A 113,082-nucleotide genomic window follows, 5' to 3' on the forward strand; every position below is an offset into this window, starting at 1 on the left:
TCAGGGTGAAGCTGTCGGGACCTTGCAGTTGCAGCCGGTAGATGCCGACGTTCTGCTTGCCGAAATTGTCCGGGTCTTCCGGATCGCGCGACGCCACCGACGCCTTGCCGAGGTAGAAGCCGCCATCGTATTCGTTGATGCGGAAGACCGGCAGCACGTCGTAGAGGTTGATCCCGCTTTCGATCCGGCATTCGTGAACCGGCGCTTGGCCTTCGGGAACGATGCTGATCTGCGCCGCCGCATCGCCCCAGCGGCCGGCGATCTCGAAGAACAATTCGCGGATTGTCGTGCCTTTGGGGCGGCCGAGCAACAGCGCAATATTATCCCACGAACCGTGCACGCCGACCGCGGTGCGCTTTCCGGGGTATCCGGCAATATTGTCGAACACGATCGCTGGCGCACCGTTGGCGTCGCGCGATGCGGCGACCGCGATGTTGCGCACGTCGGGCTCGGGCATCACCCGCTCGCTCCAGGTGATCGCCTGGCCCGCATCGCCTAGCAGTTCGAGGAAGTCCCGCAGCGAGGTGATTGACCGCGATCGCTTGGCCAGATCCTGCATCATCAGTTCCCTTCAGTCAGACCAGCTCAATGGCCGCCGTGGCCGGCGGTGGCCGTCTGGACGGTCACCCATTTCCACTCGGTCATGATTTCCAGATCGGCCTCGGTGCCTTCGCGCCCGAACCCCGAAGCCTTGGTGCCGCCAAACGGGACGTGCGGTTCGTCGTGCAGGGTCGGAGCGTTGATATGGACCATTCCCGCTTCGGCCTGCTGGGCAAAGCGCAGGGCCTTGTCGATATCGCGGGTGAAGATCGACGCGCTCAGGCCGTATTCGGTGTCGTTCGCCAGGTCGATCGCTTCGTCGAGCGAGTCGAATGGATAGAGCGAAGTGACCGGGCCGAAGGTTTCTTCGGCAAAGACCGTCATCTCTGGCGTCACGCCGCTCAGCACCGTGGCGGAGCAACTGTTGCCATTCCATTCCGCACCTGCGAGAACTGCAGCGCCCTTGGTGCGGGCGTCGTCGATATGCCGGCGGACGCGATCGCGTTGGCGTTCGGAAATGATCGGTCCGAGCATGGTGGTGGGCTCGCGCAGGTCGCCGCCCTTGGCCTTGGCCGTCGCGGCGGCGAAGGCCTTGGCAAAGGCGTCGAAGATCGGTCGTTCGACGTAGATCCGCGATGCCCCCATGCAGACCTGGCCCTGATACATGAAGATGCTAAACAGCGCGGCACCGACGGCCTTTTCGAGATCGGCATCGGCGCACACGATCAACGGGCTCTTGCCGCCAAGTTCGAGTGTGTACTTCTTGAGGTTCCGGGCGGCGATCCCGGCGATGTGTTTGCCGACTCGCGACGACCCGGTGAAGGTTATCGAGGCAACCTTGGGATGGCCGGTCAGGGCATCTCCGATTTCCGCGCCATTGCCGTAGACGATGTTGAACAGCCCATCGGGCACGCCGGCCTCGCGCCACAAGGCGGCGAGCAGATCGGCGACCTTGGGTGCGGCTTCGGACGGCAGCAGAACGAAGGCGTTGCCGGTCGCCAGTGCCATCGCAGATTGCTTGATGCCCTTGATCAGCGGCACGTTGAACGGGGTAATCCCGGCGACTACCCCCACCGGCTGACGGAGGCTCATGCTGAAGCGTCCCGGCGTGTCGGAGGGAATTGTCTCGCCGCGGACCCGCCGCGGCACCCCGGCGGCGGCGCGCAGGAAGCTCAACGCGAACCGCGTCTCGAACCCGGCCTTGGCAGCGGGCGAACCGATTTCGTCGATCAATACCTCGCTGAACAGCGCGGCGTCGCGCTCCATGATTTCAGCGGCCTTGACCATCCAGCCTTCGCGCACCGCAGCGGGCAGATCGCGGTGCTGGCGAAACGCCTTGTCGGCGGTCTCGACAGCATGATCGACGTCGGCGGCGGTGCCCGCCGCAACCCTGGCGTAGACGCTGTCGTCGACCGGATTAAGGTCGTCGAAATAGGTGCCACTTCCAGGCGCTACCGCCAAGCCGCCAATCCAGTGATCGAGGTTCTTCATCTTGCTGCTTTCCTTGGGTCTGAATCCGGCGCCGTTACGCGCTTGTGCGCATCGCCTTCGGCCAGATGCCCTGCTTGCCCGGAGAGAGAATGCCGTTGGGATCGAGAACATCCTTGAGGCGGTGGTGGAGATCCCAGAGTGCGCCGTCGTTGTGTTTGTAGGTCCTGGCGATCTGATCCATGAAGGCGAGGTGCGTGCGGTATTCGCCGAACCCCGCCTCCGCAGCCTCGTCAACCAGCAGGCCGAACAGGTCGTAGGCGCTCTTGCGCATCGTCTCGTCGGCGCGGTCGTACATGATCATCAGGATGTGATGCATGTCGCGCCAGCCGACCAGGAATTCGCCGATGTAGTCGAAGCCGTGATCGTTGCAGCGCTGCTTGATCAGCTTGTATTGGGCAAGTGCTTCGGAACCACTGGGCGCCGAGATCGGCGAAAAGTTGATGTGCCCGCCGCCGCCGATCCAGTTCATGATGCTGAATTCGGTCATGTTCGGCTCGCCGCGCATCAGCCGTACGCGATAGTCCCAGGCCGGATCGTTCTTGCGATCGAAATGGACCTTGGCGCCGGGAATGCTCATCAAGGCATCCTCCACCACCTTCCAGTTGTTCTCGATCACCGGCGGCGGGCCGTACAGCGCACCGTAATAGTTCCACATTCCCAGATCGTGGTCCGCGGCGATCTTGGCACGGATCGACGGCGGCAGCGGGCCCTTGCCATCGTAATAGTGGCGCCGCGTGGTCTTGGCCGAGGCCTCCCACAGCAGATCAACCGCAACCGCCGCATTCGGGATGATCTGGTTGACCTTGAGCGCCCGGGTGACCTCGAAGATCGCCTCAAGATCCTCCTCCTTCTGGTAGGTGATCATGAAGGGCTTGTAGCTCGGCGGTTCCGGCATCAGCCAGATGCCCATCTTGGTCACCACGCCGAAATTGGATTGGGTGAACATGCCGTCGAAATGCGGGCCGGCCACGTGCTTGGTGACCTGCCAATGCTTCGATCCGGCAAGCGCGCCCTGGCCGGTGCGGACGATTTCACCATCGGCCAGCACCACTTCCATGCCGCACTGCATGACAAAATGGTCGCCATAGGGGGTATAGCCGGCGCCATGCTCCAGCGCATTGCCGATCACGCCGCCCCAGGCTGGTGCGGCAGGATCGATCCACAGCTTGCTGCCGATCTGGCGCAGATGGCGGTACAGCTGCATGTAGGATACGCCCGGCTCGACCAGCGCGTAGCCATATTTCTCGTTGACCTCGATCACGCGGTTCATCCGCCGCAAGTCGAGCATGACATAACCGGATTTGCGCGGAGCCGGGCCACCATAGGCAAAATTGCGGCCGGTCCCGATGGTCCAGACAGGGATCTTGTAGGCGTTGACGACTGCCAGGATCTTCTGGATTTGCTCGACACCGTCGGGCGCAACAGCGGCGGACGGCAGCATTTCGCCATCGGCCAGCGGAGAATAGGCGTCCCGGTAAGCCGAAAGCGGAAGCTCGTCGAGGAATACCCATTGCTTGCCGACAACCGCGGCAAGCTCGTCGAGCGCCTTGTTGAAGGTGGATGCGTCGACACCCTGGGGAACAATGCGGCTCAAGACAGGTCTCCCCCGATTTCATAAACCCAGGAGGCCAGCAGTCCGGGGCTGCTGGCCGCGATATCGCACGAACCCGACTGACAGGTGTTCAAGCGAGCTTCGGTTGGGGCGCCGAGCGCGTCGCGAACCAGGTGCGCGACGGCCACCGGCCATGCCGCCGCGGCGCCTTGGAGCAGTTGCGCCGCGCCCTCGGTCCGATGCTGCCAGCGTCCGCCCGTGTAATGGTGCCGCCACAGCAACGCCGGGCGGGCGCCGCGCTCAACCAGGACCTGTCCGGCGATCATGGCTGCGGGATCCGAAGTCAGGCCAACGATCAGGCCATCGGCATCGTCCAGTTCGTGCAGAAGGACATTGAGCGACCGGTCAAGCCGGATGGTCCGGCCAACCACGCCGCTTTCGGCAAGCGTCGCCGCGAACATCCGGCTTTCCGGCGACGCGCTTTCCTCGATCACCGTCACCCTGCGTGCGCGGGCCGCCGCCGCTCCGGGCAATACGCCAAGCCCGGCCACGGCTGCGCCCAGCGCTCCGGCTCCCAGGAGCTCGCGTCGCTTGATATCCCAAGCCATCATGCTTGCCTTTCGATCTTCAGCGGCGCCGGTTCGGCGACCGCACTCTCGGTGGAAAGTCCCTGCCAGCGGCCCGCTGCGTTGCGATGTATGTCGAAGTGATCCAGCACCCGTGTGCAGCTGTGATCGACGATGTCCTGAAGGCCTGCAGGACGGGCGTAGAATGCCGGGACCGGTGGAAAAATGACCGCGCCCATTTCGGTGCAGGCGACCATGTTGCGCAGGTGAGCCAGGTTGAGCGGCGTCTCGCGGGTCATCAGCACCAGCTTGCGCCGCTCCTTCAGCATCACATCGGCGGCGCGCGTGATCAGATTGTCGGACAGACCGTGGGCCACCGCTGCCAGAGTGCGCATCGAGCAGGGCGCTATCACCATGCCGTCGCACAGGAACGAACCGCTGGCGATGCTGGCGCCGACATTGCGGACGCTGTGCACCACATCGGCCGCACCTTCGATCAGGCGACGGCCGTCCGGAATTTCTTCGCGGATGTTGAGCAAGGCGGCTTGCGACATGACGAGGTGAGTTTCCCAGCCACCTTGTTCGCGGAGCATTTCGAGCAGGCGCTGCCCGTAAACCGAGCCCGTCGCTCCGGTTATGGCAACGACCACGCGCTTCATGGGCGGACTGCGCCGCCCGCGCGTTCCCTGCGTACTCCCGTCGCAACGTTCATGGCCGAATCCTTCTCCCTCAACCATTATGCAACAAATTGTACTATAAGCAACATGTAAGAGCACCTTGAAGCTATGTCCTTCGGGGCTTCTCCGCTTCAATCGCAGGCTGCGGCGGCAAGCCGAGACTTATGGCCTTGAGTTCCAGGAATTCGTCGATCCCGTGACGCGATCCCTCGCGCCCCAGTCCCGATTCCTTGACCCCGCCGAAAGGCATGGTTTCCGAAGAAATGATGCCGTTGTTGACGCCGACCATGCCGACCTCGAGACCTTCGGCAAGGCGCCAGAACCGGTCCATGTCGCGGGTGAATGCGTAGGCGGCCAGGCCCGAGCGGGTGCTGTTGGCCAGGGTCAGGGCTTCGGCCTCGGTTTCGAAACGGAAGAGGGGAGCGACCGGTCCGAAGGTCTCTTCCAGCGCCAGCCGCATGTCCGGGTTGGCGCCGGTCAGGACCGTGGGCTGGTGGAACAGCTCGCCGGCTTCATGGCCTTCGCCTCCCGTGACGATCCGGGCACCGCGCCCGACGGCATCGCCGACATGTTCGCGCACCTTCTGCAATGCCGCGGCGGTGATCAGCGGGCCCTGATCGGTCTCGCCTTCCAGGCCGTTGCCGACGCGGAAAGCCGCGACTCTGGCGGCCAGCGCTTCGGCGAACCGGTCATGGATGCCGTTCTGCACCAGGATGCGGTTGGCGCAGACGCAGGTCTGGCCGGTGTTTCGGAACTTTGAAGCGATCGTGCCCGCCACGGCGACGTCGATATCGGCATCGTCGAACACGATCAGCGGAGCGTTGCCGCCCAGCTCCATCGACACCCGCTTGAGCGTCGTCGCGCACTGCGCGGTCAGCAGCTTGCCAACCGTGGTGGAGCCGGTGAAGGTGAATTTGGCAACGCCGGGATGGCTGGTCAGGACCGATCCGATCGCCGGCGCATCGCCTGCGATGACGTTGAAAGTGCCCGCCGGAACACCGGCCTCGAGTGCCAGCCGGGCCAGCGCGAAGGCCGTGAGCGGGGTCAGTTCGGCGGGTTTGAGTGTAACGGTGCATCCTGCGGCCAGGGCGGGCGCGACCTTGCGCGTGATCATCGCTGCGGGAAAATTCCATGGCGTAATCGCGCCGACCAGGCCCACCGGCTGCTTGAGAACCAGGACCCGGCGATCGCGTTGGGCGGGGATGATCTCGCCATTGATGCGCCGGGCTTCTTCCGCGAACCATTGGATGAAACTGGCCGCATAGTCGATCTCGCCCAGCGCTTCGGCGAGCGGCTTGCCCTGTTCGGCCGTGAGCAGTATTGCCAGATCGTTGCGGTTTTCGCGAACAAGCGCGAACCAAGCGTGCAGAATGGCGGCGCGTTCGGCGGCCGAATGGGCCCGCCATTCCCCGAAGGCTCTGGCGTTGCTTTCGACGGCGCGGTTCGCCTCGACCGCACCTAGGAGGGGGATTTCCGTCAGCGCCATCCCCGTCGCAGGATTGATCACGGCAATCGCCCGCTCGGTAGTGGCTATGGCCTCGCCATCGACGATCGGCAGGCCTGCAGCGAATTCGGGCCGGGACAAGGATGGCTGGGAAACAGGCATGGAGCGAAACCTTGGCAGTCGGTTGGGAAGTTCAAGGGATGCAAACGAAACGGGGCGGAACCGCCGGAGCGGATCCCCCCCAATCGATGGGGTGACCTTTCGGTCACCCCAGGCAGAGCCGTCAGTACTTGTAGGCGACCTTGAGGAACCATTCGCGCGGCCGCGAATAGGTTGCCTCGGCGACGCCGCCAACGTCCAAATCCACATAGCCGCCCTGGATGTAGCGCTTGTCGGTTAGGTTCGTGACACCTGCCGTTACCGTGAAGTGGTCGCTGGCGTCGGTGAACGAAGCGCTGGCGCCGAACACGCTATAGGCGGGTTGATACAGCTGCGGGCTGTTGATGGCATCCTTGAAGGTGCCGCTCTGATGGTACCAGTCGCCGCGAAGAACGAACTTGCCCTTGTCGCTCTCGTAAACGGTCGCATTCGCGGCGATCGTCGCTGTCCATTCGGGCACGAACGCAAACTTGGAGTTCACGGTTACCGGGAAAGCACTTGGATCCACCGAACGATAATAGGCATCGAGGTAACCGACACCATAGTCGATCCTTAGCCAGTCGGTCGGGGCGGCCTGGCCTTCGATCTCGAAGCCCTTGATCCGGCCCTCACCCCCGTTGCGAACCTTGGGCGCGATACCCTCGTTCACGACGATTTGGATGTCGCTGTAGTCGGATTGGAACAGCGCGATGTTCATGCGCAGGCGCCGGTCGAACAATTCGGTCTTGAGGCCGACTTCGTAGGATTCGACGAATTCCGGGGTGAAAGCAGGGGTGACGAGTTCGCCCGGGAATATACGCTGGCTGAAGCCGCCATTCTTGAAGCCCTTGGAATAGGACGCATAGCCCATGATGTCGTCGGTGAACTGATAGTTCACCGAGACCGCCGGGGTCCATTCCTTGGCCTTGGCGGACACCTCGACCGCGGGCAGATTGTGGTTGCCGCCAGGATTGGTCGCCGACGGAACACATGCCGGGTCAGGGAACCCGTTCGGCAGCAGCTGCGGCGCTGGCTGGCCGACCAGACAGCGGCTGTACTGAATGAACACGCCATCAGGATAGGGTGGGAGAAGACCCGCGGTGAAATCGCGATAGATTACCTGGGCCGAAGGGTCGAAACGCTTGGTTTCGTCGGTGTAGCGGATACCTGGAGTGATCGAAAACTTGTCGGTGACCTTGTAGGTGAACTGCATGTAAGCTGCGTAGCTGTCGTTGTTGATTTTGCCACCGCTAAAAAAGTTCGCGAAACCGAACCGCAGCGGTTCGATGTCCTGGCCCTTTTCCTTCAAGTAATAGGCGCCCAGAGCGAACTTGAGCCTGTCGTCGAACAGGTTACCGTTGAGCTGCAATTCCTGCGAAGCTTGCCAAAGGTCGATGTTGTTGGTCAGCTGCAGCACTTCGTGCGGAGTCACGTCGAAGTCGTATTCGATGACCGACTTCTGGTCGCGGTACGCACTGATCGACTTGAGTGTCACGCCGCCGAAATCATACTCGAGCGTCAGATTAGTACCCCAAAGGTCGAAGTCGGAACGGTTCGGACCTCCGGCCCAAGTCGTATCGATATCGCCTGTAACCCATCGGGAAGAAACGCAGTTCGGATTGCTGACCGGTGCCAGTTCACCCGGGGCGCCACATTGTCCAGCGCCACCGCCCAGCTTGTTGTAACCGAAGTTTGAGCTAGGGAAGGCAACTTGACGGCCGTCAGGCAGATTCACGATTTGCAGAAGATCGGGTGAGTCCCGGTTTTCGATGAGATAGATAGCTGCCTGTTCTTCGCGACGAATGTTGACGTCGGCGGCGAGAATTGCCTTGAAGTTGTCGGTCGGTTCCCACTTGAAGGCCACGCGGCCAGAGAAGCTGTCCTTGTTGCCCTGCCGTCCGCCGTCGAACAGGCGGCGCTGGTAGCCGTCGCGGGTTTCGTAGGACGCTACGGCGCGCATCGCCAGCGTATCGCTGATCGGGATATTGACGATGCCCTTGATATCGGCGCGGTTGAAGCGACCGGTCGCGGCTTCAAGTTTCAAATCAAATTCGTTCCCGGGTTCGTTGGTATTGACGATGATCGCGCCGCCAATCGTGTTCTTGCCGAACAGGGTGCCCTGCGGACCGCGCAGGATCTGGACGTTCGAAATGTCCGCCATGTCGAGCAGGCCCCCGACCGAACGGGCAACATAGACGCCATCAACATAGATGCCGACACCGGGATCGACGGTGATGTTGAAGTCAGTCTGGCCGACGCCGCGGATGAAAGCGGTGAGCGATGCGCTGGAGCCAGAGATGTTGCCGACGGGTTGAATGTTGACGTTGGGCGCGAAGGACGCCACCTGCGCGACGTTGGCAATCTGGCGGTCTTCGATCATGGCACCGCTCATCGCGGTAACCGCGATCGGCGTTTCCTGCGCGTTCTCTTCCCGCTTGCGGGCCGTGACCACAATGTCGTCGAGACCGCCTCTCGAGGCTTCTTGCTGTGCGCCCGGATCGACATCTTGCGCATGAGCAGAATTCGGAGCAAGTGCGAAACTGGCCATAGTCAGGCCGGTCGTAGTTATCAGCATGCGTTTGGCGTTGTAGAAAGATGTAATTCCAGGCATAGTTTCTCTCCCTCATCGATCACAGGCTTTTCGCCTTAGTGCTAGAATTTTACCTCAAAGGTCGCTCCGATTTTCCGTGGCTGTTCGTAAAATCCATCGTTCGACAGCGGGCCCGGCCGCATCGTCTGGAAAACCTTTTCGTTTGTAAGATTGGTGGCCCACACTGCTACTTTCCAATTCTCGTTTTCGGGTGTCCAGGACAACGATGCGTTAGAAAGAGTGTATGGTTTCTGCGAGAAGTTGTTCGCAAAGTCGTAATAGAGACGCGAACTGAACGAGACATTTCCGTTTAGTGCCATGCGTCCGGCCCCAAGGTCGTGTTCCCATTCGAACCCGACATTTCCCGACCATTTCGGCGCCCGGGTCATGACGAACCCGGAGGCATCCAGGGTCACGACGGTATTGCCCCCGTCCGGCTGAGGGAAGAAACCCTGAGCCAGCGGGAAATCCTTGTACTGTGCGTGAGTATAGGCGAGCGCCGCCCGCAATTTCAGGCCAGCGGTTGGGACGATCGTTGTCTCGAGTTCGCCGCCATAGATTTCGGCATTTGCTGCATTCTGGAGAATATAGCCAGCCCCGGCCGAATCCTTAGACTGCAGTTGCAGGTTGGTGTAGTCATAATAATATATCGCGAGATTAGCTCGGAACCAGTCGAAAGGATCTGATTTTAACCCAAATTCAGCAGCCTTGATTTCTTCGGGTTCGACAGGGATGTTACGTGTGCTAGCCATATTGAAGACGCCGCTTTTGAAAGCGGTGCTCCAGCTAGCGTAGACATTCGTTTTGTCGTCGATTTCGTAACGTACGCCGATCTTGTAGTTGAACTTATTGAAGGACCTGTGAACGTTGTTAACCACCAGACTGCCGTTTAGTGTCTGTGAAAATTCCCGTTTTTCGGTCGTGTAACGCCCGCCGAGGTTGACGAACAGGCCCGGTACCGCCTCGTACGTGATATCCGCGAAGCCGGCAAAGGACCGGCCGCCCAGATCAGGTTCGAGCGTCGGTCCGGACAAACCTGCCGTGGGACTAGGGGCTGTCCAGGGCTGAAGAAAAGCACTTCCACCAAATTGGTAGAAATATCCACCCACCAGCCACTGGAGCGGGCCGGGGTTGGCGGAACTGAGCTTGATTTCCTGACTGCCCGACTCGGAACGGAAGATCGCCGGAAAATTCCCTAGCCGCAGGTTAGAAGCGTCTGAATCGGTGATCTGATTCCAGCGGAGGTTCATGAAGCCGCTGGTGGTCTCGATGTTGAAATCATCGAGTTCGAGCTTGGTGTGCAAGGCGAAAGTCCAGCGCCGCAAGTCGAGGCGAGGAACATCGGTGAGCGACGCTTGCCAGGCTCCGGTAGGCAAGATGGCTCCGGGGAAGCGCCGCGCGACAGTGTTGCCATCGACCGGTTGCGGCGAATTGCTAGTGCTTTTTTGGTCGAAGAATTCGCCGGTCAGGACAACCTTGAAATTGTCCGCCGGCTTGAACAGAAACTTGCTGCGCAAATCGATGACCCGCTGGTCGCCCAGCGTTCCACCACGCACCAGATCATCGATATAGCCATCGTTCTTGCGGAAAAGGCCGGAAAGATCGATCGCGGCCTTTTCGCTGATAGGGCCGGTCACATAGAGCCGCGCGTCATAGTCGCCCGCTTCGCGCCGCATCCGGCCGACCCGTAAGGAAGCCTTGCCCCGGAAATCGAAGCTGGGGTCCGGCGTGATCACATTGATCAGCCCGCCCGTCGCATTGCGACCAAAAGTGGTGCCTTGCGGACCGCGCAGCACCTCAACCCGCTCGACCTCGACGAGATCGATCCAGTTTGCGGCAGATTCGGGCTGATAGACACCGTCGATGTAGGTGGCGATATTGGGTTCGTCGCCAATCGAGATGCCGGTTGAGCCGACACCGCGAACCACGGGCTGGAAGACACCCATGTTGCGGCTGCCTACAAAGCCAGGCACCAGCTGGGTCAGCGTCCTTACTGTTGAGACGTCGGCCGATTGCAGGGCATCTGCGCCCAGCGCTGTGACGGCCACGGGCACCTGCTGCAATCTTGCTTCGCGGCGGGTCGCAGTGACAACGATATCTTCGATACCGGTCGACGCCTGCTCATCTTTGGGCTGCTCGGCTGTTGTATCCTGAGCGAGCGCGACACTAGGAACAAGCGATTGCGCAAGGACGGCAGCCGCAGTTACAAACAAGTTAATCTGAAGTTCTTTCATTTCCTCTCCCCCCGCCGCATATTTTTAATTCTAAGAATTACTTCTGTTGAGATAGATACTCCTGCAGAAAGTCGAGACGATCATTGCCCCAGAATATTTGATCGTCGACAAACATTAACGGCGCGCCGAAGACTCCCCGCTGATAGGCTAGGCTGCGAGCCTTGCGATATTCATTCTGGCCAAGTGAAGAGTCCACGAAGGCTGTCAACGCCTCTGGATCGAGTCCAGCTTCTGTTGCACAGGCGCGCAGTTCTCCGCGGTCGCTTGGGTCGATTCCCTGTCCCCAGATCAGATTGTAAGCGGCAGCGACGTATGCTTCCGCTTTGCCCTGCTCGCGCGCGTAGAGCGTGGCGCAGTTCCAGTCCTTGCAGGCAAAGCTGGCCGGAAAACGCAAGGGAGCGTCATATTTGTGGGCCCACCGGTTGAGGTCCGCCATCATCACCTTGATTTTCGGAACCACCTCGCGATTGGACGGGCCGTAGTTCCCCGCCGCGATCTTCGCCTCGGGGATATCGATCGGCCAATATTCGAGTTCGCAACCGGCCTTGCGGGCTATTTCCGGGAGCTTCAGCTGCGCGAGGTAACTGAAGGGACTGATGAAGTCGAAATAGAAGTCGATCTTGCGGCTCATCGTGCGGTCCCGAAGCCGACGAGCTTCTCGTAACTGTCCCAGAAGCCGACAATGGCGCCTTCGGTGACAAGGTGGTCGGCATCCTCGGCGCGGCCACCGCCCATCGCGATGAACGAGGTTGCCTGCTGTTCGCCGACAATGGCGTTCTGGACGATTTCCACCGCTTCGCCGTCTTCCATCGAGATCAGGCCGGCCGGACCGATCAGGTTGGTCTGCTTGCGCCGGATTGCCTGCATTTCTGCATCGTCGTCGGCGTAACCGAAGTGGGTCCAGACCAGCTCGAACGCTTCCTGTCCCTTTGGCACGATTTGCCGCACGGCGAGCGTGTTCTGAATCTGCTGGAGGACCAGGTTCGGGAAAACCGCGAGGATAACCAGGGTGATGCCGTCATCGAATTCCTGGCGGCCCTTGAGCAGCGACATGTCCTGAAGCTTGAACTCGGTATCGAACGTCCTGGAATCGCCATAGGCCTGTTTGTCGGCGGCATCGTCGTTGCTGGCGGCGATGGAATAAAGCAGCGAATGCCGCTTCTCGCTGTCCATCAGTGCCTTGCCGGTCTGGGTCGACCGGTAGAGCCCGAATGTGTTGTGGAACAGGTGCAGAAGGCTGGCGTGATAGGGATCGCGGGTATTCTCCGCATAAAGCTTCCAGTTGCCGTGAACATATTGCCGCTGATCGCCCAGCACCTTGATCGGTTTGTGCATGATCCGTTCGATATGCTCGACAACCAACGGGCCGAGGAAATCGTTCAGTGGCACCACGCTTTGAGAAAAGCTGGCGAAGACAAGCCCGCCGACGATCCCGACGCGCAACTGCTTGAGGCCATGCTGTTTCATGTCGAAATCGCCGGGCATTCCGCCCTGGCCCTTGAGACCGCGGCGGAACGGCACCCCGATCAGATTGCCGGCGAGGTCATAGGCCCATTGGTGGTAAACACATTCGAGATTGGGGCGATTGCCGCGCAGTTCGCGGCATACCAGTGCCCCGCGATGAGCGCAGCGATTGACCACGACATGAACGGCGCCATCAGCGGCCCTGGTGACGATGACCGGGGTTTCTCCGATGAAGGTTGATTTGAAATCGCCAGCCTCGGGCACTTCTGCCTCGAGCGCGACGAAGGACCAGGCCTCGCCCTGGAAGATCTTTTCCTGCTCGCGCGCGTGATACTCCGGATCGGTGAAAACCCGGTAGGGAATCCGGCGACCAGTTCCGTTTGCGGTTCTCGAGGTATTTTCGTCTGGCAGAGCTGTGTCGGTCATGATCAAAATCCTGGTCGCGAACTAAATCGGGCGAACCATCATCGTGTCGATGAGGTTGGTATCGAAAACGGCGATCTTCGAACGAAACAAGGGGCGCTCGCCCGACAAGTCGATCTCGTCTATATACTTGCCCGAATTGTAGATTGTTGTGTGTCCGTCGGTACGGGTCATAAGGACCGCATAATTGGTTTGCGTCTTTGCAAGTGCTCCCGTTGTGGAAACCATCCGGGTCGGACCGAGAATATGACGGTAGGCATGCACCGGGAAGATATTGGCTTTGCGCAGTGAAACAATGCGATCCACAAGCATTCCGCGGCTGTCGCAATAGATCGCCGCTGAATCCATGTTTCGCTCGAAGTTCTCGCGCGAGATCACGGTATAAACGCAGTCCGAAACAAAGAGTTCGGGCCACTCTTCCAAGCGATCATCGTCAATGAGTTCGGCGTAGAGCGCGTTGAGCTCGGAAGTGAGCTGCTGCAGCTCATAGCGGGAAGGGGTGTCGAGGAGCATTCAGGCGCTCTCTTTCGGTTGATCGATGCACACCCAGCCGTCTTCGATCGTGACGGGGTATGTCTTGATGGGGATCTGGCAGGGAAAGGCCTTGGCAGCTCCGGTGGCGATGTCGAACGAACCACCGTGAAACGGGCACTCGATAATTGTGCCGTCCTGGTAGCCATCGGTCAGCATGGCATTGCCATGGGTGCAAAGATTGTCGGTGACGAACACTTCGCCATCGACGTTGTAGACTGCAAGCGCAGGCATTTTTTCCTGGTAGACCGCGACCGGTTCACCGTCCTTGACGGACGCTACTTGGCAAAGGCGCAATTTGTTCGACATGGCGTCTGGCAATTCCAATCTAGGTTATGGACCGGCGATCAAATGGATGATCAGCCGAGGGGAATATCCATTCCGTAGCCCGCGGCTTCGTTGCCGTGACCGAATATATCGCGGGTGTAGTATTCCTGCTGGCTTGGGGCCTTGCGGGCACCCCAGCCGAACTCCCACAGCCAGCCCGACGGGTTGGCGCAGTAGAAGGTCAGCGCCTGGTCGTTTGCATGCTTGCCGAGCTGGAGCGCGACGTCGATCTTGCGCGCCCGCACAATGTCGTGCGCGAGGCCGAGATCGTCGAGGTCGGTATATTCGAACATCAGGTGGTTGATGCGCTTTTCCATCGGGCCAAGCCCGAAAGCGACCGAATGCTGCCGCTCGTTGCAGTGCATGAAGTACGGCTGCGCCACCATCCCGTTGGGCAGCTGCAGGTGATACTCGACCGACCCGCGCAGCCCCAGCAGTCCGTAGAACGCCGCCGCCGCGGGAACATCGTCCTGACGCAGGATGCAATGCCCGATTCCTTCCGATCCGGTCACGAATTTTCCGTACATGGGGCGCCCAGGATGGAAAGGCTTGTGGGTGTCGACTTGCGGCCCGTAAAAAATTTCGGTGGGGTTCCCACCCGGATCAGCCAGCTTGGCAAGACCGAGCACGCGCCGCTCCCGAGCTTCGGCCTCGCTTGCCACCGTCAAGGAGATTCCGGCGGCGGTCAGCTTTGCCACCATGGCGTCGAATTCCACCGGATCGGCAACGCGCCAGCCCAGATAGGCAAGATCGTCGGAGTCGGAGGCATGCAACACGATGCGATGATGCCACTGGTCCATGCGCAGGTAGAGGCGGTCGCCTTCGCCCTCGTCGACAATCTCCATGCCGGCCACTTCGGCAGCATAACTGCGCCATGCATCGAGATTTGTTACGGTCAACCCGAGGTAACCGAGTTCCGTGACTGCTACCATTTGCCTTCTCTCCCAAGACGCGGCTCGCATCGCGCGGGACCGTCATCACCGAATTGTGTTGTAGTCGGGTTTACCCGACCGACTCGACCTAGTTAGTGGATAATTCTCCATGGTGCAATACGTTGCACCGGGAAATTTGTTGGTGTAGGAAATGCGCAGCAGAACGTCAAACCAGCGATTCGCCCGTGATGGGCGGCGGCGCGGGGCAGCGTTTGGGAGCACCGCCAAGGTGCCCGGTCATCCAGCGACAGCCGACCGATCCGGCTTTCGCATATTGGGAGTGGAGCGTTATGGAAGCCGCAGAAAAGCGCGTCGGTCGGATTGCCGATTTGCAAGCGATCAAACGGCGACTGAAGTCGTGGCTCGTGAAAGACCAGGCTAGGGGAATCTTCCAGATCGACCGCGCCGCCTTCACCGATGCCGAGCTGTTCGATATCGAGATGAAGTATATTTTCGAGCGCAACTGGATTTTTCTCGCGCATGAAAGCCAGGTCGCCAAGCCCCACGATTTCCTGACGACCAAGATCGGACGGACGCCCGTCATCATTACTCGGGACAGGACGGGCACTGTCTGCGGATTGGTCAACGCCTGCGCCCACCGCGGCGCCAAGGTCTGCCGCGAAAAGGCCGGCAACAAGAAGAATTTCATGTGCCCCTTCCACGGCTGGACCTACTCGTCTGCAGGCGACCTTCTTGACGTCACGGAAGAAGGTGCAGGGGGTTATGCGCCTGGTTTCAACCGCGCCGATTTCGGACTTCCCCGGATCGCCCGTCTCGAAATTTACCGCGGCTTTATCTTCGGCAGCCTGTCTCCCGATGTCTTGCCGCTCGAGGAATATCTGGCCGGTTCGAAGGCGTTCATCGACCTGTTGGTCGACCAGTCTCAGCAAGGCGAAATGGAGGTGCTGCCGGGCGCTACCCGGTACCGCTATCGCGGCAACTGGAAGATGCAAGTGGAAAACGGTCTGGACGGGTATCACGTCGGAACGGTCCATGCCAATTACTTCATGACGGTGATGCGTCGGGTCGAGGGGGCCTCCAAGAACGACACCAAGGCGATCGACTTTTCAAATTTCAACCGGCAGGACGGCGGCTCGTTTTCCTTCCATAACGGGCATTCAGTGCTCTGGGCCGACTACGCCAATTTCCGGGATCGGCCGAACTTCGAGGCCCTCGACTGGATCGAGGAAACCCATGGCGAGGAAAAGGCGCTGTGGATGAACAAACGCATCCGGAATCTTCAGCTGTTCCCCAACGTCTTCCTGATGGATCAGACCAGCACCCAGATCAGGATCATCCAGCCGATCTCCGTCGACGAGACCGAAGTCACGACCTATTGCATCGCTCCGGTGGGTGAAAGCGCCTCGGCACGGGCCCTGAGGATCCGGCAATACGAGGACTTCTTCAATGCCAGCGGCATGGCGACGCCGGACGATCTGACCGAATTCAACAACTGTCAGGCCGGGTTTGGTGCCGGCGAAGGCCGGATGAACGACATGTCGCGCGGTGCGACCCGGTGGGAGAAAGACGCCGGTCAATTCGGCGCGGGTCTCGCCGTGGATGCGGTGATGAGCAGCCCGGCGGTGGCCGACGAGGGACTTTATGTCGCAATCCACGACGAATGGATCAGCCGGATGAACACCGCAATCGACCAGGAGACCGCAGAATTACTTGCCAAGGGCGACCTGGAGTTGGCGCGATGACGGCTGCCGATACGCAATGGCTTGCCGTTCACCGTTTTCTTGGCCGCGAGGCAGTTGCGCTCGACGACAAGGACTGGGACACCTGGCTGTCGCTCTATGCCGAAGACGCGGAATACTGGGCGCCGGCGTGGGATGACCGCGAGCGCCTGACCGCCGATCCGCAGCGCGAAATCTCGCTGATCTATTATCACAATCGCGGCGGCCTAGAGGATCGGGTTTTCCGCATTCGCACCGGGCGGTCCTCGGCAAGCACGCCCGGGCCGCGCACTTCGCACGTGTTCACGCTGCTATCGACGGAAGAAGGCGATGGCCTGGTGCGGGCGCGCACATCGTGGACGGTGACATCCGTGCTCGATGGGGCGGTAACTGTCTACAGCGGATCGGCCTTCTATGATCTCGAGCCTGCCGGCAGGAGTTATGTGATCAAGCGCAAGAAGACCGTGATCATCAACGACCTCGCGCAGACCATGCTCGATGTCTACAGCATCTGACCCACCCATGGCAGCAACAGCAGGGCGTCCCGTTGTCGGGACCATGATCGGCGATCCTGCGGGAATCGGACCCGAAGTGACGGTCAAGGCCCTCGCGGACGGTTCGGTACACGAGGTGTCGATTCCGGTGCTGCTTGGCTCGGCAGCGGCGGTGGAGCGTGCGCTCGACATGACCGGGGTCAAGGCCCGGGTGCGCCGGATGCGTTCGTTCGAACGGCCGAGCGACGATGTCCGGGTGATCGACGTGATCGACACCGGCGCCTTGCCGGAGGGCGTTTTGCCGCTGGGCGAGGATACCGAAGTGGCCGGTCATGCCTCGGCGCAATGGCTGGACGAACTCGACGCGCTGGCCCGGGACGGGTCCTTTGCCGCGACGATCATGGGACCGATCAGCACCGGTTCGCTCAAGATGGCCGGAAAACTTGACAAGGTCATCAGTCCGACCCCTGGCGAAAGCTACCTGGTCTTGCTGACCGGACCCTTGCGGGTCGCGCATCTCACCGATCACATGTCGCTGCGCCAGGTGATCGACGTGATAACCGCCGATCTCGTGGCCAAGGCGATCGGGCAGGTCAACGATGCCATGCGGTCGTGGGGTATCGCCCGTCCGCGGATCGCCGTGGCCGGGCTGAACCCGCACGCCATGGGCGACGAGGACCGGCTTGCGATTGCTCCCGGGGTCGAGCGGGCGCGGGCAGCGGGCATTGCCGTGGAAGGCCCGATTGCGCCCGATTCGGTGTTCCGGCAGTGCATCGAGGGGCGTTACGACATGGTCCTCGCGATGTTCCACGATCAGGGGCACATTGCGGTCAAGACCTGGGGCTTTTCGGGCAACTGTGTGATCATGATGGGGCCGCCCTATCTGCACATGTCGGTTGCGCACGGCACCGCCTATGACATCGTCGGCACCGGACAGGCGGACGCGGCGATGATGCTCAGCGCGATGCGCACCTGCGGCCAGCTTGCATCGGGCCAGGGTTTTTCGGGAGACGCACAATGAATGCCATGGCACCAGTGGGGGCGCCCTCGCTCCCAACGGCGGTGGACTACAAGGTTTACCACGATACGCAGATTTTCGCCTCCGAGCAGCGCAGTGTCTTCAAGGGTCGCACCTGGTGCTACCTTGGGCTTGAGGCCGAGATTCCCAACGCCGGAGATTTTCGCGCGACCCATGTCGGTGAAACGCCGGTGGTCCTCGTGCGCGGGCAGGAAGGCAAGATCCATGCCTGGGTCAACCGGTGCGCGCACAAGGGCGCAACGGTGTGTCGCTCGCTGCGCGGCAACCAGGCCGACGGCGCGTTTGTCTGCGTCTACCATCAATGGGCCTACGATTCGGAAGGCACACTGGTTGGCGTGCCGTTCCGGCGCGGCCTCAAGGGAGTAGGGGGGTACGACAAAGACTTCGACCCCGCAAATCACTCGCTCGAAAAGCTCCGGGTGGAGAGTTACAAAGGCATGGTGTTCGGCACCTTTTCAGCCGAGATCGAGCCGCTCGAAGATTTTCTCGGCCCGGTGATGCGCAAGTATATCAACCGCGTTTTCCACCGCCCGATCAGGGTGCTCGGTTACTCCCGGCAATATATGGCGGGCAACTGGAAGCTCTACTCCGAAAACAGCCGTGACAGCTACCACGGCGCCTTGCTCCACCTGTTCTATCCGACCTTCGGCATTTACCGGCAAAGCCAGGACAGCGCCGGAGAATTGGCCGAGCAGGGTTTTCACAACGTCTTTACCGTCTCCAAGCCCAAGGGCGACATCGATTACGGCTCGTTCGGCGATGAAGCCAACCGCGAAATGCAAGGCGCTGCCAAATTGCAGGACGAAAGCCTGTTGCAGTTCCGGCCCGAGATCGAGGACGATGTCGGCTTGCACATCCAGTCGCTGTTTCCCTCGGTCGTGCTGCAGCAGATCCAGAACACCCTGGCTACACGCCAGATCGTGACTCACGGCGTCGACAAGACCGAATTGGTCTGGACCTATTTCGGCTATGCCGACGACGATGAGGAAACCACGCGTCACCGCCTGCGCAACCTGAACCTTGTCGGCCCCTCCGGCCTGATCTCGATGGAAGACGGCGAAGCTGTTGAGCTTTGCCAGCAAGGGACTATTGGGGCCGAAGGCAAGCACAGTTTCATCGAAATGGGCGGCGACGACGTGCGCGGCTATTACGCGCCGATGGGCATGGACGAGAACGCGGTGCGCGGCTTTTGGAAAGGCTATCTGAGCCTGATGGGCGATGCTCTTGCCATTAGCGCCGAGGCATCGGCATGAGCGTGGTCGATCCTCTATTGCAAGGCCTCGTGGATTCCCTGAACGCCGCTTACGGACTGTGTCTGGATGACGGCCGGCTTGAGGAGTGGCCCGAGTTCTTCGTGGACGATTGTCTCTATCAGGTGATCGCCCGCGAAAATGTCGATAACGGGCTGCCGGCCGCGGTGATGTATTGCGACAGCAAGGGCATGCTGGTCGATCGGGTGGTAGCGCTGCGCCGAGCCAACGTCTTTCCGGAGCATTTCAGCCGTCACCTGATTTCGCGAGCGGTCTTGACCGGGATCGACGGGGATACCGTGTCGGCCGAAGCAAGTTATGCCTTGCTGCAGACGCGCAACGACGGTGAGACTCGCATCTACAACGCCGGGAAATATGCCGACCGCCTGCTAATCAATGACGGCGTAGCCAAGCTGGTGAGCCGAATGTGCGTCTATGACACACACAGGATCGCGACGCTGCTGGCGACCCCAATCTGACGGCCGACCATCGTCTGGCGTCGAAAAGAAATCTAGAGGAGAAATACCATGAAACTGTTCATCAGCCCCGGCGCATGTTCCCTCGCCCCGCACATTGCCCTGCGCGAAACCGGAGCCGATTTCGAAGCCGTCAAGGTCGATCTGGCCGTGCGCAAGACCGAGGCGGGCGAGGATTTCCTCACCGTCAATCCGTCCGGCAAGGTCCCGGCCCTCACCCTGGACAGCGGCGAGACCCTGACCGAGAACCCCGCCATCCTGCTGTACATTGCCGACCAGAACCCCGCGTCTGGCCTGGCGCCGGCCGAAGGCAGCCTCGATCGTTACCGACTGCTGAGCCGTCTCAGCTTCCTCGGTTCCGAATTCCACAAGGCATTCGTTCCGCTGTTCGCCCCCGGCACTTCCGACGAAGCGAAGGCGGCGGCCGCGGAATCGGTCAAGAACCACCTCGCCGCGCTCGACAAGGAATTGGCCGGGCGGGACCACTATGCCGGCAATGCTTTCAGTGTTGCCGACATCTATCTGTTCGTGATGCTGGGTTGGCCAGCCTACGTCGGTATCGACATGGCCGCCTACCCCGTGCTCGGCGCCTATGCCGGCAAGATCGCGCAGCGTGCCGCCGTGGGTGCCGCGCTCAAGGCCGAAGGCTTGGCGTGAGCCGGACAGTCCGACTTCCGGCATTATGCGATGGAGCTGAATCATTCTCCATTTGCAAATGCGTTCTGTTTGGTGCAATAGTAACGAGAAATTGGATGGACGCGAAAGCTGTGTGCATGACCTGGCGCGAACACAGGCAATGCTAGCGTCAAAAAACAGTTGAAAATCGATTGGGAGAGCCATGACTGCCGTAGCCAACGACATCGCACGCCCGGAGATTGGCAAGTCCATCACGGTTGATGGCAGCGTCACGAACTACCACGATGTGGGCGATGGCGCACCGGTCCTGCTGATTCACGGATCGGGACCCGGGGTGACTGCATGGGCCAATTGGCGGCTCAACATGCCCGAGCTAGCGAAGCGCTTCCGCGTCATCGCGCCCGACATGTTCGGGTTTGGCTATTCGGATTCGAAGGGGCGGATCGAAGATAAGCGGGTGTGGGTCGATCAGGTCGCATCCCTGCTGGATGGCCTCGGGATCGACAAGGTCTCGATGGTCGGCAATTCCTTCGGCGGCGGCATAACCCTGGCGTTCATGATCGCGCATCCCGATCGAGTCGAAAGGGCGGTGCTGATGGGTCCGGCCGGGCTCGATTTCCCGATCACGCCTGCGCTCGACCTGGTCTGGGGCTATCAGCCTTCGCTAGAGGAAATGCGCACCTCGCTCAAGTACCTCGCCTGGGATCACAGCCGGCTGACCGAAGACCTGGTCCAGTCGCGCTATGAAGCGAGTGCGCGTCCCGAAGCGCATGAGCCGTATCACGCGACGTTCGGCGGGGCTGACCGGCAGCGCAACATCGCGATGCTGGCAAGCCGCGAGGAAGACGTGGCGGCGCTAAAGCACGAAACGCTCATCCTGCATGGCCTGTTCGACCAGGTGATTCCGCTGGAATCGACCGTTCGCCTGGCCAGCCTGTTGCCGCGCGCCGACCTGCACGTGTTCGCGGAATGCGGCCACTGGGTTCAGATCGAACGGATGACGAGCTTCAACCGCATGGTGGCCGAATTTTTCGAGAACGGCCTCAAGGCCTGAAGGGACAAGGAGAACTGAAATGGCGCTGACCGGTGTACTTCGCCCTGGCTATGTCCAGTTGCGCGTCCTCGATCTGGATGAGGCAATCCAGCACTATCGTGACCGTATCGGCCTCAACCTGGTGAGCGTCGAGGGAGGCAGGGCTTTCTTCCAGGCCTTCGACGAGTTCGATCGCCACAGCATCATTCTGCGCGAAGCCGATTCTGCCGGGCTCGACCGGATGGCCTTCAAGGTCGCCAGGGATGCCGATCTCGACCACTTTGCCGAACGCCTGCTTGACATCGGGGTTCATGTCGACGTGATTGCGGCCGGAGAGGATCCTGGTGTTGGCCGCAAGATCCGCTTCAATACGCCAACCTCCCACGTGTTCGATCTCTATGCCGAGATGGAGCTGTCCGAGACCGGTCCGGCCGTGCGCAATCCGGACGTCTGGATCGCCGAACCGCGCGGTATGCGCGCGACCAGGTTCGATCACTGCGCCCTCAATGGTGTCGATATTTCGGCGAGCGCGAAGATTTTTGTCGAGGCTCTCGATTTTTCGGTGGCCGAGGAATTGGTGGACGAAGGGTCCGGCACTCGGCTGGGCATCTTCCTGTCATGCAGCAACAAGGCGCATGACGTGGCGTTTCTGGGCTATCCCGAGGACGGACGGATCCATCACACATCGTTCAACCTCGAATCCTGGCACGATGTCGGTCATGCGGCGGACATCATCAGCCGCTACGACATTTCGCTCGATATCGGCCCGACCCGCCATGGGATCACACGCGGGCAGACGATCTACTTCTTCGACCCCTCGGGCAACCGCAACGAGACGTTCAGCGGCGGCTACACCTATTATCCCGATAATCCGCGCCGGATGTGGCAGGCCGAGAATGCCGGCAAGGCGATCTTCTATTACGAGAAGGCGCTCAACGACCGCTTCATGACGGTGAACACCTGAGCATGAATGGAGTGGCGACAATCCGGTCGGTGGGACACGATCTTGCCGCCAAGGCGGTGCAGGTCGCGGTGGCGAAAGGCGGCGAGGCGGGCTGTCCCCTCGTCGCCGCAGTGGTTGGCGCCACCGGGGAACTGGTCGCCCTGTTGCGCGCCACCGGGGCCCCGTTTCCCTCCTCTCAGATCGCGCAGGACAAGGCCTATACCGCTGCCAGCTTCAAGGTTCCGTCGCCGGACGTCTACAAGATGGTCGCAGGCAATCCCGCGCTAAGCGGAGGTATCGCCGCGAAGCCCGGAATCGCCATGTTCGGCGGCGGGCTGCCGATCGCGATCGCCGGCGAAATCGTCGGCGCGATCGGAGTGTCGGGCGGAACCGAAGAACTGGATACGCAGTGCGCAAACGCAGCCCTCATCTCGATCGGGGCGACGGAATATTGAGCGTCCGGCCATCGCCGCACTGAAACAAGACGCTACGGAGAATTGAAGAGCCCATGGCAAATGAGATTACCCCGGCCGTTACCGACACCATCCTGAATTTCATCGGGGGCGCATATCGCCGTGGAAGCACCGGCAAGACCTTCGACAATTTCGCTCCTGCGACCGGCCTTCGGATCGGTACTGTCCACGAGGCGAGCGAGGCCGATGTGGCCGATGCGGTTGCCGCGGCCAAGGCGGCGCTCAACGGCCCCTGGGGCAAGATGACCACGGCGGAACGGGTCAAGCTCATCTCCGCGGTCGCCACCGAGATCGAGCGCCGCGCGGACGATTTCCTCGCAGCCGAAGTGGCGGATACCGGCAAGCCGCGCCATGTCGCCTCGCATATCGACATTCCGCGCGGTGCTGCGAACTTCCGGATGTTTGCCGACGTCATTTCGACGACCCCGACCGAATCCTTTGCAACGGCAACGCCCGATGGCGGGCAGGCGCTCAACTACGCGGTGCGCAAGCCCAAGGGTGTGATCGCGGTGATCTGCCCGTGGAACTTTCCCCTGCTGCTGATGACCTGGAAGGTTGGACCTGCCCTGGCTTGCGGCAACACGGTTGTGGTCAAGCCATCCGAAGAGACGCCGCGGACCGCGGCGCTGCTCGGTGAGGTCATGAACGCGGTCGGGATGCCCGAAGGGGTCTACAACGTGGTGCACGGTTTCGGGGCGGGTTCGGCCGGTGAATTCCTGACCTCGAACCCCGACATCGATGCAATCACATTCACCGGCGAAACCGGCACCGGCCAGGCGATCATGCAGAAGGCCGCGGTCGGGGTGCGCGACATTTCGTTCGAGCTGGGCGGTAAGAATCCGGCCGTCGTGTTTGCCGACGCCGATCTCGACAAGGTGGTCGAAGGATTGTCGCGTTCGGTATTTCTGAACACCGGGCAGGTCTGCCTCGGGACCGAGCGGGTCTATGTCGAACGGCCGGTTTTCGACGAATTCGTGAAGCGGATGACGGTGGCGGCCAAGGCGTTCAAACCAGGAGCGACCGGCGATCCAGCCTATCTTGGTCCGCTGATCAGTGCCGAGCATCAGGAAAAGGTGCTGGGATACTATGCGCGCGCGGTGGCCGAAGGCGCCACTGTCGTCACCGGGGGCGGGGTTCCCGCGATTTCTGGGGATGAAGCGGGCGGCTTTTATGTCGAGCCAACGTTGTGGACAGGCCTGGCGCACGACAGTTCGGTGATGCGCGAAGAAATCTTCGGCCCGTGCTGCGGGGTCATTCCCTTCGATGCCGAAGACGAGGTGATCGGCCTGGCCAACGACACCGACTACGGATTGTGCGCGACGATCTGGACCGAAAACCTCTCGCGGGCGCACCGGGTCGCCGCCTCGATGCAGGTTGGCGTCTGCTGGGTCAATTGCTGGTTCCTGCGGGATCTGCGCACCGCATTCGGCGGTTCGGGACATTCCGGGATCGGCCGCGAAGGCGGCGTGCACAGCCTCGAATTCTACACGGAAACCGAAAACATCTGCGTGAAGCTTTGAGACCATGACGACTGAAACCACTATCGATCCCACTGCCATCCAACAGGCGGCCGAGCAATTGCGGGGCGCGGCTGCCAGCGGCAAGCCGGTGGCGCCGATTCGCGATCTCATTTCGGCCGGCGGCGTGGATGCCGCCTACGCCGTGCAGGAAATCAACACTCGGCACGCCCTTGACAGCGGACGGCGCCTGGTCGGCCGCAAGATCGGCCTGACCTCGCTGGCGGTCCAGCGCCAGCTTGGCGTCGACCAGCCCGATTACGGCATGCTGTTTTCGGACATGGACGTGCCCGAGGGGATTCCGATCTCGCTCGATCAGGTCATCCAGCCCAAGGTCGAGGCCGAAATCGCGATCGTGGTCGGCCGGGATCTGCCCTATCCCGATCTCACCACCGCCGAGATGATCCGCGCGGTCGAATATGTCGTACCCGCGATCGAGATCGTCGATAGCCGCGTTGCCAACTGGGACATCCGCATCTGGGACACCGTCGCCGACAACGCCTCGAGCGGGCTGTTCGTGCTGGGTGCGGTGCCGCGCAAGCTCGAAGCGCTCGACCTGCGCGAATGCGGCATGGTGATGGAGGTAAAGGGCGAGCCGATCTCGGTGGGGGCGGGGATTGCCTGCCTCGGCAGCCCGATCACCGCATCGCTGTGGCTGGCGCGGGTGATGGCCCGGGTCGGACGCCCGCTGCTTGAAGGCGACGTGATCCTGTCCGGCGCGCTCGGGCCCATGGCCGGGATCGCGCGCGGCGATGTCGTGGAAGCGAGAATCAATGGCGTCGGAACGGTGCGGGCGGCTTTCGCTGCCGAGGCCGGCTGACGCAGATGAACGGAGAGATCGAAGAATGACCAAGATGAAATGCGCCATCATCGGCTCCGGAAATATTGGTACCGATTTGATGATCAAGCTGCTCAAGGGGTCCGATACCCTTGAACTGGCGGCGGTGGTCGGGATCGACCCGGCCTCGGAAGGCCTCGCCATGGCCCGCGAACGCGGCGTGGCGACAACCCATGAGGGTATTGAAGGGCTGCGTAAGCTGCCGGCCTATCCCGAGATTGGCATCGCATTCGATGCGACTTCGGCCTACGCCCACAAGGAACACGATGCGGCCCTGCAAGCCGACGGCAAGCTGGTTGTCGATCTGACCCCTGCCGCGATCGGGCCGTTTTTTGTCCCGCCGGTCGGCGGAGTGCTCGACAGCGAAATCCGCAATGTCAACATGGTCACCTGCGGCGGTCAGGCGACCATTCCCATTGTCGCCGCGGTTTCTCGGGTGACCCCGGTTCATTACGCTGAAATCGTCGCGTCGGTGTCCTCGCGTTCTGCCGGGCCCGGCACCCGCGCGAACATCGACGAATTCACCCGGACCACCGCGAAGGCGATCGAGATAGTGGGCGGTGCCGGCCGCGGCCGGGCGATCATCATCCTCAATCCCGCCGAACCGCCGATGATCATGCGTGACACGATCTTCACGCTGACCGATCAGGTGGACGAGGACGCCATCCGCGCCTCGGTCAAGGAAATGGTCGAAACCGTGCAAGCCTATGTGCCCGGCTATCGCCTCAAGCAGGAAGTGCAGTTCGAACGGTTCGGCTCGAACCGGCCGCTGAAGATCCCCGGATACGGCGAATTCGTCGGCCTGAAGACCAGCGTGTTCCTCGAGGTCGAGGGCGCTGGCGACTATCTTCCGAAGTATTCCGGCAACCTCGACATCATGACCGCCGCCGCCAAGGCAGCGGGTGAGCGTCTGGCCCAACAACGCCTTGAAAAGGTGGCAGCATGACCTTCAATCCCGAAACCGGAAAGCTCTACATCCAGGACGTCACCCTGCGTGACGGCATGCATGCCATTCTTCACATGTACGGCACCGAAAGTGTCCGCACCATTGCCAAGGCGCTGGACGATGCCGGCGTCGATGCGATCGAGGTGTCGCACGGCGATGGCCTCAACGGCACGTCGTTCAACTACGGGTTCGGTGCGCATACCGACTGGGAGTGGATCGAGGCCGCCGCCGACGTGATCAAGAACGCCGTGCTGACCACATTGCTGGTGCCGGGTATCGGCACGGTCGAGGAACTCCGCCGCGCCTATGCGCTCGGCGTGCGCTCGGTGCGGGTGGCGACCCATTGCACCGAGGCCGACGTCGCCAAGCAGCACATCGGCATTGCCCGCGACCTCGGCATGGATGTCTCGGGCTTCCTGATGATGAGCCACATGATCGATGCCGAGGCGCTGGCGCAGCAGGCCCTGCTGATGGAAAGCTATGGGGCGCATTGCGTCTATGTGACCGACAGCGGCGGCGCGCTCGACATGGACGGGGTGCGCGATCGCCTGCGGGCCTATGACCGCGTCCTCAAGCCGGAAACCCAGCGCGGCATCCACGCCCACCATAACCTTTCGCTCGGTGTGGCCAATTCTATCGTCGCGGCTCAGGAAGGCGCGGTGCGGATCGATGCGAGCCTTGCCGGAATGGGGGCAGGGGCCGGCAATGCGCCGCTCGAGGTGTTCGTCGCCGCCGCTGATCGCAAGGGCTGGAACCATGGCTGCGATGTCATGTCGCTGATGGACGCGGCGGAGGACATCATCCGTCCGTTGCAGGATCGCCCGGTGCGGGTGGATCGCGAAACGCTGAGCCTGGGCTATGCCGGGGTCTATTCGAGCTTCCTGCGTCACGCGGAAAAGGCCGCCGAACAGTATGGGCTGGATACGCGCGAAATCCTGATCGAACTGGGCAAGCGCCGGATGGTCGGGGGGCAGGAAGACATGATCGTCGATGTCGCGCTCGATCTTGTTTCCGCACGTGCAGCATAGGCCAAGGCAATGGACAAACTTGAGCGATACGCCGAAATCCTCGACAGCGCCGCTTTGCACGCGCGTGCCACACCGCAGCTCACCCATACCGATCCCGACCTGAGCGTCGCGGATGCCTACCGGGTCCAGCAGCTGTCGGTCGATCGGCGGCTGGCGCGGGGCGAACGCCGCATCGGCGTCAAGATGGGGCTGACGAGCCGCGCCAAGATGCTGCAGGTCGGGGTCGACGAGGTCGCCTGGGGGCGATTGACCGATGCCATGCTGATCGAGGAGGGCACGGCCATGTCGCGGGCGCGTTTTGTCCATCCGCGGGTCGAGCCTGAAGTCGCCTTCCTGATGAAGGCGACGCTGGCCGGCAAAGTGACGGCGGCGGCCGCGCTGGCGGCGGTCGAGGCGATTGCCCCAGCCATGGAAATCATCGACAGCCGCTATGAGAACTTCAAGTTCGCGTTGTCCGATGTCATCGCCGACAATACCTCGTCGTCCGGGCTGGTGATCGGTTCCTGGAACGATCCCGCGATGGATTTCTCGAACCTCGGCGTTTACCTCGAAATCGACGGGGAAGTGAAGCAAATCGGCTCGACCGCCGCGATTCTCGGCCACCCCCTGCGCTCGCTGGTCGCGGCAGCCAGGCTTGTTTCCGAAGCTGGTGAGGAGATTTCGGCCGGAGACATCGTGATGGCGGGCGGGATTACCGCCGCGCCCAATCTGGCACCTGGTCAAACGGTGCGCACGACCGTCCAGGGGCTGGGTTCGGTCATGTTCCAGGTGGAGGCCTGAATGCCGATCATCGAGGTCAACTTGCTCGAAGGGAGGACTTCCGACGACAAGGAGCGGTTGATCCAGGCTTTGACCGCTGCCGCCATCGAAGCGATCGGTGCGCCGCGCGAATCGGTTCGCATCATCCTGCGCGAGATGCCGCCGGGCCATTTCGCGGTGGGTGGAGAGACCTTCGCTGCCAAAGCGGCCGCGAAGGCGGCTCGACAAGGCTAGGACCGTGACCGGCCTCTATCAAATCCGCGTGGTCGGCGGCGGCGAGTTCACCTGCGGCGGGGACGAGCGGGTCCTCCTCGCAATGGAACGTTGTGGTGCCGGCGATATCGGGGTTGGTTGCCGGGGCGGCGGATGCGGAATTTGCCGGGTGAGGGTAGTCGAAGGCGATTACCGGACCGGCAAGATGAGTGCGGCGAAGGTGTCGGATAGCGATCGCCAGGCAGGTTATGCCTTGGCTTGCCGTCTGTTCCCGGCCGAAGATCTGGTCATTGCAGTGGAATAAGATTGGAAGGAGTTTTAAGATGGCTACTCAACTGAAAAGCGCGGAAAACGAATACGGCATCAAGCCGGAATACGGCCACTTCATTGGCGGTGAATGGGTTTCGGGTGACAGCGGCAAGACGATCGACCTGATCAATCCGGCGACCGGGGCGGTGCTCACCAAGATCCAGGCGGGCAACGCCAAGGACATTCAGCGCGCGGTCGCGGCGGCCAAGGCCGCCTTCCCGAAGTGGTCGGAAAGCTCGCCCGCCGAGCGCCAGGAAATCCTGATCGAGGTCGCCCGTCGGCTCAAGGCGCGCCACCAACATTACGCAACGCTCGAAACTCTGAACAACGGCAAGCCGATCCGCGAATCGATGTACTTTGACATGCCGCAGGCTATAAGCCAATTCGAAGTGTTCGCCGGCGCAGCCTATGGCCTACACGGCCAGACGCTGGACTATCCCGATGCGATCGGCATCGTCCACCGCGAGCCGCTGGGCGTTTGCGCGCAGATCATTCCATGGAACGTCCCGATCCTGATGATGGCCTGCAAGATCGCGCCAGCCCTGGCTTCAGGCAACACGGTGGTGCTCAAGCCCGCGGAAACCGTCTGCCTTTCGGTTATCGAATTCTTCGTCGAAATGGCCGACCTTCTGCCCCCGGGCGTAATCAACGTCGTGACCGGTTACGGCGCCGACGTCGGTGAAGCGCTGGTGACCCACGAGGATGTCCGCAAGGTCGCGTTCACCGGTTCGGTGGCGACGGCTCGCCGGATCATCCAGTATGCTTCCTCGAACATCATTCCCCAGACTCTGGAATTGGGCGGCAAGTCGGCGCACATCGTTTGCGCGGATGCCGATATCGATGCGGCAGTGGAGAGCGCCACGATGTCGACGGTGCTGAACAAGGGTGAGGTCTGCCTGGCCGGTTCGCGGCTGTTCCTGCACCAATCGATCCAGGACGAGTTCCTCGCCAAGTTCAAGGTGGCCCTCGAAGGCATCCGCCAGGGCGATCCTCTGGACTTTGCCACCCAGCTTGGTGCGCAGGCTTCGCAGATGCAGATGGACAAGGTCCAGAGCTATCTTCAGCTGGCTACCGAGGAAGGTGCCACGGTCCTCACCGGAGGCAGTCGCAACGAAAGCCTCGCCGACGGGCATTTCATCAAGCCAACGGTCTTCACCAACGTCAGCAACTCGATGCGTATCGCCCGCGAGGAAATCTTCGGCCCGGTCACCAGCGTGCTGACCTGGAACGACGAAGACGATATGATGGCGCTGGCGAATGATACGACCTATGGCCTGGCCGGTGGCGTCTGGACCAGGGACATCTCCCGCGCGCACCGGATTGCCCGCAAGCTCGAAACCGGAACCGTGTGGGTCAACCGTTACTACAACCTCAAGCCCAACATGCCGCTGGGCGGATACAAGCAGAGCGGTTTCGGCCGTGAATTCAGCCATGAGGTGCTGCACCACTATACGCAGACGAAGTCGGTGGTCATCAATCTGCAGGAAGGTCGCGTGGGGATGTTCGACCAGTAAGGCCGAGCAACCCCGCACAACCGGCTTGAAGAGGAGAGTGGCATTGTCTGCAAGGCTTGAAGGACAGGTTGCGCTGCTGACTGGCGGCGCAACCGGAATTGGTGCGGCGGTGGTCGCCCGCTATATTGAAGAAGGGGCCAGGGTTGGTGTGCTCGTCCGAGACGACGAGCAGGCCCAGCTGGTGCGTTCGCGCCACGGTGACAAGGTCGCCGTGGTCGCGGGCGACGTCCGTTCCTTTGCAGACAATGCCCGGGCCGTCGCCGAGACAGTCGGGGCATTCGGCAAGCTGGATGTCTTTGTCGGCAATGTCGGGATCTGGGATTTCATGGTGCCCCTTGAGCAGCAGGATCCCGAGCTTCTGGAAAAGACATTCGACGAAATCTTTGACGTCAACCTGAAGGGGTATTTCTTCGGTGCGCGCGCCGCGATTCCCGAACTGAGGAAAACCAAAGGCAGCATCGTCTTTACCGCCTCGACGTCGAGCTACTACACTGGCGGCGGCGGGACACTGTATGTCGCATCGAAGCACGCGGTGCTTGGCCTGATCCGGCAGCTGGCCTGGGAACTGACACCCGATATCAGGGTCAATGGCGTCGCGCCGGGCGGCACCCGAACTCCGCTCAGCGGCACCAAGACTGGCGGGTTTTCCGAAACCAAGATGGAGGAGATGCCTGGCCTGGACGGAATGATCGCGGGCATGACGCCACTGGCGCGGATCGCCGAGCCGGACGATCATGCAGGTCTCTACGCGCTTTTGGCTTCGCGTCGCGATTCCGCATACATGACCGGAACGGTTCTGCTCAGCGACGGCGGCGTCGGCATCGGCAAGCGTCCCGACGCCTGATCCGCTGGTTCGGCCAGACGGCAAACACCGCAGGAACGACACCCTGTATCCGAATGTGGAGGATCGAGAACCATGGCCGAAAAATTCGAGTTCAAGGAACTGCTGAACGTGGCGGGTGTGATCGGCGCCGCGCGGTGGAAGCCAACCCATGTGGGACCAACGATTGCTCCGCCGGAACTGGTCGAATTCGGCGGCGATATCACTCGGGATCGGGCCGAACGCATGATGGGGCATGCCGAAGCAGGCGGGCTTGCGATCTATGGCATCGGCCAGCTCAGCTACCAGCGGGCGCCGGTCGACAAGACAGTCGTCTACCCGATCGATGCCTATTACGCGCATGGCCAGTACACCTCGGTGATCGCGACCCTCAACCGGGTTGCTGTGCTGCTGGACAACAAGGCAAAAGTGGATGTTCAGGACATGGTGCGAAAGATGGTTCTGGTCGACAACTGAGCACTGCGCGCCCGGGCCGGCCTCGGTCCGGTTCCGGCGTATCGGACCGAGGCCAGGAACGGATCCGTTCAATCTTCGAACCGCATCCGAAGTCCGGGGTTCAGCGCATCGTGCTCTTGTCGAGAAAGCGATCCGCGGCGATCATTTCCGGCAACACGCCGTGTTGTATAAGCTGGGCTTCGGCGGCGTCGATCATGGCTGGAGGTCCGCACAAATAAGCCTCGGTGCGGGTCAGGCCGGGAAGCCGTGCGATCGGCTCGGTGACCAACCCTCGGCCCCCGGTCCAGTCGCTGCCCGCATCCTCTTCCGAAAGTACCGGAACAAATTCGAAGGGCGCATCCCAGGCCGCGCTAAGCGCTTCGATCTCGTCCAGACAATAGAGGTGTTGGCGGGTCCGGGCCCCGTAGAGCAGGGTTACCGGACGGTTCGCACCCATGGACTGGGCTTGCTGCAAGATCGCCATGATGGGGGCAAGGCCGCTGCCGCCTGCCAGGCACAGCATCGGCGCTGAGCTGTCATTGAGGCGAAATTGACCAAAGGGACCTGAGAGATCAAGCGTCTGGCCAATGCGATCTTCACCGAACAGCCAATCGGTGAAGAGGCCGCCGGGGACGTGCCGGACATGGAATTCGAGCCGCTGTGCCTCTCCTCGTTCGGGGGCGAATGCGAAGGAATAGCTGCGCGGTTCGGCCATGCCCGGTCCCGTGAGGTCGGCATATTGGCCCGGCGAGAACTGCATCGGGCGATCGATTTCGACGACAAGATTGATGATGTCCGGGCAAAGCCGGGACGTGGCAACGATGGTTGCAGTGAAACTTTCCACAGCCTGCTGGCGGGATAAAGGGGCATCAAGTGCGATGACCAGGTCCGAGCGCGGCATCGCCTGGCATGCCAGGCGGTACCCTTGTGAAAGCGCATCGCGTTCGAGAACCAGGGCCGAAGGACTCAGTTCCCCGATCTTGCCGTCCATCAGTTTGAACCGGCAAGTGCCGCATGAACCGACCTTGCAGTCGTGCGGCATGGCCAGCCCCTCTGCCAGCATCGCTTCAAGCAGCGTTTTGCCTCGTGGGATCTCCAGGATTGCCGGTTCTCCGGCAATACTGACCTTGCTTGATCGCTGCTTCTTGAGAATTGAGAACATTGCATGGGTCGCCTTGCATGGACATGAAGAAATTGTGAAAAAGAAGCGGGATCCCCGTTAAAGGGATCCCGCCAAAGGTTACATGGGGGCAATCGGAGAGGAAAACCCCTATGCGGGTGGAACCGTCAGTCGGTGGTGGCCCAGGCGGGCCAACCAGCCTGGGCGTTGGCCGCCATCGCTAGTTTGCGCTCGCTTGGCGAAGCGAAATGCAGATCCCAGTCTTTCAACCGCGGCTGTGCGATGAACCGGTGCCAGACGGGCGGGACAAGGCCGCACAGGAAGCAAAGGAACAGCGAAGGCATCTGCGGCGCCTTCGGCTCGGGCTGAAGTTCGTAGAAGGGAATGTGGCCGTCGAGATGGTGGTTGATGTGGTTGGTAATTTCCACGCCGATCGGACGCACGATCATGCCAAGATGGTTCCAGGCGTGGTGTTTCGCGATGGGAACGCCTTCCACGCGCAGCAGGCCATAGTGCTGGAAATAATTGAAGCCTTCGACGAACATCTTGGCAAAGAACATTGCGCAAACCGTGGCGAATCCGGCGATCGGCCCTGCCGCCGCCGCAACTCCCAGGATGATCGCGCCGACTAGCACCAGCTGGAGCCACATGGCATTGCGCCAGCTCCACGGCGAATGTCCGAGACGCGACAGGATTTCGCCCTGCTTTTCCCAGGTGTCCTTGTAAGAACCCCAGGTCGCCTGGAACACGAAGCTGTAGATCGTCTGGCCGCGTCGCGGGGTGTCGCTGTCCTTTCCGGTGTCGAGATGGACATGGTGGGTGACAATATGAGCAACATCGCGGTTGGGATCGCCGTAAAAGGCGCTCAGGCCCTTGGCCACGGCCCGCGGAAACCAGTGGCGGCGGTGCATCAGCTCATGCGCCACCGGCAGGGTCGGGACAGCCGAAAGCCAGGCCAGGCTGGCGATCGAACCGATCAGTTGCCATGCCGAACCATCGGTTCCCCAGATCGGGTTGGTTCCGCTCGTCACCGAATTGGCGAAAGCTAGATAAAGCGCCACGATCAACGGCAACTGCAGGAAGATCGCGATATCCGCAACCGGCGCAATCCCGCGCGAGCGCGCCTTGTGATCGCTCGGCAGGACGATATCCAGCAGCATCAGCACCACGAAGGTGGCGATGCCAAGCCAGACGAACGGGCCGCCGAGGATGAAACCCGCAACGCCGGTGAGGGTCATGGCGGGGACCAGAAAATAGCGCAGAGCATCCATGGCTTCTCTCCGATTTTAGGCACCTGCCCGCGAATGCGGGAAGCGTCCGATTGTCTTTTGATTGAACGGCGCGACAGATGGGTTCACCCGATGTCGCGCCGGGAATTACTAGAGGTAAATGTTCAGGTTCTTGCTGAGCATCACGTTGTGCTTGAGGATGATCCGGCGCCTGACCAGCTGATAGGCACCGCCAGTCTCGCGCCAGATGTCGATCCGGCTGCCGATCAGCGAATCCTCGTCGCGCTCGTTGCGGTTGCGATAGGCGTAGAAGTTTGAGAACACCCGGAATTCATCCGCCTTGTCGGTGTGTTCCACTTCGACATTGGTGATGATGTGGGTGTAGCGCGTGGCCGGATCTTCCGACCAGGCCGTGCCCGTTTCCAGGCGCAGGAGGCGCTTTTTGATCTCGTCGAGACTGTCGTTGTAATAAGCCATCCGCGTCAGGTCGGTGACTTGATCTGTCTTGTCGCGGCGATAGCGGGTTTCGATTCCCGGCATGTGATAATGCAGGTCGTCGGCCAGCATCGCCACCCAGCCAGCATAGTCCTCATCGTCCAGGCAGCGCGCTTCGCGATAGAGGGTCTGGGTCAAGGCATGGGTCACTTCCAGCGAAGCGGTTGCGCCAGTGCGGGGGCGCTCGAGAGTGGTGGTCTGGTTCATGGTCTAATATCCTCTCAAAGCGCGAACAGGCCGGGAAGGTCGCGCGTTTCGGCCACCCCGGTCAGGCGGGGTTCGGGCCGCGGCGGCATCGCGCCGAGATCGGTGGCCTCCATCATGTCCAGCCACCGCTGGTAAAAGCCGCGCTGGTTCGCGTCGTTGTACTGGCCGCGATAGACGATCCCCGGCAGGGTATCGTGATCGATCTGGCGTCCGATTCCGCAGCGGTAGTGCAACCTTTCGTGGCGGGTGACGACGCCGCGGTTGACCGTGGTGCAGTTTTCCCAGTTTTCGCCATCGTCCATCTCGAATGTACCGCCGGGGCCGAAGGTCTGCATCACGCCCTTGGTCACTTCGTCCTTGATGTCGTCGGGCATCGCCTTGTTGACGATCACCCAGGTTTTGAGCTCGAACTGCATCGGACCCTTGGGCTGCCACTGCCGGAAGGTTGAAATGCCCGGCAGGAACGAGACGTTCGGGAAGATCGAGGCGGAGGCCACCGAGCCGAAGATCTGCGAGCGCATGGTGCCCAGCCGATCGGCCATCTTCGGGCGGATCTTCTCGTAATATTCCATCACCTTGGGGCGGCCGAGCAGGAACAGGTCGCCCACGCCCTCGGTGCCGAATTCCCAGCCGTGCCCATTGACGCTGGCATGGTAGGAATTTTCCATGTCGATCGGCGGGAAGGGCTGGCCGTCGTTCATCGACCGGCAGCCCGAATCGTGGGTCCAGCCCGCGTGGTAGGCATCGCCGATGAAGTTCTCGACCCCGAACTTCCAGTTTGCGCTGATCACCGACTTGATGCAGCCGCCGACCAGTTCGGTTCCGCCTTCCTCGTTGTCGAGCAGCATGTCGAGATACCAGCGGAAATCGCCGAGCCAGGCGTCGAGGCTGGGTCCGTCCTGGGCAAAGGTGGCGAACACCAGCCCCTTGTAGCTGCCGACACGGGCGACCTGCCGCAGTCCGTTCTTCTTGCGGTCGATGTCGCCTTCGTCGTAGCAGTATTCCTCGTGCATGCCCTGCAGTTCTCCGGCGGTGTTGAAGGCCCAGCCGTGATAATTGCAGACGAACCGGCGGGTGTTGCCGGCATCCGCGAAGCAGACCTTGTTGCCGCGATGCGGGCAGGAATTGAGGTAGACTTTGATCGAGCCGTCAGGCTGGCGGGTGACGATCACCGCGTCCTCGCCCATATGTGTGGTCAGGAAATCGCCGGCCTTGGGCAGCTGGCTTTCATGGGCGACGAACAGCCAGGATCGCGCAAAGATGCGGTACAGCTCTTCCTCGTAGATTTCCGCGTCGCTGAAGATGCGGCGGTCGAGCCAGCCTTCTTTGAGGTCCATGTAACGCGAAAATTCCGGCTCGCGGCCGATCCGTTCCAAACGCATGGTCATCGTCTCCCGTTGTGTTGATTTAGAAAAATACGTTGACGTTGCTGTCTGGCAGCACCGAATGGTCGAGCGCGATTTCGCGCGCAGCGAGAAGCCAGCTTTCGCCCCCCTTGCGCCAGCGATCCGTGCGTCCGGCGGTGAGCAACCGGGTCTGCCCGTCGATCCGGTTCCGGTGGATCACCACCACCGAATGAACCACCGCTTCGTTCGGCTCGTCCGCGTCCAAAACCTCGACGTTCGAGACCACCCGGCGCACGAAGTTCGGCGGATCCTCAGCCCAGACAAAGCCGGAGCGCAGGCGATCGATCCGCAACTTCAGCCGGGCGAGATTGTCGTTGAAGACATTCCCCGCGCCGACCGCGATCGGGGCGGAACGATCGGCCCGGAAGCGACGGCTCTTGAGCGCCATATGGTAGGACACGTCCTCGCACAGCAACTCCAGCCACTCCTCGAAGCGCTCGTCGTCGAGCAGCCGCGCCTCATGGAAGAGGCGCTGGGTAAGGGCGGTTACCGTGTCATGCAGGGCGGGTTGGGGGCGTACGTCAAGCATCGACAGCCTCCCGCGATGCCAGCGAATTGAGATTGTAGGCGGGAACGTCGCTCCAGCTCGAGGCCTGCATGTGTTCTTGCCAGCGGCGGTAGAAGTAGCGCTGGTTGTGTTCGCTGACCAGGCCGGCGGCAATGTCGCCCGGAAAGCCTTCGCGCGCGCCGGAGCGGCCCAGCGCCATGTTGGTGTAGACATCCATCTGCGAAGTGCGCCAGCCGCGCGACTGTTCGGTGCAGGCGGCCAGATTGTCGCCATCGTCGTTGTCGAACAGCCCAGCCAGCCCGAAGGTCAGGCACTGGTTGTCGAGGATGGTGGTCTTGATTTCCTCGGGCATGTCGTTTTCGACCATGGCCCAGGTCCATTGCTCTATCTGTCCCGGCCCCTTGGGGTGATAGACCCGGAACCAGTTGAGACCGGGCAGGAACTGGAGGTTGGGAAAGATCGTGATGTTGATCTGCGAACCCCACAGTTGCTCGCCTCGCAGCTTGCCGAGGCGTTCGATCGCGGTTGGCCGGTTGGCCTCCAGATAGTCGAGCATAGGTTTGGGCTCGGGATAGAAGGCATAGCCCGAGACCCCGTCGAGCGAGGTCAGCGCCATGTGGCCGTTGAGCCCCGCCACCGACAGGCCGCCTTCAAGATTGGCGCTGGCATTGCCGACGCTGAGGCCGGACAGGTCCATCGATTGAACCGCCATCATTGCCCCGGCATGGGCCCAGCCCAGATGATAGCCATCCCCGCAGACATTCTCGACCGGCAGCTTCCAGTTGGTGTTCAATACCATCTTCTGGGTTTCGCCGACCAGCGAGGTGCCGCCGGGCAGAGCATCGAGCCAGACGTCGAGATAGAATTTGGCATCTCCGAGATAGTCTTCGAGCGACGGCGCGGCGGGATCGAAATTGCCGAAGATCAGCCCTTTGTATTCGGCGACCTGCGCCACCGGCACTAGCCCGAACTTGCTGCGGTCGAGTTCGCCGAAATAGGCTTCGTTTTCGAGCGGGACGCCTGCCAGCGCGCCATCGGGAGCAAATGACCAGCCGTGGTAGTTGCAGGTGAAGGACCGGGCATTGCCGCGATCGGCGCGGCAGATGCGGTTGCCGCGGTGAGTGCAGGTGTTGAGGAAGGCCTTTACCGAGCCGTCCTTCTGCCGGATGACGATGACGTCGTCTTCGCCCATGTAGGTGCGGAAGAAGTCATTGGGTTGCGGAATCTGGCTGATGTGGGCAAGGAACAGCCAGCATCGGCCAAAGACGCGCTCAAGCTCCTGGCGGTAGACGGGCTCGCTGGAATAGATCGAGCGTGATTGGCGGCCTGTGCTCGTATCGACCAGATCTGCAACATCCATATTGCCCTTCTCCTCTCCTCCGTTGGACCTCCCGGCTTGGAGCGGGCGGTTCCACGTAGTCATGAATAAAGCAAAGATCATGCCAAGATGAAAAATGGCGCAAACATGCTCGAAAAGGGGGATCGGCTCACGCTCGATTGCTTGCAGGGATTGTCATTTTCGTCAATTGTTCAGAAAATCGTGGTGCAGGATTGACATATTGGTAAAAGGGATGGCGATGAAACAGCTTCCCGGCTACGCCGACCTTACCAAACGCTTGCGCTTTTCGCCCGAGCAGGGCCGCATCTGGCGCGACAGCGAACGATGCGTGCTTTTGAGCCAATCGGCGCTGACCACGCTGCGCAGCCAGCTGGTGGCGCAACTCGGACTGGCGCGGGCGCGACGCCTGTTCTGGGACATGGGCTTTGCGGAAGGCGCGAGGTGCGCGGTCGAGGCGAAGGAACTGCGCCCCGATCGCGGGTTTCTCGAAGCCTTTGCGGTTGGGCCCCAAGCCCATGCGCTGACCGGGTTTGGCTGGACCGAGATCGAGACCTTGGACAGCGATTCGGCGAGCGGCCATTTCCACGGCAGCTTTGTCGTCCACGATTCGATCGAGGCCGCGGTCCATCTGGCAACGGATGGCGTCAGCGCCGATCCGGTCTGCTGGTTGCAAACCGGCTTTGCGAGCGGCTTTGCCAGTTCCTTCGCGGGCCAGCCGATCGTCATGCGGGAGATCGAATGCCAGGGGATGGGAGACGGTGCCTGTCTGCTGCACGCCAGACCAGAAGCGGAATGGCCCGAACTCGACGACGTCGAGAAATCGGTGCCGCCGCTGATGTTGGCGAACTCGCAGGCCGATCGGCACGAATTCGTCCCCGGCGTTTCAGCCGGGTATCACGCCGTCCGGAACATGATTGAACGCGCCGCCGGGACCGATGCCAGCCTACTGTTCCTGGGCGAGACCGGCGTCGGCAAGGAAGTGTTCGCCAAGATGGCGCATCGCGCCAGTCTCCGGAAGGGTGCGCCGTTCGTGGCGCTCAATTGTGCCGCCATACCCGAAGGACTGATCGAGGCGGAACTGTTTGGCGTGGCGAAGGGTGCCTACACGGGCGCGGTGGCAAGCCGACCGGGACGGTTCGAGCTGGCGCATGGCGGCACACTGTTCCTTGACGAAATCTCGATGCTGTCCCCGCTGGCCCAGAGCAAGGTTCTGCGGGTCATTCAGGAGGGCGAATTCGAGAGAGTCGGCGATACCAGGACCACGAGGGTCGATGTGAGGTTGCTCGCGGCGTCCAACATCGACCTGGAAACGGCAATGGAAGCAGGCCATTTCCGCGCCGATCTGTTCTTCCGGCTCGCAACCTTGCCGATCCAGGTTCCTCCCTTGCGCCAGCGCCGCGAGGACATTCCCGGCTTGATGGAACACTTCCGCGCGAAGTACGCACAGCGTCATCGGCGCAAGGTCGCCGGATTCACGACGAGATCGATCAATGCCCTGCTGATGCATGAATACCCCGGCAATGTCAGGGAACTCGAACGAATGGTGGAACGCGCGGTGTTGCTGGTGAACGATGGCGAGGCGATCGACCTTCGGCACCTGTTCCTCGGCTCGGATCGCGCGTGTATCAGGGTCGGTCTGGCCTTGACCAACGATGGACGGGTGTCTGGTGCCGAGGTTGGTGGAGAAAAGGCTCAGTCGATAGGTCACTTGCTCGGACTGCTGCGACAGAACGGGGAAGGGCTGAAAGCCGTTGAGAGCATGATCATAAAAGCCGCGCTGGAAGCTGCGCGGGGTAATGTCGCTCAGGCAGCTCGAGACCTGGGCCTGACCCGGCGGCAGCTTGCATCGCGCCTGGAAAAGATTGGACGGTAGCGAGAGCCTTGGTATCCATCACTTGAAACGAATTGTATAATGTGCAACAGAAACCAGTGAATTGGGGCTGCCGTGAGCAGCCCGGCAAACAGAAGGTGGGGAGAGAACCAAGTGCGCTCGATTGCGATTGTTGGTGCGAATCTGGCGGGGGGGCGCGCAGTCGAAGCCCTGCGGCAGGCAGGGTTCGACGGGCGGATCACCTTGATCGGCGAAGAACCCTGGCGTCCCTATGAACGTCCGCCGCTGTCCAAGGAAGTGCTGTGGGACCCGGCCAACGTCCCGGACAATTTCTTCCTCCAGGACGATGCCTGGTACGATGACAACCGTATCGACATGCGGCTGGGCACCCGCGCCGAAGCGATCGACCTTGCGGGCGGCGGGGTGCGTCTGTCGGGCGGCGAATTGGTTCAGGCGGACCGGATCCTGCTCGCCACGGGCGGCCACGCCCGCAAGCTCAACCTTGCCGGGGCCGATTGCGCCAACGTCCACTATCTGCGCACCCGCGACGATGCGACCCGCATGGCCCTCGACCTGCGCGAAGGGGCCGGCATCGTGATCGTCGGGATGGGCGTGATCGGCGCCGAAGTCGCCGCCAGTGCGGTAAAACTCGGCTGCAAGGTCACCGTCGTCGAGCCGATGCCAGTGCCGATGGAAAGAGCGCTCGGCCGGCGCTTTGGGCAATGGCTGGGCGAGGAGCATCGCAGGCGGGGAGTAGCGACCCATTTCAACTGCGGCGTGACCGGCTTCAGGTTTGCCGGCAACCGTGTCAGCGCGGTCGAGGCAGACGATGGCACCGTGATTCCGTGCGATGCCGTGATCGTGGGGGTGGGGATCGTGCCGGCCACCTCGCTGGCCCGCGATGCCGGGATCGAGGTCAACAACGGGATCATCGTCGACCGGCGCTGCCAGACCAGCAACCCGGCGGTATTCGCGGCGGGCGACGTGGCCGAGCAGGACGGGTTTTTCGGCGGACGGTTCAGGCAGGAAACCTACCAGAATGCGGCGGACCAGGCGCAGGCGGCTGCTCTGGCGATGCTGGGGCAGGAGGTCTCCTACTGCAAGCCGATGTGGTACTGGAGCGACCAGTTCGATCTCAACATCCAGTTCTGCGGGCAGATTCCGCTGGAAGCCGAGGTGGCGATCCGCGGCGAGATGGACAGCAACGCCTTCGTCGCCTTCTTCCTGGCCGGCGAGGCGATCGAAGGTGTGCTGACAGTCAACCGCGCGCCCGACATGGGGGTGGGAAAACGGCTCGTTGAACGCCGGGCCCGCGCCAGCGCTGCGAGCCTGGCCGACGCCGGTGTGTCCTTGCGGGATCTGCTCAAGCAGGCGGGCTGATTAGCCCGCGGTGCGGTCAGCCGATGCCGCCCCCGGCGACGAAAAGTGTCTGGCCTGTGACGTAGGACGCATCGTCGGAGGCGAAAAAGCAGATCGCCGCGGCCAGTTCCTCGGGCTCGCCAAAGCGGGCCATCGGCGTATCGCGCAGCGTCTGTTCGATCACCTGGCTGAAGCCGAGGCGATCCGCTTCGGTGGGCGCAGCCGGATTGCGGGGGGTGACCCTGGTCACGTTTACTCCGCCTGGCGCGACACAGTTGACCCGGATGCCACTAGCTTCGAGTTCAAGCGAAAGGGCAGTAGTCAACGCGGCGACCCCGCCCTTTGCGGCGGCATAGGGGACGCGGTTGACGCCGCGTGTCGCAACCGAGCCGATGTTGACGATCGCCCCGCGCCCTGCCGCCAGCATGTGGGGCAGAACCGCGTGGCAGCACCACAGTGTCGGCCACAGCGACCGGTTGATTTCCGCGGTGATTTCCTGCGGGGTGTAGTCCCAGTAGGGCTTGGCCCAGATTGTGCCGCCGACGTTGTGAACGGCGACGTCGATTCGCCCGAATCGGTCAATGACCGTCTGATACAGTTCAACAGCGCCTTCGCAGTGTTCCAGGTCCACCGCGACTGCCAGGGCATTGCTGCCTTCCGCCTGGAGCTGTGCGGCCGAAGCCTCGGCCGCCTCCGCTGCGCGGTCGGCGATGACCACGCTGGCGCCTTCCTCGGCCAGGCGCCTTGCGGTCGCCAAGCCAATACCTTGCGCTCCACCCGTGACCACGGCCACCTTGTCATGGAATCGATTCAGCAAAGTCACGTCCACATTCTCCCCGTCGTCCGCCCCAGCGAACGAGACCTATTCGATCTTCGGCAAATCTTGCCATTAGCGGCAAGAGCCCGATATTAGGACTTGAAGTGACATAAGGAAAAGCATTACACAATAGCGAACGTCCCGCTCGAGGCGGGCAATTTCCATTGGGAGAGTATGAGTCATGGCCAAGCCGTTGTTGAGCGCCGCCGATGTCAAGGGCGCTTGGGCAATCATTCCGACCCCGTCCAAGGATAACGCGTCGGACTGGCGTGCGACCAAGACCGTCGATCTCGATGAAACTGCTCGCGTGGTCAACGGGCTGATCGATGCCGGGATCGACGGCATCTTGAGCATGGGAACGCTGGGCGAAGCCGCGACCATGACCCATGACGAAAAGCTGGATTTCATGCGTGCGCTGATCGACGCGGCGGCCGGCCGAGTCCCGGTTTTCGTCGGCACGACCTGCATCAACACCCGCGATACGGTGGCGCTGACGCGGGAAGCGCTCGCGCTCGGTGCCGACGGCACGATGCTTGGCGTGCCGATGTGGTGCGCGCCTAGCCTCGACGTCGCTGTCCAGTTTTACAAGGACGTTGCCGAAGCCGTGCCGGAAATGAACATCGCGATCTACGCGAACCCGGAAGCCTTCAAATTCGATTTCCCGCGTCCGTTCTGGGCTCAAGTGGCTGAAATTCCGCAGGTCGTGACCGCCAAATATATCGGCGTCGCCAACCTCTTGCCCGATCTGGCCGCGATCCGGGGCCGGATCAAGCTGCTGCCGATCGACTTCGACTATTATGGCGCGGCGCGGATGGATGATTCGGTCGACGCTTTCTGGTCGAGCGGAGCGGTCTGCCACCCGCTGGTGACGACCACCCTGCGCGACCTGGTCGCCCAGGCGCGCGCAAGCGGCGACTGGAGCGCGGCCAAGGCGTTCATGGGCCGCCTCGGCCCGACCGCGGCACCCTTGTTCCCGAACGGCAGCTTCAAGGAATTCTCGACCTACAATATTGCGCTTGAAAAGGCGCGGATGGACGCCGGTGGCTGGATGAAGGCCGGGCCTGTGCGTCCGCCCTACCATCTCTGTCCGGAGCCCTATCTGGCGGGCGCGCGCAAGTCCGGTCAGATGTGGGCCGAACTGGGCAAGGCGCTCGAAGCCGAAGCATTGGGGGCTGCTGCCTAGGAGGATTGCGATGACCGAAATTGGCTTGACCTGGCCCAAGAATTTCAACGAGGTTCCAAAGGCGGCGTTCACCCGCAAGGATATTTACGCCGAAGAGATGAAGCGCATCTTTTTCGGGCAGGAATGGCACCCGGTCGCGCATGAAAGCGAGTTGCCCAATCCAGGCGATTTCAAGACCTTCCGCTTGGCCGGCGTTCCGCTGCTCATCGCCCGCGACAGGGAAGGCGTGGTGCGGGTGTTTTACAACGCCTGTTCGCATCGCGGCAACCAGCTCGAAACCGCGGTGATGGGGAACAAGACCGAATTCGAATGCCCCTATCACCGCTGGCTGTTCGATGCGAAGGGCGATCTGGTCGGTTGCCCCAACCATCGCGATTTCCTGCCCGGCTTCGACAAGTCCGACTATCCCTTGGCGCAGCCCCGGTTCGACAGTTTCTACGGCCTGATTTTCGTGACCCTTTCGGCTGAAACCGAAACGTTGACGGAATTCCTCGGCGATTCGCAGAACACCTTGCGCGAACTGCTGGGAGGGGACGGCAGGCTCAAGCTGCTGGGCTATCAGAAGGTGCGCTACGACAGCAACTGGAAGTCCTATACCGACAATGATGGCTACCATGCGCCATTGCTCCACCAGGCATTCAAGCTGCTCAATTGGCAAGGCGGTAAGGGACGCCAGTTCGCCGCGACGAAACATGGCCACATCTGTTTCGAATCGGCGCTGTCGGTGGTCAGTGGCCCCACAGTGCTCAAGGACGCTTCGCTGATCGCATTCAAGGGGCAGGACCCCTCGGTCGGGTCGCGCATCGTTTCGCTCTTCCCGACCTTCGTTTCGACCAAGCATCTCGATGTCATCAATTTGCGCTTCGCAACCCCGGTCGATGAAGAGACGGTTGAGGTCCACTACGCCTATTTCGCGCACCAGGACGACGATGAGGACATGGTCCTCCATCGTCTGCGGCAAAGCTCCAACCTCCTGGGACCCTGCGGCCTGATCAGCATGGAGGACGCATCGATCTTCCATCGCATCCATATTGGCAACCACACGCCCGGCAATGCGATTTTCCAGAAGGGCGTGCACGACCAGTCGAAGCTGGAGTCGGAGTTCCTCCAGAACGACGAGAGCGGCAATCTTCCCCGCTGGGAGTATTACCGGTCGGTGATGGGTTTCGAGAGGGCCGAGGCATGACGCAGACCGACACTGCGCTTGAGGCCGCGCTCGACGCCCTTCTGCTGGCTGACTCCAGCGCGCTTGATGGCAAGGACATGGAGGGCTGGCTCGCCAACTATGCCGAGGAAGACGAGGCTTCCTACATCTGCCGTTCCGCCGAAAATTCGGAAAATGGTCTCGCCCTGGGGTTCATGTACGACGATTGCCGATCCAGGCTTGAGGATCGCGTCACTTTCGTGAACGATATCTGGGTCGGTACGTTCCAGGACTATCGCACCCGTCACTTCGTCCAGCGCGTCGCGTATCAACGCGTCGATGCATCTACTATCTCGATGCGATCGAATTTCTCGGTCTTCATGACGCCCACCGATAGCGGCATCACCCAGGTTCTGGCTGCGGGTCAATATCTTGATACCATCCGTTTGGAAAAAGCCGGTGCGTTGAAGCTGCTGTCCAGACGGGCCGAGCTCGATACGTCCGTTCTGCCCCGGTATCTGGTATATCCGATTTGATATCCGCTGCTGAACATTGCTGAAATTTCCAGCCGGGGCAGGACCTCTCTGAAAGATCGCAAAGCGATGATAATCGACGCCCATGCTCACCTTGTCGCGCCTGCAGCGCTGTACGCGCACAGGAGCAATCTTGTGGTTTCAGGGGGGCAATATGGCAGCAGCTATCGTGCGCAGGTGTCCGATCGTCTGCTGGAAGAAAGCGCGGACCAGAACGTCAGGATCATGGATGCGGTGGGGACTGACCTGCAGTTGCTTTCCCCTCGACCTTTCCTGACCTTGAATGGAACTGCCCGGTGGAATGACATCGTCGACTGGACAAGTGACACAAACGACATGATTGCCCGGACAGTTCGGATGCATCCGAATCGCTTCCGGGGAGTGGGAGCCTTGCCGCAGCAAGTCGATCGGCCGATCACCTCGTTGTTCGATGAAATCGAGCGAGTGGTGGATGAGCTCGGTTTCGTGGGAGTCTTGCTGAACCCTGACCCCAGTGAGGGGATGAACGGATTGCCTCCGCTCGGCGATCCCTATTGGTACCCGCTGTACGAGAAATTGTGTGAGTTGGATCTTCCTGCCCATATCCATTCGGGACAATGCTGCAATGGGCGCGAGACCTATGATGAGCATTTCATCGCTGAAGAGGGACTGGCGATTACCTCGATCCGATCTACCGGGCCGACGTGTTCGACCGGTTCCCCGACCTCAAGTTGATGATTAGCCATGGCGGCGGTCCCATCCCCTACCAGATCGGACGGTGGCGCTCGCATCGGGAAATGGCCCGGGCCCAGGGGCGTATCGCTGCCGATGCACCCCAATTCGATGAAATTCTACGAAAATTCTGGTTTGATACGGTAGTTCATAACCCAGATTCGCTCGCGCTTCTGTTCAAGACCGTGGGACATGACCGATGCTGTTTCGGAACGGAAAGGCCCGGATCGGGAGACGGCATCGATCCTGTTTCAGGCCGCCACTACGACGATCTCAAGCCCGTGATCGAGGCGCTTCCTTCACTTGACCAGGCTGCGCTAAACTGTGTTTTCGAAGGCAATGCCCGTCGATTGTTTTCGCGTCTCGACGTTTGATTACGTGCCTGGCGACGATGCAGAGTTTCCGCGACTTCGGGTAATTCGACAGGTCGCGCTCAAGGATTGGGATCGTGACACGACGCAGCATCGAAGTTGAAGGCCTTCACCATTCCGGCAATCCGATCCCTGCCGCGAGCCGGGTGGACCGTCTTGTCGTGACAGGTGGGGTCTACGGTTTGGATCCGGCAACTGGTGAAGTGGCGGCAGACGCTGGCGATCAAGTCCGCCTGACCTTCTGGCAGCTGGGCCGGATCTTGGAAGCAGCCGGCGCGCGTTTCGACGACGTTGCCAAACTGACCTTCTACGTGAAGACGAAAGAGCTTAGGCCGGCAATCAATGAATTGTGGCTTACGCACTTTCCCGATCCCTCGTCGCGGCCAGCCCGGCATATGCTGGTTTACGGTGACCTCCCGGGCAACATCCTGGTGCAGTGCGAAGCGATAGCGATGGTGCCGGACAATGCCTGAAGACATCTCACCAACGTCTTATTTGGCAGCTACTCAGCGTGTCGCCGCCTTTGACACTTGCACCATTTCAGACGCACTCGACAAACTTGGTCTCCGCGGAGCCGTCCCAGGTCTCGTCCGGTTGACCGCAAACAGGCAGCGCATTTCCGGCAGGGTTGTGACCGTGAAACTCGGACCGGCTATCGAAGGACTACCCAAACGGCACCTGGGTGCCTCTGCCATCATGGCGGCACAACCGGGTGAGATCGTGGTCGTCGAGCATCGCGGAAGGACCGATGCCTCTGGCTGGGGTGGCCTGCTGAGCCGGGGAGCGGCTCGGAAAGGCATTGCCGGCGTGATCGTCGACGGCGCTTGTCGCGATCTGGATGAAAGCAGCGAGCTTGGTTTCCCAGTCTTCGGCCGCGCAGTTGTTCCGCTTACAGCGCGCGGTCGGGTCGCCGAGCATGACTGGAACTGCCCCGTTACAATCGGCAGCATTGTGGTCAACCCCGGGGACTGGGTTGTGGCGGATGGAAGCGGCGTCGTGTTCTTCGAACAGCAACACCTGGACGATGTGCTGGCGGAGGCGGAGCGCATCCTTTGCCGTGAAACAGCCATGATCGCTGCCCTTGAGCAAGGCGCTCCAATTGATCAGGTGATGGGCGCGAACTACGAAGACATGTTGAAATAGGCAGGGAAAGCGATGAGCAAGGAAACACTCGTTAGGCGGTTGAATGCAGTGGGTGTAACCGCCTTGTCCGATGCACTGGATCGCCTGGCGATCAGCGGCCAGGCGATTGGAATCCTGCCGGTAGCACGGGGGATGAAGTTTGCGGGACCAGCCTTCACGGTTCAGATGCTTCCGGTCGGACTGACTCAGGGAATAGTCGGAGACTATATCGACGACGTGCCTGAAGGGGCAGTGGTCGCAATCGACAACGGCGGTAAATTGGATCAGACCGTCTGGGGCGATATCTTGACCCGAGTGGCGCACAAGAAGGGCGTCGCAGGCACGGTGATCGATGGTGTCTGCCGAGACAGCGATTGCTGTGTTTCGCTGAAATACCCTGTATTCTCCCACAGCGTCACAATGCGGACTGCCAAAGACAGATCCACCGCGCATGCTTATGATGTGCCGATTCAACTTGTAGAGGTGCGGATCGATCCCGGCGATTGGCTGGTGGGGGATTCCGATGGGGTCGTCGCGATTCCGGCGGGTCGGGTTGAGGAAGTCGTCGCGATCGCCGAAGAAGTGGAAGCCGCCGAAAGGGCAATTCTCGCTGCCGTTGATGCGGGAATGCGCCTGGACGAAGCCCGGCGCGCCGGTGGATATCACGCGCTTCAGTCGCGTGCGGTTTGATGCCTCCGAACAGGCCTCTTTCCAGACCGAGTGGCGACCGCCGTTCCGGTCGCGGCAAACGGCCTAACGGGATAATATTTGCACATTATGCAATGATGGGATATGAGTCGACGAGTTACAAACCGGCCTGATTCGTCAAGGCCGTGTGCGGGGAGCCAGAGGTCGGCTGATAAGGCGGCAACCTTGGCGTGGAGAGGGATTGCCAGTGGCTACGAGCGTTTTTCCGTCGAGCAAAGACGAATATTTCGAGCTATTGCGGCAGCCGCCGTTGCTCGCATGGCCAACGGCGATCCTGTTTGTCGTGTCGATGCTGGGGATCGGCACCGTCTGGTACCTGGCGCTGACAGAGCAAATTGCGCTTTGGCAAGGCGCAATCGCCAACGGACTGCTCACTTACCTGCTGTTCAGCGTCATTCACGATGCGTCGCATTGTTCGCTGTCGCGCGTCGGCTGGCTGAACGAATCGATTGGGGCGATCGGCCTGTTCTTTCTCTTTCCCTATGCGCCGATGGTGCTTTTGCGGTGGGTTCACAACAAGCATCACAGTTTTGCCAATGGCCCGATGGACCCGGATTTGTTCGAACACGAATCGCCGTGGTGGCAGGTGCCATTCCGCTGGACGTTCTTCGATGGCGCCTACATCTATTACTTCATCAAATACGGCCAGTCTGTGCGCAAGCGGCACGGAATGCAGCTTGTCGTCTTTTACTCCTTCCTGGTGGCGCTGTTCGCGGGAGCGCTCTATTTCGGCTACGGGCTGGAGCTGTTCATGCTGTGGTTTGTCCCATCGCGAATCTCCTTGTTCATGATCGCGATCGTGTTCGTCATTCTGCCGCATTATCCCGCCGTGGTAGCCCAGGATGAAGATCCTTACATGGCGACGACGATGCGATTCGGGTTCGAATGGCTGCTGACCCCCCTGCTGGTCTATCAGAACTATCACCTGATCCATCACCTCTATCCGGAGATACCCTTCTACCGGATGCACAAGGCCTATTACCTGCGCTACGATGAGATCAACGCGCAGGACATTCCGCGGCAGACTGCTTTTGGGCTGGCACCGGAAAATATCGAATCGCACCGGGCTTTCCGGCGGATGAAGGATGCGATAGCGGTTCCTGCCGAGTAGGAACGATTCTAGACAGCGTAGTTTTAAGGCGGCGCTATATCAACTTTGCCGGCCGCATGGTGTTCATAGTCAACAGGCTTCCGATCATGCTGGTAAATCTCGGTGGCGCACCCAGCTCGTCACCGTGGCAATTGTGGCCCGCTCGAGTTTGGCTTGTCCGTAAGCGGAGCCCTGACCCCACCTTGCGGTCGTAGGAAGCAGCGCCGAGTCTCCGCGCCCTGACGGACTGGGGTGCGCTGCTACTATGATGATCACGAGTGATGATCCTGTGAGCAAGGGCGCGCAGCGGTTTGAGGTATTCACGGGCGCGGGCAAGCGACGGGACTGGCCGCCTGAGGTAAAGGCCTCGATTGTCGCCGAGTGTTACGTAGGTGAAGGTGTCAGCGCCGTCGCGCGCCGTCACGGGTTGGATCCGTCGCAAGTCTATGCCTGGCGACGGGATTTGCGGAAGCAGTTCGAGGCTGACGGTCGTCTTCCGGCAACACCTCGTTCGGAAGCGCCGGTCTTCGTGCCCTGTAGCCGTTCCAGCGCGTCCGACAGGCGCGTATAGGAGCGGGCCGAGCCGTTGACGCCGGTGACGCGGAATAGGTCGTGAGCGGTAAAATAGAAGTCCTGGGAGACGTCCACGCCGGCCTCCAGCTTCGCCACCATGAGGCTCGCGATGTAAAGCAACACCTCTTTGTCGTAGATCGTCGCAACGCCCTTCGCGGTGGCGACGATCTCGATCGAAACCGCGTCGGTCTTGTAGGCGAGCGGCTTGGTCCACTTACCCTTGCTCAACGCAAAGAACGGGAACGCCATCAGCGACCGTTCGCCGCGAACCTCCTTCAACAGCGGGCTATCGAGCGAAAACAGGTCGCCCTGTTGGATAGGCAAGCTCATGTGGTCCGCAGCCCCATCGGGTTCCGGCCGGTTGTCGAAAGCACGAAGATTAGGGCTGCTGCCCGGTGGCGCTCCCCTGTGATGGCCGATTTTACGGTCAAAGTTCGTGCTTTCGATAACCGGACGACGGCGTTGGCATCGCCATTCGTGCTTTCGGAAACCGACGGACGGGACAGCCCCCGCGGCCTTCTCACAAACGATCGATTATGAAGCGGGACCATGTGAGAACGTGTAGCAGGCAGGCAGCGCGTATCAAAACACTTTCTCGATTGGGGTGCCTCGTGATAGGCGCGGAAGGTGAGTTTTGAGAACGGTTCATGCTGATCGGTTATGCGCGGGTGTCGACGCCCGAACAGGATTTGACGCCCCAGCTCGACGCGCTCCGCGAGGCGGGGTGCGAGCGGTCCTTCACCGATAAGGCGAGCGGCGCCAAGGCCAACCGCGCCGGCCTGGCTGAAGCTCTGTCGCATGCGCGCGCAGGCGACGTGCTGGTGATCTGGAAGCTGGATCGGCTCGGCCGAACCTCCAAGGGCTTGATCGATCTCGGGGCGGAGCTGGAAGCCCGCAATATCGGCCTCCGCTCGATAACCGATGGGATCGACACATCGGGGACCGCGGGCAAGTTCGTCTTCCGCATCCTCGCCGCGCTGGCGGAAATGGAACGCGATCTCATCCGCGAGCGCACGACCGCCGCCTTGATGGTGGCGAAGCGCGATGGCAGGGTAGGCGGCCGAAAGACGGTGATGACGCCCAAGCGGATCGAGGCGGCCCGCAAGCTGCTCGCGGGGGGAATGACGGTCCGCGAAGTGGCGCCAGCGATCGGCGTCTCGGTGCCCACGCTCTACCGACATTTTCCGGCGTCTGTGCAGGACGCAATGGGAGCAGAGAGGGAAGGCGACCAACCCTAGAAAATGAAATATTTGCCGAGGTTCCGGGTCTTTTCGATCTGGCGCCAGGTACACTCGGAATGATCAGGCCTCATGCGAACCCAGTGAAGGACTGACAGCGGCCAAGCCGCTGCCGAAGACGATTGCATCCTCGACAAAGCCAGTCGGAACCTGCCCATAGCGCCGCATCGACCACTTGCGCGCTGCAAGGCCGGCATGGGAGGAAGTCAGCGCTGCGCCAACTGCAATGACAGCACCCAACACGCGCTTGTCGCGCGGGGCCAGTGCGGCACCCGCGTAGGCTGCGTTAACACTGCGCACGGCCAGACCGATGGACACCGTGCGATCGGGCGCGGTCTTCATCTTGTCGCCCGCCATCTCGGCGTAAGCGGTAAAAATCCCCCACTGGCTGGCTGAGCGACTACGGCGAGGTCGGCGGAGTAATTTCGGCGATCAGGCGGCGCTGGCGAGATTGCTCATTTCGAACGCGGTTTGTCCGGCGTTTGTATCGACCCAGTTGTACGGCAGCAAATCGTCGATCGCATCGGTGTCGGAGCGCGTGATGATCCGGGCAAGCACATCGGAGAGGTAGGCGTAGGGCTCGATGTCCAGCATCTTGCAGGTTTCGACCAGCGAGGCGATCGCCGCCCAGTTTTCGGCGCCAAGTCGGTGGCCGGCGAAGAGCGCATTTTTTCTCTGGAGAGTCACCGGCCTGATGGCGCGTTCGGCGGTGTTGTTGTCGATCTCGATGCGGCCGTCGTCGAGGAAGCGGGTGAAGCCCGCCCAGCGCTTCAGCGCGTATTTCATCGCGTCGCTCGTCGCCGAGCCGGCCATGATGCGTGGGCTGGTGGCGGCGAACCACTCGTGGAGCTTATCGATCAGCGGACGGCTTCGCTTCTGCCGGATAGCGAGGCGCTCCTCGGCATGGCGACCGCGGATTTCCTTTTCGATGCGATAGATTTCGGCGATGCGCTGCAAGGCATCCTGCGCGACCGGAGCATCGCCGCCCGCGTCGATAAACTTGCGGCGCAGATGGGCCCAGCAGTAGGACTTCCGGACGCCGACGTTGGCGCCTTCTTCCTGCCCGAACTGGTCGTAGGCTTGCCAGGCATCGACCTGCAGGATGCCCTGGTAGGCCCCCAGCAACTGTTTCGCCCACATCTTTCCGCGGCCCGGCAGGTAGGTGTAGAGCGCCAGAGGCGGGTCGGCACCGCCATGGGCCCTCTCGTCACAGACGATGACCCACATGTAGCCAGTTTTGGTCTTACCGGTTCCCGGTGCCAGCACCTTGACCGTGGTTTCGTCTACGAACAGCCGTGATCGGGCAAGGGCATCCACGCGCATCCGGGTGACGATCGGCATCAGCGCCGCAATGCCCCGGCCGACCCAGTTGGCGAGCGTGGCGCGGCTGATCTCGATGCCCTGCCGCGCGAAGATCTTCGACTGGCGGTAAAGCGGAAGGTGGTCGCAGTATTTGTTGATGAGCACATCTGCGATCAGTGCCTCGGTCGGCAAGCCGCCGGGCACCACGTGCGCCGGTGCCGATGCCTGGTGCACGCCATCGGTGCAGCAGCGGCAGGCATAGCGCGGCCGGATCGTCACCATGACGCGGTGCTGCGCCGGGATGATGTCGAGCCGTTCCGAACGGTCCTCACCGATCTTGTGCAGCGCGCCGCCGCAGGCGCATTCCAGGCTGTCGGGCTCGATCACCACCTCGAAGCGCGGTAGATGCGCCGGCAGCGATGCGCGCTGTGCATCGGCAGGCCGGTGCTTGCGAGGCACGAGGCCATAACGCTCGGTTTCCTCGTCCGTCTTGTCCTGCAGGCCCTGGGCTTCGCCAAGGGCAACAGCCTGGTCTTCCAGCGCCAGTGCGAGCTGATCGGCGGGAAGCTTCTCCGAACGCTTGCCGAAGGTCGTGCGGTTGATCAGCTTGAGGATATGCTCGCGGGCGCGCTCGGCCAGCAGCATCGCCTTGAGCTGCTCGACGTCGTCGGGGAGCTCGTCGTATCCGGCCTCCGGGCCAGTCGCTGCGGGGAGTTCGGGATGCGCCGCCACGCCTGCATCCTAGCCGGATTTACCTCGATAGGAACGGCCTTGCGCCAGGCAGAATCAGGCATGCGACCTACTGCGCATGAAGCGGTTTGGGCACTCGCGGCACGTGCACGCGCGACCAGTCCAACCCCTCGATCAGGGCCGAAGCTTGCGCCGCCGACAGCTTCATCACGCCGTCTCCCGGACGCGGCCACCGGAACTTTCCATCGTGCAGACGCTTCGTCACAAGCACGAGCCCGGTGCCGTCCCAGACCAGGAGTTTTATCCGATCTGCCCGACGCGCCCGGAAGATGAACAGCACGCCAGAGAAGGGATTGAGCCGGAGTTCGCGCTCGACCAGAGAGGCGAGCCCTATCATTCCCTTCCTGAAGTCCACGGGCCGCGTCGCCACCAGCACCTTGAGCGGTCCAGGCGGGATGATCATGAGTTCACCTGCACCGCCAGCAGCACCCGCTCGATGTGATCCGCGCTCACGTCGGACGGGATACGGATCGACAACGCGCCGGTCTCGATGACGATCTGCCCGCCCACCGATTGCGACGGCACGCCGGGCAACAGGCCTGCATTCTCCCGGTCGACCATCGCCGGCACGAAGCTCATGGCCTCGGCCCGCTCCCGCAATCCACGCCGCCATGTGTACAGCTGCTGCGGATACATCCCATGTCGGCGCGCCACCTCCGACACATTCACTCCCGGCTCCAGGCTTTCAGCGATGATCCGCGTCCGGGCCTCGGGTGTCCACCGGCGCTTGCCACCGGGAGTTTCGATCACATCAAGCCGTTCCGCCCGGCCCGTCACGCTCGTTTCGAAACTTGTTTCGAAATCAGTTTCATCGCTCATCGGTCACCTCGCCATCCAACACGGCGAAACTACCAACTCCTGTCAGCTTGAAAATGTGGGGGATTTTTACCGCTTACATCTCGGCTGCCGCCATGACAGCATTACCGGCGGCGATGATCGGGTTCAGCATCAACTGCTGGAGCGGGAGTTGGGGCGCGATCTCCTGCCGGCGGGTGGCCGTGGCAATCACGGTCAGCGGGGTCATGCCGCGCTGGCCCGCCACCAGACCGATAAGGAAGGAGCGTAGCATATGAATTCTCCGATCAAGGAACGAGGGGTTTTTTTCAAGCGGTCTTTGACCCTCGGGAACGCGTGCTGTGCTGCGCCAGAATGGAAACCAGATCGCGCACGCTCTCGCGCAGCGCATCGACGCCTTCAGCATTGTAGCCGTTCGCCATAGTCTCAGGAACGTGCAAGGCCTGGTTCCGAAGCGTCTTGCCCCGTTTGGTCAGCGTGACCACAACGCGCCGCTCATCATTCTGGTCGCGGGCGCGGGAAAGCAAACCCGCACCCTCCATCCGCTTAAGCAGCGGCGTCAGCGTGCCGCTGTCGAGATAGAGTCGCGCACCCAGAGCCCCGATCGTCTGCGGCTGCTGTTCCCACAAAACCAGCATGACGAGATATTGTGGATAGGTGAGGTTCAACTTCCCCAACACCGGGCCATAGAGGCGGCCCAACAGATTGGTCGCTGCATAGAGCGGGAAGCAGATCTGGCGGTCGAGCAGGAGCGGGTCTTCCTCCAACCCCAAGGTCAGCCCCGCGTCGCTCACCGCGTGGTCACGTCGAGTTGAACGTCGACATTGCCTTTCACCGCGTTCGAATAGGGACAGACGGCATGAGCAGCCTGAACGATTTTCTCGGCTGCCGCCTGATCCACGCCCCTGATCGTAATGCCAAGCGTTACGGCGAGCCTGAAGCCACCCCGGTCGTCGGGGAGCAGCCCCACTTCGCCGGTCACCTCGACATCCTCGTCGCGAACCCTGTCGGCCTGCGCACGGGTCACATGAATGACCGCATTCTCGAAGCACGCGGCATAGCCGGCCGCGAAGAGCTGTTCGGGGTTGGTGGCACCGCCCTTGCCGCCAAGTTCCTTTGGCATCGCCAGTTGCAGATCGAGGATCCCGTCTTCGCTGCGAACGGTCCCGCTGCGACCTCCAATAGCCGTGACCTTGGTAGTATAGAGATGGCCCATAGGTTCTCCTGCCAGACTTGCGATTCCTATACGCAGTCCTATCGCTGGCAATTAGATTGCACGCAAGACATTATCGTTAGCAGCGACGCTAGTCGTCTCCTTCAGCAGACACTGACGGATGACATGGACTAGCGTTCTTTGGACCCCTCCCAGCCGAGCCCGAGCGCCTTGTGGAGGCCCACAAACGCACGAACGAACTGCCCCTGTGCTTCCACCGCGGAGATGTCCGCCGTCAGCGCCGCGCGTTCTGCGTCTATGGATGATGTCAGCGGTGCAGCTCCGCGCTCGAACCGCTGGGCTGCGAAGCGAGAAGACTGCCGGGCGCCCTCGGCGCTCCGGTAGCTCGACAGGAGGGTCGCGCGCAGATTGCCGAAGCGCGACAGGCTCGTCTCGGCATCGGACAGGGCGGCAAGGACGGACTTGCGATACTGCGCCTCCGCCTCGTCCCGTCCGGCGCGGGACTGCTCCACCCGGGCGCGATTGCGGCCGAAGTCGAGAAAGCTCCAGTTTATCCGCGGCAACAACAGGCTCGACACATTGTCGGTATCCACGACGTCGCCGATACTCGGGCCGCCAAGGCCGATGATTCCCATGATGCTGACCGAGGGAAATTGGCGCGCGACGTCGACGCCGATCTGCGCGGTGCCAGCGGCCAGTTGCCGTTCGGCGGCCCGGACGTCGGGCCGGCGCCGCAGCATCGTCTCAGGATCGCCGATCGCGACGCTCGCGGGGACGGAGGGGATGGCCCCGGGGGAGGAGAGGGTAGCATCATGCGCACCCGGCTCGTCGCCCGTGAGCAGCGCAAGCTGGTCGAGCGTCACCGCGATTTGGCCTTCGAGCGGTAACAGGCCGCCTTGCGTCCGGTTGAGTTCGGTGCGCAGGCGGACGACGTCGTCGCGCGACGACGCGCCGCGCCGCTCGCGCTGTTCGAGAAGCGCAAGCGACTGCGCCAGCAGCGCGGCGGATCGGCGCACCAGCACCAGGCGCTGCTGGAGTTCTCGCAACGTCACGTAATTATCGGCGATCTCGGCGGAGAGGCGGACCTGCGCGTCCGCCACGTTTGCACGCGCCGCGTCGGCCTGCGCGGAGGCGGCTTCCGCGGCGCGGCGGCGCCCGCCGAACAGGTCGATCTCCCAGGAGGCGTCGAGGCCCGCGTTGTAGAACTCGGCCTTGATCCGGTCGTCCTGCTCTCCCTGCGATGGGAGGGCGAGAGATCCGGCGGGGAGGTCCGCAATGATGGCGGTCCCAGTGGCTGATATCGAGGGCAAGCGGTTGGCCCGTTGCTCACGCGCGGCGGCGCGGGCCTTGCGCACTCTCGCCTCCGCGATCGCGACATCGGGACTGGCGGCGAGCCCACGCTCGACGAGCGCGTTGAGGCGCGGGTCGGCCATCGCCTCCCACCACCGCGCCAGCGGGGGATCGGCGACGGTTTGGGCAGGGTCGGCGCGGCGGAACGTCGCACCAGTTCTTTCGGCACTCGCGACGGGGCGTGGCCCCTCATAGTCGGGTCCGACCGTGCAGCCGGCAAGCAGAAGCGGTACAGGGATCAGGAAGCGGATCATCAATGCATGGCCATCTGGGTGCCGGAGGGGATGGGGCGAAGGAACAGCGCCAGCGGGGTCGTGACGGCGATCGCAATCGCGAGGACGACATAGAGGTCGTTATAGGCCATCACGGTCGCCTGCTGGAGCATCTGGCCCGCCAGTTGACGATACGCCCCGGCTTCGCCGGCCGCCCCCGCCATCGCGCGACCGAACCATTCCTGCGTCGCCGCCGCGTTCGCCGACGCTGATTCGGCGATCCGATTGAAATGCAGGAAGGTTTGACGATCCTGAAGGGTTGCCATCATCGCGAGACCGATGGACCCGCCCAGGTTGCGGCCAGCATTGAAGAGGGCGGACGCATCGCCCGCGTCCTCGGGCGCGACGGCGCTGATCGCCGCCTGGTTGAGGAACATCATCGCGAAGATCTGGCCGAAACCCCTTACCAGTTGCGATCCGACGAGGTCGCCGCCAGCGGTATCCGCCGTCATGCTCCAATCCATCGCGCAACTGATCCCGATGGCGACCATGCCGATGATGACGGCCACGCGGACATCGAGATATTTGAAGGCGAGCGGGAGGAACGGCATCAGCAGCAGCGCGGGGACGCCCGACACGAACACGACCTGCCCCGACTGCAGCGCGCTGTAGCCGGCCATTACCGCCAGAAACTGAGGAATCAGGAAGGTCACCCCGTAGAGAACGACGCCGATTACGAGGCTCAGCACGAACACGCTGCCGAAGGTGCGGCTGAAGATCAACGACAGTTTCAGGACCGGCTGCGGCGACCTCACCTGGCCGATGGCGATGAGTGTGAACCCAAAGACCGTGGCGATGGCGAGCTTGATAATCATCGCCGATTCAAACCACATCTCCCGCTGCCCCTCCTCCAGCATGACGGTAAGCGAGCCGAGCCCGATCGCCAGCCCAGCGATGCCCAGCCAATCGGCGTTCCGCAGTTGATTGAGGCGCAGGCGCTCGTGATCGAGGCCGACGAGCAGCAGCACAGCCAGGCCGGCGCACACGGGCACGTTCAGGAAGAACGCATAGTGCCAGCTGTAATTGTCGGTCAGCCATCCGCCGATGATCGGGCCGAGCACGGGTCCTAGGATGGCTGTCCCGCCGAAGGCCGCGGTCCCGATCGGCTGCTGTGAGGGTGGCAGCCGCGTGGCGATGATCGTCATGGCGGTCGGAATGAGCGCGCCGCCGGTGAATCCCTGACCGACGCGACCGGCGATCATCATGGGCAGCGTCGTCGAGAGGCCGCAGATCACCGAGAAGCCGGTGAACGAAACGGCGGCGGCGAGCAGGAAATTTCGGAGGCCCAGTAGCCGTACAAGGAAGGGGCTGAGCGGGATCATGACGATCTCGGCGACCAGGTATGACGTTGCCACCCAGGTCCCCTCGGTCCCGCTGGCGCCGATTTCCCCCTGAATTGTCGGCAGCGCCGCGTTGACGATCGAGATGTCGAGCAGCGCCATGAAGGACCCGATCGTGCCCGCGGCGACCGCAAGCCAGTCCCGCGCGCTTGCGCGTTCACGGGTCATCGTCGCTGGACCTGCGCCTCGTCGCGCCCAAGCCGCTCGCTCTCCTCCTCGATCCGCTTGCGGCTGCCCTTCGCACCGATGGTGTCGATCGTGACCTCCACCGATAGTCCGGGCCGCAGGACCTTGCGCGCTTCGGGTCCGGCCTCGATGCTGATCCTCACCGGCACACGCTGGACGATCTTGGTGAAGTTGCCGGTCGCGTTCTCGGGCGGCAGCACCGAGAATTGCGCACCGGTGCCGGGTGCGAAGCTGTCGATCCGGCCGCGCAGTTCGGCCCCGTCCAGCGCATCGACCTTGATGGTCGCCGGCTGGCCGACGCGCATGAGGGCGACCTGGGTCTCCTTGAAGTTCGCCTCGATATAGAGCTGGTTCGCCGGCACGATCGACATGAGCCGGGTCGCGGGCTGGACGAACTGCCCCACCCGCACCGCCTTGTCGGCAACCACGCCGTCAATGCTACTGCGAAGCTCGACAGCGCCAAGGTCGGTCGAGGCGCGGTCGAGTTGCGCTTGCGCGGTTTCCCGTTGAGCCAGAGCCTGGCCGATGCGGGCACTCTGCGTTTCCAGCCCGCGCCTTGCCGCCAGATAGGTGGCGCGTTGGGCGCGCAGGTTGGCGACCGCGCGATCGCGCTCGAGCACCAAGGCCGCCAGCCGCTCGCGCGACTCCGCCCCGGACTGCGCGAGCGGCTCGTACCGCCGGACCTCCGCGGCTGCGGCCTCGGCGGCGACTTCGGCTGCGGACACTTGCGCCGCCGACTGCGCGATGGCCGCGCGCTGCTCGTCGAGCGTGCTGCGTGCTGTCCGGATGCCGGCAACGGCCGAGGCGACCTGCGCCTGCGCCTGTGCGACGCTTGCACGATAGTCCCGCGGATCAAGCACTGCCAGAAGCTGCCCGCGTCTCACGGGCTGGTTGTCACGCACGAGAACCCGTTCGACATAACCGCCCAGTTTGGGAGAAACGGTCACGAAGTCGGCCCGCACATACGCATTGTTCGTCGATTGACGATACTGCCCGCGTTCCCGATAATTGACATACCACATGGCGGCCGCGACGATCCCGGCCACCAGCGCCGCGATCAGCGCGTAGCGGATAACGGGATATCGCGTCAGGAGACCCGGTTTATCTGGCGCATCCCCATCAGTGCCAGTCGGTCGGTCGCCGCGCTCTTCCCCTTCGTCGTCATGCCCGCTCGCATCTGTCTCGGGTTCGTTGCGATCTGCCACTCTTCAACCTTGTAATATGTAAACCGTATCGTATCATAGTAATTGATGCGGCTGTTTTCTACCTTCGATTTTGATCGGAAAAAAGCGATTGGCCGGCTGACGCACCCATCCAACATGACGCCTGCGGTCGCGGCTGCAAGCGTGTGGGCGTATTCCACCATAATCCCGGCTGGAAGCGCTTCAACTTGACAGCATTCGCTTTCCAGAACCTGAGCAGGGATCTCCGCCGTGGGTTCGGGATAGGGACTGGAGTGCCTACGGCCGAATGCTCGCAAGACATAAGCAGAGCCCCGCCGTCGTCGACGTTGGCGAAGCCGATCAGTTTTCGGTCGCCGCCGGGCTAACCTATACCCCCCGATATCGACGCGCGGCGAGACCAATCAGCGTCAGGCGAATTCACACAGAAATTCGCACTGTGCCGCACATACAATCGTGTCCGGGCTATCCTGCCATGCATCAACGTGGGCGACCGCGACGCGCCGCCCGATCCTGCGCAGATTTGGCCGCGCCGTGACCGGGGCGAGCCGCATCGGGGCAAGAAACTGCACATTGATGCTAATGAGTTGGGGCAGACAGTTTCGGTCGAGCCGGTGTGACAGGACAGCGCTGCATGCCAGTTCGAGAAACGCCGTGATGGCGCCGCCGTGAAGCGCCTGAGCCAACGGATTGCCGACGAGTTCCGCGGTCGGAGACAGCTTCCAGAGCGCGCCAGCCTCCTCGACCGAAATCATCTTGGCGAGCTTCGAGCTGAACCCCGACGAGGCAAGGATCGCTTGTATCTTCGCGTCGGCGCTCATGCCGCTGCCCGGTGTTTCACCGAAAAGACGGCTTGTGCCGTGGCGAATACATCTGAAGGGTCTTGGTCCCAGACCTCTACGCGCACGAAGGCGAATGCGTCGGTCATCCGGTAGCAATGTCCCCAGGCCGTCACATCGGACCCAGGCGTCGCCGGTCGAATATGGTCGATCTTCAGGTTCAGCGTCGAGATCGAGATCGGCATCTGCCGCGACATGATGGCGGCTCCGCACACATGGTCGATGAGGCTTGCCACCGCACCGGGCGCGATCCCGTCGGCATGGTCCGCCAAGGCGGCCCGACTGGGCAATCTCATCGAACACAACCCATCGTCCGCCGAGATCGTCACAAGATCCAGTTCGGCACTCCATGGAATGATTATGCCTGCGAAACCCGGAACGTCGGCCAAATCGCTCTCCTCACGGTGGCGCAATCTTTCCCAGCACCAATGAGGCGTCAACAGCAAATATGGAAATACACCGGACGGTTTACATCTGATGGCTGCTTGGCTAAGTTGCGTGGAGGTATGGAGACGCGCTCAAACCGCTTGTTGGTTTTCTTGGTCGTCGGCACGCTGCTTGCGACCCTCGCGGTTTTCGCCTTCTGGCTGATGACGGCCAAAAGTCCCGATGGCCAAGACTTCGTGATCCGGTTCAGCGACGACGTCCGGGGGCTGAAGGGCGGCGCTTCCGTGACATATGCCGGGGTTCGGGCGGGCGTTGTGACCGATGTCCGTCTCGACCTTCAAGATCCGTCAGTAGCCCTCGTCACGGTGCGGCTAGATCCAGACATCCCGATCTTGGATGGAGCTAAGGCCGAAATAGTGCGGTCGCTTCTCGGGGATGACGCCACGATCACGATCGACGGCAGTGTGAAGGGCGCCGCGGCGATCACGGCTTCCACCGATGGCGGCTTGCCCGTCATCCCCGCGAAGGAGGGAGGGCTCCTGGGTTCCGGCGGAGACCCGATGGCACTCATCGAAAAGATCAGCCGTTCCGTCGACAATGTTTCCAGCAATCTGGATGCCCGGGGACAGCAGCATACGCGCGAGCGACTGGCAGCGCTCAGCGCCGCCTCCTCGGCGTGGCCGGACAGGGCGACGCGGTTATCTGAAACGCTAACCGGGTCGCGCGGACGGATCCTCAGCACTGGCGCTTCAATCGCTCGCGCTGGCGAGCGAGCGGGCCGCATCCGTGCCAAGCTGGAAGCGCGTCGCGATGCCAGCCTTGGAATCGATGACAAGCTGAGCAGCGCTCAGCGCGCGGCGGAAGAGTTTCGTGGCGATGTGGAGGCGCTGCGCCCGGCCGTTCGCGCCCTCGAAGGCCGAAGCCGTGAGGTCACAGAGTCCGTTCGCTCGGCGCGATCCACGACACAGCGCCTCGGCGACCAGGTCGAGCGCGTTGATCGCGAAGGACTCCAGCTGTTCGGGGCGCCAAAGTTGCCCGATTACAATTCAGCAAAACAGTCGCCACCACCATCGCGCTAGCGCCAGCGTTTCGTGGTACGAGTGACGTTCATCCTCGGGACCGCCCCCGATTGTATTCAGGGACCTCCCCATATTGAACAAGGCGGTGGCCGTGAGCGCGTGAGCAGGACATGGTGGCGCATCTTGGCAACCGGTCGCCGATTTCAGCTTCAGCGACTATCAGGCATGGCGGAGGCGAGATTGAAATGAAGGTGCGATCGGGGAGCGGCAAGCGGGGCGGTCGGACTGGCAGGCCAACGGCAGAGGCAGCGATCCGCCTCACCTCCCATATTCTGCAAAGCGCTCGTGAAATGTTCTTCGAACATGGCTTTGACGGCGCGAGCGCTGATATGATCGCCGAGCGTGCAAAGATCTCGAAGCGGACCCTTTACGCCAGGTTCGGCAGCAAAGCGCGTGTGTTCGAAGCTGTGATCCTCGACGAGATTGACACGCAACTTCGGGCGCTGGAGCCGGCCGTCGATGCGGATCTTGCTGTCGTGGACAGGCTGCAGTCGATAGCCGATGTGCTTCTCGAGTGGCTGCTTACGCCACGTATCGCTTCAATGGAACGTGTCGTGATCGCGCAGGCCGTGCGCTTTCCTGCGCTTGCCGCCAACATTCACGAGTTCGGCTTTCAGCGCGCCGCTCAGTGGGTGGCGAGCATTCTCGGGGCTGCTGCCGCCAAGGGTGAACTCGATCTACCGGATCCCGTTTTCGCCGCTGAACAGTTCGTGACCCTCGTGGTCGTAGCACCGATGCGCCGCGCGGCACTCGGCCTCGCCCCCCCGGCCTATGATGAAAACGCCCGCGCCCGAGTCAGACGGGGCATCGAGCTTTTTATTATTGGCTGTCTACCTCCCGCACTCGGAACCGAGAATATGCAATGACCGAGGTCGCAGATGATATTCCGTTGAGTGAGCGGGAAAGATTTGGAGAGCTCGCGCGAATCTTCGCACGTCACGGACTCGGCGGCCTCGCCTCACGCGTTGGGTTGGCGAGCGGTCCGCTGACATGGTCCGTCGAGCCGGACGCATCAACTCGGGTAGTCGCGCTTCTTCGCGACCTAGGCCCGGTCGCAATAAAGCTGGGCCAGCTTCTCGCCACACGTGGCGATCTTCTGGGGCCGGAGTGGGTGAATGCGCTATCGACATTACAGGATCAAGTTCCTGCGGTACCATTCCACGAGATCGAACCCGAACTCGTCTCGTCTCTCGGTGCGCCCGTTGCTGATGTTTTCGCGCGCTTCGATCGGATACCAATCGCCGCGGCGTCGATTGCCCAGGTGCACGGTGCAGCCCTTTCCGATGGAACCGAAGTTGTCGTCAAGGTGCGCCGCCCGGGAATAGCGACCCGCGTCGACGCCGACCTGAGATTGCTACGACGACTTGCGCGTCTGGCCGAACGGCGCTCGCCGGAACTGCGGCGGCTCAAGATTGACGAACTGCTTCGCTTCTTCGCCGAGAGCCTGTCTCAAGAAATGGATCTGAGCGCCGAAGCGGCAGCATGTGAGGGGATTGGGTCATTTCTCGACACGCTAGGCGTGAGGACACCGAAATTCTTTTGGGACTATGTCGGCCGCCGCGTCAACGTCCAGGAGCGGCTTGAAGGAGTCTCGGTGCGCGGCGTCCTTATAGCAGCAGACGAGGTAACAGACGCGGCCGCAATTGCAGGCGCCTACGCGGACGCCATATTGCGCATGATCATCTTTTACGGCCGGTTTCACGCAGATCCCCATCCGGGGAACGTATTCGTGCTTCCAAGCCGAAAGATCGCTTTCATCGACTTCGGTGCCACCGGAACGCTGACTCCAAACCGTCGCTCGGAGCTGGTTACCTTGGTCCTAGCTATCGCGGGAGAAAATCCGCGCGCGGTCGCGGATGTGCTGATAAACTGGTCAGGCGACCGGACCGTTGAGGTGGATGGGTTGCAAAGGGATCTTGAGTCTTTGATCGGTCAATTTCGTGGCGCTGTCTTGAAACAGGTTGATCTGTCCGAGATATTCTCGCGCGTGTTCACGTTACTGCGCCAATACCGTCTGGCATTGCCGCCCGACCTTGCTTTGCTCCTGCGCACATTACTGACCGCCGAGGGATTGGTACGGACTCTAGACCCAGAGTTCGATATCGCGGCTAGGGCGATGCCGATCGCCCGCGAGCTTGCGCGCGAGCGAATTAGTCCTGCCGAACTGAGAAAAGGTGGGCGCCGCCTGGCAACAGGGATCGGCCGCTTGGCCGCAGCCTCTCCCGACCTGATTGGACTGGTGGAGAAAGTAGCAAAGTCAGGTACAATCCCGGTTCACGTGTCATTACCATCACCGAACAAGGAGAGGCCGTCGCCCCAAAGAGATATACTCGCTGCCGGTCTGATCGTAGGCGGAGCGGTTCTCTTTAGTCAACAAATATACATATCGCTAGCTTCATGGGGAATTGCTGTGGTCATATTGGCACTTACTAGAAATCGATAGATTTTACTGGTTGTATCCTCATCGACTTATGCCATCATAAAAAGGTGTTCAAAACGCTGGGCCAGGCCGCCGGGAGCTATGCGGCCCGGCCCAGCTAGGTTCACCTTCCCGCAAGCCCGGAGGGTGTGAGTGACTTGCCGGTGGTGAGTTCGTTTTCCAGCACGGGAACAGCCGTGCCGGCGATCTGCTGCAGCGCTGGGTCGGTGCCGTCTTGGGCGTATCCCTTGTGGATTGCCCACGCCGCTTGTTGCACCTTCGCCGACTGGGTGAGATAAAGGTTATCGAAAGCGCTCTTCGGTGCCTTTTTGCAGCAACTTGACAAGAGCAGCGCGGTCGGCCGACAACGCTGACGATGGTGCCTTGATCGTGCGCTGATCGTTTTTGAGCGCTGCCATCAGTGCTTTCTGGCTGCTTTGTGCCTCGGCTAGGACGCGCTTGGCGTAGGATTTGACGTCGTCCCGCTGCGCGCGCGTTGCGGCAAGCTGGGCAGCCTTTATCTGATAGACGTTCGCGTCCGACGCGGCGAGAACGTAGTTTGGGCCGCTTTGGCTGGCAATCGGCTCTACCCCGACATCCGCGCTGGTCATCGTTCCTGACGTGGATGGGGCAACTGCTTGGGCGAAAGCCGGCACCGACACCAAAGAAAGCAGCGCGGCGGAGATCACGATCTTCATCATTTTCCTTTCTGGTGGCTTATCTTGATAATTTGAATTCAAGTCCGCAAACGAAAAGGAAACCGGTTGGTTCCTTTTGTGGATCGGCTTAGAGTCTGTTTGGAAAATCAGGGGTGAGCGTTTCGGCGTAGGAGATTGCCGCCCATGGCGACGAGGATCATGGCCTGCGAGACGTCAATGCGCTTCTCGTAATCGCGGACCAATCGGCGCCATCGGATCATCCAGCCAAAGGTCCGCTCAACGACCCAACGCCGGGGCAGAACCTTGAAGCCCTGCTGCTGATCGCTGCGTCGAATGACCTCGACGACGAAATCCAGATAGCTTGCTTTGTCCATGAGTTTGAGGCGGTCATAGGCGCCATCGGCGAAGAGATGTTTGATCCAGGGCCAGCGTTTGCGGATGCCATCGAGGATGGTCTGGGCGCCCGCGCTGTCCGAAATGTCCGCAGTGGTCAGGTTGACCATCAGCAGCCGTCCATCGGTATCGACGGCGATATGCCGCTTGCGCCCGACAACCCTCTTGCCTGCGTCGAACCCACGCTTTTCTGCCGATGGCGCCTTAATCGACTGGCTGTCGATCACTGCTGCGCTCGGACTGGCCTCCCGCCCTTGGCGCTCGCGATCTAGCATCAGTTCGATGTCGTGGATTGTGGATCGGCGTGCAAAAAGGACCCCGTTATGGAGTGGGCCCCTGGGGTCGGACAGGTATCAGGCCGCGGATTTGACCATAGTTTTGGTGTGTAACTCCTCAAACTGCACCGGGCTCAAATAGCCCAGAGCGGAATGCAGTCGGCGTTCATTGTAGACGCGGTCGATGAACGGTGGAAGATGGGTGGCGACATCCTCGAAAGTCTCGAACGCCATCGGGTAGACCGCCTCGACCTTGAGCGTTTTCATGAAGCTTTCCGCCTTGGCGTTATCGTAAGGATTTCCGCGCCGGCTCATCGATCCGGTAATGCCATTGGCTGCCAGCAGCGCACGGTAGGAAGCGGCTGCGTACTGGGATCCACGGTCCGAATGATGAATGAGGCCCGGTGAGGGCTGCCGACTTGCGATAGCAGTTTCAAGCGCGGCAATGGCGAGGCGGGCATCGATCGACCGACCGATGGCATAGCCAACCACCCGCCTTGACCATGCGTCTAGGATGATCGCCACATAAGCAAAGCCACTCGCAATCGCGACATAGGTCAGATCTGCGACCCAGAGCTGATCCGCACCTGTCAGAGCGACGTCCTTTGCCAGGTCCGGGAAGATCGGCAGATCGTGATCACTGTCAGTCGTTGCGACATATCTCCGCCGTCTCCGCGGCTGAAGGCTGTGTTCCCGCATCAAACGCTTGATGCGCTTATGATTTGCGCAGATGCCCTGGTGCTGAAGGGCCGCCCGTACGCGTCGCCAGCCATAAGCCTCAAACTCATCGCAGATCGCCATGATTGCGGCCAGCAGATCGGCTTCGTCAACCCGCTTCACCCGCCCATGATAATAGGTTGAACGTGCGATACCCATCAGTCTGCACCCCTGGGAGACGGAGATGCCAAGGGGCCGGTGATGACGGATGTAGTCCCGTTTCTCGGCCGCGGTGCGCTTTGCAGAGCCCCCTTTAGAAACTCCAGTTCGAGAGCCTGCTTGCCTACCAGGCGTTCCAGCGCGGCGATGCGGGCCTCATATTGCTGGATGAGATCAGCCGCTTGCGCGTCATCGTCGAACTCGCCCGCCTCATACTTCTCAATCCAGACCCGGATCAATTGGCGAGAAACGTCATGACGCTTGGCCAGCCCATGCAATGTTTCGCCGCCCAGATATTCCTGAACGACCTGACGTTTGAACTCCATGCTGTGGGAACGGTGTCGCATTGGCTTTTCTCCAAAAGCCAAACCCACGGTCAATCATTATGGTCCCACCTGTCCGACCCCAGGGGCCCACTCCAATCGGGGGTCCCGTTTGCACGCCGATTGACAGACCAGACCCTATATGCGGGCGCGAGCAGGACTGGCGATGACATTATGGCTCACGGGCGAGCAGCAGGCGGCGATCGACCATTATCGCGCGATGCTGATCCTCAATCCCAATGACAATCAGGGCATCCGCTACCTGCTGGCAAGCGCCTTGCTCCAGCGCGACGATCTCGCTGGGCTGAAGGTGCTACTGCGCCAGTATGAAGGAGATGGAAGTGCCGCCTGGGCCTACACGCTGGCGCTGATAGCCTATCGCGAACAGGACCCGCGCGGTCCGGCGATTGTCCGGGAAGCCTGGGAGAGCAACTCGCATGTGCCTGCCATGTTGGCCGGCCTCAAACGCCTCGTTCCTTCTCGCGACGGCTACATCAGTATGGGCGGAGAGGATGAGGCGACCGCTTATGTCGAGGAAAACGGCGCCGCCTGGCGTGCCATCCCGGGCGCCATCGACTGGCTGGCCGAAAGAAGCACGGGGCTGAAGCCGCGACATCGCGGATGCCAGTCATGAGGAACGAACGCGCGCAAACGGTCGTTTGCGCAGCATCCAGACCGGTCCAGCAAAAACAACGCGCTATTCGTCGCACAAAGCTGTTGCCAAACGACATGCAAAAGCAACAGATAAATGCAGCATCACCCAAGCTGCTGGCTATGCTCGCGTGTCCAAGGCCGAAGACCAGGATACCGCCCCGCAGATCGAAGCACTCGAAGCCGCGGGCTGCACCCGGGTCTACGAAGAACATGCCTCGGGCGGCCGCTGGGATCGACCGGAACTCCACCGACTGCTCGACCGTCTCGAGCCCGGTGATGTTCTCGCAGCCTGGAAACTTGACCGGCTGTCGCGGTCGCTGAAAGATCTGCTGCTTATCCTCGACCGCGTCGAAAAGGCCGGCGCCGGATTCCGCTCGCTGACCGAAAATATCGACAGCACAACGGCATCCGGTCGCATGATGATGCAAATGCTGGGCTCGTTCGCCGAGTTCGAGCGCGCCATGGTGCGCGAACGAACGCAGGCTGGCCTGCGCTCGGCGCGTGCCCAGGGGCGCAGTGGCGGCCGACAACCCAAGCTCTCGCCCCACCAACAGACCGAGGTCATCACCATGCTCACCGCTGGCAGATCGACAGCCGATATCGCCCGCCTCTTCCGCGTCCATCGCGCCACCATCAGTCGCATCGTCAACAACTTCGCCGTCAAAGACGCCGCGCGAACTCCATAACGTTCCGCGTCCGTTCTTCGCCTTGGCCGTTTTTCAACCTATGAGGTCACTGCGCCTTGTTGCGCCTTTTCCCGGTGCGCCGCAGTCCAGGTGTACCAGGCTCCGAGTACGATCACAGCATGAGCCGCCAGCGTTGTGAAGACGACCCATTCCGCCTCGCCGCTGCACAACAGGCTGTAGATGTCCCATGCCGCGCCGACCGCTTCGGTTAGCACGATCACCGGGACCAGCGCGATGTATTTCCACGGCTGCCGCGCGCCCCACAGGGCGACGATACCGATCGCGGCCAGCTGTATCCCGACGATCAGCCAGGCATCGAGCAGCAGATCGAACACCGGCTGGCCCTGGCCCAGATCGATTCCCGGATAGATCAGGGACAGGGCCCCTGCATAGACCGGCGGCCAGAGCAGGACCAGATTGCACAGGTACCAGATTCCGCTGGCGATGAAGAAGATGCGCAGGCTTTGCATGGTTCGATCTCCAAAGGCTGCGCCGGTCAGTCGGCGACCGCGAAAATGTCGGACGTTGCGCCGGCGATCCGTGCAACCTTGAACGGCGCATAGTCGGGGCAGGCCATGAACGCTTGGACATCCGCCATCGCAGGGAAGCGGATGATCACCGTATAGTGCGGCGCCGCGCCTTCGCCTTCGAAGCGTTCGAACTGGTTGGAGCGGCAGATCAGTTCGCCGCCGAACCGCGCAACCATCGGCGGAACATTGGCTTGGTAGTCCGCAACCCAGCCATCGTCGTGCGAGGTGACGGAAGCGATGAAATAGGCGGCCATGGTTGTTCCCTCCGTGTCGTTAGCGGTCTGGTCTGCGGCTTTCGGTTCGCCGCGTCAAAAAAATCGATTGCCGGGGCGCGGCAACCCGAAATGATCGCGCAGGGTCGTGCCTTGGTAGTCCTTGCGGAAAATGCCCCGGCGCTGCAATTCGGGCACGACCCGATCGACGAAATCGTCGAGCCCCTCCGGCAGATAGGGGAACATCACGACGAACCCGTCCGAACCGCGCTCCTCCAGCCATTGCTCCATCTCGTCGGCGATCGAAGCCGGAGTGCCGACGAAGGCGAGCCCGGCATAGCTGCCGGCTTTCGCGGCGAGCTGGCGGATGGTGAGGTTGTACTGTCGGGCTTGCGTGACCAGCATTTCACGAGAGGTCTTGCTGGCGTTGGTATCGGGTATTTCGGGGAGGGGGCCATCGGGGTCGAACCCCGAAACATCGTGATCGAGCATGCCGCACAGCGAGTGAATCCCGCTTTCATAGTGAACCAGGCTGTCCAGGTGAGCGCGCTTGGCCTTGGCCTGCTCGACCGTGTCGCCGACAACGACGAGCGCGGCGGGCAGGATCTTGAGATGATCGGGATTGCGTCCGATCGGGATCATCCGCCCTTTCACATCGGAATAAAAGCTCTTGGCGGCGGCAAGATTCGAACCGGCGGCAAAGACGACTTCGGCGGTTTCGGCGGCAAGTTGGCGTCCAGGATCCGACGCACCGGCCTGGAAGATGACCGGCCAGCCTTGCGGAGGGCGGGCAATGTTGAGCGGCCCGCGAACGGAGAAATGCGGGCCCTTGTGATCGAGCACGTGCATCCGCGCGGGATTGAAATAGATGCCGCTTTCCGCATCGCAGACGAAGGCGTCTTCCGCGAAGCTGTCCCACAGGCCAGTCACGACGTCGTAGAATTCGCGGGCGCGCCCGTAGCGGCCGGAATGATCGGGCTGCACCTCGAACCCGAAATTCTTGGCGCTCTCGGGGTTGGACGTGGTGACGACGTTCCAGCCGGCCCGCCCGCCGCTGAGGTGATCGAGCGAGGCAAAGCGGCGCGCGACGTGAAAGGGTTCGTCGAAGGTGGTGGAGGCAGTGGCGACCAGCCCGATCCGTTCGGTGGCGCCAGCCAGCGCCGACAGCAGGGTGAAGGGTTCGAACGAGGTGACGGTGTGGCTGCGCCGCAGCGCCTCGACCGGCATGTTCAGGACCCCGAGATGATCAGCCATGAAAAAGGCGTCGAACTTGCCTGCTTCCAGCTTGCGCGCGAATTGCCGGATCGCGGCGAAGTTGAAATTCGCATCCGGGATTGCCCCGGGGTAGCGCCAGGCGCCGGTATGGATGCTGACCGGCCGCATGAACGCGCCGAGGTGAAGCTGACGTTGCAGGCTCATGCGTTTTGTTCCTTCAGGCTCGCGAAGACTGCCGGGGATCACCTTCCCTGCAGCTTTTCCAATATTTGGCGGGTCAGGACCGCTGTACTGCCGTTGCCGCCCAGATCGGGGGTCAGGACTGCTTGCGGATCGCGCAGGACCGCTTCGATCGCGGCCAGCACCATCGCTGCGGCTTCCGCTTCTCCCAGATGGTCGAGCATCATCGCCCCCGACCAGATCTGTCCGATCGGATTGGCAATGCCCTGGCCGGCAATGTCCGGAGCCGATCCGTGCACCGGTTCGAACATCGACGGATAGCGCCGCGACGGATTGAGATTGGCCGACGGCGCGACCGCTATCGTCCCGGTTACGCCGGGACCGAGATCGGACAGGATGTCGCCGAACAGATTGGATCCGACCACCACGTCGAACCGTTCGGGTGACATCACGAAGCGGGCGGCCAGAATGTCGATATGGTACTGGTCGGTGGCGATCCCGGGATATTCCGCGCCGATCGCCGCGAAACGCTCGTCCCAGAACGGCATCGAATGGTAGAGCCCGTTCGACTTGGTGGCCGAGGTGACATGCGGCCGGCCAAGCTTGCGCGCGAAATCGAAGGCGTAACGCAGGATCCGGTCGGTGCCGCGGCGGGTGAATACTGCCTGCTGGATGACGATTTCATCCTCGCCGGTGCCGGTGCGGCCGCCGATCTGGGAATATTCGCCTTCCGAATTTTCCCGCACCACCCAGAAGTCGATATCGCCGGTGCTCTTGTCGCGCAGCGGCGAGCGAATGCCGGGCAGCAACCGCACCGGTCGGAGATTGACATATTGATCGAATTCGCGCCGGATCGGCAGCAGCAGGCCCCACAGCGAGACGTGATCGGGCACCCCCGGGTAACCGACCGCGCCAAGGAAGATTGCGTCATGATCGGCAAGCCGGGTGAGCCCGTCATCGGGCATCATTTTCCCGGTGGCGAGATAGGTTTCGCAGCTCCAGTCGAAGTCGCGAAACTCGAGCGCGAAGCCGCATCGCTGCGCGACCGCCGACAAGACCTGCACCCCGGCGGGCAGAACCTCGCGGCCGATGCCGTCGCCGGGAATATTGGCTATGGTATAGCGGTTCAAGCGGGCTTCCCGTGCCGAAAGGTCAAAGGTAGGTGTTCAGGGTCTTGAGGACCCGGTAAGCCCCCAGGAATGTCGGCGCATCGACGCCGAGGCGTTCGGCGGCCTCGGCGAGCGGTCCCAGAATTTCGTCGACCTCCATGCGCCGTCCTGCCACCAGGTCATCGTGCATCGAGGTTCGCACCGGGCGATTCTCCGGCTTGAACCGGCCGACCATGGCCATCACCCCGGCGAGCGCTTCGTCGAAGCTTTCTCCGTTGATCTCGACGAGCCGTGAGACGGGCGCGAAGAAATTTTGCGGTTCGTACCCCAGCGCCTTGTAGATCGCCAGCAGGTCCTTGACGATCAGGACATACTGGGCTGCGCCTTCGCGCACCGCCACACCGTCGATAAAATCGAGCTCTTTGATGCCGCCCAGGGTGCTGGCGCTCCACGATGAAGCACTTCCGACCTGGACCAGTTTTTCCCAATGGACATGGGTGATGTCGGCAGTCGAGCGGGACCCCATCCCGGCCGAGTCGAGCGCCTCGGCCATTGTCCGGGTGCGATCGCTTTCCCCGCCTCCCAGTTCGCCGAAATAGGCGGTTACCGGGACGGCCATGTGGTTGAGCGCGCGGCCGGGTCCGAGCAGGGTTGCGCCGTCCATGATCGACCCGCCGATCACCTTGTCCTTGCCGAACACGGCCTGCAGCCTACCTTCCTTGCCAACCCCGTTCTGCAAGGTGAGGGCGCAGGCTGTCCGGTCAACCAGCACCGCCGCGTCGGCTAGCGCCTGATCGGTGCCCTTCGCCTTGGTCAGCAGGATGTAATAGTCGATCGCGTCCTCGACCTCGGCCGGGGTTTCGACCGCGATCAGGTTGTCGCGCTGCACGAACTGCGCCCGCACCCCTTCGATTTGCAGACCGCCCTGGCGGATTGCCTCGACATGCGGTTTGCGCGCGATCAGCGTCACTTTGTGCCCGCCGCGGGCCAGGAAGCCGCCGCTGACGGAACCAAGTCCGCCCGCGCCGTGGATGCAGAAGTGCAGTTGCCTGGTCATTGCCGATGTCCCGCGTCCGATCAGGCGATGCCGAGCTCGATGAGCTTGGCCCTGATCTCTTCCTTCTTCTGCGGGGTCACGTCCGCGACCGGCGGCAGGATCGGGCCGGCCTTGAGGCCGATCGCCTCATACCATGCCTTGATGTTCGCCAGCGCCGAAGCATAGGTCGCGGTGCGCGCGATATCCCAGACGAACTGGTCATGGTAATATTCGCGGACGTCGTGCAGGCCTTCCCACTTGGTGCGGGCCTCTTCCCATTTGCCCTGGTGGGCGAGGTTGATGTAGTCGCGCGCGAGGTGGCGCTTTTTGCCATAGAGCATGAACGACAGTTCGCCCCAGCACACCGTCCCGCCCAGCCGGAGGTCTTCGAGGAAGAAATACTCGAACGGCTCCATGGTGTTGAAGCCTTCGGGCATCAGGCTGCGGATCTTGATCGTCTCGGCGCGGTTGAGCGCACCCTGCTTGACCCCGATCACGGTTTCGAGATCGGCCAGGCGGCGCATCAGGTTCCAGCTCAGCACCGTGCCCGAAACCGGGGTGCGGTAGAGGCAGACCGCCATGTTGCTGCGATCGGTCAGATACAGGAACCAGGCGAAAATCTCGTCGTCGGTGCGCAGCTGGACGACCGGGTTGATGACCTCGGCGCCGTTGAAACCCAGCTTCTCGACGAACTGCATCTTTTCGAGCGCGAGGTGGACCGACGGGTCGAGGATGATCGTCCAGAGGTCGAGCCGCCCGGCGTTGGCCTCGGCGACGATCTCGTGATAGCGCATCCATTCGGACGGGGTGACGTTCCAGCATTCGGCGATGAAGCCGCCGACAACCAGGCCATCAAGGCCCATTTCGACGTATTTGTCGATGTTGTAGCGAATCCCGTCGATGTCGAACTTGTGGTCGGCGGTCATCGGGGTGATCGGGCACTGGTAGAACCCCCGGACTTTCTCGGTGGCCCACTTCTTGGCGTCCTTGCGATCGTAGTCCACAGTTCGTCTCCTTCACCCTTTGTCTTGTTGTGCTGTTGGTTGTGTGCCACGCTGGGTAGCGGCCAGCGCCGATTGAGCAGCGGCAAGGCGCGCGATGGGAACGCGGAACGGAGAGGCGCTGACATAATCGAGGCCGACCCGGTCGCAGAATGCGATCGAGGCCGGATCGCCACCGTGTTCACCGCAGATCCCCAGCTTGATGTCGGCGCGGGCCTCGCGGCCCAGACCGGCGGCCATCGCAATCAGCTTGCCGACCCCGTCGACATCGATGCTAACGAATGGGTCCGTGGCATAGATGCCCTTGTCGATGTAGCTGCCAAGAAACCGTCCGGCATCGTCCCGGCTGATGCCCAGCGTGGTCTGGGTAAGATCGTTGGTGCCAAACGAAAAGAACTCGCCAACCTTGGCGATTTCGTCCGCCACCAGCGCGGCGCGAGGCAATTCGATCATGGTCCCGACGGTGAATTCAACCGTCAATCCCTGCTCCGCGAAGACCGCTTCCGACACACCGATCACAATCTGCTTGAGCATGTCGAGTTCGCGGGCCGTGCCGACGAGGGGGATCATGATTTCCGGCACGACCGGTTGGCCGGTCTCCCGGCTCACCGCGCAGGCCGCTTCGAAGATTGCGCGGGCCTGCATCTCGTAGATTTCCGGATAGACCACGCCCAAGCGGCAGCCGCGGTGGCCGAGCATCGGATTGGACTCGGCCAGTTCCTCGGCCCGGCGCCTGAGCTGATCCACGCCGATGCCGACCGCGGAGGACAGCTCGGTGAATTCCGATTCGGAATGGGGAAGAAACTCATGGAGTGGGGGATCGAGCAGCCGCACCGTAACGGGAAGCCCCTGCATGATCTCGAAAATCCGGGCGAAATCGCTGCGCTGTTCAGGCAACAACCGATCGAGCGCGACGAGCCGCTCAGCCCCGTTCGTGGCCAGGATCATCTGGCGCATGAAGTTGATGCGTTCGCCGTCGAAGAACATGTGTTCGGTGCGGCACAGGCCGATGCCTTCTGCCCCGAACTGGCGGGCGACTTGGCAATCGGCCGGGGTTTCGGCATTGGTGCGCACCTTCATGCGGCGATGCCGATCGGCCCAGGCCATCACCGTCGCAAATTCGCGGTCAAGCGCAGGCATCACGGTTGGCAGGGCGCCCTGGAAAATCTCGCCGGTGCTGCCGTCGATCGTGATCAGGTCACCTTCGGCGAAGCGTACGCCGTCAATCTCCGCCGAGCGCGCCTGGTAATCGATCGCCAGGCTCGACGCCCCCGAGACACAAGGGCGCCCCATGCCCCGCGCGACGACCGCCGCATGGCTGGTCATGCCGCCCCTGGCAGTCAGAATTCCGCGAGCGACATGCATGCCATGGATGTCGTCCGGCGAAGTTTCCTGCCGGACCAGGATGACGTTTTCCCCCAGTTCGGCGCGCACCGCAGCCGTATCGGCGTCGAACACGACCGCGCCCGATGCAGCCCCCGGCGAAGCCGGAAGCCCCGATCCCAGCAGGGTCCGTGGCGCGTCGGGATCGAGCGTGGGATGCAGAAGCTGATCGAGCGAGGCCGGATCGATCCGCCTGATCGCCGCTTCCTCGGCGATCAGGCCTTCCTCGACCATATCGACGGCGATCTTCAGCGCGGCTTTGGCCGTGCGCTTTCCGGAGCGGGTCTGCAGGATATAGAGCTTGCCGCGCTCGACCGTGAATTCGATGTCCTGCATGTCCTGATAGTGCAGCTCGAGCAGCTCGAACAGGCGGGCGAGCTCCGTGAAGACCGCGGGCATCGCCTCTTCCATCGACGGCAGCTTGGCACCGGCGGCCGTGCGGGCTGCGAGCGTCAGATATTGCGGCGTCCGGATCCCGGCGACCACATCCTCGCCCTGGGCGTTGACCAGCCATTCTCCGTAATAGGCCTTGTCCCCGGTTGCCGGATTGCGGGTGAAGGCGACGCCCGTCGCGCTGGTTTCGCCGAGATTGCCGAATACCATCGCCTGGACGTTGACCGCCGTTCCCCATTCGCCAGGGATGCCGTTGAGGCGGCGATAGACCTTGGCGCGATCGGATTCCCAGGATTCGAATACAGCAGCGATTGCGGAAGCAAGCTGCTCGTCGACGTCCTGCGGAAAGGGAGCGCCGCGTTCGGCCTCGACGATGCCGAAGAACTCGCCGATCAAGTCACGAAGATCGGTGGCGCTCAGGTCCACGTCCTGCGAGACGCCGCGATCTTCCTTGGCCTTTTCCAGCGCGTCCTCGAACCGCGCGTGATCGATCCCGAGCACAACGCTTGCGTACATCTGGACGAAGCGGCGATAGCTGTCCCAGGCAAACCGCTCGTCGCCAGACGAAGCAGCCAAGCCACGCACCGTTTGGTCGTTGAGGCCCAGGTTGAGGATCGTGTCCATCATGCCCGGCATCGAGACCCGGGCGCCGGAACGAACCGATACCAGCAAGGGATCGTGCCGATCGCCGAACCTCTTGCCCACCGTGCGCTCGATATGGGTCAGCGCCGACCTGACTTCGCCATCGAGGCGCGCTGACTGGCTGTGGCGATCGCGCAGGAAATGAAGGCATTCTTCGGTTGTGATGGTGAAGCCGGGTGGGACAGGCAACCCGATTCGCGCCATCTCGCCGAGATTGGCGCCTTTGCCGCCCACTACCGCCTTGTCGCGGGCGCGCGAGTCATCATGGGAAATGCCGGGGCCGAACGTGTAGACGGTTTTCATTTGCTGCTAGTTTCCCCGCGGAATGTGCCGCTCTTGCCAAACATGTCCCCGGGCATGCCGCGCCTTGCCGCCACACGGGCGGCAAGGCGGCTGGCGAACGCGGTCGTTACATCCGGAGGATGGCCTTGATCGCGCTGCCGGTTTTTTCGGTGTCTTCGACAGCCTGGTTGATCTGATCGAAATCGTAGAACGAGCAGAGCTTCTCGAATGGGAACAGGCCGGCCTTCTGCATCGCGATCAGCTGCGGGATGAACACCTGCGGCGTGCTGGAGCCTTCCACTACCCCGCGCAGCTTGCGGCCGAACAGGATGTTGTTCATATCAAGCGAAAATTCGGTGCCCATCTTGGCGCCGCCCACGACTGCGGTTTCCCCCATGTTGTGGGTGCTTTCAACCGCCGAACGCAGCACTTGCGGGATCGCGGTCGTATCCATCGCATAGTCCGCGCCGCCGCCCGTCATTGCGACAATCGCTTCCTGGGCATTTGTGGTCGAGGCATCGATGACATCGGTTGCGCCGAGTTCGCGCGCGACTTCGAGCCGAGCCGGATTGCGATCGACCGCGATGATCTTGAGACAGCCCGAAGACTTGGCGGCCATCAGCGCGCTGAGACCGACCGAGCCGACGCCGAAAATGGCGATCGACGAACCCGGAGCCGGCTGCAGCGAATTGAGGATTGCGCCCGCCCCGGTCTGGATGCCGCAGCCCAGCGGGCCGAGCAATTCGATCTGCGCGTCGTCGGCAACCTTGACGCAATTGTTCTCGCTCGCGATCGAATAGGTCGCGAACGAGGACTGGCCGAAGAAGCAGGCGTTCACGTCCTCGCCGTTGCGCGTGATCGGGGTCGATCCGTCGAGCCTGCGGCCCATGAAATTGAGCGGGAACAGGCTGGGGCAATAGGCCTGATGCCCCTTGAGGCATGACGGGCAGGTGCCGCAGTAGCTGAACGACAGGACCACCTTGTCACCTGGCTTGACAGTGGAAACGCCGCGTCCGACCTTTTCGACAACGCCCGCGCCCTCGTGGCCGAGCACAGCCGGCAGCGGGGTCGGATAGTATTGGTCGCGGACAGTCAGGTCGGTGTGGCACATGCCCGCCGCGGCAACCTTTACGAGCACCTCACCATCGCGGGGGTCCTCGATCGATACGTCATCGAGGACGAATTCCCCGCCTTGGCGTTCGATGATCGCGGCGTAGGCTTCCATGCATTTTCTCCCGGTTTTGCGCCAAATCGCGCGTTATCAGCAAAAGAAATAGAGATTCTTGTCTTGCGTGACTCTCGCATCGAGGATCAGTTTGCGCCGGAAGACCTTGAAACCATTGCCGTCCCGGCGCAGCTTGTCCTCGCGCCCCAACGTATGGACCGTGACCTCGGTCTGGCGGCGGTTGCGGTAGACAAGGATGTTCGACAGGACGTCCAGTTCACCGTTGCCGGCTTCGAAAGCTTCGACATTCGAAACGAAGTACCGGATCTTGGATGGCGGATCCTCCATCCAGACCTGGCCTGAATAAAGCCGCTCGACGCGCTGCTTGAGCTCTCCGAAATCATCATTGTAGATCGCCGCATCGTCCGGCGTCGGGTCCGGGCGCCGGTCCCTTGCGAAGCGCTGTTCGTAGATCGGCATCCAGTAATGGATGTCTTCGGCGACCATTCCGTGCAGCCATTCCCGGTACTGCCCGGTCTGCAACAGTCTGACCTCGGCGCGATAGTGTGCCTCGACGGCATAGTGCACATCCGGCGTCACCGGTATTTGTTCGGACGACATGTTCTCTCCGTAATTCTCGATTTTTGGATCGGCGCTGGCGCTCACTCGGCGGCGTCGAGCTTTTCAGTCCAGAAAGTGCGGTTCGGGAAGACCGAATCCCAAGTGTCGTCGTTTGCTTTCACGCTCGCCCAATCCGGGGCATCGATCATTTCCTTCCAGAACCGGTAGAAGCCCCGGTAGGAGGTTTCGCCGATGAAGCTGATTCCGACGATGCCGGGATAGACCGGATGCGGTCCTTCGTAGCCGGCCCCCATCGTGGAGTTCATTCTGCCATCGCGCGTGATCACGCCACGGTTCATGTAGGTTGCCGAAGACATGTTTTCGCCGTCATCGCTTTCCAGCGTTCCGGCGGTGCCGAAGGTGCGGATCGCTTCGCGCTGGATCATGCTCTTGGTAGCTGGATCGGCATCACGTGGCACCATGGTATAGGTCCATACCTCGATTTCATGCGGTCCGCGCGGATGCCAAATCTTGAAGGTGTTGGTCCCGTAGAGGAACGAGCAGTTGGGGAAGATCGAGCAGTTCCAATGCCCCATATAGAGCCGTTCGCGCTCCGGACCGAACTTGCGGCGCACTTCGCCGCGCGTATCCTCGAGATATTTGGTCCAGCCCTCGCGCTTGACGTGGATTGCGGCCGCTGCGTTGTCGATCACCCCGAAGCCGTGGCCATGACGGGTCGTGAACTGCAGCCCAAGATCGTCGAAGGGAATGTCCGCGCGATTGCCCGAAAGGCCTGCCAGCTCGCCGCCGATCTGGCCGAGCGCGGCGGCATGTGTCCAGCCGACGTGATAACCGTCGCCGATGAAGTTCTCGGTCGGTACCTTCCAGTTGCACTGGAGCAGGCTCTTCATCGGAGGTCCGAGCAATTCCAGGCCGCCGCCGGCGCCTTCCCAGATGGTATCGAGATAGAAGCGGAACTCACCAAGATAGTCCTCGAGGCTAGGCGCTTCGGGATCGTGGCAACCGAAAATAAAACCCTTATAGGTTTCGACTCGAACTGACTTTGCCGCCAACGCATCCTTGTCGAGGCTGTTGTGGTAGCAACGCGACTCAAGCGGGACATCGACCAGCGATCCATCCTGTCCGAACACCCAGCCATGATAGTTGCAGACGAACGCCTTGGCATTTCCGCTGTCGGCGTGACAGATCTGGTTGCCGCGATGGCTGCAAGAGTTGATGAAGGCGCGAAACGTCCCGTCGCTTTGGTGCGAGAGGATGACCTTGTCTTCGGCCATGTATGTCGTGATGAAGTCGCCCGGCTTGGGCACAAGCGATTCGTGGCCGAGCATCAGCCATGCGCGGGAAAAAATCCGCTCAATTTCAAGATCGTAGACATCCTTGTCCCAGAAAACCTGGCGGGACTGGCTGGAATTGACCGTGTCTACGAGTGTGGTGTCGCCGCTCATGGCTCTTTCTCCGGTTTTCACGACCTGCGATTGTATTCGGCAGATCCGTGCGCTAAGGGCAATGCGATGCACGATATGCAAAATGCCGATACTGCGCAAGTGGGATTGAGACAGCCGGGCCGCTCGTTCTGATGGGTGCTGCCAACGGTTCTCCAGGCTGGCGGCGTGCCCCGCGTTACCTGTGGAATTCACCATTCTTGCTGCTTTCGCTTGCTTCGCTGTTCTGGGCCTTGAACCCCATCGTCGGCCGGGCGGCGCGCGACTTGCTTTCTCCCCTGTCGCTGGCCTTTTGGCGTTGGGTGGTCGCGTTGCTGTTCGTTCTGCCCTTTGCCTGGCGGCACGTCGTGGCCGATCGTCGGGTCCTGCGCGAGTCCTGGCGCTTGCTGGCGGTGCTGGGCGTGTTCGGCGTGGGGGTGTTCGCCTTTATCGTTTACTGGAGCCTGCAACTCACCACAGCCACCAACAGCCTGCTGCTGCAATCGACCATGCCGATCATGACTCTGGTCATGCCGAGCATTCTGTTCGGGGAGCGGATCAGACCGCTGCTGGCTTCCAGTGCGGCGCTGTCTTTTACCGGAGTCGTCTGGATCGTGACCAGAGGGCAGCCTTTCGCGTTGCATCTTGGCGGGCTCAACCATGGCGATTTGCTCGCCCTGACCGGGGTCTTCCTTTACTCGGCCTACGCGACGTTCTTGCGCAAGGTGCCCGCCATACACCACATGACTCTGCTCGCGGTGCTGTTCGCCGTCGGCATAGGAACATTGGCTGTCCCTTTCCTCGTCAGCCTGGCCGATAGTGGAATCGCCGTGCCGCAAATTGAAGTGGTTGCCGCGGTGCTGTATGTCGGCATCTTTCCCTCGCTGATTGCTTATGCTTTCTTCAACCGCGTGGTGGTGCTGATCGGTTCAGTAAGGGCTGGCGTCTACATGAACCTCCCCACGGTGTTCGGCGTTTTCCTGGCGGTGCTGCTGTTGGGAGAGAGACTTGAAACCTATCACATGGTCGGTGCGGCCATTGTGGTGGCCGCGATATTCGTTTCGCGCCGAGTAGCGGCGGGGCAGACAGAAAAGAGGGGAGAGCGGAAACCATGAGTGATGAGACCGGGGCGGTGGCCTACGATGGCGCGGTGCGGTGGGCTGCGGGGCGCCCTGACCAATTCTGGCTCGAGGCCGCAAAGGCGATCGACTGGGTCGAAAATCCGCCGCGCGCGTACGACCAAAGCATGGGCTGGTTTCCCGAAGGCATCATGAACACATGCCACAATTGCCTCGACCGGCATGTCCAGGCCGGACGCGGCGATGCGGTGGCGCTAGCCTATGATAGCCCCGTGACCGAAACCATCCGCCGCTACTCCTACCGCGAACTGCTGCATGAAACCGAACGTACGGCGGCGATGCTGGCGAGCCTCGGCGCGAAAAAAGGGGATCGGGTAATCCTCTACATGCCGATGATCCCCGAGACGGTTTTCGCGATGCTGGCTTGCGCGCGGCTCGGTGTGATCCATTCCGTTGTGTTCGGCGGGTTCGCCCCACCCGAACTGGCCAAGCGGATCGACGATGCCACTCCCAAACTGGTGCTCACCGCTTCGTGCGGAATCGAAGGCAGCCGCACCATTGCCTACAAGCCGATGGTCGATGAAGCGCTGGTCCTTGCCGCCCACTCGGTCGAGCATGTCGTCCTCGTCCAGCGCGAACAGCTAACCGCGGACTTGATGCCCGTCCGTGACATTGACTGGCACGATCTGCGGCGGAGGACCGCCGATATGCCGGCGCCTCCGTGCGTTCCTCTCGCCTCCGGCGATCCGCTCTACATCCTCTACACTTCGGGCACCACAGGAACTCCCAAGGGAGTGGTGCGCGACAATGGCGGACACGCCGTGGCCCTGGCGTGGTCGATGGCCAACATCTATGGCATCGGGGCAGGGGACACGTTCTGGGCAGCCTCGGACGTCGGTTGGGTGGTGGGGCATAGCTACATCGTCTATGCCCCGCTGCTGGTTGGGGCCACGACTGTCCTGTTCGAAGGCAAGCCTGTCGGCACACCCGATCCCGGCACGTTCTGGCGGACCATAGCGCGCCATAATGTCAAGAGTTTCTTCACCGCGCCGACCGCGATTCGGGCGATCCGCAAGGAGGATCCCGATGCCCGGTACCTGAAGGAGATCGGCGTCGGCGCGTGCCGTGCGGTGTTTCTGGCCGGCGAACGCGCGGACCCGGAAACGATCGCCTGGTTGGAGCGGGAAAGCATTTTGCCGGTGATCGATCATTGGTGGCAGACCGAGCTGGGCTGGCCGGCCATCGCCTCGTGCTTCGCGATGGGGGATTTGCGCCGCAAGCCTGGCAGCGCTGGCTTTCCGGTGCCAGGATATCAGTTCGCCATCCTCGACGACGAAGGATTTGCTCTGCCCGACAAGGCAAGCGGCAATATTGTGATCAAGACCCCGCTGCCGCCCGGCACTTTCCGTTCGCTGTGGAACAACAACGCCACGTTTGTCCGGAATTTCGAGACGTTCCCTGGATACTACGAAACCGGTGATGCAGGCTTTCGCGACAGTGAGGGCTTCATGCACATCATGGGACGAACCGACGACATCATCAACATCGCCGGTCATCGGCTGTCGACCGGACAAATGGAAGAGATCGTGTCGCGGCAACCAGGTGTCGCTGAATGCGCCGTCGTCGGTGCGGACGATGACCTCAAAGGTATGGTACCGATTGCTTTCGTCACCCCGCAGATTGGTTTTGCGGCAGATAAGGGCATAGCCGAGCGCTCTGTCCTTGCCGTGCGTAGCGAGCTTGGTGCGATCGCGGCGATGAAGGCGGTGCTGGTCGTCGAGCAATTGCCCAAGACCCGTTCTGGCAAGATCTTGCGTAGCCTGCTCCGCAAGATTGTGAACCGCGAACCCTTTGATATCCCCGCGACAATTGACGAGCCAGAAACGCCGGCCAAGATTGCGGTTGTTTATCGGGAAAAATGTGGATTTAATGACCCTCATCCGCCAAACTCCGGCAAGTGATTGACCCGCATCACGATTTTTTGACCGTTTAGTGTGGATCGGCGTGCAAAAAAGAACCCCGTTATGGAGTGGGCCCCTGGGGTCGGACAGGTGGGACCATAATGATTGACCGTGGGTTTGGCTTTTGGAGAAAAGCCAATGCGACACCGTTCCCACAGCATGGAGTTCAAACGTCAGGTCGTTCAGGAATATCTGGGCGGCGAAACATTGCATGGGCTGGCCAAGCGTCATGACGTTTCTCGCCAATTGATCCGGGTCTGGATTGAGAAGTATGAGGCGGGCGAGTTCGACGATGACGCGCAAGCGGCTGATCTCATCCAGCAATATGAGGCCCGCATCGCCGCGCTGGAACGCCTGGTAGGCAAGCAGGCTCTCGAACTGGAGTTTCTAAAGGGGGCTCTGCAAAGCGCACCGCGGCCGAGAAACGGGACTACATCCGTCATCACCGGCCCCTTGGCATCTCCGTCTCCCAGGGGTGCAGACTGATGGGTATCGCACGTTCAACCTATTATCATGGGCGGGTGAAGCGGGTTGACGAAGCCGATCTGCTGGCCGCAATCATGGCGATCTGCGATGAGTTTGAGGCTTATGGCTGGCGACGCGTACGGGCGGCCCTTCAGCACCAGGGCATCTGCGCAAATCATAAGCGCATCAAGCGTTTGATGCGGGAACACAGCCTTCAGCCGCGGAGACGGCGGAGATATGTCGCAACGACTGACAGTGATCACGATCTGCCGATCTTCCCGGACCTGGCAAAGGACGTCGCTCTGACAGGTGCGGATCAGCTCTGGGTCGCAGATCTGACCTATGTCGCGATTGCGAGTGGCTTTGCTTATGTGGCGATCATCCTAGACGCATGGTCAAGGCGGGTGGTTGGCTATGCCATCGGTCGGTCGATCGATGCCCGCCTCGCCATTGCCGCGCTTGAAACTGCTATCGCAAGTCGGCAGCCCTCACCGGGCCTCATTCATCATTCGGACCGTGGATCCCAGTACGCAGCCGCTTCCTACCGTGCGCTGCTGGCAGCCAATGGCATTACCGGATCGATGAGCCGGCGCGGAAATCCTTACGATAACGCCAAGGCGGAAAGCTTCATGAAAACGCTCAAGGTCGAGGCGGTCTACCCGATGGCGTTCGAGACTTTCGAGGATGTCGCCACCCATCTTCCACCGTTCATCGACCGCGTCTACAATGAACGCCGACTGCATTCCGCTCTGGGCTATTTGAGCCCGGTGCAGTTTGAGGAGTTACACACCAAAACTATGGTCAAATCCGCGGCCTGATACCTGTCCGACCCCAGGGGCCCACTCCATATTTCGATAGCTTACACAGTCGCGTGGAAGTTCATGCGGCGAGATCGGGATGTTGGTTTTGGAGACAGTGGTTCGTATCCGGCGTGAGTATGCCGGCGGGAAGGCGATCAAGGCGATCGCGCGTGATCTGCATGTGTCGCGGTAGGTAATCCGCAAGGCGATCCGAGCGCCTGAAGGCGCATTTGATTATCGACGCAAGGTTCAGCCGCTGCCGCGGATCGGTCCGTTTCAGGATCGGCTGGATGTGCTGTTGGAAGAGAACGAGGTACGGGGCCGGCGTGACCGGCTTCGGATGCCCCATATCCACGACCTTCTGGTGCATGAGGGTTTCGAGGGCTCTTACGATGCCGTGCGCCGCTATGCGGCACGGTGGAAGATCGAGCGGCGCAGGGATGTCGGCGACGGGACGACGGCCTTTATTCCGATGCTGTTCCAGCCCGGCGAGGCCTACCAGTTCGACTGGAGCCACGAGGATGTCGAGATCGCCGGCAAGCCGATGCGGGTAAAGGTCGCGCACATGCGGCTGTGCGCGTCGCGGGCGGTGTATGTCCGAGCCTATCCACGCGAGACCCAGGAGATGCTGTTTGACGCGCATGCGCGCGGCTTTGCCTTTTTCGGCGGCGTGCCCAGGCGCGGCATCTACGATAATATGAAGACGGCGGTGACGAGCGTGTTCACCGGTAAGGACCGGGTGTTCAACCGGCGGTCCCTGATCATGGCCGACCATTACATGGTCGAGCCCACGGCCTGCTCGCCGGCGGCGGGCTGGGAGAAGGGCCAGGTCGAGAACCAGGTGCAGACCATCCGAGGGCGCTTCTTCCAGCCCCGTCTGCGGTTCGCCAGCCTCGAGGAGCTCAATGGCTGGCTGGAAGCTGAGTGCCGGCGCTGGGCCGAACGACAAGCCCATCCTGAGCAGGGCGACCAGACCGTGGCGCAGATGCTGGAGATGGAACGCCCTGCATTACAGTCGATGCTGGGGCCGTTCGATGGCTTCAACGAGAGCGAGCACGGCGTGTCGGGCACCTGCCTGATCAGCTACGATCGCAACCGATACTCGGTCCTCTCGACGGTGGCGCGGCGCACGGTGCAGGTTCGGGCCTATGCCGACCGCATTGTCGTGCGATGCGGCGATGAGGTCGTCGCCGAGCATCCCCGCTTCTTCGGGCGGAACCGCACCATCTATGATCCCTGGCACTATCTGCCGGTGCTGGCCCGCAAGCCCGGCGCTTTACGCAACGGCGCCCCTTTCCAGGACTGGGAGTTGCCGCCAGCCTTGGCGCGGTTGCGACGCAAGCTGGGCAACGGCGATGATTCTGACCGGCGGTTCGTGCGCGTGCTGGCGGCCGTGCTGACCGACGGCCTGGAACTCGTCGAGGCCGCCGTGCGGGAGGCGCTGGCGACCGGCACGGCGAGCGACGATCTGATCCTCAATATCCTGGCACGGCGCCGCGAACCGCCGCGACCGCTGACGATCGTCACTTCAGAGGACAATACCCTGCGGCATCCGCCGATCGCTGACTGTGCCCGTTACGACCAACTGAGGAACTTCCATGCAGCGGCATGACATGATCGACGCGATGCGCGGGCTTAGGCTCAAGGGGATGGCCGGCGCGTTCGATGAGGCCGTCACCACGGGCCTCCAGCGTCAGCGCACAACGATGGAGATACTGACCGATCTGCTGCGCGCGGAAGCAACGCACCGCCACGCGGCCTCGATCCGATACCGGATGGCGGCCGCCAAGCTGCCGGTGGTGAAGGATATCGATGCGTTCCGCTTCGAAGGGACGCCGATCAACGAGGGGCTGGTCCGTTCGCTGCACGGTGGCGCGTTCCTGCCCGCACGGCGCAATATTGTCCTGGTCGGCGGCACCGGCACCGGCAAGACCCATCTGGCCATCGCCATCACCGCCAATGTCGTTCGCGCCGGGGCGCGGGGGCGTTACTTCAACACCGTGGATCTGGTGACCCGCCTCGAAGAGGAAGCCCGGATCGGCAAAAGCGGCGCGCTTGCCGCCCAGCTCTCTCGGCTCGATCTCGTGGTTCTGGACGAGCTTGGCTATCTGCCATTCGCCCGTTCAGGCGGGCAGTTGCTGTTCCATCTCGTCAGCAAGCTTTACGAGCAAACCAGCGTCATCATCACGACCAACCTGGCGTTCGGGGAATGGCCGACCGTGTTCGGCGATCCCAAGATGACCACCGCTCTCCTCGATCGCGTCACCCATCATTGCGACATCATCGAAACCGGCAATGACAGCTGGCGCTTCAAGAACCGAAACTGATCCTCGCCGCAGGTCAGGATGAAGATGCTTTGCGCTGCGCGCGCCTCCGGTCGGGCTCCGCCCTCCCTACGCCGCGCGCAGCGCAAGGCGCGTTCCTTGACAGTCGTGCCATCCTTGAAAGGGGGTCCCGTTTGCACGCCGATTGACACTTGAGACGCCTGCCATGCAGGGCACGGCCACGTAACCTTGTCATCTCCGTCGTGGTAGCTGTCTCATCAATGAAGTGAAGCCGATGCCGCTCCTCGCGCATGCGTGGTTGTCGATCCAGGCGCCAACGCCGACGGGCTTGGGCCACATCATCGCGTCCGCATTCCGACGCCATCAGGGCTTTTTTATATCGAAAGCCCGCAGCAAGGAGCGCCCGTGACAGCGATGCCGGATGAACTTCAAGACCACTATGGGCTTTTAGCTTCGGAGCCAGTTCGGCCATCGCGATGTCTGACTTTTCATCAACCCAGCGGCTCAATATGCTGGCGTACGGAGCGAGCTTACCGGCACCTGGTGGGCGTCCCTGTTTGGCAGGGGAAGCTGGGCCGTCTTTGAAACCCTCTGTGCGAGTTTAACGGCACAGCTTGGACTAACCCCAAAACGCCGCGCTGCATCACGCCGCGAATAACCCGCTGATACATGCGCTGAAATCCGTTCCCGAAGATCGCTCGAATAGGCTTTTCCAATCATCCACCTCCAGCAGCGAATGAATCATAATTTGCCTGGCATGGGAATCCCCGCCGATTCCTATTTCACGCCAAACGCTCTAGGGAGACCTGTGCGCGGTTGGGCGTAAAGTTATGAAATCGCGCAGATATTCGATAACATTGTTGTGAATCTTGGATTGCGCGCGAAGGCAGCTCTCGTCGAAGCCGTTCTGCGCGAGCAGCCGCGCATTCTCGCGCGCCGAGCTGTCGCCGATGATTATGCGCAGGTCGAAATCTTCGTCCTGCGAGCGCTCGGCAAGGTGCGCGAGCACGTGCTTCAGGCCTGCGTCGATGCCGAGGTCGCTCCATTTGATATAGGAGTATTGAAGATAGAGGCTGCGCTCAGCGCCCTCGATCCATTCGGTTATACGCCGCGCATAGTTATCGGGTGACAGCAGAGGCTGAATACGGATCGGGCGGGGCGCCGAGGGAAGCCTGGCTGGCGCGACCGGCTCGGGCGGAGCGGCCAGATCGAGCGCTGCGCGATCTGCCAGCTCGTCGATCGAGACGAAGAGGTCGGGCATCGCGAGCGAGGTGCCGGGCTCTGCGGCATTGTCGGAGTCAGCCATGGCCTTGTCGTGGAGGATGTAGCGCTGGAACAGCTGGGCGAGCCCCGCATCCTCAGCGATAACATGCCATTCGCGGTTACCGCGCCGGAACATTGTGCGGGCATCGGCGGGCTTGCCGAGCGGGTCGAGTGGAGGCTGACTCGCCGGGGACCAGTTGCCGCTCGATAGCCACATCACCGTGTCGTCGCGGACCGCGACCTTGGGATGGTAGGCGGAGGGGAAGCGGCGGCTGGAGTTGCAGAAGATGATCGAGGCGCTGTAGCGGGCGCCGAGACGGCTTTCGAGCCGCTCCTGAATGCTTTCCTCCCCGTCTCCGAGGTTCTCGCGCAGGTCATCGTCAATAGTGAGGGCAACCTCAGCGTTGGCCGCCGTAACGGCGTCGATCAGGGCATTGGCGATGTAGTCGGCCGAGAAGTCGTACATTGCAACGGTGAGCCGCTCCTCGACGCCGCCGAGGAAGCCTTGCAGCGTCGTCCAGCCGGTGTCGGGGCCGGCATGACAGACCAGTGTTCCATGGAAGGTCACCTCTTCGTCGATGGGATCGCCCTCGATTCCTTCATAGCGCAGGGCCGAGGCAGCGGCGGCATCGAGGCCGGCCGCAACGGGCAGGCGGTCCTGCGCGAGCTCCAGCGCCTTCCACGGGTCAGCCTGGACGACATCAATGCGGACGCCTTCGACCGCTTCCGGCAGCCGTTCCTCCGGCAGCAGGCTTTCCGGCGGCAGCCAGCGGCGCACATAGGCGACGATCGCCGGCTCGCGGACGAGCGTGCCATCGATGACGGCGAATCCCGGCTCCGCCGCGAGGAAGCCGCGCGTCCGGGAGAGCTGGTGAAGATTGCGCTCGATGACTTTGGCGACGCTCGCCTTGGCCTGTGTCATCGGTCCTGCAATTCTCCGCAAAAGTGGGCTTTGAAAATTCCCTAGTTGGTGGCCCCTTCATCTCATTCTGCCGGGGCTAGCCCCGGCAGAATGAGATGAGCCGACATCGTCCTCATCTCCTTTGCAGACGCGGAGACGGGGCCGATGATCCGACTTGGAGAATTGATGATGATCCTCGAGCTACATCGGCAGGGCGTATCCATATCAGCCATCGCCCGACGCACTGGCCGCGATCCCAAGACCATCCGCAAATATATCGAACGGGGCGTCGAAGCTCCGGTCTATGGCCCACGCGCATTGGGACGGCCGAACAAGCTGGCGCCCTATCTGGAATTTCTGCGCGAGCGGGTGGCGGCCTTTCCCGATCTGACAGCGGCGCGCCTGACGCGGGAAATCCGTGAGCTGGGTTATATGGGCGCCTATACTGCCGTGAAGCGGTTCCTGGCCGCGATCCGGCCGGAAAACGGCCCCAAGCCCTTCGAGGTGCGGTTCGAGACGCCGCCAGGCGTGCAGGCGCAGATCGACTTCGCCCGGTTCGTCGTTGATTTTACCGATGAGCCTGGCGTCAGCCGGATCGTCTGGCTGTTCAGCCTGGTGCTGGGGCATTCGCGCTTCCTGTTTGCACGCTATGTCATGCACCAGGATCTCCAAACCCTGTTGCGCTGCCATATGCAGGCTTTTGAAACGATCGGCGGTGTTCCGATCGAGATCCTCTACGATCGCATGAAAACCGCCGTGACGGGGGAGGATGATCAGGGCCATATCATCTACAATCGATCATTGCTGGCCCTGGCGCGGCATTACCGCTTCGTACCCCGCGCCTGCCGCCCCTATCGGGCCAAGACCAAGGGAAAGGTCGAGCGGCCGTTCAGCTATATCCGCAAGGACTTCTTCCTGGGCCGAAGCTTCCGCAATCTGGAAGATCTCAATGTCCAGCTGATAGACTGGCTCGATACCGTCGCCAACGTCCGTGTCCATGGCACGACGCAGCGGATCATTCTCGAAGCCTTTGCCGCCGAGCAGCCTGAGCTGCAACTGCTCCCAGCAGAGCGCTTCGATGCCGTGCTGAAGCTGGAGCGCCGCGTCAGCCACGACGGCATGGTCTCCGTCGGCGGCAACTATTACAGCGTTCCCGATCGCACCCGCCGCGTCGTCGAAATCCAGCAGTTGCCCGACAAGATCCGGATCATCGACCTGGGCCAGGTCATTGCCGAGCATCCTGTCCTGGAGGGGCGCCGACAGTACAGGATCGATCCTGTGCATCGAACCGGAGGCAGCGGGGCCAAGCGTCGTCACCACGCAAAGGATGCAATCACCATTGGCCGTATCGGCGAGCATGTCGCTGTGCGCTCCCTGGCGATCTATCAGGCGATCGGCAGCCAACTGGCCCGAGGAGAACGGCCATGAGCCATGGGGGTGCTGCGTCTCGCGTTGATAATATCCGCCGCAGTCTGGTCCATCTTAAAATGCCGCGCGCCCTGGAAATGCTCGACGCCACCCTGCGCGGGATCGAGCAGGGCAAGATCGATGGCGTTGAGGCGATCGACATATTGCTGAACGAAGAACTGTCGCTGCGGGAGAACCGCAGGATCAAGGCGGCCCTGCGCATGGCCAGGCTGCCGATCATCAAGACGCTGGACGGATATGACTTCTCCTTCCAGCCATCGCTCGACCGCAACCGGATCCTGGCGCTGGCCGGCCTCGACTTCATCAACCGGGCCGAGGTCGTGCATCTGCTGGGGCCGCCGGGCACCGGGAAAAGCCACATCGCGACCGCCCTCGCAGTCGAAGCCGTGAAGGCAGGCAAAAGCGTCTACTTCATCCCGCTTGCCGATCTGATCGCTGCGCTGGCCAAGGCTGAACGCGAAGGAACGTTGCGCGAAAGGATCCGCTTCCTGTGCCGCTCCTCCCTGCTCGTCGTCGATGAGATCGGATATCTCCCTGTCACGCCGGGCGGCGGCAACCTGTTCTTCCAGCTCGTCAACGCCCGATACGAAAAGGGCGCCATGATCCTCACATCCAACCGCGGCTTTGCGGAATGGGGGGATGTCTTTGGCGATCCTGTGGTGGCGACGGCCTTGTTGGACCGCCTCCTTCACCATGCCGTTGTCATCCAGATCGAGGGCTCGAGCTATCGTATGCGACAGCACGCCGACCTGCTGCCTGAGCATGCGCGCGCAACTCCATCCATCAACCCACCGCCCTTGCCGAAACGGCGCGGCCGACCACCAGCAAAGGAAAAGCCAGATCTCCATCACGGCTGATCACCGGCACAGACCGTCCCGCCAAACTAGGGAATTTTAGATGCCCACTTTTGCGGAATCTTCGGTGCCCGTTGACAATGCCGCCTTCGGCGGATACAAGGCGTCGGGCTTCGGGCGTGAAAATCACCGGATGATGCTCGACCATTATCAGCAGACCAAGAACCTGCTCGTCTCCTATGACGAGCACGCGCTCGGCCTGTTCTGACCCCTCGCTCAAAAGGAGAAACGGACATGGCGAAAACCATGAAGGCGGCGGTCGTCCGCGAATTCGGCAAGCCCCTGGTCATCGAGGACGCGCCGATCCCGACGGTCGGCCCCGGGCAGATCCTGGTCAAGATTGCGGCAACCGGCGTGTGCCATACCGACCTGCACGCGGCAGAAGGGGACTGGCCGGTCAAACCCAACCCGCCCTTCATTCCTGGCCATGAAGGCGTCGGGCATGTCGCCGCCGTCGGTGCGGGCGTCACCCATGTGAAGGAAGGCGACCGGGTCGGTGTGCCCTGGCTCTACACCGCCTGCGGGCATTGCGTGCATTGCCTGGGTGGCTGGGAGACGCTTTGCCACGAACAGCAGAACACCGGCTATTCGGTCAATGGCAGCTTTGCCGAATATGTCCTCGCCGATCCCAACTATGTTGGTCACCTTCCCGACAATGTCGACTTCCTCGACATTGCGCCGATCCTCTGCGCGGGCGTCACCGTCTACAAGGGATTGAAGGCCACCGAGGCCCGACCCGGCGAGTGGGTGGTCGTCTCAGGGATCGGCGGGCTCGGCCACATGGCGGTGCAATATGCCCGTGCCATGGGTCTCAATGTGGCCGCGGTCGACATCGACGATAGCAAGCTCGACCTCGCTACACGCCTTGGCGCCACACTGACGGTCAACGCGCACAGCGAGGACCCTTCGGCAGCGCTCAAGAAGGCGATAGGCGGCGCGCACGGAGCGCTCGTCACCGCCGTTTCGCCCAAGGCGTTCCAGCAGGCGCTCGGCATGGTCCGGCGCGGCGGCACGGTCGCGCTCAATGGTCTGCCGCCGGGCGACTTCCCGCTGTCGATCTTCGACACCGTGCTGAACGGCATTACCGTGCGAGGCTCGATCGTCGGCACGCGGCTCGATCTGCTCGAGGCACTGGCGTTCGCCGGCGACGGCAAGGTCAAGGCCACGGTCCATGCAGACAAGCTGGAGAACATCAACGACGTCTTCTCCCGCATGCACCATGGCGACATCGAGGGCCGGATCGTCCTCGACCTCGCCTGAACCCGACTTCGCGAAAGTACAGTTCATGTCTCCCTTACATATCCGGCCGATCGCACGGCGCCGTTTCGTCCAGGGGCTGGCGATCGGCGGCGCGGTTGCCGGCTTCGCCCCGGCGCTTCTCGCGCGATCCGCCCCAGTCTCGCCCGCCGAGCTTAGCGGGACCGAGTTCGACCTCGAGATCGCCGAGCTGCCAGTCAACTTCACCGGCAAACGCCGTATCGCGACCGCCGTGAACGGCAGCGTGCCCGCGCCGGTCCTGCGCCTGCGCGAAGGCGACACGGTCACGCTCCGTGTGCGCAACGGCCTCAAGGAGATGTCGAGCATCCATTGGCACGGCATCATCGTGCCGGCGGAGATGGACGGCGTGCCCGGCATCAGCTTTGCCGGCATCGCGCCGGGCGAGACCTTCACCTATCGCTTCGAGGTCCGCCAGAGCGGAACCTACTGGTATCACGCTCACACGCTCGCCGAGCAGACGGGACTCTATGGAGCGATCATCGTGGAGCCAAAACAGGTGCCGACGGCGCGGGCGCCCGATCGCGACTATTGCATCGTGCTCAGCGACTGGTCGGACGAGCCGCCGTTGCAGATCTTCCTCAATCTCAAGAAGCAGAGCAGCTACTATAATTTTGCGCAGCCGACCGCCGGCGATTTCCTCAAGGATGTCGGCACCATGGGCTTGGGCAAGGCGCTCGAGCGGCGGCGGATGTGGAACAGCTCGCGGATGAACCCGACCGACTACAGCGATGTCTCTGCCGCGACCTACACCTATCTGATGAACGGCGCGCCGCCCGCCGGCAACTGGACCGGTATCGCCGCGCCCGGCGAGCGCGTGCGCCTGCGCTTCGTCGGCGCGGGGACGGCGACGTTCTTCGACGTGCGGATCCCCGGGGTCGAGCTGACGGTCGTATCGACCGACGGGCAGCCGGTCGAGCCGGTCACGGTCGAGGAATTCCGGATCGGCCCGGGCGAGACCTACGACGTCGAGTTCACCATGCCCGAGGGCGGCGCCCGCACCATCTTCGCGCAGGCGATCGATCGGAGCGGCTATGCGCGTGGCACGATCGCACCGGCCCCGGGCATGGCGGCAGCCGTGCCGCCGCTCGATGCCCGGACCTGGCTCGAGCCGGTCGACATGATGGGCGCGATGGCGACGATGGGCGCAATGGGAGGCGACGCGCATGCCGGGCACGGCATGACCGAGATGCCGGCCAGGGCACGGCACGCCCGCACCGAATATGGCGCCAATACCGACATGCGCGTCGACTATCCGCGCACCAATCTCGACGATCCCGGCGCCGGGCTGCGCGGGCGCGGCTGGCGCGTGCTGACGCTGGCCGATCTGCGCACGCCGGGCGGCGATCCCGACCCGCGCGAGCCCGAGCGCGACATCGAGCTGCATCTGACGGGCAATATGGAACGGTTCATCTGGTCGCTCGACGGCATCAAGCTCAACGATTCCAGGCCGCTTCATTTCAAGCCAAACGAGCGGCTGCGCGTCACCTTCGTCAACGACACGATGATGGCGCATCCGATGCATCTGCACGGCATGTGGAGCGATGTCGAAGGCCCGGACGGCGCCTTCCAGGTCCGCAAGCATACGGTCGTGGTCCAGCCCGCCCAGCGGGTGAGCTTCCGCGTCACCGCCGACGCCATGGGCCGATGGGCCTTCCACTGCCATCTGCTCTATCACATGGCGGCCGGCATGTTCCGGGAGGTGGTGGTCGCATGATCCGGATTTTCCCCTCGCGCGGCATCGCTCTTGGCGCTGCCCTCTTCCTGGCGCCGGCGATCACGGCTCCCGCCCTCGCGCAGGATGCCTCGCCCCCGTCGCCCGCCGCCACCCCTGCCCAAACGGCCACTCCCGCTCAGCACACCCCTTCCGCGCAAGGCTCTCAGGACCATGCGGGCATGGACATGCCGGGCATGGATATGACCGACACGAAGGCGTCCGGTAACGGCGCCACGATGGACATGGGCTCGATGCAGGGTGGCAAGGCCCCGCCGGACGCGCGCAACTCGGACGATTATGCCGACGGCTATCGCAACTCGACGCTGCCGGGCTATGAGATGGCCGACAAGCTCTCGATCCCCAAGATACTTGTCGATGAGCTCGAATTCGCCAGCGGCAACGAGGGTCAGGGCGTGGGTTGGACCGTGCTCGTCACCAAGGGTCAGGACAATGACAAGCTCTGGCTGCGCAGCCAGGGCCTCAAGAACTCCCGCGACCAACGTCTCGATCCGGAGAGCAGCGTCGAGGCGCTGTGGTGGCACAGCAAGAACCCGTTCTGGGGCACGCTGCTCGGGGTCAGGCAGGATCTCGGCAAGGGCGCGACGACATGGCTGGCCGCCGGCGTCGAGGGACTGGCGCCTTATTGGTTCGACGTCCAGCTCACCGGCTATGTAGGGACCGATGGGCGTCTCGCGGCGCGCGCCAAGGCCTCCTATGAGGTCCTGTTCACCAATCGGTTGATCCTCACACCGCAGGTAGAGACCAATATCTATTCGAAGCGGTCGAGCGATCGGCAGCTCGGCAGCGGCTTCAGCAATGTCGAGCTGAGCGGACGGTTGCGCTACGAGGTGTCGCGCAAGTTCGCGCCCTATATCGGCTTCGTCTGGGAGCGCGCATTTGACGGCACGGCCGATTTCCGTCGCCTGCGCAGGGAAGGGCCTTCCGAACACAGGCTGGTGATCGGCTTGCGCGCCTGGTGGTGATCCGCGGATGGCCACTCGAGGGATCGACCGCGAACGCGCCGCGTGACAAGGCTGGATCGCAAGCCAACGGTCGCTGGCCGGCCTCCTTTTTCGTCTTGTTGCTCGCGGCGGCTGCGGCGTCGGCGGGACAGACGGCCATTCTCGCCTTCCTTCCGGCACTGGTCGACCCGGCTCGTGGCGCGCTATCGTCAAGCGCTCATGATTTTCACGTCGCGAGCCTGACCGCGGTCCATCCCCTGGCAGCCTTGCTGGCGGCGCCGCTCTGGGGCTGGATCGCGGACCGGGTCGACTATCGGGCGATGTTGCGCGCAGCGCTGGTCATCCTCGCGCTGGTGACCGCGCCGATCGGCCTCGTCGGGTTGCCTGAGCTTTATGCATTGCGTCTGGTGGCGGGGATGGCGTCGGCCGCCATCATACCGTTGGGCTTGCTCTGCGCGAGCTTTGCCGCAAGCGGGCGCGCGGACCAGGCGCGCCGCTTCACCTGGCTGACCGCCTTCGTGTTTCTGGGCGATCTCGCCGGTCCGCTGGTGGCGGAGGTCTCGGCCGCGATCCTGCCCCGCGCTCCCCTCATGATCCTCGCTCTCGGCATCGGTGCCGTCGGGGCGGCGCTTTGCGCCGTGCGTCTGCCGCGCTGGTGTGCACCTTGCATCGATGGCGGAGACCTGCCCGCGCCTACGCTCGGCGCGACGTTGATCCTGCTTTTTATCACGATCGTCGCGGGCGGCGGGCTGGCGGCGATGCATGTCAATCTCCTGGTGACGCGGAGCGCCATTTCGCTGAGCCGCGAAGAGATCGCCTGGATGCTCAGTCTCTGCGGATTGGGCATGCTGGCGGCACAGATCTTCCATGCAAAGCTGGATTGGCTGGTCACTGTGCCGAGGCGGCTTGCCGGATTGACGCTGGGCCTGCTGGCTGTGGCACTTTTCATGTTTCCTGTCGCCGCGAGTATGGCCGAGCTCAGTGGGATCATCGTTGCTGCCGGCTGGAGCTCGGCAACCCTTCGATTGGTCACCAGCTTCTGGATCAGCGGCGGCGGGGCCCCTTCAGGCGTGAAGCTCGGTTTCCAGCATTCCGCCGCCAGCATCGGGCAGGCGCTCGCGCCGCTGGCGATAGCCATCGTCGCTCCCGGGGCGCAGCCGCTCGTTCTGTGGGGGATTGGTGGTCTATCGCTAGCGCTGCTTGTGTCCCTGCCGCTAGCCTGGAGGCCGCCCGCCATCGTAAAATCATCTGCGTGATGAGGGGAGGGGCGCATTGATGCGTATAGAAAAGAAGGGGCCTCTGCCCCATGCTTATCGTTCTTCCGGGAGTCATTTCATGAAGACCCGCCTATTCGTCGCCTTGCTGTTCCTCGCCATGCCCGGCGTAGCGCTTGCGGCCAGTGATATCGTCGTCCACCGGGATCCGGGATGTGGATGTTGCGAGAAGTGGGCGCAGGCCGTGCGCGCGAAGCTGGGACGCAAGGTCGTCATGCGTGACGATGCGTCGCGCAGCGAGCTTCAGCGCAAGGCCGGCATGCCCCGGACGCTGGCATCTTGCCACAGCGCGATCGTCGATGGCTATATGATCGAGGGCCATGTCCCGATATCCGACGTCAAGCGCTTGCTGGCGACCCGTCCTGCGGGCGTCAAAGGCATTGCGGTTGCGGGGATGCCGATCGGTTCGGAGGGCATGGAAGTGGCAGGCGCTGCCCGCCAACCCTATACGGTGGTGGCCTTCGGCAGCGCCGGTCAGCGAATTTTCGCCCGCCATTGATATCGCGCGGTTTGCAGCATCCTGCAGAATTGCCCGGTGGTAGAGGACCCCGCTGTCGAGTGTAGAACCTTGTGTCAAGCGAGCTGATGGCGTCCCTACCCCTACCTACACTGAAAAAGCAACGATTTGTCTTGTAAGTTGTTCGCGGTCGTCTCCCTGATTTGCCTGAATTTGGCCCAAAATGTGGAACGATTGTGGGACCGTTTGCCCACCGAAAGTGTGAGAACGGCCCCAACATTCCCGATCAGGGCCCCGAACCGATGGCACTCACAGCATTGAAGGTGAAAAACGCGAAGCCCGGTCGCCATGTCGATAGCCGGGGCTTTGCCTGATTGCACTTTGCGTTCGCTTGCATTACATCGTCATGCAGAAAGGAAATCGACATGGCCGCAAACGCTCTTGTGCAGACCCGGATCGACGGAGCGGTGAAGGAGGAAGCCGCGACCGTGCTGGCTGCTATGGGGCTGACCGTCTCCGATGCCGTGCGCCTGATGCTGACCCGCGTTGCCCGCGACAAGGCCTTGCCGTTTGAACCGCTGGTGCCCAATGCCGAGACGATCGAGGCCATGAAGGAAGCGCGCGAGGGAAAGGGCAAGCGGTTCGCCACGGTGGTCGACCTGATGGCCGACCTCAATGCGGACGATTGAACGCTTCGGGCGGTTCAAGCGCGACTACAAGCGGGAGAAGAAGGGGCAGCACGCCAAGACGCTGGACGCTGACCTGATCCCGATCATCGAGGCGCTGGCATCCGACGAGCCGCTTGAACCGCGCCACCGCGACCATGCGCTGACCGGCGACTGGCGCGACCATCGCGATTGCCACATAAAGCCCGACCTCGTGCTGATTTACCGCAAGCCCGATGACGACACCTTGCAGCTTGTGCGCTTGGGATCGCACGCGGAATTGGGTTGGTGACGCCCGCGCATGGCGAGCTTATACGTTTGTCGGGTATGTCAGCCAGAGGCACGATTACGGGTTAGGTGTGATCAGCGAGCATCCGATGCCAACAAGCTTTTGCAGAAGACATCAATCGCAGAGATGCATTCGGCAGGCGCTGCTTGAAACAAAAATGAGGGCCATAAATCACTTTCACCCTCAAATTCTGACAAATTTGCCGTTAGTTCACGACTGGTGAGCGAGAAATGAGCCGATCGCGTTGGGCTTGAAGAGCCGACCGCTCGCTCCACCGTCGTGACCCCTACGTTGATGACCGGCGGATGCTGGCCCGGTAGACGATGCTGCCGAGAGCGACGACGACGCCCATGATGGCAAAAGATTCCATGCTCGAATGGCTCAAAAGCCAGATCGTGAGAAGGAAGGCGGAGTGCCGGCGCTGGGCCGAGCACCACACCCATCCCGAGCGCGGCGATATCACCGTGGCCTAGGCGCTGGAGATGGAGCGGCCTGTCCTGCAGCCGATCCTGGCGCCCTTCGATGGCTTCCATGAGAGCGAGCATGCCGTCACCGGCACCTGCCTCATCAGCTTCGACCGCAACCGCTACTCGGTCATGTCCAGGGCGGCGCGGCGCACGGTGCAGGTGCGCGCCTATGCGGGCCGGATGGTCATCCGCTGCGGCGAAGAGATCGTCGGGGAACATGAGCGTCACTTCGGGCGGAACCGCACCATTTACGATCCCTGGCATTATCTGCCGGTTCTGGCCCACAAGCCCGGTGCCCTGCGCAACGGCGCGCCGTTCCAGGACTGGGAGTTGCCGCCATCCCTCCATCGCCTGCGACGCAGGCTGGGGCACGGGGATGAGGCGGATCGCAGGTTCGTGCGGGTGCTCTCGGCCGTGCTCACCGATGGCTGGAGCAGGTCGAGGCGGCGGTGCGCGAAGCGCTGGCGAGCGGAACGGTCAGCGACGACCTGATCCTCAACATCCTCTCCCGTCGCCGCGAGCCGGCGACGCCCCATAGCATCGTCACTTCGGAAGACCGGATGCTGAGTCACCCGCCGATCGCCGACTGTGCCAGCTATGACCGACTGCGAGGCTATGATGCAGCGGCATGAGATGATCGACACAATGCGCGGCCTGGGCCTCAAGGGCATGGTGGCCGCGTTCGACGAGGCCGTCACCACCGGCCTCCAGCGCCAGCGCACCACCATGGAGATCCTGACCGATCTGCTCCGCGCGGAAGCCACCCATCGCGACGCCGCCTCGATCCGATATCGCATGACGGCCGCGCGGCTGCCGGTGGTGAAGGACCTGGAGCGGTTCAGCTTCGAAGGGACGCCGATCAACGAGGGACTGATCCGCTCCCTGCATGATGGCTCCTTCCTACCGGCGCGTCGCAACATCGTGCTCGTCGGCGGCACGGGCACCGGCAAGACCCACCTCGCCATCGCGATTACCGCCAACGTCGTGCGCAAAGGGGCTCGGGCACGATACTTCAACACCGTCGATCTGGTGACACGCCTCGAAGAGGAGGCCCGGATCGGCAAGGGCGGGACCCTGGCGGGACAGCTCTCACGGCTCGACCTGGTGGTGCTCGATGAGTTGGGATATCTGCCGTTCGCGCGCTCTGGTGGCCAGCTCCTGTTCCACCTGATCAGCAAGCTCTACGAACGCACCAGCGTCGTTATCACGACCAACCTCGCCTTCGGCGAATGGCCTACCGTGTTCGGGGATCCCAAAATGACCACGGCTCTGCTCGACCGCGTCACTCATCACTGCGATATCGTCGAGACCGGCAACGACAGCTGGCGCTTCAAAAACCGCAGTTAGCCGCCACTCTCACCCCAGCTTCAAAACGAACTTGCGCTGTGTACGCCTCCGGCCGGGCTACGCCCGACCTCCGCCGCACACAGCGCAGGGCATCAACCCTCCGCTCAATCTCGAAAAGGGGGTCCCCCTTCAACGCCTATACGGGGTCCCGTTTGCGCGCCGTTTGACAAAGTGAATGGCAGACTGCCGATCACCCCGGCATTGCTGCTGACCGCGAATTATACCTACACCGATTCCGTCCGGAAGGGTGGCGGCGAGCCCGCTTTCGACGGCAGTTCGCTTGACGGAACGCCGCTCGACAAGACGCCCAGGCACATGGCCAACGTTCGCCTGGACTGGCAAGCGACCGAGCAGATCGCGGCCTATGTGCTCGGCTACTACTCGGGCAAGCAGACTTTCAGCGGGTTCCGCAACGGCGCGCTCAACACCCGCACCCGTGAAGGGAGCACGACCTTCGATGTCGGCATCAATTTCACGATCAATGAGAATTTCGCGCTGAGGGCGGCGGTGCTCAACGTCACCGACAAGATCGTGCCGGTCGATGACCGCGGCCGGTTTGATGGTCTCGACGGCAACTGGATGCTCGATGAAGGGCGCCGCTTTTGGGGCACGGCAACGATCAGCTTCTGATCGATCAGGCCGGCCTTCTGCCTTCGCGTTCGAATATTCGCTGAATGCAGAGAGTCGGCCCCTTTTCATCCATGGATCCCGATTCAAGAAACGTTTCTAAAGTCAGAATTCAGTGATCAGTGGATTCGATCTCCGTAAGGAGCGGGGTGGGAGCACATAACCCTGACCGGCGAAGAATATCGCTGGCCAAAATTCTTAGCGTAGGATTTGGTCCCCTCCTGGAAACGCACCATGATCGCCATGTGCGGCATCGAGCGCGTCAGTCGCATTTGCGCCCGATGCCAACTGTCATGGATCCGTCCAAGCTGGTGACGGGGCGCGAAACGGCGCGGCAGTTTTTGCCCTTGCGGGGACGCCGGAGGGCTTTGCGCTCAGAGGCTGTCATGCACACCTGTTCATACAGCCATTATCAGCAAAAGCTTGCCCATCGACGCGCACGCGGCGCCGGTAACGGGATTGGTACCGAGACTTTTCCTCCGGCGATAGCGACTGGAATGAACAGTCCCGTGAGCCGGGCGGCATCTGAGCAATCGCGGGCGAGGATAGAGCAGCCATCGACCCGGCTGCCAGACCTGCGAACAGAAGTTTGGTGCGCATGGACAAAAGGTTCACCGAAACTCGCATCCAAGTGTGGCGTTTGTCGACAGAACGTGGCTAGCCCACGAGCAAGGGTTGGCTGGGACTGCGCGGCATCGGACTCCTCGATCGATCACTGTGCAATTTGCGCCTCGCTGTCGTCAGACCGGGGTCTGAGCCAAAGACTGGCGACAAACCAGGCGAGCGCTACCGCCCCGGCAGAAAAGACGATATCTCCAGGAACCCTCAGCCACACCAGCAGATCGACCACCGGTTGCTGCATGAACTCGGCCGAGCGAGCGTACCAGTAGCCCTTGTCAATCGCGGCGGTCAGCTGAAGCGTACCAAGTGGCAGCAAGGTCAGGAGCGCCATCAACGCAAGGCCGATGTTGAAGCACCAAAAGCTCGTCTTCAGCACGCCTTCGTTCCAGATCAGGTTCGGCAACATGCCACGCAGGCAGAACAGGACGAGCCCGACGCCCAACATGCCGTATACGCCGAACAATGCGGTGTGTCCGTGCAGCGGCGTCAGATTGAGACCCTGCATGTAATAGAGCGACAGCGGCGGATTGATGAGGAAGCCGAACAGGCCTGCTCCGACGAGATTCCAGAAGGATACCGCCAGGAAGAACATGACGGGCCATTTATAACGCTGCATCCAGGGTGTCGCGCTGCTCAGCTTCCAGTGTTCATAAGCTTCGAAGCCAATATAGGCGAGCGGCACGACCTCGAGCGCTGAGAAGCTCGCGCCAAGCGCCAGCACCGCGATCGAGGTTCCCGCGAAGTAGAGATGGTGCAACGTTCCCAGCACTCCGCCTGCCATGAAGATGATCGTGGCAAACAAGACGGCGACCGTGGCGGTGGGTGTCGGAATGAGGCCGAGGCGCGTGAAGAGGAAGGCGATGACCGCGGTGGCGAACACCTCGAAAAAGCCTTCGACCCACAGATGGACCACCCACCAACGCCAATATTCAATCATGGAGAGCGCTGTATGCTCATTCCAGAACAGCCCGGCACCGTAGAAGAGTCCGATGGCTACGGCGGATAGGAAAAACAGCATCGTGATGTGGCGGGATTCGGACTTCTCTTTGAGCGCAGGCCAGAGCGCCCGGCCGACGAGCACAAGCCAGAGCATCAGGCCGATGAAGAGAAACCACTGCCAGAAGCGCCCCATATCGACATATTCCCAGCCCTGGTGTCCGAACCAGAAGTTCCTCTCCAGTCCCAGTTTCTGCATCACCGCGAGCCATTGCCCGGCAAAGGAGCCCACGACGATAATCAGGAGGCAGGCCCAGAGGATGTTGGCACCCAGAGCCTGGAACCTCGGTTCATGGCCCGAGATCGCAGGAGCTATGTAGAGGCCCGTTCCCAGCCAGGCTGTCGCGATCCACAGCACGGCAAGCTGCGTGTGCCAGGTGCGGGTGATCGAATAAGGCAGGATCTCGGCCGCTTCATAGCCATAAACCAGCTGCCCCTCGACCTGATAGTGGGCCGTCATTGCACCCAGCATGATCTGCGCGAGAAACAGTGCGAGAACGACCCAGAAATATTTGGCTGTCGCCCGCATCGAAGGCGTCACCGCGATCTCGCGCAGCGGATCTTTCGCGGGGAGGTCGTGCTCCTTCTCCCTTCGTCCGTGCGTCACCGCATGGTGCCAACCCAACAGCGCGATGCCGGCAAGCAGGAAGGTGACGCTGAAGGCCGACCAGATGAATGTACTTGATGGTGGGCGATTCCCGACCAGCGGCTCGCTCGGCCAGTTGTTCGTATACGTTGTCGTCCGCCCTTGTCGTTCCGTTGTGGCCGCCCAGGCCGTCCACCAGAAGAAGGAGGTCATGGCGGCTCGGTGCCCTGCGTCGGGGACCGTATCGTTCTTCATGGCATAGTTTTCGCGCAGCTCGGCCGTGGCGGGGTCGTTGCCGAACAGATTGACGTAGTGCTTTGCCACCCGCTCGATTGCCACCGCGCGATCGTTGCTGATCGTGATGGTATCCGTGCTCGCTTCAAACGTGTTTCGGCGCATTTCCGTTTGCAGCCGCCGCTGGAGGAGCGCCTTGTGTTCCTCGTTTAAACTCTCAAAGGCGCCGCCCAGATCCCGCTGTGCCCAGAGATCGAGAAGTGCCAGTGATTCCCGGTGCAACCAGTCGGCTGACCAATCGGGCGCTACGTAGCCGCCGTGTCCCCAGATCGAGCCCAGTTGCATGCCGCCCATAGATTGCCAGACCTGGCGGCCACGCTGCATCTCGGCACGGGTGAAGACGGTTTCGCCGTTTGCGGTCACGACCTTGGCGGGAAGCGGCGGCGCCTGAATGCTGATGTCGCGGCCAACCAGAAGCAGGACGGCAAAAGAGACTGCCAGCAATGATAGAAGCCAAATCCAGAGCTGACGTGTTCGATCCATGGTTCTCCCCTATGGGCTACGAGGCGGTACAGCAAAGCGACTAGCGCGCTGCGCGCCGTGCCATCATGCCGCCCGTGATCAATTCTTCCTGGGGGCAGGCTGATCCGATTGAACGACCGGACCGCCTTCCGCTTCCCACCGGTCGACACAGTCGCAATCGTCATAGGCATCGACCGCCAAGGTCTCGGCGCCGGCTTTTGCCTGTGATCCTTCTACAGGCGGAAAGAGGATCGTCAGAAGCAGCACAGAGTTTTCCGCGCCCTTGACCGAGTGCGGCGCGCCTCCTTCGAGATAGACCCACTGGTTACGCCGCAGTTCGATCGAGCTTGCGCTGAGCTCGACTTTCACATGGCCCTCGAGGCAATGCAGCATGATGCTGCCCGGCACCTGATGCTGGCGCATTTCGGTGCCGCTCGGGATCACCAGCCGGATGGTTTCGAAATGGTCCGCCTTCACGATCGCTGTGGAATGTTCTTCATGTGTCGTCACGTTCTCGGGCAAGAGATCGACGACTTCTCCGGGCGCTGCGTGGTGAAGGGCCATATCGTTCAATTCCTTTCCGTGTTCGTGGTTTTATGATTGGAGCAAGACGGGCAAGCGGACTGCCGCGTGCGGTCCGGCTTGGAGCGTCCAGCGCGCAATACCTTTACCCATCGCGCGCCGATTTGGAGTCCTGCGGCGATCCATGACCGCGACGCGCGGCGACGACCGTCAAAGGGAGCGGGATCGACCGGTTCACCACATTCTGGACAGAACATGTCACGTTCCTCCTTTTCGGCTTCGATGCGCCAAGACGTCAATCATCCATCTGGCGCCGCAGGGGTTTCGAACCGATCGGCCGCGTTACGCTCGAAGAGCGACGCGAGATCTCGCCGCTTCGTCAGCAGGTCGGCAAGCGTATAGCGGTCAAGTACCGCCAGGAACGCGCCGAGCGCCTCCTTCAGCACGCCCGTCAGCCCACATGCAGGCGCGACCACGCATCCGCCGCAGTCAACGAGATCGAAGCCGTCCTCGGTCTGGCGTATGAGTGCGCCGATGTTGATCTCTTCGGGCGGCCGCCCCAGGCGGATGCCGCCCGACCGTCCACGCACACTCTCCACATCACCACTGCGTGCGAGTTGGTTCACCACCTTCATCAAGTGATTCTGCGAGATTCCGTAGGCCTGCGCGACCTCACCGATCGAGCACAGGCGGTCAGGCCGCGCGCCCAGATAGAGCAGCACGCGCATCGAATAGTCGGTGAACAGGGTCAGTTTCATGGGGCGTTCCCACTCTCTTCCTCAGCTCGTCGCATTAAGATGTATTCATCTTGCATGTTTTCAGGGAAAAGTATAGATGCATTCGGGATACATGATTGGAGTCGGGCGAATGACCGAGCTGGAACTGAAGGATGAGGCGCTCAAGCAGCTTGTCGACGCCTTCTACGCGCGCGTTCGCGCAGATGCCGACCTGGGGCCGATTTTCAACGACGCGATCGATGACTGGCCGGAACATCTCGAAAAGCTGGCGGCGTTCTGGTCATCCGTCATGCTCGCCAGTGGCCGATACAAGGGCCAGCCCGTGCCAGCGCACCTGAAGCACAGGTCGAGGATAACGCCAGCGCTTTTCGACCGCTGGCTCGCGCTGTGGGACTGTACGACAAACGAGATGATGGCGCCCGACGCAGCTGCGGCTCTGCAGGCGAAAGCGAAGCGGATTGCCGAGAGCCTGCAGCTTGCCATGTTTTTTCGGCTCGATCGGCCAAGCGTCGCTGACGGCGAGGCCGGGTCCATTCATTGCGAACGGCGAGTACCCACCCATGCCTGACATTCTACCCTATCGTTCGACGCCGGTGTTCGATCAGGACACGCTCCCGGCCGCCCTGCGGGCACGCCATGATACCAAGGCGGGTGTCTGGGGTTTGATCCGCGTTCTGGAGGGTGAGCTTCGGCTGACCTATCTCGATCCACCGTCGGAGGTTGTCCTGACGCCCGAACGGCCCGGATTGATCTTGCCGCAGCAGCCGCACTTCGTGACGCCCATCGGCGCCATGAAAATGCGGGTCGATTTCTATGATCAGCCGCCCGGCGCCTGATCGCCGGGAAACTCGAATCCCTTCCAACAAGGAGAAGTTTATGTCGCAGCCCCTCAGCGATCAGACCATCGCGCTCGTCAAGGCGACGGTCCCCGCGCTCGAAGCGCATGGTCTGGATATCGTGCATGAAATGTATTCCAGGATGTTCCAGAACCCGGACATTCGCGATCTTTTCAACCAGTCGCATCATGGTGACGCCGGTTCGCAGCCGCGCGCGCTCACCGGCGCCATTCTCGCCTATGCCAGCAATATCGACAATCTCGGCGCGCTGGCTCCCGCGGTCGAGCGCATCGCGCAAAAGCATGTCGGTCTCCAGATACTGCCGGAGCACTATCCGCACGTCGCCGAAGCACTGCTCGGTGCGATCAAGGCGGTGCTGGGCGATGCGGCGACCGACGAAATCCTCGGGGCCTGGGGGGAAGCTTACTGGTTTCTCGCCAATATCCTGATCGCGCGGGAACAGCGCGTCTACACCGAACAGAAGGACGCGGCCGGCGGCTGGAACGGCTGGCGCGATTTCCGCGTCGAAGACGTTGTGCGCGAAAGCAGCGTCATCAATTCCTTTGTCCTTCGCCCCGTCGACGGCGGCCCCGTCATGCGCCACAAGCCGGGCCAGTATCTTACCTTCTGGCTCGAAATTCCCGGACATCCGCCGGTCAAGCGCAACTACTCGATTTCGGCCGCCGCCAATGGCGAAACCTATCGCATTTCGGTCAAGCGCGAGCCGCAAGGGCTCGCGTCGGGCTGGTTGCACGACGAGGCGAAACCCGGGACGATCCTGAAGGTGGCCGCGCCTGCTGGCGAATTCTTCCTCGCCGATCATGTCGAACGGCCGGTCGTACTGCTGTCGGGCGGCGTGGGCCTGACGCCGATGGTGGCGATGCTCGAAGCCCTCGTTCAGAACGGCGCCGAAGTGCCGGTTCATTACATCCACGGCACGCATGACCGCGACACCCATGCGATGCGCGACCATGTCCGCGCTGTGGCGAGCCATGGCCAATCGATCGCGATCACCGATTTTCACCAGACCCCGCTCGAGGATGAAACAGAGGGCAGCGACTACGATGTGGCCGGCATAATTACCGATGAATGGTTGGTCGCCAGCACACCGGTCGCACAAGCGGACTATTACATCTGCGGGCCGCGTCCGTTCCTGCGTCATGCGGTCTCGACCCTGTCGCTGGCGGGTGTGCCGTCGGACAGGATCCACTATGAGTTCTTCGGCCCGGCCGACGAACTGCTCGCGGCCTGAGGGAGCGGAGGCATGGACGACATCATCCTGGCCCGGGCCGTTCATGTCCTGGCGGTCCTTGTCTGGATCGGCGGCGTGGCGTTCGTGACGCTTGTGGTGATGCCGTCCGTGCGCGCCGCCAATCCGCCGGCGGAGCGGCTGGCGGCCTTTCATCGACTGGAGGGGCGCTTTGCGGCGCAGGCGCGCATCTGGGTGCTATTGGCAGGACTGAGCGGCTTCTGGATGATCTATCGCGCGCAGATGTGGGACCGCTTTTTCGATCTTCGCTTCTGGTGGATGCATGCGATGGTAGGGCTGTGGGCCGTGTTCGCCGCGATGCTTTTCGTGATCGAGCCGCTGTTTCTCCACCGCCGAATGATGACATCGGTCAAGCCCGCCGCAGATTTTGCCCGAATGGAGACACTTCACCGAATATTGCTGGGTATCGCGGCTGTCACGGTTCTCGGCGCAGTGGCGGGAAGCCACGGGTTCTAGACTGCGCTTTTCGTGTGGTTCCAAAATTCAGTGGCTGTCTCCCAAGAGGGGATCAGATATCCGCCGGGGCCGCCCGCGCCAATCCAGCCCAATCTTCCGCCCGCCATCGGACGTTCGTGGTTCGGAACCATCCTATGCGAAGTCGATTCCCACAGGACTGCCGCTCGAAGCCCTCCCATTATTGCCGATGCCATGGGTTCCGCCTGACCTGCTCTCTTCCGCTCCAATCGCACAGCAAAGTGAAACGCCATGTTCAACAAGCCATTCACAGCCGTACTGGCGATGACCATGCTCGCGCTCGGCGGCTGCGCGACAGGCGCGCGATACGTCGATCCCCAAGCCCCCATTGCGGAGCTGAGAGACAAGGTCGTAACCGGCAACGCATCCTATCGACAGCGCATCGCTCTGCCCGCCCGCGCGAAATTCAACGTGAGACTGCTGGACGTTTCGCGCGCCGATGCGAGATCGGTGATCATTGCCAAGGAAACGCGCGAGACAGCAGGGCAGCAGGTTCCTTTGCCATTTTCGATTAGGGTGAAGGAACAGGACTTGAAGACCAACATGCGTTACGCAGTCCGTGCGACGATTACCGATCCCGAGGGCAACCCGATATGGACCACGGATACGGTTCATTCGGTCGATCCCACGCGGTTCGAGCAGGATCTGGGGACGCTCAATATGGTTCGCGTTGGTGACCGCCCGGCGGCTTCAGGCTTGATCGGCCCGCAATTCAAGGTGGAGGACATCAATCAGACCGGTCTGATCGACAAATCCAATGTGACGGTGCAGTTTTCGCAAGACGGCCGAGTGAGCGGATCGGCCGGCTGCAACAGGTTCACCGGCGACTATTCGATCGAGGAACAGTCGCTTCGGATCGGACGGCTCGCCGTGACGCGCCGGGCTTGCGTGCCGGCGCTCGGGAACCAGGAAACCAGGTTCCTGGCCATTCTGCAGGATGTGACCTCATGGTCCGTCAACAGCAATGGGTCAGTGCTCTTCCGTGCCGACGACGGACGATACCTGGCGGCGATACGCTGATTCGACCGCAGTATGCTGAAGAGCGGCTGCCGCTCAGTCCTGACCGATCGGAGACGGAGGTCGAGCCAGTCTTGGACACAGGCTTAACGGTCCAAGAGCTTGATCGGCAAAAGTCCATTGCGCCGTCGCCAAACACAGGTTCAAATTCGGCCGCGATGCGTGGCGAGCGACGCTGACCACTGATTTTTTGGTGTTTACCGCGGGAGACGGCAGGGCAATAGTTGGGAACTTCCGTCCGACCCGCGTGTTGCTGGTTCGGCGCGAGCTGTGTTCCCATCGGGAGCGAACCTGCTGCTGCGCTGTCAGCCCGTGGCGATGACCGATGAGGGGGGAAATAGATCGGCCATGATACTGACCTTGACCGAGACCGAACGCCAGATCGCGCTCGCCATTTCCGTTGCCGTCGGTCTGTGCGGCCTCGTTCTCGCAGCGGCAGGCAATCAGGACACAATGGAAATCCACGGCTGGCTGATCCTGGCCATTGCCGCCATTTGCGCCATCATCGTAATCCGCGGCATCTGGGGACCGGAACCGCCAAAATCCCGTTTGCAAAGCTACTATGACGAGCCCATCAAGGCCGGCATCATCGCCAGCATGGCTTGGGCGGTGGTGGCGATGTTCGTGGGGGTCTGGGTCGCCGCGCTGCTGGCATTCCCTGACCTGACGTTTGACAGTGCCTGGGCGAGCTTCGGCCGCTTGCGACCGGTGCACACCAGCGGCGTGATCTTCGGCTTTGGCGGCAACGCGCTCATCGCCACCTCGCTGCATGTCGTGCAGCGGACCTCGCGGGCGCGTCTTCCCGATCAGCTTTCGGCCTGGTTCGTGCTGGTGGGCTACAACCTGTTCTGCATCCTCGCGGCCAGCGGTTATCTGCTCGGGGTTACCCAATCGAAGGAATATGCCGAGGCCGAATGGTATGCCGACATCTGGCTGGTGATCGTCTGGGTGACCTACTTCATCCTCTACATCCGGACGCTCGCACGCCGCAAGGAACCACACATTTATGTGGCCAACTGGTACTTCATGGCCTTCATTCTCGTCGTCGCGATACTCCATATCATCAACAATCTCGCGATTCCGGTCTCGCTGGGCCATGCGAAGAGCTACACCATCTGGTCGGGCGTCCAGGATGCTATGGTGCAGTGGTGGTATGGTCATAACGCCGTCGCCTTCTTCCTGACGGCGGGCTTCCTGGGCATGCTCTATTACTACCTGCCCATCCGGGCCCAGCGGCCGATCTTCTCCTACCGTCTCTCGATCCTGAGCTTTTGGGGCATTACCTTCTTCTACATGTGGGCGGGTTCCCACCACCTTCATTATACCGCCCTACCGCACTGGGTTCAGACGCTGGGCATGACCTTCTCGGTGATGCTCCTCGTGCCGTCATGGGCTTCGGCTGGCAACGCCTTGCTAACATTGAACGGCGCCTGGCACCGCGTGCGCGATGATGCGACGCTCCGCTTCATGATGGTCGCGGCGGTGTTTTATGGCATCTCGACCTTTGAAGGTTCGTTCCTCGCCATCCGGCCCGTCAATTCGCTTTCGCATTACACCGACTGGACGGTTGGCCATGTTCACGCCGGCGCGCTCGGCTGGGTGGCGCTCATCACCTTCGGCTCGCTCTACACGCTGGTGCCGTCCTTGTGGAAGCGCGAGGCGATGTATTCGCCCGCCTTGGTCGAGTGGCACTTCTGGCTCTCGCTTGCCGGCACTCTTGTCTACATTTTTGCCATGTGGAACTCGGGCATCATCCAGGGCCTGATGTGGCGGACCTATACGGAGGAAGGCACGCTAGCCTACTCCTTCCTGGATTCGCTCAGAGCCATGTATCCCTATTACATCGCGCGTACGCTCGGCGGCCTTCTGTTCCTGATCGGTGCTGTGATCGGCGCCTACAATATGTGGAGGACCATTCGCGCCGCCTCGGCCCAGGCGCCGTTCGAAGGCGACGTCCCGCTACAGGCCGCGACGGCGGCGGGGAGGGCCTGAGCCGTGGCGGAACTGTTTCATCGCAAGCTCGAACGTTCGGCGATCGGCTTCGTGCTCGCCATCATCGCGGCTGCCAGTGTCGGCGGCCTCGTCGAGATCGCTCCGCTTTTCACGATCGACGAGACGGTCGAGGAGGCGCCAGACATGCGGCTCTACACGCCGCTCGAACTGGCGGGGCGAAACATCTATGTGCGCGAAGGATGCTATGCCTGTCACAGCCAGATGATCCGGACGCTGCAGGACGAAGTTGAGCGCTATGGTCCCTATTCGCTCGCGGTCGAATCCAAATATGACCATCCGATGCTCTGGGGTTCGAAGCGCACCGGACCCGACCTCGCCCGCGTTGGCGGCAAATATTCCGATTTCTGGCACGTCGCCCATCTGACCAATCCGCGCGATGTGGTGCCCGATTCCAATATGCCGGCCTATCCCTGGCTGGCGCGGACGCCCTTGCGCCTCGCTGATCTGCCCTTGCACCTCAAGGCGCTGCGGGCCGCGGGGGTGCCCTACACCGATGCCATGATCGAGAATGCGAGCGTCGATGCCTTCGACCAGGCGACACCGGAAAGCTCGACCTCGTCCGGTATCACCGAGCGGTATGGCGAAGAAACGCAGGTTCGCGTGTTCGACGATGTGGCGACCGAGGTCACCGAGATGGACGCGCTCGTCGCCTATCTTCAGGTTCTCGGCCGGCTGACCGACGTGCCGTACAAGAATACGGCCGCGCCGCAGAAGCCGCCAGAGCCGGTGAAATGACATGAGGAGGCAGGCATGGACATAAGCCACGAGGCTCTTGTTGCATTCTCGAAAAGCTGGGGGCTGTTCTACCTCATCGGTCTGATGATCGGTGTCCTCATTTATACGTTCCGGCCGTCCAATCGTGGCAAGTTCAACCGAGCCAAACAAAGCGTTCTCGATCAGGACGACAAGCCATGGACGTAGAGCGCGATCCCGTCAGCGGTCATGAAACGACCGGCCATGTCTGGAATGGCATCAAGGAGCTCGATACGCCGGTCCCCAAGGGTGTGCTGATTTTTCTGATCGTCACCCATCTCTTCGCTTTCGCCTGGTGGATTCTCATGCCGACTTGGCCCTTGGGCGACACCTACACCAAGGGAATTCTCAACATCGACCAGCGCACCTCGGTCGAAAAGCACCTGGTCGATTCGCAGGCGGGACGGGCCGACTGGATAAAGCGGATCGAAAGCGAGAACCTCGAGCAGATCGCGGCCGACCCCCGGCTCATGACCATCGTGCGTAGCACCGGCCACCGGTTGTTCGGCGACAACTGCGCCGCCTGCCACGGCATTAATGCCAAGGGGGGTTATGGTTATCCCGATCTGACCGATGACGACTGGATCTGGGGCGGCGACCTTGAGACGATCGCGCAGACCATGCGCGTTGGGGTCAATGTGGAGCATCCGCAGGGGCGCGTCTCGCAGATGCCCTCGTTCGGACGCGACGGGATACTCGATGCCGATCAGGTCAGTCTGGCGGCCAACTATGTCTACGCCTTGTCGCATCCCAAGTTCGTGACGAATGCCAATCGGACGTCGATTGTATCGGGGCGCGAGGTCTTCATGGCCAATTGCGCGATTTGCCATGGCGAGGATGCGCGCGGGAAGCGCGATGTCGGCGCTCCCAATCTGACGGACGCGCGTTGGATCTATGGAGGAGACATCGATCAGATCGTGGAGACCGTCCATGGCGGACGCCAGGGGCATATGCCGACATGGGACGAGCGGCTTACGGACTCGGATATCAAGATATTGGCGCTCTATGTTCATTCGCTGAGCGCGCCTCAGCGATGACGGCCATGCGATCCCGATCCCGGTGGCTGGTCTGGACGCTGGTGGCAGCAGGCCTTTTGCTGTTCGTTCTTGCGAACGCGCATTTTTTCTACGTCGCCTTTCGCTCGCAGCCCGAATGCGTGGGACATTTGAAGGAACGCGCGAACGGGAGCGGGCAGTATCGCGCGGCGAAATCGGCATGCTGAAAGGTAGCGGGACATGAGCGATAAAAGCCCCTCTTATGGCTTGCTGAGCCAGACCTCGGGCATCGAGGAGACGAAGAGCGCGCGGTTTCAGCGCCATCTTCCCGCTTCCATCGGCTTCCAATGGCTCAAGGCCGGATGGCAGGATCTTTTCCATCGGCCGATGCCGAGCCTGGCCTACGGTCTGGGCATTTTCCTTCTGTCTCTCGCTGCTGTCGCGATGCTCGCGCTGTATGGCCGCGACTATATTCTTTTTCCCGCGCTCGCCGGCTTCATGATCATTGCCCCGCTGCTGGCCATCGGACTCTATGAGAAAAGCCGCAACCGAGAAGCGGGACGCGATACGTCGCTGCGCGAAATGCTCCTGGTGAAACCGGCGGCGGGCCCGCAGGTGCTTTTCACCGGGGTCCTGCTCAGCCTGCTGATGCTACTGTGGATGCGATCCGCGGTGCTCATCTATGCGTTGTTCTTCGGCGTGCGCCCCTTTCCCGGCCTGCCTCACATAACCGCCTTCCTGCTGACCGAGCCGGTGGGATGGATTATTCTCGGCGTCGGCACGGCGGTGGGCGGCCTGTTCGCCTCATTCGCTTTTGCGATCAGTGTTTTTGCCATTCCGATGCTCCTCGATCGCAAGGTCGATGCGCTCACGGCGATGGGAACAAGCACGGCGCTCGTCTGGAACAACCTTGCGCCGATGATCGTCTGGGGCGCCATCGTCCTTGCGCTTTTCATACTCTGCGCGGCTACGGGCTTGATCGGCCTCATCGTCATCTTCCCGTGGCTTGGACATGCCACATGGCATGCCTATCGCGCGGTCTCAGACACGCAGGCCTAGACATGGCCAGCCATGCCATGCCTGCCGTCCAGGCGCCGACATCATTGACCGGGCAATCGGTCGATGAACTCATCTTCGCCAGCCAATCGCTGGATGACGGAACGATGAGGACGCAACTGTCGGTCCCGACCGCGCATTGCGGCGGATGCATGGCGAAGATCGAGCGCATCCTTGGTAACCTCGAGGGCGTCGTAGCGGCTCGGGTCAATCTATCGACGCGGCGTGTGACCGTCACATGGCGGCAAGCGCAAACCGCGAGTGCACCGCCTTTGCTGGCAACGCTGAACGAGGCGGGCTTCGAGGCAAATCTTCTCAGCCAACCGGACGAACGCGCCGATCCCGAAAAGCGCCGGCTGATCGTCGCGACAGCGGTCGCCGGCTTCGCGGCGATGAACATCATGCTGCTTTCGGTGTCGGTCTGGTCAGGCGCCGACCCCGCTACGCGGCAGCTGTTCCATCTCATCTCGGCGCTGCTCGCGCTTCCCGCGGTATTCTTTTCGGGGCGCATCTTCTTCTTGTCGGCATGGTCGGCATTGCGCGCGGGACGCACCAATATGGATGTGCCCATCTCGATCGGCATCGTCCTGACACTGGGTCTCAGCATCTACGACACGCTGCATTTCGGACGCCATGCCTATTTCGACGCGGTCGTGACGCTGATCTTTTTCCTGCTTGTCGGACGAACGCTCGACCATGCCATGCGTGACAAGGCCCGTTCGGCCGTGCTCGGGCTGACGCGAATGACGCCTGCGGGCGCGAATGTAATCGGCACGGATGGATCGCGCGCTTTTAGACCGCTCGAGGATGTCTCGGTGGGTGATGTCATCCTCGTCGCGCCAGGCGAGCGTGTTCCGCTGGATGGTCTTGTCCTTGCGGGCGAGGGCGATCTCGACACTGCCGCGGTCACGGGCGAGGCGATGCCGGTGCCGGTACGACCGGGAAGCACGCTCGTTTCGGGCATGCTGAATCTCAATGGTTCGCTCAAGGTGCGTGTGACCAACAGCCACGCGCGGTCCTTTCTATCCGAAATGGTGCGAATGATGGAAGCGGCCGAGCAGGGCAGAGCACGCTATCGCCGTCTCGCCGACCGTGTTGCGGCCTATTACTCGCCGATCATCCATTCGCTGGCCTTGGCCGTGTTTGCCGGGTGGTTCCTTGACACAGGCGATTGGCATCGGGCGCTGACCATTGCCATTTCGGTGCTCATTGTGACCTGTCCCTGCGCGCTTGGTCTCGCCATACCCATGGTTCAGGTCGCCGCGGCGAAGCGCTTGTTCGAGCACGGCATCGCGCTCAAGGATGGAAGCGCGCTCGAGCGGCTTGCACAGGTCGATACCGTGATTTTCGACAAGACCGGCACGCTCACTCATGGCGATTTGCGAGTGAGCAAGATCGCCATCGATGAACCCTATCGCGCAATCGTGATGGCGCTGGCGTCGCGTTCCAACCATCCCGTCGCACGCGCGATTGCCGCCAACGGCGGCGCCTTGTCCGGCCTCGATCTGGACAGTTTTTCCGAGCTGCCGGGCCGGGGTTTGGAGGGCCAGCGGAACGGCCATCTGTTTCGCCTGGGGCGTGCCGATTGGGCTTTGAATCCAGGCACGGGCGAGAGTGGCGGTTTCCAGACCGTGTTCTCGGTCGATGGTGAGCTTGCCGGCCATTTTGCCTTCTTGGACGTTGAAAAGACGAGTGCGCGGGAAGCGGTGGCCAAGCTTGACGCGCTTGGGCTGCCTATCGAACTGCTTTCGGGCGATCACATTGCTTCTGTGTCGGGGTTCGCGAACGCGATCGGTATCGCCCACTGGCGTGCCGGATTGCTGCCGCAGCATAAGGTGGAGCGGCTTCAGGCGCTGGCGGACAGTCAGCGCCTGACCTTGATGGTGGGTGATGGGCTGAACGATGGACCGGCACTGGCGGCGGCGCA

General features: G+C 61.9%; 114 protein-coding genes and 5 pseudogenes (2 of these 119 only partly in view). 67 read left to right on the plus strand and 52 right to left on the minus strand.

Translation table 11 applies throughout. The features are described from left to right. The 13 genes from H5V43_RS22215 to bphC form a co-directional block, all read right to left on the minus strand. Positions 1-562 carry the 5' portion of a non-oxidative hydroxyarylic acid decarboxylases subunit C gene (locus tag H5V43_RS22215; RefSeq protein ID WP_229742708.1) on the minus strand. The gene continues 896 nt to the left of window position 1, outside the view, so 562 of the gene's 1,458 nt are visible here — the first part of the coding sequence; its start codon is at positions 560-562; its stop codon lies off the left edge, out of view. A gap of 23 nt (positions 563-585) precedes the next feature. Next, positions 586-2,031 (minus strand): aldehyde dehydrogenase family protein, encoded by a 1,446-nt coding sequence (locus H5V43_RS22220; protein WP_025548154.1) that lies wholly within the window; start codon positions 2,029-2,031, stop codon positions 586-588. A 34-nt stretch (positions 2,032-2,065) separates the two neighbouring features. Next, the gene (locus tag H5V43_RS22225) at positions 2,066-3,625 is read right to left on the minus strand and encodes an FAD-binding oxidoreductase (RefSeq protein ID WP_130030108.1); all 1,560 of its coding nucleotides are present in this window, start codon (positions 3,623-3,625) and stop codon (positions 2,066-2,068) included. Then, a complete protein-coding gene (locus H5V43_RS22230; protein WP_244968725.1) occupies positions 3,622-4,194 on the minus strand; it encodes a hypothetical protein in 573 nt (190 codons plus the stop codon). Before H5V43_RS22230 ends, H5V43_RS22225 begins: the two co-directional genes overlap by 4 nt. Continuing rightward, entirely contained in the window at positions 4,191-4,808 is a 618-nt protein-coding gene (locus H5V43_RS22235; protein WP_025548158.1) for a UbiX family flavin prenyltransferase, read from the minus strand. Before H5V43_RS22235 ends, H5V43_RS22230 begins: the two co-directional genes overlap by 4 nt. Positions 4,809-4,932: 124 nt before the next feature. Then, positions 4,933-6,432 (minus strand): NAD-dependent succinate-semialdehyde dehydrogenase, encoded by a 1,500-nt coding sequence (locus H5V43_RS22240; RefSeq protein ID WP_025548160.1) that lies wholly within the window; start codon positions 6,430-6,432, stop codon positions 4,933-4,935. A gap of 121 nt (positions 6,433-6,553) precedes the next feature. Next, complete coding sequence (locus H5V43_RS22245; protein WP_128830706.1) at positions 6,554-8,956, minus strand: TonB-dependent receptor; 2,403 nt, start codon at positions 8,954-8,956, stop codon at positions 6,554-6,556. A gap of 104 nt (positions 8,957-9,060) precedes the next feature. Next, complete coding sequence (locus H5V43_RS22250) at positions 9,061-11,232, minus strand: TonB-dependent receptor (protein WP_193666905.1); 2,172 nt, start codon at positions 11,230-11,232, stop codon at positions 9,061-9,063. Positions 11,233-11,269: 37 nt separating this feature from the next. Beyond that, on the minus strand, positions 11,270-11,863 hold the full coding sequence (locus H5V43_RS22255; RefSeq protein ID WP_025548163.1) for a 2-hydroxychromene-2-carboxylate isomerase: 594 nt from the start codon (positions 11,861-11,863) through the stop codon (positions 11,270-11,272). Beyond that, positions 11,860-13,122 carry an aromatic ring-hydroxylating dioxygenase subunit alpha gene (locus H5V43_RS22260; protein WP_025548165.1) on the minus strand — a complete coding sequence of 421 codons (1,263 nt, stop codon included), beginning with the start codon at positions 13,120-13,122 and terminating at the stop codon, positions 11,860-11,862. The genes H5V43_RS22255 and H5V43_RS22260 overlap by 4 nt, the downstream gene beginning before the upstream one ends. Before the next feature lie 21 nt (positions 13,123-13,143). Continuing rightward, positions 13,144-13,632 carry an aromatic-ring-hydroxylating dioxygenase subunit beta gene (locus H5V43_RS22265; RefSeq protein ID WP_025548168.1) on the minus strand — a complete coding sequence of 163 codons (489 nt, stop codon included), beginning with the start codon at positions 13,630-13,632 and terminating at the stop codon, positions 13,144-13,146. After that, positions 13,633-13,959: a non-heme iron oxygenase ferredoxin subunit gene (locus H5V43_RS22270; protein ID WP_025548169.1), complete on the minus strand. Its 327-nt coding sequence runs from the start codon at positions 13,957-13,959 to the stop codon at positions 13,633-13,635. 50 nt (positions 13,960-14,009) lie between these two features. Beyond that, positions 14,010-14,909, minus strand: coding sequence for a biphenyl-2,3-diol 1,2-dioxygenase (gene bphC, locus H5V43_RS22275; protein WP_037508711.1), 900 nt, complete (start codon positions 14,907-14,909; stop codon positions 14,010-14,012). 290 nt (positions 14,910-15,199) lie between these two features. On the opposite strand from bphC, the gene H5V43_RS22280 reads away from it, so the two are divergent. From H5V43_RS22280 to H5V43_RS22370, 19 genes are all read left to right on the plus strand, one after another. Then, on the plus strand, positions 15,200-16,612 hold the full coding sequence (locus H5V43_RS22280) for an SRPBCC family protein (protein ID WP_025548173.1): 1,413 nt from the start codon (positions 15,200-15,202) through the stop codon (positions 16,610-16,612). After that, on the plus strand, positions 16,609-17,103 hold the full coding sequence (locus H5V43_RS22285) for an aromatic-ring-hydroxylating dioxygenase subunit beta (protein ID WP_025548174.1): 495 nt from the start codon (positions 16,609-16,611) through the stop codon (positions 17,101-17,103). Before H5V43_RS22280 ends, H5V43_RS22285 begins: the two co-directional genes overlap by 4 nt. Further along, positions 17,087-18,103, plus strand: coding sequence for a PdxA family dehydrogenase (locus H5V43_RS22290; protein ID WP_025548176.1), 1,017 nt, complete (start codon positions 17,087-17,089; stop codon positions 18,101-18,103). Before H5V43_RS22285 ends, H5V43_RS22290 begins: the two co-directional genes overlap by 17 nt. Then, positions 18,100-19,374: an aromatic ring-hydroxylating dioxygenase subunit alpha gene (locus H5V43_RS22295; protein ID WP_025548178.1), complete on the plus strand. Its 1,275-nt coding sequence runs from the start codon at positions 18,100-18,102 to the stop codon at positions 19,372-19,374. Before H5V43_RS22290 ends, H5V43_RS22295 begins: the two co-directional genes overlap by 4 nt. Next, positions 19,371-19,850, plus strand: a complete 480-nt coding sequence (locus H5V43_RS22300) for an aromatic-ring-hydroxylating dioxygenase subunit beta (RefSeq protein ID WP_025548180.1) — start codon at positions 19,371-19,373, stop codon at positions 19,848-19,850. Before H5V43_RS22295 ends, H5V43_RS22300 begins: the two co-directional genes overlap by 4 nt. Positions 19,851-19,898: 48 nt before the next feature. Beyond that, on the plus strand, positions 19,899-20,504 hold the full coding sequence (gene gstA, locus H5V43_RS22305) for a glutathione transferase GstA (RefSeq protein WP_025548182.1): 606 nt from the start codon (positions 19,899-19,901) through the stop codon (positions 20,502-20,504). A gap of 181 nt (positions 20,505-20,685) precedes the next feature. Then, positions 20,686-21,537: an alpha/beta fold hydrolase gene (locus tag H5V43_RS22310; protein ID WP_025548183.1), complete on the plus strand. Its 852-nt coding sequence runs from the start codon at positions 20,686-20,688 to the stop codon at positions 21,535-21,537. A 19-nt stretch (positions 21,538-21,556) separates the two neighbouring features. Next, positions 21,557-22,480: a catechol 2,3-dioxygenase gene (locus H5V43_RS22315; protein WP_025548184.1), complete on the plus strand. Its 924-nt coding sequence runs from the start codon at positions 21,557-21,559 to the stop codon at positions 22,478-22,480. 2 nt (positions 22,481-22,482) lie between these two features. Continuing rightward, on the plus strand, positions 22,483-22,914 hold the full coding sequence (locus H5V43_RS22320; RefSeq protein WP_025548185.1) for a GlcG/HbpS family heme-binding protein: 432 nt from the start codon (positions 22,483-22,485) through the stop codon (positions 22,912-22,914). A gap of 53 nt (positions 22,915-22,967) precedes the next feature. Continuing rightward, positions 22,968-24,452, plus strand: a complete 1,485-nt coding sequence (locus tag H5V43_RS22325) for a 2-hydroxymuconic semialdehyde dehydrogenase (protein ID WP_025548187.1) — start codon at positions 22,968-22,970, stop codon at positions 24,450-24,452. Between the two features lie 4 nt (positions 24,453-24,456). After that, on the plus strand, positions 24,457-25,269 hold the full coding sequence (locus H5V43_RS22330) for a 2-keto-4-pentenoate hydratase (protein WP_025548189.1): 813 nt from the start codon (positions 24,457-24,459) through the stop codon (positions 25,267-25,269). A 25-nt stretch (positions 25,270-25,294) separates the two neighbouring features. Next, positions 25,295-26,233: an acetaldehyde dehydrogenase (acetylating) gene (locus H5V43_RS22335; protein WP_040261278.1), complete on the plus strand. Its 939-nt coding sequence runs from the start codon at positions 25,295-25,297 to the stop codon at positions 26,231-26,233. Further along, positions 26,230-27,261 (plus strand): 4-hydroxy-2-oxovalerate aldolase, encoded by a 1,032-nt coding sequence (gene dmpG, locus H5V43_RS22340; RefSeq protein ID WP_025548191.1) that lies wholly within the window; start codon positions 26,230-26,232, stop codon positions 27,259-27,261. Before H5V43_RS22335 ends, dmpG begins: the two co-directional genes overlap by 4 nt. Before the next feature lie 9 nt (positions 27,262-27,270). After that, entirely contained in the window at positions 27,271-28,041 is a 771-nt protein-coding gene (locus tag H5V43_RS22345; RefSeq protein ID WP_025548193.1) for a 2-keto-4-pentenoate hydratase, read from the plus strand. Then, entirely contained in the window at positions 28,042-28,254 is a 213-nt protein-coding gene (locus tag H5V43_RS22350; protein ID WP_025548194.1) for a 2-hydroxymuconate tautomerase, read from the plus strand. A gap of 4 nt (positions 28,255-28,258) precedes the next feature. Then, a complete protein-coding gene (locus tag H5V43_RS22355; RefSeq protein WP_025548196.1) occupies positions 28,259-28,537 on the plus strand; it encodes a 2Fe-2S iron-sulfur cluster-binding protein in 279 nt (92 codons plus the stop codon). A gap of 19 nt (positions 28,538-28,556) precedes the next feature. Continuing rightward, the gene (locus H5V43_RS22360; RefSeq protein WP_025548198.1) at positions 28,557-30,056 is read left to right on the plus strand and encodes an aldehyde dehydrogenase family protein; all 1,500 of its coding nucleotides are present in this window, start codon (positions 28,557-28,559) and stop codon (positions 30,054-30,056) included. A gap of 43 nt (positions 30,057-30,099) precedes the next feature. Continuing rightward, positions 30,100-30,900: a 3-(cis-5,6-dihydroxycyclohexa-1,3-dien-1-yl)propanoate dehydrogenase gene (hcaB, locus tag H5V43_RS22365; protein ID WP_025548200.1), complete on the plus strand. Its 801-nt coding sequence runs from the start codon at positions 30,100-30,102 to the stop codon at positions 30,898-30,900. Between the two features lie 72 nt (positions 30,901-30,972). Next, the gene (locus tag H5V43_RS22370) at positions 30,973-31,353 is read left to right on the plus strand and encodes a hypothetical protein (protein WP_025548202.1); all 381 of its coding nucleotides are present in this window, start codon (positions 30,973-30,975) and stop codon (positions 31,351-31,353) included. A gap of 100 nt (positions 31,354-31,453) precedes the next feature. Here the strand turns inward: H5V43_RS22370 and H5V43_RS22375 are convergent, their stop codons facing one another. From H5V43_RS22375 to H5V43_RS22400, 6 genes are all read right to left on the minus strand, one after another. After that, positions 31,454-32,494, minus strand: coding sequence for a 2Fe-2S iron-sulfur cluster-binding protein (locus tag H5V43_RS22375; protein ID WP_025548204.1), 1,041 nt, complete (start codon positions 32,492-32,494; stop codon positions 31,454-31,456). Between the two features lie 125 nt (positions 32,495-32,619). Next, positions 32,620-33,723, minus strand: a complete 1,104-nt coding sequence (locus tag H5V43_RS22380; RefSeq protein WP_025548206.1) for an alkane 1-monooxygenase — start codon at positions 33,721-33,723, stop codon at positions 32,620-32,622. A gap of 108 nt (positions 33,724-33,831) precedes the next feature. Beyond that, the gene (locus H5V43_RS22385) at positions 33,832-34,383 is read right to left on the minus strand and encodes a 3-phenylpropionate/cinnamic acid dioxygenase subunit beta (protein ID WP_025548207.1); all 552 of its coding nucleotides are present in this window, start codon (positions 34,381-34,383) and stop codon (positions 33,832-33,834) included. 14 nt (positions 34,384-34,397) lie between these two features. Further along, on the minus strand, positions 34,398-35,765 hold the full coding sequence (locus tag H5V43_RS22390) for an aromatic ring-hydroxylating oxygenase subunit alpha (RefSeq protein ID WP_025548209.1): 1,368 nt from the start codon (positions 35,763-35,765) through the stop codon (positions 34,398-34,400). 25 nt (positions 35,766-35,790) lie between these two features. Beyond that, the gene (locus H5V43_RS22395; RefSeq protein ID WP_025548211.1) at positions 35,791-36,318 is read right to left on the minus strand and encodes an aromatic-ring-hydroxylating dioxygenase subunit beta; all 528 of its coding nucleotides are present in this window, start codon (positions 36,316-36,318) and stop codon (positions 35,791-35,793) included. Beyond that, positions 36,311-37,657, minus strand: coding sequence for an aromatic ring-hydroxylating dioxygenase subunit alpha (locus tag H5V43_RS22400; protein WP_025548213.1), 1,347 nt, complete (start codon positions 37,655-37,657; stop codon positions 36,311-36,313). Before H5V43_RS22400 ends, H5V43_RS22395 begins: the two co-directional genes overlap by 8 nt. Before the next feature lie 217 nt (positions 37,658-37,874). Between H5V43_RS22400 and H5V43_RS22405 the strand changes: the two genes are divergently transcribed. Continuing rightward, positions 37,875-39,509, plus strand: a complete 1,635-nt coding sequence (locus H5V43_RS22405; RefSeq protein ID WP_025548215.1) for a sigma-54-dependent Fis family transcriptional regulator — start codon at positions 37,875-37,877, stop codon at positions 39,507-39,509. Between the two features lie 111 nt (positions 39,510-39,620). Continuing rightward, positions 39,621-40,847 (plus strand): NAD(P)/FAD-dependent oxidoreductase, encoded by a 1,227-nt coding sequence (locus H5V43_RS22410; protein WP_025548216.1) that lies wholly within the window; start codon positions 39,621-39,623, stop codon positions 40,845-40,847. Between the two features lie 16 nt (positions 40,848-40,863). On the opposite strand, the gene H5V43_RS22415 is transcribed toward H5V43_RS22410, so the two are convergent. Beyond that, positions 40,864-41,649, minus strand: a complete 786-nt coding sequence (locus H5V43_RS22415) for a 1,6-dihydroxycyclohexa-2,4-diene-1-carboxylate dehydrogenase (RefSeq protein WP_193666899.1) — start codon at positions 41,647-41,649, stop codon at positions 40,864-40,866. Positions 41,650-41,824: 175 nt separating this feature from the next. Here H5V43_RS22415 and H5V43_RS22420 point away from each other — a divergent pair, with 175 nt between their 5' ends. From H5V43_RS22420 to H5V43_RS22460, 10 genes are all read left to right on the plus strand, one after another. After that, positions 41,825-42,826, plus strand: a complete 1,002-nt coding sequence (locus H5V43_RS22420) for a dihydrodipicolinate synthase family protein (RefSeq protein WP_025548219.1) — start codon at positions 41,825-41,827, stop codon at positions 42,824-42,826. 10 nt (positions 42,827-42,836) lie between these two features. Continuing rightward, positions 42,837-44,012 carry an aromatic ring-hydroxylating oxygenase subunit alpha gene (locus H5V43_RS22425; protein WP_025548221.1) on the plus strand — a complete coding sequence of 392 codons (1,176 nt, stop codon included), beginning with the start codon at positions 42,837-42,839 and terminating at the stop codon, positions 44,010-44,012. Beyond that, positions 44,009-44,506, plus strand: coding sequence for an aromatic-ring-hydroxylating dioxygenase subunit beta (locus H5V43_RS22430; protein WP_025548222.1), 498 nt, complete (start codon positions 44,009-44,011; stop codon positions 44,504-44,506). The genes H5V43_RS22425 and H5V43_RS22430 overlap by 4 nt, the downstream gene beginning before the upstream one ends. Before the next feature lie 66 nt (positions 44,507-44,572). After that, positions 44,573-45,217, plus strand: coding sequence for an amidohydrolase family protein (locus tag H5V43_RS23825; RefSeq protein WP_254657139.1), 645 nt, complete (start codon positions 44,573-44,575; stop codon positions 45,215-45,217). Further along, entirely contained in the window at positions 45,187-45,588 is a 402-nt protein-coding gene (locus tag H5V43_RS23830) for an amidohydrolase family protein (protein ID WP_254657140.1), read from the plus strand. Before H5V43_RS23825 ends, H5V43_RS23830 begins: the two co-directional genes overlap by 31 nt. A gap of 74 nt (positions 45,589-45,662) precedes the next feature. Further along, positions 45,663-46,058 (plus strand): RidA family protein, encoded by a 396-nt coding sequence (locus tag H5V43_RS22440; RefSeq protein WP_193666900.1) that lies wholly within the window; start codon positions 45,663-45,665, stop codon positions 46,056-46,058. After that, on the plus strand, positions 46,051-46,728 hold the full coding sequence (locus H5V43_RS22445) for an RraA family protein (RefSeq protein ID WP_193666901.1): 678 nt from the start codon (positions 46,051-46,053) through the stop codon (positions 46,726-46,728). The genes H5V43_RS22440 and H5V43_RS22445 overlap by 8 nt, the downstream gene beginning before the upstream one ends. Positions 46,729-46,740: 12 nt before the next feature. Beyond that, positions 46,741-47,397, plus strand: coding sequence for an RraA family protein (locus H5V43_RS22450; protein ID WP_025550825.1), 657 nt, complete (start codon positions 46,741-46,743; stop codon positions 47,395-47,397). 205 nt (positions 47,398-47,602) lie between these two features. Further along, positions 47,603-48,526: a fatty acid desaturase gene (locus tag H5V43_RS22455; protein WP_025550823.1), complete on the plus strand. Its 924-nt coding sequence runs from the start codon at positions 47,603-47,605 to the stop codon at positions 48,524-48,526. A 247-nt stretch (positions 48,527-48,773) separates the two neighbouring features. Further along, on the plus strand, positions 48,774-49,076 hold the full coding sequence (locus H5V43_RS22460; protein ID WP_229742726.1) for a transposase: 303 nt from the start codon (positions 48,774-48,776) through the stop codon (positions 49,074-49,076). Here the strand turns inward: H5V43_RS22460 and H5V43_RS22465 are convergent. Continuing rightward, positions 49,031-49,408 (minus strand): annotated as a pseudogene (locus H5V43_RS22465) (replication initiator protein A); the annotation flags it as partial. The gene H5V43_RS22460 and the pseudogene H5V43_RS22465 overlap by 46 nt on opposite strands. 317 nt (positions 49,409-49,725) lie before the next feature. On the opposite strand from H5V43_RS22465, the gene H5V43_RS22470 reads away from it, so the two are divergent. After that, positions 49,726-50,316: a recombinase family protein gene (locus H5V43_RS22470; RefSeq protein WP_025550819.1), complete on the plus strand. Its 591-nt coding sequence runs from the start codon at positions 49,726-49,728 to the stop codon at positions 50,314-50,316. 63 nt (positions 50,317-50,379) lie between these two features. On the opposite strand, the gene H5V43_RS22475 is transcribed toward H5V43_RS22470, so the two are convergent. From H5V43_RS22475 to H5V43_RS22530, 12 genes are all read right to left on the minus strand, one after another. Next, on the minus strand, positions 50,380-50,658 hold the full coding sequence (locus tag H5V43_RS22475; RefSeq protein WP_128830838.1) for a hypothetical protein: 279 nt from the start codon (positions 50,656-50,658) through the stop codon (positions 50,380-50,382). 90 nt (positions 50,659-50,748) lie between these two features. Next, positions 50,749-52,263 carry an IS66 family transposase gene (gene tnpC / locus H5V43_RS22480; protein WP_052816763.1) on the minus strand — a complete coding sequence of 505 codons (1,515 nt, stop codon included), beginning with the start codon at positions 52,261-52,263 and terminating at the stop codon, positions 50,749-50,751. Positions 52,264-52,417: 154 nt separating this feature from the next. Then, entirely contained in the window at positions 52,418-52,771 is a 354-nt protein-coding gene (gene tnpB, locus H5V43_RS22485; protein ID WP_130030094.1) for an IS66 family insertion sequence element accessory protein TnpB, read from the minus strand. Further along, positions 52,768-53,187, minus strand: a complete 420-nt coding sequence (tnpA, locus tag H5V43_RS22490; protein WP_025550813.1) for an IS66-like element accessory protein TnpA — start codon at positions 53,185-53,187, stop codon at positions 52,768-52,770. The genes tnpB and tnpA overlap by 4 nt, the downstream gene beginning before the upstream one ends. A gap of 73 nt (positions 53,188-53,260) precedes the next feature. Continuing rightward, positions 53,261-53,437 carry a hypothetical protein gene (locus H5V43_RS22495; RefSeq protein WP_037483596.1) on the minus strand — a complete coding sequence of 59 codons (177 nt, stop codon included), beginning with the start codon at positions 53,435-53,437 and terminating at the stop codon, positions 53,261-53,263. A gap of 34 nt (positions 53,438-53,471) precedes the next feature. Next, positions 53,472-53,957 carry a MarR family winged helix-turn-helix transcriptional regulator gene (locus H5V43_RS22500; RefSeq protein ID WP_037483575.1) on the minus strand — a complete coding sequence of 162 codons (486 nt, stop codon included), beginning with the start codon at positions 53,955-53,957 and terminating at the stop codon, positions 53,472-53,474. Further along, entirely contained in the window at positions 53,954-54,379 is a 426-nt protein-coding gene (locus H5V43_RS22505; protein ID WP_025550809.1) for an organic hydroperoxide resistance protein, read from the minus strand. The genes H5V43_RS22500 and H5V43_RS22505 overlap by 4 nt, the downstream gene beginning before the upstream one ends. A gap of 128 nt (positions 54,380-54,507) precedes the next feature. Beyond that, entirely contained in the window at positions 54,508-55,941 is a 1,434-nt protein-coding gene (locus H5V43_RS22510) for an efflux transporter outer membrane subunit (RefSeq protein ID WP_025550808.1), read from the minus strand. After that, on the minus strand, positions 55,941-57,467 hold the full coding sequence (locus tag H5V43_RS22515) for an MDR family MFS transporter (protein ID WP_025550807.1): 1,527 nt from the start codon (positions 57,465-57,467) through the stop codon (positions 55,941-55,943). The genes H5V43_RS22510 and H5V43_RS22515 overlap by 1 nt, the downstream gene beginning before the upstream one ends. Beyond that, complete coding sequence (locus tag H5V43_RS22520; RefSeq protein WP_025550805.1) at positions 57,464-58,690, minus strand: HlyD family secretion protein; 1,227 nt, start codon at positions 58,688-58,690, stop codon at positions 57,464-57,466. The genes H5V43_RS22515 and H5V43_RS22520 overlap by 4 nt, the downstream gene beginning before the upstream one ends. Positions 58,691-59,076: 386 nt before the next feature. After that, positions 59,077-59,487: a PaaI family thioesterase gene (locus tag H5V43_RS22525; RefSeq protein WP_025550803.1), complete on the minus strand. Its 411-nt coding sequence runs from the start codon at positions 59,485-59,487 to the stop codon at positions 59,077-59,079. Further along, positions 59,484-59,894, minus strand: coding sequence for a PaaI family thioesterase (locus H5V43_RS22530; protein WP_025550801.1), 411 nt, complete (start codon positions 59,892-59,894; stop codon positions 59,484-59,486). Before H5V43_RS22530 ends, H5V43_RS22525 begins: the two co-directional genes overlap by 4 nt. A 117-nt stretch (positions 59,895-60,011) precedes the next feature. Here H5V43_RS22530 and H5V43_RS22535 point away from each other — a divergent pair, with 117 nt between their 5' ends. From H5V43_RS22535 to H5V43_RS22545, 3 genes are all read left to right on the plus strand, one after another. Further along, positions 60,012-60,971: an MlaD family protein gene (locus H5V43_RS22535; protein ID WP_025550799.1), complete on the plus strand. Its 960-nt coding sequence runs from the start codon at positions 60,012-60,014 to the stop codon at positions 60,969-60,971. A 110-nt stretch (positions 60,972-61,081) separates the two neighbouring features. Then, positions 61,082-61,837, plus strand: a complete 756-nt coding sequence (locus H5V43_RS22540) for a TetR/AcrR family transcriptional regulator (RefSeq protein ID WP_229742716.1) — start codon at positions 61,082-61,084, stop codon at positions 61,835-61,837. Beyond that, complete coding sequence (locus tag H5V43_RS22545; protein WP_025550796.1) at positions 61,834-63,414, plus strand: ABC1 kinase family protein; 1,581 nt, start codon at positions 61,834-61,836, stop codon at positions 63,412-63,414. The genes H5V43_RS22540 and H5V43_RS22545 overlap by 4 nt, the downstream gene beginning before the upstream one ends. 100 nt (positions 63,415-63,514) lie before the next feature. Here the strand turns inward: H5V43_RS22545 and H5V43_RS23730 are convergent, their stop codons facing one another. The 5 genes and pseudogenes from H5V43_RS23730 to H5V43_RS22565 form a co-directional block, all read right to left on the minus strand. After that, on the minus strand, positions 63,515-63,667 hold the full coding sequence (locus tag H5V43_RS23730) for a DUF305 domain-containing protein (RefSeq protein ID WP_229742718.1): 153 nt from the start codon (positions 63,665-63,667) through the stop codon (positions 63,515-63,517). Positions 63,668-63,692: 25 nt separating this feature from the next. Continuing rightward, positions 63,693-64,091 (minus strand): DUF4142 domain-containing protein, encoded by a 399-nt coding sequence (locus H5V43_RS22550; RefSeq protein ID WP_229742720.1) that lies wholly within the window; start codon positions 64,089-64,091, stop codon positions 63,693-63,695. 104 nt (positions 64,092-64,195) lie between these two features. Beyond that, positions 64,196-64,738 (minus strand): annotated as a pseudogene (locus H5V43_RS22555) (IS5 family transposase); the annotation flags it as partial. Between the two features lie 57 nt (positions 64,739-64,795). After that, positions 64,796-65,644 carry an IS3 family transposase gene (locus H5V43_RS22560; protein WP_146032627.1) on the minus strand — a complete coding sequence of 283 codons (849 nt, stop codon included), beginning with the start codon at positions 65,642-65,644 and terminating at the stop codon, positions 64,796-64,798. Then, positions 65,593-65,940, minus strand: coding sequence for a transposase (locus H5V43_RS22565; RefSeq protein WP_037484504.1), 348 nt, complete (start codon positions 65,938-65,940; stop codon positions 65,593-65,595). Before H5V43_RS22565 ends, H5V43_RS22560 begins: the two co-directional genes overlap by 52 nt. A 142-nt stretch (positions 65,941-66,082) precedes the next feature. On the opposite strand from H5V43_RS22565, the gene H5V43_RS22570 reads away from it, so the two are divergent. Beyond that, positions 66,083-66,550 carry a hypothetical protein gene (locus H5V43_RS22570; protein WP_052816769.1) on the plus strand — a complete coding sequence of 156 codons (468 nt, stop codon included), beginning with the start codon at positions 66,083-66,085 and terminating at the stop codon, positions 66,548-66,550. Between the two features lie 121 nt (positions 66,551-66,671). Continuing rightward, entirely contained in the window at positions 66,672-67,256 is a 585-nt protein-coding gene (locus H5V43_RS22575) for a recombinase family protein (RefSeq protein WP_052816771.1), read from the plus strand. A gap of 38 nt (positions 67,257-67,294) precedes the next feature. On the opposite strand, the gene H5V43_RS22580 is transcribed toward H5V43_RS22575, so the two are convergent. From H5V43_RS22580 to H5V43_RS22625, 10 genes are all read right to left on the minus strand, one after another. After that, positions 67,295-67,726 (minus strand): BphX family protein, encoded by a 432-nt coding sequence (locus H5V43_RS22580; RefSeq protein ID WP_025551201.1) that lies wholly within the window; start codon positions 67,724-67,726, stop codon positions 67,295-67,297. A gap of 26 nt (positions 67,727-67,752) precedes the next feature. Further along, a complete protein-coding gene (locus tag H5V43_RS22585) occupies positions 67,753-68,040 on the minus strand; it encodes a DUF1330 domain-containing protein (RefSeq protein WP_013834075.1) in 288 nt (95 codons plus the stop codon). A gap of 54 nt (positions 68,041-68,094) precedes the next feature. After that, complete coding sequence (locus H5V43_RS22590; RefSeq protein WP_025551204.1) at positions 68,095-69,417, minus strand: LLM class flavin-dependent oxidoreductase; 1,323 nt, start codon at positions 69,415-69,417, stop codon at positions 68,095-68,097. A 38-nt stretch (positions 69,418-69,455) separates the two neighbouring features. Continuing rightward, on the minus strand, positions 69,456-70,523 hold the full coding sequence (locus H5V43_RS22595; protein ID WP_013834073.1) for a tartrate dehydrogenase: 1,068 nt from the start codon (positions 70,521-70,523) through the stop codon (positions 69,456-69,458). Between the two features lie 22 nt (positions 70,524-70,545). Next, positions 70,546-71,559 (minus strand): ketopantoate reductase family protein, encoded by a 1,014-nt coding sequence (locus H5V43_RS22600; protein ID WP_025551206.1) that lies wholly within the window; start codon positions 71,557-71,559, stop codon positions 70,546-70,548. Between the two features lie 20 nt (positions 71,560-71,579). Next, positions 71,580-72,542: a dihydrodipicolinate synthase family protein gene (locus H5V43_RS22605; protein WP_025551208.1), complete on the minus strand. Its 963-nt coding sequence runs from the start codon at positions 72,540-72,542 to the stop codon at positions 71,580-71,582. A gap of 12 nt (positions 72,543-72,554) precedes the next feature. After that, positions 72,555-75,260, minus strand: a complete 2,706-nt coding sequence (ppdK, locus tag H5V43_RS22610; protein WP_052816770.1) for a pyruvate, phosphate dikinase — start codon at positions 75,258-75,260, stop codon at positions 72,555-72,557. 106 nt (positions 75,261-75,366) lie between these two features. After that, on the minus strand, positions 75,367-76,464 hold the full coding sequence (locus tag H5V43_RS22615; protein ID WP_025551210.1) for an NAD(P)-dependent alcohol dehydrogenase: 1,098 nt from the start codon (positions 76,462-76,464) through the stop codon (positions 75,367-75,369). Positions 76,465-76,500: 36 nt separating this feature from the next. Continuing rightward, positions 76,501-77,025, minus strand: a complete 525-nt coding sequence (locus H5V43_RS22620; protein WP_025551212.1) for an aromatic-ring-hydroxylating dioxygenase subunit beta — start codon at positions 77,023-77,025, stop codon at positions 76,501-76,503. A 41-nt stretch (positions 77,026-77,066) separates the two neighbouring features. Continuing rightward, the gene (locus tag H5V43_RS22625; RefSeq protein WP_025551213.1) at positions 77,067-78,431 is read right to left on the minus strand and encodes an aromatic ring-hydroxylating oxygenase subunit alpha; all 1,365 of its coding nucleotides are present in this window, start codon (positions 78,429-78,431) and stop codon (positions 77,067-77,069) included. 197 nt (positions 78,432-78,628) lie between these two features. Here H5V43_RS22625 and H5V43_RS22630 point away from each other — a divergent pair, with 197 nt between their 5' ends. The 6 genes and pseudogenes from H5V43_RS22630 to istB (H5V43_RS22655) all read left to right on the plus strand — a co-directional run bounded on the left by H5V43_RS22630 (position 78,629) and on the right by istB (H5V43_RS22655) (position 85,039). Continuing rightward, the gene (locus H5V43_RS22630) at positions 78,629-79,522 is read left to right on the plus strand and encodes a DMT family transporter (RefSeq protein ID WP_244968721.1); all 894 of its coding nucleotides are present in this window, start codon (positions 78,629-78,631) and stop codon (positions 79,520-79,522) included. After that, positions 79,519-81,447, plus strand: a complete 1,929-nt coding sequence (locus tag H5V43_RS22635; protein WP_025551216.1) for an AMP-binding protein — start codon at positions 79,519-79,521, stop codon at positions 81,445-81,447. Before H5V43_RS22630 ends, H5V43_RS22635 begins: the two co-directional genes overlap by 4 nt. Positions 81,448-81,585: 138 nt before the next feature. Beyond that, complete coding sequence (locus H5V43_RS22640; protein WP_037484504.1) at positions 81,586-81,933, plus strand: transposase; 348 nt, start codon at positions 81,586-81,588, stop codon at positions 81,931-81,933. Further along, positions 81,906-82,730 carry an IS3 family transposase gene (locus H5V43_RS22645; protein WP_242495903.1) on the plus strand — a complete coding sequence of 275 codons (825 nt, stop codon included), beginning with the start codon at positions 81,906-81,908 and terminating at the stop codon, positions 82,728-82,730. The genes H5V43_RS22640 and H5V43_RS22645 overlap by 28 nt, the downstream gene beginning before the upstream one ends. Positions 82,731-82,809: 79 nt before the next feature. Further along, positions 82,810-84,324: pseudogene (istA, locus tag H5V43_RS22650) on the plus strand (IS21 family transposase). Beyond that, positions 84,311-85,039, plus strand: coding sequence for an IS21-like element helper ATPase IstB (gene istB / locus H5V43_RS22655; RefSeq protein ID WP_025552193.1), 729 nt, complete (start codon positions 84,311-84,313; stop codon positions 85,037-85,039). The pseudogene istA (H5V43_RS22650) and the gene istB (H5V43_RS22655) overlap by 14 nt, the downstream one beginning before the upstream one ends. Positions 85,040-85,793: 754 nt before the next feature. Here istB (H5V43_RS22655) and H5V43_RS22660 read toward each other — a convergent pair. Next, complete coding sequence (locus H5V43_RS22660) at positions 85,794-87,182, minus strand: phospholipase D-like domain-containing protein (protein ID WP_025552194.1); 1,389 nt, start codon at positions 87,180-87,182, stop codon at positions 85,794-85,796. 144 nt (positions 87,183-87,326) lie between these two features. Between H5V43_RS22660 and istA (H5V43_RS22665) the strand changes: the two genes are divergently transcribed. The 13 genes and pseudogenes from istA (H5V43_RS22665) to H5V43_RS22730 all read left to right on the plus strand — a co-directional run bounded on the left by istA (H5V43_RS22665) (position 87,327) and on the right by H5V43_RS22730 (position 98,526). Then, the gene (gene istA / locus H5V43_RS22665) at positions 87,327-88,589 is read left to right on the plus strand and encodes an IS21 family transposase (RefSeq protein WP_013041153.1); all 1,263 of its coding nucleotides are present in this window, start codon (positions 87,327-87,329) and stop codon (positions 88,587-88,589) included. Continuing rightward, complete coding sequence (gene istB, locus H5V43_RS22670) at positions 88,586-89,446, plus strand: IS21-like element helper ATPase IstB (protein ID WP_013041154.1); 861 nt, start codon at positions 88,586-88,588, stop codon at positions 89,444-89,446. Before istA (H5V43_RS22665) ends, istB (H5V43_RS22670) begins: the two co-directional genes overlap by 4 nt. A 76-nt stretch (positions 89,447-89,522) precedes the next feature. Continuing rightward, positions 89,523-89,651 (plus strand): annotated as a pseudogene (locus tag H5V43_RS22675) (aldehyde dehydrogenase family protein); the annotation flags it as partial. A 26-nt stretch (positions 89,652-89,677) separates the two neighbouring features. Beyond that, the gene (adhP, locus tag H5V43_RS22680) at positions 89,678-90,703 is read left to right on the plus strand and encodes an alcohol dehydrogenase AdhP (protein ID WP_007683342.1); all 1,026 of its coding nucleotides are present in this window, start codon (positions 89,678-89,680) and stop codon (positions 90,701-90,703) included. Between the two features lie 25 nt (positions 90,704-90,728). Further along, positions 90,729-92,435 (plus strand): copper resistance system multicopper oxidase, encoded by a 1,707-nt coding sequence (locus tag H5V43_RS22685; protein WP_021238859.1) that lies wholly within the window; start codon positions 90,729-90,731, stop codon positions 92,433-92,435. Beyond that, positions 92,432-93,418 carry a copper resistance protein B gene (locus tag H5V43_RS22690; protein WP_004212678.1) on the plus strand — a complete coding sequence of 329 codons (987 nt, stop codon included), beginning with the start codon at positions 92,432-92,434 and terminating at the stop codon, positions 93,416-93,418. The genes H5V43_RS22685 and H5V43_RS22690 overlap by 4 nt, the downstream gene beginning before the upstream one ends. Next, positions 93,412-94,653 (plus strand): MFS transporter, encoded by a 1,242-nt coding sequence (locus tag H5V43_RS22695; protein WP_007683345.1) that lies wholly within the window; start codon positions 93,412-93,414, stop codon positions 94,651-94,653. Before H5V43_RS22690 ends, H5V43_RS22695 begins: the two co-directional genes overlap by 7 nt. A 79-nt stretch (positions 94,654-94,732) precedes the next feature. Continuing rightward, the gene (locus H5V43_RS22700) at positions 94,733-95,170 is read left to right on the plus strand and encodes a DUF411 domain-containing protein (RefSeq protein ID WP_007683347.1); all 438 of its coding nucleotides are present in this window, start codon (positions 94,733-94,735) and stop codon (positions 95,168-95,170) included. A 383-nt stretch (positions 95,171-95,553) separates the two neighbouring features. Continuing rightward, entirely contained in the window at positions 95,554-95,817 is a 264-nt protein-coding gene (locus H5V43_RS22705) for a type II toxin-antitoxin system RelB/DinJ family antitoxin (protein WP_004212689.1), read from the plus strand. Then, positions 95,804-96,085, plus strand: coding sequence for a type II toxin-antitoxin system YafQ family toxin (locus H5V43_RS22710; RefSeq protein WP_004212690.1), 282 nt, complete (start codon positions 95,804-95,806; stop codon positions 96,083-96,085). The genes H5V43_RS22705 and H5V43_RS22710 overlap by 14 nt, the downstream gene beginning before the upstream one ends. A 401-nt stretch (positions 96,086-96,486) precedes the next feature. After that, a pseudogene (locus H5V43_RS22720) lies at positions 96,487-97,181 on the plus strand (Mu transposase domain-containing protein); the annotation flags it as partial. Further along, on the plus strand, positions 97,168-97,896 hold the full coding sequence (gene istB / locus H5V43_RS22725) for an IS21-like element helper ATPase IstB (protein ID WP_025549137.1): 729 nt from the start codon (positions 97,168-97,170) through the stop codon (positions 97,894-97,896). The pseudogene H5V43_RS22720 and the gene istB (H5V43_RS22725), both read left to right, overlap by 14 nt. Positions 97,897-98,097: 201 nt before the next feature. Further along, on the plus strand, positions 98,098-98,526 hold the full coding sequence (locus H5V43_RS22730; RefSeq protein ID WP_021245211.1) for a TonB-dependent receptor domain-containing protein: 429 nt from the start codon (positions 98,098-98,100) through the stop codon (positions 98,524-98,526). A 709-nt stretch (positions 98,527-99,235) separates the two neighbouring features. Here the strand turns inward: H5V43_RS22730 and H5V43_RS22735 are convergent. The 3 genes from H5V43_RS22735 to H5V43_RS22745 form a co-directional block, all read right to left on the minus strand. Next, complete coding sequence (locus H5V43_RS22735) at positions 99,236-101,503, minus strand: nitric-oxide reductase large subunit (RefSeq protein ID WP_025549136.1); 2,268 nt, start codon at positions 101,501-101,503, stop codon at positions 99,236-99,238. 78 nt (positions 101,504-101,581) lie between these two features. Beyond that, positions 101,582-102,046, minus strand: coding sequence for a cupin domain-containing protein (locus H5V43_RS22740; RefSeq protein WP_004212697.1), 465 nt, complete (start codon positions 102,044-102,046; stop codon positions 101,582-101,584). Positions 102,047-102,303: 257 nt separating this feature from the next. Beyond that, positions 102,304-102,762 carry an Rrf2 family transcriptional regulator gene (locus tag H5V43_RS22745; protein WP_004212699.1) on the minus strand — a complete coding sequence of 153 codons (459 nt, stop codon included), beginning with the start codon at positions 102,760-102,762 and terminating at the stop codon, positions 102,304-102,306. Positions 102,763-102,871: 109 nt separating this feature from the next. On the opposite strand from H5V43_RS22745, the gene H5V43_RS22750 reads away from it, so the two are divergent. From H5V43_RS22750 to H5V43_RS22805, 11 genes are all read left to right on the plus strand, one after another. Beyond that, the gene (locus H5V43_RS22750) at positions 102,872-103,309 is read left to right on the plus strand and encodes a group III truncated hemoglobin (protein ID WP_004212701.1); all 438 of its coding nucleotides are present in this window, start codon (positions 102,872-102,874) and stop codon (positions 103,307-103,309) included. Continuing rightward, positions 103,302-103,577 (plus strand): TehB family protein, encoded by a 276-nt coding sequence (locus H5V43_RS22755; protein ID WP_004212703.1) that lies wholly within the window; start codon positions 103,302-103,304, stop codon positions 103,575-103,577. The genes H5V43_RS22750 and H5V43_RS22755 overlap by 8 nt, the downstream gene beginning before the upstream one ends. A gap of 40 nt (positions 103,578-103,617) precedes the next feature. Continuing rightward, entirely contained in the window at positions 103,618-104,829 is a 1,212-nt protein-coding gene (hmpA, locus tag H5V43_RS22760; RefSeq protein ID WP_004212704.1) for an NO-inducible flavohemoprotein, read from the plus strand. 12 nt (positions 104,830-104,841) lie between these two features. After that, positions 104,842-105,303 carry a hypothetical protein gene (locus H5V43_RS22765; RefSeq protein WP_004212706.1) on the plus strand — a complete coding sequence of 154 codons (462 nt, stop codon included), beginning with the start codon at positions 104,842-104,844 and terminating at the stop codon, positions 105,301-105,303. 249 nt (positions 105,304-105,552) lie between these two features. Beyond that, a complete protein-coding gene (locus tag H5V43_RS23735) occupies positions 105,553-106,341 on the plus strand; it encodes an META domain-containing protein (protein WP_025549134.1) in 789 nt (262 codons plus the stop codon). Between the two features lie 345 nt (positions 106,342-106,686). Further along, a complete protein-coding gene (gene ccoN / locus H5V43_RS22780; RefSeq protein ID WP_004212708.1) occupies positions 106,687-108,330 on the plus strand; it encodes a cytochrome-c oxidase, cbb3-type subunit I in 1,644 nt (547 codons plus the stop codon). A gap of 3 nt (positions 108,331-108,333) precedes the next feature. Then, on the plus strand, positions 108,334-109,086 hold the full coding sequence (gene ccoO / locus H5V43_RS22785; protein ID WP_004212709.1) for a cytochrome-c oxidase, cbb3-type subunit II: 753 nt from the start codon (positions 108,334-108,336) through the stop codon (positions 109,084-109,086). Positions 109,087-109,101: 15 nt separating this feature from the next. Beyond that, positions 109,102-109,272 carry a cbb3-type cytochrome c oxidase subunit 3 gene (locus tag H5V43_RS22790; protein ID WP_004212711.1) on the plus strand — a complete coding sequence of 57 codons (171 nt, stop codon included), beginning with the start codon at positions 109,102-109,104 and terminating at the stop codon, positions 109,270-109,272. Then, positions 109,263-110,141, plus strand: coding sequence for a cytochrome-c oxidase, cbb3-type subunit III (gene ccoP / locus H5V43_RS22795; protein ID WP_004212713.1), 879 nt, complete (start codon positions 109,263-109,265; stop codon positions 110,139-110,141). The genes H5V43_RS22790 and ccoP overlap by 10 nt, the downstream gene beginning before the upstream one ends. Before the next feature lie 198 nt (positions 110,142-110,339). Next, on the plus strand, positions 110,340-111,158 hold the full coding sequence (locus H5V43_RS22800; RefSeq protein ID WP_004212715.1) for a DUF2189 domain-containing protein: 819 nt from the start codon (positions 110,340-110,342) through the stop codon (positions 111,156-111,158). 2 nt (positions 111,159-111,160) lie between these two features. Further along, positions 111,161-113,082 carry the 5' portion of a heavy metal translocating P-type ATPase gene (locus tag H5V43_RS22805; RefSeq protein ID WP_004212717.1) on the plus strand. Its footprint extends 340 nt past the window's final position, so the window shows 1,922 of its 2,262 coding nt (coding positions 1-1,922); the start codon lies at positions 111,161-111,163; the stop codon falls past the right edge of the window.

Source organism: Sphingobium fuliginis (assembly GCF_015074805.1).
GTDB lineage: Bacteria > Pseudomonadota > Alphaproteobacteria > Sphingomonadales > Sphingomonadaceae > Sphingobium > Sphingobium fuliginis.

What these genes read in the sequence shown, in the direction of transcription:
- H5V43_RS22220 (WP_025548154.1), bottom strand. Translation starts at nt 2,031, where the DNA reads ATGAAGAACCTCGATCACTGGATTGGCGGCTTGGCGGTAGCGCCTGGA.
- H5V43_RS22230 (WP_244968725.1), bottom strand. Translation starts at nt 4,194, where the DNA reads ATGATGGCTTGGGATATCAAGCGACGCGAGCTCCTGGGAGCCGGAGCG.
- H5V43_RS22235 (WP_025548158.1), bottom strand. Translation starts at nt 4,808, where the DNA reads ATGAAGCGCGTGGTCGTTGCCATAACCGGAGCGACGGGCTCGGTTTAC.
- H5V43_RS22240 (WP_025548160.1), bottom strand. Translation starts at nt 6,432, where the DNA reads ATGCCTGTTTCCCAGCCATCCTTGTCCCGGCCCGAATTCGCTGCAGGC.
- H5V43_RS22245 (WP_128830706.1), bottom strand. Translation starts at nt 8,956, where the DNA reads ATGGCCAGTTTCGCACTTGCTCCGAATTCTGCTCATGCGCAAGATGTC.
- H5V43_RS22250 (WP_193666905.1), bottom strand. Translation starts at nt 11,232, where the DNA reads ATGAAAGAACTTCAGATTAACTTGTTTGTAACTGCGGCTGCCGTCCTT.
- H5V43_RS22255 (WP_025548163.1), bottom strand. Translation starts at nt 11,863, where the DNA reads ATGAGCCGCAAGATCGACTTCTATTTCGACTTCATCAGTCCCTTCAGT.
- H5V43_RS22260 (WP_025548165.1), bottom strand. Translation starts at nt 13,122, where the DNA reads ATGACCGACACAGCTCTGCCAGACGAAAATACCTCGAGAACCGCAAAC.
- H5V43_RS22265 (WP_025548168.1), bottom strand. Translation starts at nt 13,632, where the DNA reads ATGCTCCTCGACACCCCTTCCCGCTATGAGCTGCAGCAGCTCACTTCC.
- H5V43_RS22270 (WP_025548169.1), bottom strand. Translation starts at nt 13,959, where the DNA reads ATGTCGAACAAATTGCGCCTTTGCCAAGTAGCGTCCGTCAAGGACGGT.
- bphC (WP_037508711.1), bottom strand. Translation starts at nt 14,909, where the DNA reads ATGGTAGCAGTCACGGAACTCGGTTACCTCGGGTTGACCGTAACAAAT.
- H5V43_RS22280 (WP_025548173.1), top strand. Translation starts at nt 15,200, where the DNA reads ATGGAAGCCGCAGAAAAGCGCGTCGGTCGGATTGCCGATTTGCAAGCG.
- H5V43_RS22285 (WP_025548174.1), top strand. Translation starts at nt 16,609, where the DNA reads ATGACGGCTGCCGATACGCAATGGCTTGCCGTTCACCGTTTTCTTGGC.
- H5V43_RS22290 (WP_025548176.1), top strand. Translation starts at nt 17,087, where the DNA reads ATGTCTACAGCATCTGACCCACCCATGGCAGCAACAGCAGGGCGTCCC.
- H5V43_RS22295 (WP_025548178.1), top strand. Translation starts at nt 18,100, where the DNA reads ATGAATGCCATGGCACCAGTGGGGGCGCCCTCGCTCCCAACGGCGGTG.
- H5V43_RS22300 (WP_025548180.1), top strand. Translation starts at nt 19,371, where the DNA reads ATGAGCGTGGTCGATCCTCTATTGCAAGGCCTCGTGGATTCCCTGAAC.
- gstA (WP_025548182.1), top strand. Translation starts at nt 19,899, where the DNA reads ATGAAACTGTTCATCAGCCCCGGCGCATGTTCCCTCGCCCCGCACATT.
- H5V43_RS22310 (WP_025548183.1), top strand. Translation starts at nt 20,686, where the DNA reads ATGACTGCCGTAGCCAACGACATCGCACGCCCGGAGATTGGCAAGTCC.
- H5V43_RS22315 (WP_025548184.1), top strand. Translation starts at nt 21,557, where the DNA reads ATGGCGCTGACCGGTGTACTTCGCCCTGGCTATGTCCAGTTGCGCGTC.
- H5V43_RS22320 (WP_025548185.1), top strand. Translation starts at nt 22,483, where the DNA reads ATGAATGGAGTGGCGACAATCCGGTCGGTGGGACACGATCTTGCCGCC.
- H5V43_RS22325 (WP_025548187.1), top strand. Translation starts at nt 22,968, where the DNA reads ATGGCAAATGAGATTACCCCGGCCGTTACCGACACCATCCTGAATTTC.
- H5V43_RS22330 (WP_025548189.1), top strand. Translation starts at nt 24,457, where the DNA reads ATGACGACTGAAACCACTATCGATCCCACTGCCATCCAACAGGCGGCC.
- H5V43_RS22335 (WP_040261278.1), top strand. Translation starts at nt 25,295, where the DNA reads ATGACCAAGATGAAATGCGCCATCATCGGCTCCGGAAATATTGGTACC.
- dmpG (WP_025548191.1), top strand. Translation starts at nt 26,230, where the DNA reads ATGACCTTCAATCCCGAAACCGGAAAGCTCTACATCCAGGACGTCACC.
- H5V43_RS22345 (WP_025548193.1), top strand. Translation starts at nt 27,271, where the DNA reads ATGGACAAACTTGAGCGATACGCCGAAATCCTCGACAGCGCCGCTTTG.
- H5V43_RS22350 (WP_025548194.1), top strand. Translation starts at nt 28,042, where the DNA reads ATGCCGATCATCGAGGTCAACTTGCTCGAAGGGAGGACTTCCGACGAC.
- H5V43_RS22360 (WP_025548198.1), top strand. Translation starts at nt 28,557, where the DNA reads ATGGCTACTCAACTGAAAAGCGCGGAAAACGAATACGGCATCAAGCCG.
- H5V43_RS22370 (WP_025548202.1), top strand. Translation starts at nt 30,973, where the DNA reads ATGGCCGAAAAATTCGAGTTCAAGGAACTGCTGAACGTGGCGGGTGTG.
- H5V43_RS22375 (WP_025548204.1), bottom strand. Translation starts at nt 32,494, where the DNA reads ATGTTCTCAATTCTCAAGAAGCAGCGATCAAGCAAGGTCAGTATTGCC.
- H5V43_RS22380 (WP_025548206.1), bottom strand. Translation starts at nt 33,723, where the DNA reads ATGGATGCTCTGCGCTATTTTCTGGTCCCCGCCATGACCCTCACCGGC.
- H5V43_RS22385 (WP_025548207.1), bottom strand. Translation starts at nt 34,383, where the DNA reads ATGAACCAGACCACCACTCTCGAGCGCCCCCGCACTGGCGCAACCGCT.
- H5V43_RS22390 (WP_025548209.1), bottom strand. Translation starts at nt 35,765, where the DNA reads ATGCGTTTGGAACGGATCGGCCGCGAGCCGGAATTTTCGCGTTACATG.
- H5V43_RS22395 (WP_025548211.1), bottom strand. Translation starts at nt 36,318, where the DNA reads ATGCTTGACGTACGCCCCCAACCCGCCCTGCATGACACGGTAACCGCC.
- H5V43_RS22400 (WP_025548213.1), bottom strand. Translation starts at nt 37,657, where the DNA reads ATGGATGTTGCAGATCTGGTCGATACGAGCACAGGCCGCCAATCACGC.
- H5V43_RS22405 (WP_025548215.1), top strand. Translation starts at nt 37,875, where the DNA reads ATGAAACAGCTTCCCGGCTACGCCGACCTTACCAAACGCTTGCGCTTT.
- H5V43_RS22420 (WP_025548219.1), top strand. Translation starts at nt 41,825, where the DNA reads ATGGCCAAGCCGTTGTTGAGCGCCGCCGATGTCAAGGGCGCTTGGGCA.
- H5V43_RS22425 (WP_025548221.1), top strand. Translation starts at nt 42,837, where the DNA reads ATGACCGAAATTGGCTTGACCTGGCCCAAGAATTTCAACGAGGTTCCA.
- H5V43_RS22430 (WP_025548222.1), top strand. Translation starts at nt 44,009, where the DNA reads ATGACGCAGACCGACACTGCGCTTGAGGCCGCGCTCGACGCCCTTCTG.
- H5V43_RS23825 (WP_254657139.1), top strand. Translation starts at nt 44,573, where the DNA reads ATGATAATCGACGCCCATGCTCACCTTGTCGCGCCTGCAGCGCTGTAC.
- H5V43_RS22445 (WP_193666901.1), top strand. Translation starts at nt 46,051, where the DNA reads ATGCCTGAAGACATCTCACCAACGTCTTATTTGGCAGCTACTCAGCGT.
- H5V43_RS22450 (WP_025550825.1), top strand. Translation starts at nt 46,741, where the DNA reads ATGAGCAAGGAAACACTCGTTAGGCGGTTGAATGCAGTGGGTGTAACC.
- H5V43_RS22460 (WP_229742726.1), top strand. Translation starts at nt 48,774, where the DNA reads ATGATCACGAGTGATGATCCTGTGAGCAAGGGCGCGCAGCGGTTTGAG.
- H5V43_RS22470 (WP_025550819.1), top strand. Translation starts at nt 49,726, where the DNA reads ATGCTGATCGGTTATGCGCGGGTGTCGACGCCCGAACAGGATTTGACG.
- H5V43_RS22475 (WP_128830838.1), bottom strand. Translation starts at nt 50,658, where the DNA reads ATGAAGACCGCGCCCGATCGCACGGTGTCCATCGGTCTGGCCGTGCGC.
- tnpC (WP_052816763.1), bottom strand. Translation starts at nt 52,263, where the DNA reads ATGCTGCTGGCCGAGCGCGCCCGCGAGCATATCCTCAAGCTGATCAAC.
- tnpB (WP_130030094.1), bottom strand. Translation starts at nt 52,771, where the DNA reads ATGATCATCCCGCCTGGACCGCTCAAGGTGCTGGTGGCGACGCGGCCC.
- tnpA (WP_025550813.1), bottom strand. Translation starts at nt 53,187, where the DNA reads ATGAGCGATGAAACTGATTTCGAAACAAGTTTCGAAACGAGCGTGACG.
- H5V43_RS22495 (WP_037483596.1), bottom strand. Translation starts at nt 53,437, where the DNA reads ATGCTACGCTCCTTCCTTATCGGTCTGGTGGCGGGCCAGCGCGGCATG.
- H5V43_RS22505 (WP_025550809.1), bottom strand. Translation starts at nt 54,379, where the DNA reads ATGGGCCATCTCTATACTACCAAGGTCACGGCTATTGGAGGTCGCAGC.
- H5V43_RS22510 (WP_025550808.1), bottom strand. Translation starts at nt 55,941, where the DNA reads ATGATCCGCTTCCTGATCCCTGTACCGCTTCTGCTTGCCGGCTGCACG.
- H5V43_RS22515 (WP_025550807.1), bottom strand. Translation starts at nt 57,467, where the DNA reads ATGACCCGTGAACGCGCAAGCGCGCGGGACTGGCTTGCGGTCGCCGCG.
- H5V43_RS22525 (WP_025550803.1), bottom strand. Translation starts at nt 59,487, where the DNA reads ATGAGCGCCGACGCGAAGATACAAGCGATCCTTGCCTCGTCGGGGTTC.
- H5V43_RS22535 (WP_025550799.1), top strand. Translation starts at nt 60,012, where the DNA reads ATGGAGACGCGCTCAAACCGCTTGTTGGTTTTCTTGGTCGTCGGCACG.
- H5V43_RS22540 (WP_229742716.1), top strand. Translation starts at nt 61,082, where the DNA reads ATGGTGGCGCATCTTGGCAACCGGTCGCCGATTTCAGCTTCAGCGACT.
- H5V43_RS22545 (WP_025550796.1), top strand. Translation starts at nt 61,834, where the DNA reads ATGACCGAGGTCGCAGATGATATTCCGTTGAGTGAGCGGGAAAGATTT.
- H5V43_RS22550 (WP_229742720.1), bottom strand. Translation starts at nt 64,091, where the DNA reads ATGATGAAGATCGTGATCTCCGCCGCGCTGCTTTCTTTGGTGTCGGTG.
- H5V43_RS22565 (WP_037484504.1), bottom strand. Translation starts at nt 65,940, where the DNA reads ATGCGACACCGTTCCCACAGCATGGAGTTCAAACGTCAGGTCGTTCAG.
- H5V43_RS22570 (WP_052816769.1), top strand. Translation starts at nt 66,083, where the DNA reads ATGACATTATGGCTCACGGGCGAGCAGCAGGCGGCGATCGACCATTAT.
- H5V43_RS22580 (WP_025551201.1), bottom strand. Translation starts at nt 67,726, where the DNA reads ATGCAAAGCCTGCGCATCTTCTTCATCGCCAGCGGAATCTGGTACCTG.
- H5V43_RS22585 (WP_013834075.1), bottom strand. Translation starts at nt 68,040, where the DNA reads ATGGCCGCCTATTTCATCGCTTCCGTCACCTCGCACGACGATGGCTGG.
- H5V43_RS22590 (WP_025551204.1), bottom strand. Translation starts at nt 69,417, where the DNA reads ATGAGCCTGCAACGTCAGCTTCACCTCGGCGCGTTCATGCGGCCGGTC.
- H5V43_RS22600 (WP_025551206.1), bottom strand. Translation starts at nt 71,559, where the DNA reads ATGACCAGGCAACTGCACTTCTGCATCCACGGCGCGGGCGGACTTGGT.
- ppdK (WP_052816770.1), bottom strand. Translation starts at nt 75,260, where the DNA reads ATGAAAACCGTCTACACGTTCGGCCCCGGCATTTCCCATGATGACTCG.
- H5V43_RS22615 (WP_025551210.1), bottom strand. Translation starts at nt 76,464, where the DNA reads ATGGAAGCCTACGCCGCGATCATCGAACGCCAAGGCGGGGAATTCGTC.
- H5V43_RS22620 (WP_025551212.1), bottom strand. Translation starts at nt 77,025, where the DNA reads ATGTCGTCCGAACAAATACCGGTGACGCCGGATGTGCACTATGCCGTC.
- H5V43_RS22625 (WP_025551213.1), bottom strand. Translation starts at nt 78,431, where the DNA reads ATGAGCGGCGACACCACACTCGTAGACACGGTCAATTCCAGCCAGTCC.
- H5V43_RS22635 (WP_025551216.1), top strand. Translation starts at nt 79,519, where the DNA reads ATGAGTGATGAGACCGGGGCGGTGGCCTACGATGGCGCGGTGCGGTGG.
- H5V43_RS22640 (WP_037484504.1), top strand. Translation starts at nt 81,586, where the DNA reads ATGCGACACCGTTCCCACAGCATGGAGTTCAAACGTCAGGTCGTTCAG.
- istB (WP_025552193.1), top strand. Translation starts at nt 84,311, where the DNA reads ATGCAGCGGCATGACATGATCGACGCGATGCGCGGGCTTAGGCTCAAG.
- H5V43_RS22660 (WP_025552194.1), bottom strand. Translation starts at nt 87,182, where the DNA reads ATGACACAGGCCAAGGCGAGCGTCGCCAAAGTCATCGAGCGCAATCTT.
- istA (WP_013041153.1), top strand. Translation starts at nt 87,327, where the DNA reads ATGATCCGACTTGGAGAATTGATGATGATCCTCGAGCTACATCGGCAG.
- istB (WP_013041154.1), top strand. Translation starts at nt 88,586, where the DNA reads ATGAGCCATGGGGGTGCTGCGTCTCGCGTTGATAATATCCGCCGCAGT.
- adhP (WP_007683342.1), top strand. Translation starts at nt 89,678, where the DNA reads ATGGCGAAAACCATGAAGGCGGCGGTCGTCCGCGAATTCGGCAAGCCC.
- H5V43_RS22685 (WP_021238859.1), top strand. Translation starts at nt 90,729, where the DNA reads ATGTCTCCCTTACATATCCGGCCGATCGCACGGCGCCGTTTCGTCCAG.
- H5V43_RS22690 (WP_004212678.1), top strand. Translation starts at nt 92,432, where the DNA reads ATGATCCGGATTTTCCCCTCGCGCGGCATCGCTCTTGGCGCTGCCCTC.
- H5V43_RS22700 (WP_007683347.1), top strand. Translation starts at nt 94,733, where the DNA reads ATGAAGACCCGCCTATTCGTCGCCTTGCTGTTCCTCGCCATGCCCGGC.
- H5V43_RS22705 (WP_004212689.1), top strand. Translation starts at nt 95,554, where the DNA reads ATGGCCGCAAACGCTCTTGTGCAGACCCGGATCGACGGAGCGGTGAAG.
- H5V43_RS22710 (WP_004212690.1), top strand. Translation starts at nt 95,804, where the DNA reads ATGCGGACGATTGAACGCTTCGGGCGGTTCAAGCGCGACTACAAGCGG.
- istB (WP_025549137.1), top strand. Translation starts at nt 97,168, where the DNA reads ATGCAGCGGCATGAGATGATCGACACAATGCGCGGCCTGGGCCTCAAG.
- H5V43_RS22735 (WP_025549136.1), bottom strand. Translation starts at nt 101,503, where the DNA reads ATGGATCGAACACGTCAGCTCTGGATTTGGCTTCTATCATTGCTGGCA.
- H5V43_RS22740 (WP_004212697.1), bottom strand. Translation starts at nt 102,046, where the DNA reads ATGGCCCTTCACCACGCAGCGCCCGGAGAAGTCGTCGATCTCTTGCCC.
- H5V43_RS22745 (WP_004212699.1), bottom strand. Translation starts at nt 102,762, where the DNA reads ATGAAACTGACCCTGTTCACCGACTATTCGATGCGCGTGCTGCTCTAT.
- H5V43_RS22750 (WP_004212701.1), top strand. Translation starts at nt 102,872, where the DNA reads ATGACCGAGCTGGAACTGAAGGATGAGGCGCTCAAGCAGCTTGTCGAC.
- H5V43_RS22755 (WP_004212703.1), top strand. Translation starts at nt 103,302, where the DNA reads ATGCCTGACATTCTACCCTATCGTTCGACGCCGGTGTTCGATCAGGAC.
- hmpA (WP_004212704.1), top strand. Translation starts at nt 103,618, where the DNA reads ATGTCGCAGCCCCTCAGCGATCAGACCATCGCGCTCGTCAAGGCGACG.
- H5V43_RS22765 (WP_004212706.1), top strand. Translation starts at nt 104,842, where the DNA reads ATGGACGACATCATCCTGGCCCGGGCCGTTCATGTCCTGGCGGTCCTT.
- H5V43_RS23735 (WP_025549134.1), top strand. Translation starts at nt 105,553, where the DNA reads ATGTTCAACAAGCCATTCACAGCCGTACTGGCGATGACCATGCTCGCG.
- ccoN (WP_004212708.1), top strand. Translation starts at nt 106,687, where the DNA reads ATGATACTGACCTTGACCGAGACCGAACGCCAGATCGCGCTCGCCATT.
- H5V43_RS22790 (WP_004212711.1), top strand. Translation starts at nt 109,102, where the DNA reads ATGGACATAAGCCACGAGGCTCTTGTTGCATTCTCGAAAAGCTGGGGG.
- ccoP (WP_004212713.1), top strand. Translation starts at nt 109,263, where the DNA reads ATGGACGTAGAGCGCGATCCCGTCAGCGGTCATGAAACGACCGGCCAT.
- H5V43_RS22800 (WP_004212715.1), top strand. Translation starts at nt 110,340, where the DNA reads ATGAGCGATAAAAGCCCCTCTTATGGCTTGCTGAGCCAGACCTCGGGC.